The organism is Ornithinibacillus sp. 4-3, assembly GCF_040958695.1.
Taxonomy (GTDB): domain Bacteria; phylum Bacillota; class Bacilli; order Bacillales; family Amphibacillaceae; genus CALAMD01.
The window spans coordinates 2,768,226-2,883,568 of record NZ_CP162599.1; the positions used below are offsets into that span (position 1 = coordinate 2,768,226).

Consider the following 115,343-nt stretch of genomic DNA (forward strand, 5'->3'; position numbering starts at 1 on the left):
TTTGACTTTTCTAGAAAAATGCTCACCTCTAACATAGTATTAAATCATTGTTATTTCAATATTTTTGACTATTTTTTTATGAAATAAGTCAACTGTACTACGTCAAAGGTTGATATAATAATTCCTAGGACTTAACATATGTTGAACTCCCCCCACTTATCGGCCCCACTGTCTGATGGAAGTGGGAGATTCTTGGGAACAGAGTGTACTTGTTGACCTATTTCTTTGTCAACAGCGGTTTCTCTTATGAACCAAGCTATCCCCGTAGTTCCTACGGTTCTATAATTCCATTTAAGCGGAGTTTAAGATCCTTAAGCCTTCAGCTAAGATGTTTTTACTGGCATTGATATCTCTGTCATGCTGTGCATGACAAACAGGACAAGTCCATTTTCTAATTTCAAGCGTTTTCTTGCCAGCTAGCTGTCCACAAGCGGAACAGATCTGACTAGACGGAAACCATCTTCTTATTTTTACGATGGTTTTACCGTACCATTTCGCTTTGTATTCTAATTTCGATACAAAAGCAGACCATGATACATCAGCGATTGATTTTGCTAACTTGTGATTACGTAACATTCCTTTGGTATTCAAGTCTTCGATACAGACAATATCGTGGTTTTTGATGATTTCTGTACTTAACTTGTTAAGGAAATCGTCACGTTGGTTCATTACTCTTTCGTGTAATTTAGCAACTTTACGTTTTTGCTTTTGATAGTTTTTGGCATCAAGTAGATTCATGCCATTTTTCTTCGCCTGTAATGCACGTCTGGAAAGCTTTCGCTGTTCACGTTTTAGTTTCTTTTCCATTTTTGATGTGAACTTATGATTGTCTATCTTACGACCATCGGAAAGGATAGCAAAGTCCGTGATGCCTAAGTCAATACCGATAGATGCATCCGTCTTCTCCAATAATTGCACATGCGTTTCGGCTAGAATGGATACAAAATATTTGCCACTAGGATTTCGTCTAACCGTAGCACGAAGGATACGACCATATACTTCACGGCTTTTGGCAAAGCGAACAAGACCAAGTTTCGGTAACTTGATTCGATTATCTATAATAGCAATGTTATGATTTGTTTCTTTCGTTGTGTAGGATTGTACGTCATTCTTTTTAGACTTGAAGCGTGGTGCTTTATTTTGTTTCTTGAAAAATCGTGTATATGCATCAGCAAGATTTTTAAGGGAAGATTGAAGGGCAATACTATCCACTTCTTTGAGCCATATTAATTCTTTTTTCAATTTGGTTAATTCAGCAGAACAAGCATGATAAGTTAAGCCTTTGCCTGTTTCTTTGTATGTTTCGTTCCATTGCTTTAAAAAGTGATTGAATACGAAACGACTGCATCCGATTGTTTTAGCAAGTAGAATTTCCTGTTTTTTGGTAGGATAGATACGGAATTTGTATGCTTTGTTGACTAACATGACCTCACCTCACATATTGAGAATGTATGTTCCCATTATATCGAAAAGTAGGTATTTTGTCGATAAACAACCAACATGCATCTTCCACTTATTCACTGAGCTATTGCCTTCTCGTTCTTTGAAGTGGGAGTCTTTTGGTCGAAACATGATAAAATAAAGTAAAACTTCAATTAAGTATCTTTATCATTTTATAATTTACTGTGCATTAGATTTCTTTAATGCATAACAAAGCAAAATATTTCATCATATAGGAAAGAGGTAGTTATAAATGCTGGCAGAAGTCTCGAAAGAAAACAACCACTATCTAGCAACATTCAAAAGAGATATTTCCCATCAAATAGAAGATGTATGGGGTTATCTAACTGAAAACAATAAGCTTAAACAATGGTTTCCCGAATTGACAATAGAAGATTTATCAACGAATGGAAAAATCACATTCGATATGCAGGATGGAACTTTTAAAATAATGACAATCACAGATTTCAAAGAAAAATCTATTCTAGCATTTACATGGGCAGAGGATCATGTAAATTTCGAACTCTTACCTAAGCAAGGTGGTTGTCAGCTTATTTTAAAAGAAACAATTTTTCAATTAACAGATCACACTCCAAAGGATCTTGCAGGCTGGCATGTATGCCTTGATGTGATTTTATCTCTTTTAGATCATAAATCCATTGATCGAAAAGAAAAATGGAAAGAATTATACACAGCCTATCAACAGTTACTTATAACAAATTAACCTAGCTCTTCAGCTTTTAAAATGTTCACCTACGAACGAAAAGCGTAGAGCGCCCTTACAGGCTAAAAGCGTGACGTCACGAGCACAACATCCTGCACTAGCACGTCCTGTGCGTCGTAAAAACGTAGAGATTGGAGTGGCACAACCGAGATAAAGGAAACATGCCCATTTAGGGGTATCCGACGTTAGGCTTTAGCCTGGTTTTAGTCGGGCTTCCTTATAAAACAGAACCGATGCTGACTTATTGTAAGGTTGCGACGTGAAATCTTTTAGTTTTTGGCGTTCGGAGCTAGACAGAGCTGACTCCGAATAGGAACCAACCTTGGGAAAATTTTATACTTTCCGATGCACTAAATGAAAATCCAAAACATCTCTATGCTTGGATTTTCATTTAGTTAAACTTATGCAATACTTGAACCCTCACAAAGTCCTAATTGCTTTAGGCGTAAAAGCACCTTCAAAAACAAATTCTTCTTCATATAAGCAATCCATGCGCCAGCAACAAATCTTTCTTCACGAATGATTTTCGTTAAAATAGCTTTTAGTAATGGCTCATCAGCTACTTCAACCTTCTCTTCCATACCTTCTACTGAATGAATTTGATGTGCTTCTAATGTATGTGTATATGAAAAGTCAATAAATTCCACTTCATAACAAGCTTTAGCAAAGTTCATCATTTCACGAGAATAGGAAATATAATAAGGCGTACTCTCCCTTACATAGGATAATTGCTCTATGTCTTCTACATCCTTTTCCTTTGTTCTTTCCTCAAAATAATCTAAATAACTGCATAATTTTTGATACTGTCCCATTTAATCACCTTCATAAATCTCATCTGATATTTTTAATACACTGACTTATCCGCTTTCGTACCACCGAAATGTATTCTTAAATTATTATGCAATAAACAAAAATTTACTCGCTGAACGAAAAGCGCAAGTCGTGCCCTTACAGGCTAAAAACGCGACGTCACGAGCACAACATCCTGCACTAGTACGTTCTATACGTCGAAATCGGAGCTAGACATGGCTATCTCTGTATAAGAATAAATTTGTGCAAATTTTTTATATTTTCTTATCTCTTAAAAAAATTGTCGAAAGAATAACTCCTCCGACAATCTCTACCCATATTATATAGTTCTTTAAACTTATTTATTACATATTCTTTCCTATTTAGCTAGATAAACTAACAATTATAGTAGGAACAGTATATCTGATCTCCATTTTCCCGGCTTCTTCTTTCACTTTAGGCCTATTATGGAAATCTTAAAGAAAATTTGACAAACTAGGCTTATTAACATCGCGCTATACTTGCTAGATTTCCACACAATCAATAAAGATTATACAAAATCTCCAGCATATTGCAACCTATCACAACTGCTCACGCTTTTTTGACAAATTCGGATTTGAGTTTCATCGGTCCGATACCTGGAATTTTACAGTCAATATCATGATCTCCGTCTACCAGACGAATACCTTTCACTTTCGTTCCAATCTTTACAACAGATGAACTACCCTTGACCTTTAAATCTTTAATTACTGTAACAGTATCTCCATCCTGCAAAATATTTCCATTTGCATCATGAATTACTTTCTCCTCTAAATCGTCCTCGCTATCAGCTTCAGACCATTCATGTCCGCATTCAGGACATACGAATAAACCTCTATCTTCGTATGTATATTCTGAAAAGCACCTAGGACAGTCAGGTTCGTGTTGCATATATCATGCTCCTATTCTTTAAATGTTTTTATATTAAATTTCACTTTAAAAGCTTATTTAGATATTAGAAATATAGCTCAAATAATTTATTAGGAATGAGAGCTTTTATCCAATCAAGCTATATTTCTATTATATTTTACAGATTCCCTATTACAAAGTACTATTTTTTAAGTTTATCCATGCATGTCGAACATTACAATTTTTGCTTCTGTATCCCCAGGATTAGAAGAGCGATGTGGAACATCGTCTGGAATAATAAATGCATCTCCAGCAGTCCATTCTACAACATCTTCTCCTACTTCCATTTTGTATGTACCCTCAATAACATAAATCGAGTGACCTTTATAACATACATGATCCCCTTCGTGGCCTGGTGGGAATGTAATGACACGCATTCTTGTAGCATCATTCTGCAACCATCTGGAAACCGCTCCATTTGCTGCTTTATCAGGTGTAGATACTGCATTTTTCTTGCTAACAATAAAAGATTCAATCATGTGCAATCCTCCTAAGAAAAATATATTTAGTTAATAAATGAGTATCAGGTAATTTATTCAGCAATTTTTTCCTCTTTGTTAGCTAATTGCAATACTTCTGCTGCTGTAGCATGAATCTCTTTAATTAAAGCTGGATTATCTAGTAATTTTGTTCCATAGGACGGTATCATTTCTTTGATTTTCGGTTTCCATTTTTTCATTTGGTCTGGGAAGCATTTTTCAATAACTTCAAGCATAACCTGTGGAGCAGTTGATGCTCCTGGTGAAGCACCAAGTAATGCTGCGACTGATCCATCTTCAGCACTTACTACTTCTGTACCAAATTGTAATGTTCCTTTTCCTCCGGCTTCCGTATCTTTAATAACTTGTACACGCTGGCCGGCAACAATTGTGTCCCAATCTTCACTCTTCGCATTTGGAATAAATTCACGTAATTCTTCCATACGCTGTTCTTTAGAAAGCATTAATTGTTGAATTAAATATTTTGTTAATGCCATTTCCTTTGCACCAGCCGCTAACATCGTCAGTAAATTATGCGATTTTACAGATGCTAGTAAATCTAAATAGGATCCTGTTTTTAAGAATTTCGGCGAGAATCCTGCAAATGGACCAAATAATAAAGATTTTTCACCATTAATATAACGGGTATCCAAATGTGGTACAGACATTGGTGGTGCTCCGACTTTGGCTTTTCCATATACTTTAGCATGATGCTGCTCGATCACTTCTGGATTCTTACATTCGAAGAACAATCCGCTCACTGGGAAGCCCCCAATATGCTTCGCTTCTGGAATCCCTGTGTCTTGCAATAATTCAATACTTCCTCCACCTGCACCAATAAAGATAAACTTAGCTGTAATCTGCTTTAATTTACATCCATCTATATCATGGACATCTATTTCCCATAGTTTATCTTTTCTACGCTTAATATCCATTACTTTGTGCTGGTAATGGATTTTTACACCTTTGCTTGCTAGATGATCAAATAAAACTCTTGTTAATGCACCAAAATTTACATCGGTGCCTGATTTAACTTTGGTAGCAGCAATTGGTTCATCAGATGTACGTTCATTCATAATAAGTGGCATCCATTCTTTTAATGTTGCCGGATCCTCTGAAAATTCCATATCTGCAAATAACGGATTTTCTTTCAATGCTTTAAAGCGCTTTCTTAGAAATTCAACATCTTTCTCCCCTTGTACCATACTCATATGTGGTAGGGGCATAATAAAATCTTGGGGGTTATCAATTAGTTTATGCTTCACTAGATAAGACCAGAACTGTAAAGACACTTGAAATTGCTCATTAACATTAATTGCTTTGCTAATATCAACTGTTCCGTCTGGCTTCTCCGCTGTATAGTTCAATTCACACAATGCTGCATGACCAGTTCCAGCATTATTCAATTCATGTGAACTTTCTAGTCCAGCTCCATCTAATTTTTCCAGCACTGTAATTTCCCAATCTGGCTGTACTTCTTTAAGTAATGTACCTAAAGTAGCACTCATAATTCCAGCACCAATTAAGACAACGTCTGTTTTCATATGTTTATCGCTCATTTCTACCTTCCTTACGCGTCATAATATTGTGGGCGAAATAATAACTAAAATTCGTCCGTCTTACCTAATCTATGTTTACTATAAATAGTGTAACACTATTTATAGTAGAATAAAAAAATCTATATCTAATTATACAACAAAAGATAGGAAAATTCAGTGCAAAATATTTTCTTCTAAATTTTGTCTAAGAAAAAGAGCTTCTCTAAAACTTTTCTAATTGCTTAATGTTATAATTAAATTGCGCAAATTTTTAAAAATTATTTTGCGCTCAATAATCATCTTGGAGGTTAGTAAATTGGGCATGAATAAAACAAATCTTGAATCAGCAATCGCTTTACGCCGTGAATTACATCAGCATCCAGAGCTTTCAAATGAAGAAGTATGGACAAAACAACATTTAATTGAATTTCTCCAAAAGAATACGACAAACATCGAGATTATTGATAAAGGTGAATGGTTTTATGCTGCTTATCGTGTAGGGAAAGACAAGAAAAACATTGCTTTTCGTGCAGATTATGATGCACTACCAATGGATGAAGTAATTGATATTCCTTGGGGTTCGCAGTTTCCAGGAAAGGCGCATAAATGTGGACATGATGGACATTCAGCTACTCTTGCCGCTTTTGCATTAGAAGTGGATCAAAAAGGTGCTGAACATAATATTTTCTTCCTTTTCCAGCCAGCAGAAGAAGTGGGTGCTGGTGCCTTAAAATGCTTACCACTCATTGAAGAGGAGAAAGTTGATGAAATTTATGGCTATCACAATATGAGTGGAATGCCAGCACATTCTATCAACATAATGAAGGGCGTTACACAATGTGCCTCTACAGGAATGATTATTAAAATGGTTGGTGCACCTGCACATGCAAGTCAACCAGAAACAGGTGTGAACCCAGCTTTTGCTATTGCTAATATCATCCAGTCTATTCCTGAATTAACCAAAGAAAGCGATGGTATATTACTATGTACAGTAATTCAAGTAGATATTGGAGAAAGAGCTTTTGGCATGTCTGCATCAAAAGGCGAATTATTATTGACACTTCGAGCTTTATACGAAGATGAAATGACCGCATTACGTGATTCTTTAATTGATCTAGCTAATCAAGAAGCAGAGAAGTATGGGCTTACTGTTTCCTTTGAATATAGTGATACATTTCCTGAAACACGTAACCATGATGAGAGTGTAGATGTCATTATGAATGTAGCTAAAGAAAAAGGCTATGTTGTAAATGAAATGGATAAGCCTTTCCGAGGCTCAGAAGACTATGGACATTATACGAAGCTAACAAAAGGAGCTTTTTGTTTTATTGGAAATGGCGAAGACCATCCACCTGTGCATACATCAGCCTATGATTTTCGTGATGATTTAATTGAAGTAGCTTGTGACCTGTTTAAAGGGATTTCAGGAACAAATTAACGTAAAATAGCCGGATAGAATGAGATTATTTCATTCTATCCGGCTATTTTAATTTTCACCCTATATAAAGAAAAGAATTTTACGGATTAACAGCTTCTTTTACCTCTAAATTTACTTTCTCAATCGAGCTCTTTCCTTGAGGTCCATTCACTGCTGCATGCACCTGTGTAGGCAATCCCCATAGTTTTATAAAACCTAATGCGGCATCATGATCGAACGCATCGTCTTTATTATAAGTTGCTAAGTCAAAATCATATAAAGAATTCGCAGATTCTCTTCCTACAACTTGCGCCTGTCCTTTATAAAGCTTCACTTTTACCTTACCAGAAACATGTTCCTGTGTTTTCTCAATAAAAGCTTGTAATGCTTCCGTTAATGGAGAATACCATAGTCCATAATAAACTGTTTGTGCTAGCTTTTGTTCAACAATTGGTTTAAATTCCGCCACTTCACGAGGTAATGTTAATGCCTCTAGCTCTTGATGCGCATTAATCAAAGTCATTGCAGCTGGAGCCTCATAAACTTCTCTAGATTTAATTCCAACTAAACGATTTTCAACATGATCAATTCTGCCGATACCATGTTTTCCAGTAATATCATTTAATGTTAGGATTAACTCATCTAAATCTAATTTTTTACCGTCTAATGAAACCGGCTTTCCTTTTTCAAAAATTATTTCAATGATCTGTGCTTCATCTGGCGCATCCAAAGGATCTACAGTTAAACCAAATGCATCCTCTGGTGCTTCCATCCATGGATCTTCTAAAATGCCACATTCATTACTTCTTCCCCATAAATTTTGATCAATACTATATGGGCTATCTAAATTAATTGGAATAGGAATATCATGTTCTTTGGCATATTCAATTTCTTCTTCTCTTGACATTGCCCATTCACGTACCGGTGCAACAATTTTTAATTCGGGATTTAATGCGGTAAATGCTACATCAAAACGGACTTGGTCATTTCCTTTACCCGTACAGCCATGGGCTACTGCTACTGCTCCTTCTTCTTCAGCAATGTCTACCAATATTTTTGCAATCAATGGGCGGGATAATGCTGAAATTAATGGATATTTCCCTTCATAAAGCAAATTAGCCTGCAATGCCGGAAGAACATACTCTTCCGCATATAATTTCTTTGCATCAATAACATATGATTTTATTGCACCAACATCCAACGCTTTTTGTTTTACAAAATCCAAATCTTTACCTTCCCCAACATCCAACGCTACAGCAATGACATCATAACCATATTTATCCTGTAACCATTTTATTGCTACAGATGTATCTAATCCACCAGAATAAGCTAGAACTATCTTATCTTTTACCACAAAAGATCCCCTCTCTTAAAAACCTAGTATTGAATTATTATGCATTAAAAAGAATAATAATTCAATAGGTGTTTTAAAGTTTTTAGTGGAGAATCAGAAAAACATGTGCATTTATTTTATAAATTGTTGATAGATCTGTTGATATTCCATTTCATCCACAGCTTGAAAAGTGACTTTTCCTTGCTCTTGCCAATTGATTATTTCAAATTCAGAGGCCTCCTCATGAAAGCTACCTATAAAATTCACTAAATCCCCATCTATATCCACATAAAATTCGATCATTATTCCATCTGTAATTCCGTTAATAGGATATGACTTTTCCTCTACAGACTGCTGCTTTGAAATGACCTGTAATTGTCCAGTCCATTCACCTTCACGCAGTGCTTCATCAATCGTGATGAATAATAACTCAGATTGATCTGCAGTACTGCCGTAGTAGCCATAATAAGACTCAAATGCTGCAAAAAAATCCTCTATTCGTTTATGAAAGTTGGCTTCTTCCTGATCAGGCAATTTTGTCGATGGCTCCTTCATTCCCTGCCACCAAAACAATGTAATAATAGTACCCAGTACCACAAGAACAATAATAACTTTTTCCAGCTTCATGTGCCCTTCCTCCTGTGATTGATTCATTTTCTATTTTGTAAGCAAATGAATGTAACATCTCAGTTGAATATATATTTCAAATAAAAAAATCGCCTAATCTTCGCATTAGCACCAATTGCTTTCAGGAGATTAGACGATTTTTCATTTATTTTCGTTTCTTCATTACTTATGATCTTTTAATAATTCTGCACCAGCGATTCCTGGATCTGTCATTTCGAATGGATCAAGAATTAAGTTCAATTCATCTTCTGTTAATACACCGTGACGGATACATAAATCACGTACTGGCTCTCCACTAGCGATAGCTTCTGCGGCAATTTGTGCAGCGCGCTCATAACCTATATGTGGATTTACAGCAGTAATAATACCAACACTTTGTTCCACATAATTACGTAAACGTTCATCATTTGCAGTAATTCCCTTTAAGCAATTTTCTGTAAAGGTACCAAATGCATTATCCATTATACTGATTGATTGTAATAGATTAAACACGAGAACTGGTTCCATTACATTTAACTCCATTTGTCCAGCTTCTGATGCTAAACAAATCGTATGGTCATTACCAATAACCTGGAAAGCAACCTGGTTAATTAATTCAGCCATTACTGGATTTACTTTTCCTGGCATGATAGAAGATCCTGGCTGTCTTGCTGGCAAATAAATTTCTGCTAATCCTGCTCTAGGACCAGATGCCATTAACCTTAAATCATTCGCAATTTTTGACATGTTCATCATACACACTTTAAGCGCTGCTGAAACCTCTGTATATGCATCTGTATTTTGTGTAGCATCTACTAAATGATCTGCGCCAACTAATGGTAAGCCACTAATTTCTGCTAAGTGCTTCACTACTGAAGCAATATAATTAGGATCAGCATTTAAACCTGTCCCAACCGCAGTTGCTCCCATATTTAAATCATACAAGTGTTGGCGTGATTGCTTAATACGCTTAATATCACGAGTTAGCACACGACTATATGCTTCAAATTCTTGCCCTAAGCGAATTGGCACTGCATCTTGTAAATGTGTGCGTCCCATTTTAATGACATCACTAAATTCATCTGCCTTCTGATGGAATACATCTCGCATTGTTTCAGTTGTCTTAATTAATTTTTCCATTAATCGAAGCACTGCAATATGAATCGCAGTAGGAAATGCATCATTTGTCGATTGTGACATGTTTACATGTGTATTTGGACTACAATATGTATAATCACCTTTTGGGTGTCCAAGAATTTCAATTGCACGATTAGCAATAACTTCATTAACGTTCATATTGACAGATGTACCCGCTCCACCTTGGATAGGATCGACAATAACTTGATCATGAAATTGTCCTGCTAATAATTCATCTGCTGCTTGAACAATTGCTTCACCAATTTCCTTAGATAAAGACTGTACCTCCATATTTGCCAATGCTGCAGATTTTTTTACAATAGCCATCCCATTGATTAATTCTTCATGAATATGGTATCCAGTTATTGGAAAGTTTTCTACTGCACGGAGGGTTTGAATCCCGTAATATGCATCTACTGGCACTTCTTTTTCTCCTAAAAAGTCTCTTTCCAAACGCGTCTCTATATTTGCCATTAAATTCGCTCTCCTCTACTAACATAATTAATTGGATTAAAGGCGATTCTTCTTTCTTTCAATTAAACAGACCTTCGACGATATTATAAGATGTATTATACAAAGGCGCAAGCACTCGAAATGCTTTGTACTCAAGGATTTCTAAGTTTGTATCTCTAGGGAGAACATTTGTATTTCCTCATTGCACTTATACATCTCCTAAAAAGGGAAATTTCCATCCTTTTCTGTTTTAATTATTTCAATAAAATGCTTTAAAATACGTGCGGTTAGCCCCCAAATCGTATACGTATCATAATCATAAAAATACTCTTCTAAAGCTCTGTTTCTCCATTGATAATTTTTTCCATTCATTATTTTTTCAAAAGGAAAATCTTCTGCTGGTTGTGGATGAATCTCTACTATATGTTTACTTGGTTCACATTGCAGAAGCCAAGGTAAAGGAATAGTAAATACTTTTTCCACTTCATCTTTATTTATTATTATTTTCTTTTGATCTAATTTTGCAACAAAGGGATATACGACAAAGGATGGGGTTGAGATATAAGGGCTTATTTCTCCAATAACCTCAATATCAGTTGGATCAATTCCTAATTCCTCATGTGTTTCACGAATAGCCGCTGCTAAGGGAGTTGAATCTGAGCTATCGATACGCCCACCAGGAAAACTAATATCGCCAGGTTGTTTCCGTAGCGTTAATGAACGAACTTGAAAAAGCACATGCCATTCGTTATCGACTTCCACTAACGGAACCATGATTGACGCTTGAAAAGCCGTCTCTTCACCAATAAATAATCGCTTGTTTCGCTGAAGCTGTTCCTTCAATGATTCAATGAACATAGAATCTCCCTCCTGTTCCCTTATCGTATCATTGATTACTCACGTAAGAAAGCATCGACACCTCAAACTGGTATCGATGCTTTTGATTATAGTGAGTATTGCAATCTTAGTCTATCGCATTCGTACTCACTAACTCATGTAACTTCCATTCATCATCTACTTTTTTTACCAGGTTTACTGTACGGAATTTTGTTTTATTTTCTTCCCCTGGTTTATAAATAATGAATTCTTCAATTGTTGTTACTTCGTATGTTTCATCATCTTGCTTAGTGTAAGATTCTATTTTTGAAGCTACCAACTCTTGCGTAATTTCATTTGGAATAAGATGATTGGTTAAATAATCTGTTTGTTCTTTTAGACGGGGACCTTTTGAATCGATATATGGTTCTACAATACTAATATCTTCTTCATTTATTGCTTCTACACTCTTTTCATTATATGTACGGATAAAAGCATCTAATTCATCATTTAGATCCTCTTCATTCGTATCAGCTGATACCTTTTCTGCCTTTTTATCTGGAGTACCTGAGCCATATAACTCCCGATTACCATCATATTTTTTTACCGTAGCATACGAGTCAAACGCATGATAAGAACTGGATTTATCATAGAAAAGCCATTTTTTTTCATTCTGATCATATTCTAAAGTAATTTGAAAAGCATCGACTTTGTTCTCCAATTTGGGTTCACTATCTGACCAGTAGTAAGCTTGATTGGTATAATAATGTACATCAATATATGCTTTATTAGCACTAAGAGATATGGAATTACTATCTATTTCCATATGTTCTATTTCTCCGGTGAAGTTTCGTTCTATATTTTTCATATCTTTTATTACATCTTTAAGGTCGTTAAATGCCCAGGTTGTTGCATTTTCTACCTTAGATGCATCTAAGCTTGCTAAAGCTTCATAATAGCCTTCCCCATATGCGAGCACCACTTCTGCCAGCTGATCAACAAACTCATCATCCACAATAGAAGCATCAATAGAAATGTAGCTATCATCAATGGTTTGTTCTTCTCCTTCTATCGTTCCCCACGGAAACTCAATAACAGGCAAATATTTTACTTGTCCATCAATTGGCATTGGTCCTATTGGTTCAAAGGTCAAATCGGCATTCGCTTTGATTTCATTATCACCCATTTTTAGCGTTATACCTTGAATAGGTAAATCATGATCAATTACTTCAAACATTATATTCGATGCATCTAGTGACACATAATAATTATATGCTCTCCCACTACTATCCCATAAGGTCATCTCATCTGCTGAGCTTACTTTTGCATATTCCCCTTCGTAATCATTCTCTATCTGATAAATTCCTGGAGCTAGCGGACCATATGTTGTTATACCTTCATTTTCTTCCAGCACTGTAAAAGCTCTTCCATTCAATGTTGTGTTCACATCTGCAAAAGGATATTCAACACCAATATATTGTCCCTGCATAAATACACGATGCTTTGGAATAATCCCTAACCATTTACCATCTTCTCTAATTGTTAGCAATCCATCCTGAAAGCTTCCAGCACGTGCTGCCAAATTACGTAGTTCATTGTCTATATAAACTGACTCAGCTTTTGCAAAAGCAAGAAAAGCGTCTATCTCTTCTTTCGTTACTTCATTTCCTGCTGTAACCTTTACCATGCTTAGAATCGCTTTTGTATTCTTTTCCTCAACCGCCTTAATAAAACGTTTCTCTACATTTTCAGCTGAATAATAACTATTTGCCCATGCAAATATACCTATAACAATCGCAAATAAAATACCGATAATCACAAATAAACTTTTTTGCTTTCTCGACATAGGTTTTTTCGTTGATTGAGCTACAGTGTCTTGTTTTATTTCATTTGTTTGTTCTTGCTTGGGAGTTAAAGTAGCATCTGCTAATACACTTGTTCCACATTCAGGACAAAATGCGTCCTCTTTGTTTATTTTACTGCCACATTCATGACAAAATTTTTCCATCTTATGACCCTCTTTTCACTCTATAGCCGTAGCTTATTAACTTAATTGATAACCTTTATTTAAGTCAAACAAAAAAACTTGACTGGCACAACTACCAGCCAAGTTTTTCTTTACAAGAAATTCAAGAACCCTGAGTATTCACCGAGTACTGTATCACTAATCACATATAAGAAAAGTGAGTAGATTAATATAAATCCAACGACATATACAACTGAAGCATAGAATGAATCTAGTACCTTAGTTTTCTCCTGCAATGCTTTTCCTAATATGTATAAAGGTATAGCCAAAATAGCGAAAATAAAAATAATGGTTAGCATCATATTTCCTGCTGTAAATAATCTCACTACAGTTAAGAATAAAGCAACAAGCGTAATCGCAATCATCGGAATTAATTTCGTACCATAGATAGTAATTATTTTAGGATACACATAATCTGGTCCGAAAAGCTTAATCACAAGGAATAAACAAAGTGTTGCAATTCCCATCGTTAATAAAATAAACAATCCTGTATAGAATATCACTGGGAAAAACTTAATCCCTTCGCTACTAAGATAGAATACTTCTGCGCTAAAAAACTTTAAGTAACTAAATACAGTAAGGGAAATAAAGAAAGTAAAAATAAGTATCGTTATAATTGCACTTAAAAGTTCATGCTGCTTATAATTAAAAACTTTACTTGGCTGTTTCGCATAATCAACAACATAATTCCAATAATTCATTGTCTTCTCTTTTATTACTTCCATGTTCACATTAGATTGAGCTAGCTGCTCATCTACTGTCTTTTCTTTAGCAGGTTCTTCTTGCTTAATGGCTACATTTTCTCGTGACATATCAACGGAATCTTGATTTTCTATTATTGAATCTTGAACCTTTTCTTCATTACTTATTCCACTTGATGACTGATTTGCTTGATTTTCTGTCAGTGCAGTACCACATTTTCCACAAAACTTGCCTGTTTCCTGTTCATGACCACATGCTGGACATAACATAGATCTTCTCCTCCTTTAACATAATATACAGATAATACGCTTCACTACTTGTATATAGCGTACGTTTTTATCCACTTAAAAATTACTATATTTTCCAGTATAACGGAATCTATTATGATAATGAATCATCTTACATTTATTTTTAATTATTTTTCCAGGGAATTTAATGAAAAAAAGACAAGTAGGAGTATTTCATTCCCCTACTTGTCTAAAAATTAATCATTCATTTTTTGATATATTCCAGTAGACGCCAGAAGTCATGTGGTAAATGAAACCATCTAAATTACTGTTTGTTGCGATTAACTGACTGCCATCACCAATTTTTATCACTGGTAAATAATCATAAAATACTTGGTGTAAGTCATCTGTATACTGTGCTGCATTTTCAACTGTTCCTGCTCGCAATACATCTTCAACTACTTCATTCATTTCCTCGCTATCATGCCAACCATACCAGTTTGGATTCCAGAACAGCGCTTCTGTAATAACAGGGTTATAGCCTAGAGTACCTAGATACATATCCCATGCATTCTCATCACCAATATCTGTAATAAAGGTAGCCCAATCTGTATTCTCTAGCTTCACATTCATTCCAATATTTTTCAGCTGTTCTTGGGCAACAACGGACATATCATATAAATATTTACGCTCTTGACTACTTAATAAAATAATTTCTTCCCCATCATATCCAGCTTCATCTAACAATTGTTTAGCAAGCTCAGGATCATAAGTTTCATAAATGTCTTTACCTGCATCAGATAACCAATCTGTTTGTTCAGCAGGTACTAAAGAGTGATTTAATTCAAAATACTCTTCATTACCATACGCGGCTAGCAATAATGCTTCTTTATCTAATGCAGCATTAACAGCTTGTCTTAGTTTAATGTCTTGGAATTTTCCTTTTTTATTTAATACGGCATCATCCCAAGGTGTTCTTGTGATTTGGATATCTATATTATCTGCTTGTTCAAGCTGATCTACACTATCATGTGGAATGCTTGTAGCTACATCATATTCCCCTGATTGGATACCCGCAATACGTGTGGAAATGTCAGGAACAATATGAAAATACAAATCTTTCACTTGTGCTTTCTTCTCACCTGCTAAGCCACCAGGCGCTTCTTCGCGTGCTTGATATTCATCATATTTTGTAATATGCACATATTGATCTTGGCGGAACTCTTCTAGTTTATATGGTCCAGTACCAATTACTTCTTCTATACGATCTTCGCCAACTGCTTCTACAACTTCTTTTGGCATAATTGCTGGGAACTGATTATAGCTTGCAATAACAGCAAGCGTCATAATACTTGGATTTGGTACATTTGCTACTACTGTGTACTCGTCTACTTCCTCAAAAGTTACATCACTAATATAATTTTTTGCTTGTGTGGACATTTTTTGCCATCTATTTAAGCTAGCGACAACATCCTCTGCCTTCATTTCTTTTTCATTATGGAATTTAATACCTTGTCTCAAGTTAAATGTAATTTGCTTACCATCTTCACTTTCTTCATAAGACTCTGCCAACATAGGTACAATCTCCATGTCACCATTTACAGCTAATAATCCTTCATAAATATGAATGGATACATCACGAACCCCAATATCTGTTGTCATATGTGGATCCAATTGTGGCAAAGTTAGATGAAACGCAATATCTAGCTTCCCTGATGCTTCTGTGTCATCTACTGCTGTTCCCTGATCAGAGCCATTAGCTTCTTCATCTTTCGAGCTACATCCAATAATGAAAGCGCTTAATATTAGAACCAAAAAAATAAGTAGAAATTTTCTATTACGCATAACAAATTCCCCCATACACTTTTAAAATATATTTCAATTAAAGAGCATGGATTATTTGTTGTTGTTCGTATGAAATATTCCACGCTCTAACACAATTCCTCATCTTGACTACAACTGATATAACTCCGGTTTACGATGATTATAACAAGGTACATTTTGTCTCGTATGATCAATATCTGCAAAGTCTAAATTCGCTGTAATAACTCCTTCTCTTTCTGGTGCACGTGCAATAGCAATTCCCCATGGATCAACAACCATACTGCTTCCAAATAATGTCTTTCCATCTGGTGGATAAGATCCAAATTGACCAGCTGCAACGACGAAGCATTGGTTCTCAATTGCTCTTGCTTTTAATAATGTTTCCCAGTGATGAATACCTGTGTAAAGTGTAAATGCCGCTGGTATAAATAATACTTTTGCCCCTTGTAGAGCCATCGTACGGAATAATTCCGGAAAACGAAGGTCATAACAAATACTTAAACCAAGCTTACCGAATTCCGTATCTACTAAGACTACTTCATCCCCTGGAGTAATCGTATCAGATTCTTTTGCACTTACTTTTCCTTCAATTTCAATATCGAATAGGTGAATCTTACGGTATTTGCCAATAATCTTTCCTTCCCTATTGATTACTAAGCTTGTATTATAAATTTTTCCATTTTCCCCTGTTTCACGAATACTTCCTACATGAATATAAATTCCATGCTCCTTTGCTTTTTCCGAAAACTTGGAGCTCGCATAACCACCGGGAATATCTTCTGCCACACCAAGCTTCTCTTCGTCACCACCCATGAAATCCGTATATTCTGGTAAAGAGACTAGATCTGCTCCTTCTTTTGCAGCCTCATCAATAAAACCTAGAGCTTTTGCAATATTTTTTTCTTTATCAGCTTGCGGGTTCAATTGTACAACTGAAACTTTCATTCTTTTTCCACCTCATTTATTATTTTTTAAGATTTCTTATTTTAGTCAATTAATCCCTGCTCGCGAAGGAAACTATCTGCTCTAGTAATTGAAGCAAGAGGTACACCTGAATCTAGCTTCTGTTTTGTATTTGCTTCATTTGCTTCATTTGCTTCCGCACGTGCAATAATCTCTTCTAAGTCTTCCTTGTCTTTTGGCATAACTAATGCACCATTATCATCAGCAATAATTAAATCTCCAGGATTAACAGTTACACCTCCACATTGTACGGTTGTGTTAATCTCTCCACTGTTACCAATTAGTTTAGTTGTAATTGGGGATAACCCTGTTGAAAATACTGGGACACCTAATTCACGAATTGCTTGAATATCTGTAGAAGGACCATCAATAATAATTCCAGCAAGCTTTCTAGCTTTTGCTGCATATACTACCATTTCGCCTACACAAGCATGCTTCGTATCACCACTACGATCAATAACTAATACATCACCTTCCTCTGCTAAGCTCACTGCTTTATGTACCATCACTGAATCATAAGAAGTTGTTTTTACTGTAAATGCTTGCCCAACCATTTTTACATTATCAAATACTGGGCTAATTTTCGGGTCCATAAATCCAAAGTGTAAATAATGACCAATTGTTGCTGGTTCTACCTCTTCACATCTTGCTTTTAATTCGTCAGAAATCCATGTCTTTTCTCTTGGCAAAATTTTCATGTAGTATCTCTCCTTTTTAATATCCCCAGATTATTGCCTCTAGAGATTCCGCCTAAACATCAAGAAATTAACTTTTAAAACCATTATTCCATATAAATAGCTTTTGTTAATTAACAAAAATACATCTTGTATACAACTTGGATATAATTTATCATGTTTTCTAATTTTTTGCAAAAGAATAATTAAAACATTTTTTCTGAAATTTTAATTTTGTTATTTTGCACAAAAAAGCTCACTACTTGTAACATCGTATAAAGATGCCAAGAAGCGAGCTTCTATTTAGTCATTTGCACTATTCCCCATCGAAATAGCTAGACGATTCCATGAATTGATTTGATTAATCAGCATTACTAAATCAAAGTACTCTTTTTCATTATAATGAGATCGGACTTTATCATAGAGACTGTCATCCACTCTTAACTCCGAAACAAAGGTGATGTGTTCAGCTAGCTCAAAAGCCACTTTTTCCTTTTCTTCTAAAGCAGTTAATTCCTTCCAATCCATTATATTCTGAAGTATATTTTCATCCGCTTTTAACTTTTTCGCTTCTTTTGTGTGCATTGCAATACAATAAGAACATCCATTTAATTTAGATACATATACTTTAATCAAAGCTTTTAATCTTCTATCTAGTTTTATTTTTCTCACATATTGTTCTAAGCTCATCACATGTTCCATCGCTTCTGAACCAACTTTGAAATAATTCATTCGGTTCTTTAAATTCATAAAGCCAGCCCCTTTGACGATTCCTTTGCTAATCACTTTTCTCATTTATGATTTCCTTTCTGCAACATTTGTTGCACTTTTAACTTTATGATACAATGCAGCCAATGATGTATCAATATGCTACGAACAAACGCTACAGTACCTATAAAAATGTTGCATTGGAGGGGAAATATGATTTATAACACACAAAATCCAGTTGCATTGCAATCTCAAAAATGGCTAGTAGAAGCATTATTAGCTTTGATGAGAGAAAAACCTTATCGCGATATTAAAATAAAAGACATTACGAACAAGGCTCAAGTAGATCGTAGTACATTCTATCGAAATTTTAGTAGTAAGGAAGATATTTTGAACTTACATGTTCGGCAACTTGCTGAAACATATGTAAAAAGACTAAAAGCACATAAAACCTTATCTATGGAAACAGTAGCACAAATCTTGATTACACTCTGTTTTGAAAACATTCAATTTCTGACCTTGTTGCGAAAAGAAGGTCTCTCTTATTTTGTACTAAATCATTTTAATGAAAAATTACCAGCGATACAAAAAATATTGGCAGATCGTTTTGACTATCAAATCCATCCTGATTATGTACAATATGCCTTAGCTTTTAATGCGGGAGGAATGTGGAATATGCTTATGATGTGGATAGATAATGGTATGAAAGAAGATATCTCTTATTTAATTAAAGGTTTTGAAGAGATTGCGAAATTCAATGCCATGAGAGCCGACAAACGTGAATAGAGTTATAGTTGCATTATTATTCTGCCTGTCAATTACAATCCATAACAAAGAGGAAGCATTATTTTTACCAGCGTGGACAATCAGTAATAGTCCGATAACGATATCTAGTACGACATTTCTAATCACCGTAACAATTATCACGATCATCGGCTATGGAACAGCTATTTATTATGTTTTTCAACCAGGAGCTACAATCAAATATATTTTTATTGGTTATGTCGGAGCGATGTGGATAAATGCTTTTCTTCCACATATCCTATTCAGCTTACTCAGTCTATCTTATATGCCAGGGACTATATCAGCCGTTTTGATATTAATACCTATCCACACATATATCATTGGAAAATTTATCTATGTTGATAAGATACCGTTCAACAAAATCATCTATGCATCTACAACCTGTGGAGGAGTGTTAATATGTCTTATCGCTTTCTTATTTTTCATACTTAGCTAATTAATTATATCTGTAACAATGGAAAAACGCCCCAATACTTTGGCGCGTTTAATAAAATGAATGGTTAGTTTTGAAAATAATTTTCCTTACCTAAAATAATATGCTCTTCTAGTAGTGCCCTTGCTTTTTTAAAATCACGTTCTTTTAGGGCCTTATTAATTCCAATATGCTCCTTGATAGATTGGATGTTTGTCAGCCCACGCTTACGTGTACGCTTCAATCCATGTAGATAGAGACGATCTGTTAAATGATTGAACACCTTGATAAAATGATCATTTCCGAGAATTTTAAAGAAATACTTATGATATTCTAAATCTAGCTGTACAGAGCGGAATGCATCTCCTTGAATCCGTACTTGCATCTGCTCTTCAGCATTTTTTTCTAAAAAAGCTAAATCCTCATCCGTAAATTTATCGGCTATATGCTCAATAGTAAATGTCTCGAGCGCCAAACGTAAGTCCAATAAATCATTGGTCTCTTTAATAGATACCTCTTTAATAAAAATTCCTCGATTCGGATAAACTTTAATGAAATCTTCATTTGTTAGTCGCTTTAGAGCCTCACGGATAGGTGTACGGCTCATATTTAACATTTTGACTAGCTCACCTTCTGAAATACTTTCATTAAAATCACCATTTAATAATAATTCTTTAATTCTATCGTAAGCAACATCACTTAGTAGTATTCTTCCCATCCTATGTCCCCCTTCACCTTAATATTTATTCAATCAATCTTACCGCAAATTTTTGAACGAAAAGCGCAGAACGCCCTTACAGGCTAAAAACGTGATTTCCTGTCACAACGCCTGCACTAGCACGTCCTATGCGTCGAAAAACGTAGAGATTGGAGCGGCACAACCGAGATAAAGGAAACATGCCCCTTTAGGGGTATCCAACGTTAGGCTTTAGCCTGATTTTAGTTGAGTCTCCTTATAAAACAGAACCGATGTTGACTTATTGTAGGGTGTGACGTGAAATCTCTTAGTTTTTGGCGCTCGGAGCTAGACAGCGCTAGTTCCAAATAAGAACCAACCTTGGGAAATTTTATACTTTCCTATCCCCCAAGCAAATCTGCTAAACAAGTTAACATACATCTTTTCTCTTTCATAATACAATACACTTTATATGGAATTTATCAAAGCTAATATATTACATTAGTCGCCAGTAAGAAAATACTATTACAATAGATTCTAATAGAAAAGATATTTTAAAGTCAGAAAAACCCTGGAGATACTGTATAAAGTGTACCCTTTGTAAAGGACATTTTTAAAAAGACTCTAGGGAATTAAGTAACTTGAAGAAGATGATGACTGTATTGTGCAGGCGTCATCTTTTTTAAGTTCCATTGACCTCGATAATGATTGTAATAAATCATATAACTCTTAATCTCTCTTTTTACCTCTTCTAATGTTTCACACGATTTAAAGTCTGTTTCATCTTTAAAATGCCCAAAGAATGATTCTTGAGGGGCATTGTCCCAACAGTTTCCACGGCGGGACATTGACTGACCTAGCCCCATTACCTTCACCTTCTTTTGAAAATGGGGGTTCGTATAGTGAACTCCTTGATCTGAGTGAATGAATGCGTCTTCAGCCAACTTTATCTTACTGTTTTTTAACTTCTTGACTGTATTTAATGCAATATCTAGGGTGATTCTATCAGATGTTTCATAGGCTAAAATTTCATTGGTTTCGGCATCTTTGATAGTGGATAAGTAAGCACGTTTTCCTTTTCCATAACTCAAGTAGGTAATGTCTGTCAATAATACTTTTCTAGCGATTCCTTGTTTAAATTCACGGTTTAATAGGTTCGGTAGTGTTCTATGTTCTTTCGTTGCTTTCGCGATTCTTCGATAAGGATTGGCTTTTCGAATGGGACAAATAATTTGAAACTTTTTCATGATACGACGAATGCGTTTCAAGTTATAGGTAATGTGATACTGATGTTCTAATGTCATTTTGATTTGACGTGCACCTTTCTTACGACGGCGGAAATTGAACGCTTTTAAAATGATTGCCTTTACTTCTTCATCTGCTTTATCTCGTGCTTGTCTATTCAGTTGTGCTTCTTCTGAAAAATAACGATAATAACCTGATCTAGAGACGCCAACTAATTCACAAAGATACCTCACCATTCGATTTAAACCGTATTTTTCAATGACGAATTGGACTAACTGAAATTTCTGTTCCGCAGTTAGTTTTTCTTTTCCTTTATCAACAACCTTTCTGCTAGATCGATCTTTTTTAGTAATTCATTTTCTGCGCGTAATAATGCGTTTTGTGCTTCTAATCGAGCATACTTTTCTTCTATACTTAATTCACGCGCAAGAAGACGTCTTGAAGAAGAGTTACGTGAATCCTCAAGCCCTTCCAAACCCTTTTCTTGATAGGCAGTACGCCATCTTTTTAAAGCCGATTTAGCGCGTTCAATCCCAACGATTTCAATATCAAATCCTGCATCTTCAAATATTTGACGAGGAAATTTTCCTTCTCCATATTCTTTAACAGCTATTGCTTTAAATTCATCCGTGTATGTAATTGCCTTTTTACTAACCGCTTTTACATAAGGATGTTTCATCAATAAGTACTGTTCTTGATCTGTAAATAATATTTTCGACATTTTCATCCGCCCCATTCGCAATTTCTTTCATTATAAATAAAAGTACCCCATAAGAGAGACTTTTTAAAGTGTCTATCTTATAGGGTACATTTTAGTAAGCATCCAGAGTTTTTCTATTTTTAAATTGAATTTTTAAACTGAGTTAAGTATTCATTCGTACCATTTAAAAAATCATCGTAATACTTTTCAATATCCAAAGCACTTATCTGTAGCTGCTCTAATAGCTCTTGATCTAATTCTTCTCCACTAGATTGTTGGTCAATTAATTCTCTTAATAGACTACCATAAGCGTCTATACTTAGTATCATAAAAGAAAAATTAGATTTTAATAAATAAGCTAGATCAGATGTATCGTGGTTTAATAAGCTAGTTTCTTCAAAATCTGCAAAAGCTTCTTGGAGCTGATCATGCATAGTATCAATTGCCGCAAAAGCTTGATCCACATCCACAGACTCTTCATTTTCCAATTGGATAGAAAATTCCTCTACATCATCAAAAGACTCAAACAAGGTATTCATCTGATCAATTAATGTAAGCATGTAATCTTGCATTTCTTCCATTTCCACCGGTTCTGTCAATGCTGTTTGGTGCTTTGCATATAAACCGCTCGTAATCACCGTTTTCATCTCATTATCAAGCATTATTTTCCACTCATCTTCTTGTTTGACGAGCTTCATCCCCTGCATCAAAGTAGCTTTAGAAGCTTCTTCTCCAAGCTCAACCATTTTATCAGCTGTGATATCACTATTAGGAAGTTCTCCATCTACTTCTTCGATTGCTTGGTTCAGTAAATCAGGAAGATCATAGTTTGTAATTTTCAACATAACGATTGCTTCATTTCTATCAATCGTTATATCACCAAGTTCCACTTCAAAGTCTGTCATTAATGTATGAAATGCTTCAATAATCTTTTCTGGATAAACATTACGAATAGCAAAGTTTTCTAATTCCATTTGATCATCTACTAGATAAACTTCTGCATCCTCAAACTGCTGATCCTTATACGCTTCAAAAAATGATTCTACTATTTCCTGCACATTTTCTTTTTCTGCTATTTCTTCTAATTTTTGTGTGTCTTCTTCGGTATCGTTGTCATCTTGTTCCGGTTCATTCGAGCAACCAACTAATATTACACTCAGTATCAGTAGGATAATGCCCCATTTCTTGACCATCGGAACAACCCCTTTAATCATAAGATATTTTACAACATTATACCTCACCAGCTCTCTTTTGACTATTGATTCAAGCTAATCCAGGTGTGACAATGATTCCTTCATGCGTTAAAACATCAGGAGAAAGTTATTTTAACGGAATTTGTAGAACACCTAATTCTAGCGGTTGATTTGGATCTTTTCCAATAATCCGAACCTTAGGATGAATCGTAAGTGAGTTTATTGTACCTTCTATGGAGTCCGTAATAATTGTTCGATTTTTAACAATGACTGAATCTCCATCAACTGTTTTTTCTAAATCTATTCCATCAATCAAACCATAAATCTCATTGCCATTATCATCAAAAATAGCTAATGAAGCTTGATTATTTTCCTGATTTTTTGGAAATGTAGCTGTATAATCAATTGCGACTGATGCTTCCCCAATCATAATAGATTCAAATTCGATCATAATCTGGTGCTCCTCATCTATCCGCTCTTCTGTTAAAGCTACCTCTTTGTATGGTAATTGTTTGATTGCTACATCAAACTCCCAATTCCCTTCATGTTTTCCAATTCGTTTAAACGCTAGCGGAATTTCTGCTCCTTCAGGTAGGTCTGTTGCTGGATAGTAATGACGAATATGTCCACTATATCCTTTCTCATTTTTCTGTAAGTAAACAAGTTCCTGACTATCTGCTATTTCCTCGTCACCATTAAAAATTTCATAAAATCCATCCATTTCTTCCGATTCATCTGTCAAATCTTCACCTGTAACATCAAAAGTAATTCCAATCATTGCGCCGTCATAATAACCGCTGGTGATTTTGATTTGAATATCTTCTGCTTCAGCAAGCTCATCTAAAGCTGTTACCAAATCTCTTCCTTCTAAATCTCTACCAACTAAATCATTAAATTGACTATAAACACTTCCGATAATTGGCACGTTTGCTAATGCTTTTGCCACTGGATTAATGAAAAATGTTAATGCTAATAAACACGCTGCTGCTACAGAAAAAAATATCTTATATGATTTACGGCTTTTCTTCTTTACTGGTCCCTCTGCCTTTGCTCGCTGAATTCCTTTTCTAATTGCTAAATGGACGTCTGCTTCAGGTACATCTATATCTCTGTTTAACTTATCCTTCATACACTTGTCCTCCCTGTAAAATCATTCGTAATTGTTCTCTGCCCCGACGCAGATAGGTTTTCACCGTTCCTTCTGGCATATGGAAGGATGTAGAAATATCTTTAATCGTAATATCGTGAAAATAAAATAGAATAATCACATCTCGATATTTAGCTGGGAGCTCATGAATGGCATGCATTAAATCGAGTTGCTCTATCCTATCCTGTTCAACGAAAGGAATATCCATTTCTTCTATTGGCGAATCCTTTTGTTTCACTCTTAAATATTCATTTGCTGTATTGATAAGAATTCTTGTCAACCATGTCGTAAAATAAGCATTCTCTTTCAATTGAGAGATAGCTTTAAACGCTTTATAGCTCGTTTCTTGAACAACATCTAAAGCATCCTCACGGTTTTGCATATAGATAAAAGCAGTTCGATAAAGCTGATTACTGCATGCTACTAACAATTGTTCAAATGCCTCTGCATCCCCCATTTTGGCTAGTTTAATTAGCTTACTTTCCTCCATAATCCCCCTCCTTTTCTGCTCATTAGATGGAAATACCAGTTAAAAAGTTTCAACAATTTTCCTATTATCTGTATTTTTTTATTTGATATTCTGTATCTATCCTATTCGGCATTGGTTGATGATTATTGAGATAAATACATCCTAAGTCACTTGAACTCCTTAGTGCTACTATAGTAACATTATTGAGATTACCTAATTTGGTAACAATGATATAAAGGAATGCATCTTAGAAAGGAAAAAATTAAAAATGAACGAAAAATTATCTGTTTCAAAATATACAGCAATTGGGGTAATGCTTTTTGCATTATTCTTTGGAGCGGGGAATCTGATCTTTCCTGCACAGCTTGGACAGCAAGCTGGATCCAATTTATGGACAGCTATTGCTGGTTTATTAATTACAGGAGTGGGCTTACCATTTCTAGGAGTACTAGCAATGGGATTTTCAGGGAGTCGTAATTTACAAGATTTAGCAAGTCGGGTTCATCCTGTTTATGCTGTATTCTTTACTTGTTTACTCTATCTAACAATCGGACCATTCTTTGCCTCTCCTCGTACAGGTACAGTTGCTTATGAAGTGGGGATTGCTCCATTATTAAGTGAGAATATGCAACAATATGGGTTATTTGTTTTCACATTAATTTTCTTTGGACTCACACTTTGGTTTTCATTGAACCCTGCTAAAATCGTTGATCGTGTTGGTAAATTTTTAGCTCCAGGAATTGTTATTTTGCTCACTATTTTATTGCTTATGGTTATATTCAATCCAATGGGAGCTATTCAAGCACCTGTGGATGGATATGTAGATAGTTCTTTTGTGACAGGATTTCTCGTTGGCTACAACACAATGGATGCTCTTGCTTCTCTGGTGTTTGGTATTATCGTTATTAACGCTGTTCGCAATTACGGGGTTACTTCGAAAAAAGGAATCATGAATGCAACAATAAAATCAGGCTTCATTGCAATCGGTATTTTAGGAGCTATCTATGTTGGCGTTGCTTATATGGGGTTAAGAACAACAGAATCTCTAGGCATCTCAGAGAATGGTGGAGAAGTACTTAGCACTACAGCATCCTACTATTTTGGAACGCTCGGTTTAATCTTCCTTGCTGTGTTGATTATCTTAGCTTGTTTAACAACTGCGATTGGACTGACTATTGCTTGTGCAGAATATTTTCAAACACTATTTCCTAAAATCGGATATAAAGCGTTAGTTATCTTTTTTGCGATTATTACTTTTATCTTTGCAAACTTTGGATTAACGAATATTATTACATACTCTGTTCCAGTATTAATGTTCCTCTATCCATTGGCAATCGTATTAATGCTTTTAACCTTTTTATCACCACTATTCCATCACAGACAGTTTGTTTATATTGCTTCAATTACAGTAACATTTTTGATTAGTATCTTTGATGGATTGGTTGAACTTTGTAAATCCTTAGCAATTGAAAACTTCCAGTGGATGCAACCAGTACTTAATTTTTATCATAAGTATTTACCACTATATGACCAAGGTCTTGGCTGGATTGTTCCTGTAGCTATTGTGTTACTGATTACTGGGATTTTAAGCAGAGTTTCTGGACCAAGGGAAATATCTTAACTAAAAAAATGCTATGAAACCAATTAAAATATTGATTTCATAGCATTTTAAAATTTTATTTTATCAAGCCAACAACAAGATGTGGTTCATCTTTAATTTTTTCATACGCATCATTTGCATGGAATACTATTTCTTTTCTCTCTGTGATTCCATAGATAATTTGTACATTTGGATTTTCTTTTTTGTAATCATCAATTGTATATATTTCAGTGATATTTGTTTGTTTCAAGCTTGCTCCTTCAGCAATAAGCTCATTTAACATATGAATATCTGCACCTTCGCCAATTAAAATTTGACCACCAAATTTCGGAGAATAATGTTTTGGATCTGCCTCATGAACAGCTGTTTGATAAATATGCTGTCTACCAAGACTTGGAACAAAATCTGCACAAACAAGAACATTGTATGCATCATGACTTGTTGCAGCAATCAATTGATTATATGGTGTTAAATCAACATGAAATTCCGTATGTTCACTTAAAATATCTCCCGCTTCCGTATGAACACCCATTTGCCTTGCTTCAGCTAGATCCTCCCAATTTCGGTCCATCAATAATACTTCAAAGCCATTTTTTTGTATGGAAGCAGCTAGCTGACTGGTAAATGGCGAAGCTCCAATAATAATAATTCCTTCTTTGTTACTAGCTTGTAGCCCTAATTTTTTGGCAAGCCATTCAATACTGAATCCATGAGAAATAACAGTTGCAAATACTAGAGCTAGAGTTAGAGCCGTTAGTAATTCAGCACTTTGAAAGCCGACATCCTGAAGCGCAGTGGCAAAATAACCCGAAACCGTCAAGGCGACAATACCTCTTGGTGCGATCCATCCGATGAGGGTTCGTTCCTGCCAGGTTAAACTTGTATTGATTGTTGCAAGCCAAATCGATAATGGCCGTACAATAAATAACATTGCTAGCACAAAGAAGAACATACGCCAATCTAAAATCTGCAATAAGGTATCTGTTGTTAATGAAGCGGTCAACATAATAAAGACGGTAGAAATTAATAAAACAGAAATATTTTCCTTAAAATGAAGTAATTCATGATGGCTGCTTAGACGCATATTCCCCATCACTAGCCCCATTACAGTAACTGCAAGTAAGCCTGTTTCATGCATAATTGCGTCACTTAAAGAAAATACAATTAAAACCATAGCAAGCAACATAGATGATTTTAAGAATTCAGGAATGATTCCACGTTCAAATGCTTGTCCCATTAAATAACCTACTACCCCACCAAGTAATGCAGCCAATAATGCGGAGATAAAGAATACACTTAGCGATGTACCACCTTCAAGCTGATAGACTCCCAACACTACTTGATATGCAAACAATGCGAGAAGCGCTCCAAATGGATCGACTACAATCCCTTCCCATTTCAATACTGCTGCTGGACGTTCTTTTAATTTCGCTTGTCGTAACAACGGTAAAATTACGGTAGGTCCAGTAACAACAAATAAGCCCCCAATAACAAAAGCAACAGGCCAAGATAATCCAGCCACATAATGTGCTGCAACTGTTCCGGCTATCCATGCGATTGCAGCACCAACAGTAGAAATCCGTAGAATAGAACGTTTAAAATCACGAATTTCTCGAAAATCTAAACTAAGGCTACCTTCAAACAAAATTACCGCAACAGCTAAAGAAATAACGGTTTGAAAGATCGGCCCGAATGTCTCACTCGGCTCCACCAATCCTGTAAATGGACCAATGATTAAGCCGGCAACACTCATAATTACAATAGCTGGCATTCGAAATCTCCATGCAATCCACTGAGAAAATAATCCAATAAAAATAAGAAAAGCCAATTGAAATAATAGAGTATCAAACATCTATATCACCTGCCTATCCTCTCCCATTAGGAGTTATAAAATATACATAATATAACATATCCATACCACAAAATAAAACTTCCTCGTAAAAAGTAATTATGTCTGTCATAATTGCAAATTTATATATACATTTACAAAATAATTCTATAATATGTTAATTATTAAGAAAATTCCTTTTAGTAAGAAAAAAACACAGGACGGAAAGGGGAAACAAATGAAAAAGGTTAACTTTACACTAATCACATTATTATTTATACTAAGCATCGCCTTGATAGGTTGTTCTAGTGGCGATAAGGAAACAGCAAACACCCCTAATGAAGATGCGAATGAAGAAAAAGATGACAACGCAAAATATGGTGGCGACTTACATTTCGCCTTTAATGCACAGCCACCGAACCTAGATCCACCAACAAACACAAGCCTAGATACTCGTGATATTGGACATCATATATTCGAACCACTTCTTACATTAAATACAAAATTTGAAGTGCAACCAATGTTAGCGGAAGATTATGAAGTTAGTGATGATGGAAAAGAAATAACCTTTCATTTACGTCAAGGAATTAAATTTCATAATGGCAAAGAAGTTACCTCAGAAGATGTGGTTGCATCAATGGAAAGATGGCAAGAACTGTCTTCGCAAGCGCAGACTTACTTAAACGGAACTACATATGAGGCAGTAGATGAACATACAATAGTGGCGCATATACCTAATCCAACTACATTAGATTTATATATTATTGCTGATTTAACTCAGTTCCCAGCAATTATGCCTAAAGAAATTGTAGAGAAGGCAGGTAAAGAATGGGTGGAAGAATATGTTGGTACTGGTCCATATAAATTAGAGGAATGGAAACAGGATCAATACATTAAACTTACCAGATATGAGGATTTTCAATCACGGACAGAGCCTGCGGATGGATTAGCAGGAGAGAAGAAAGCTTATGTAGATAATGTATACTTCCATGTTGTTCAAGATTTATCAACCCGTGTTTCTGGATTGCAAACAGGAGAATACCATGTTGCGAAAAACATTACACAGGATAGTGCAGAATTAATAGAAGCAGATGACAACTTAAAAAATGAATTATATACGACAGGTTTTCCGATTATTCTCTTTAATAAAAAAGAAGGCGTATTTACAGATAATCTAGTTCGTAAAGCAGCTAATGCAGCAGTTAATGTGGAAGATATTTTAATTGCCACATACGGAAATGAAAAATACTATCAAAAGAATCACTCGCTCGTGAAAGAGGAACAAACAAATTGGTATACAGAAGCAGGAAAAGAGGAATATGAATTATATGATTTAGAATTAGCAAAGGAGCTCTTAGAACAATCAAGCTATAATGGAGAAGAAATTACCATTTTAACAACTCGTGATATTATGGAATGGTATAATATGATGGTTGTTGTTCAACAGCAATTAGAACAAATTGGTATGAATGTGAAATTAGATGTAACAGATTCTGCAACCATATCTGAACGCTTAGATGATCCTTCAGGATGGGATTTATATTCCACCTCATTCGCCTTCCGTCCAATGCCAATTATGTACCACTTCTTAAATCCAGAATGGTATGGTTGGATCGATAGTGAAGAAATTGATGAGCTCAAAGATAAAATTTTACATGCAGCAACACAAGAAGAAGCTGAAGGTTACAAGGACCAATTACATGAAGCGGTGTGGGACTATTTGCCAGCCATTAAAACTGGTGACCAAACAACCATTGTTTCTATGAAAAAAGAAATAGATGGTTATCAGCATGTTGCTGGTCCAATCATTTGGAATGTATCTTTAAATGAATAAATAAACTAAAAAAATGTAGTACAAATCGAAAATTGATTTGTACTACTTTTTATTTCTCTATAAAAAGCAAGCGAATTGATACGCCTAATCTAAAAAATATGGTATCATCTTTTAGTAGAAAACTTAGCTTATTGCTAGTTTCTCTAATAATAATCTATAGATAAAATGCTTTTTTTAGAGAGGAATAAGTAAGAATGAGTAATAATAATTTTTGGCTTGATTTACCTCGGCCGTTTTTTATATTAGCACCAATGGAAGATGTTACAGATGTTGTGTTTCGTCATGTGATTAGTAAAGCAGGTCGGCCAGATGTATTTTTTACCGAATTTGCAAATACAACAAGCTATTGTCATCCTGATGGAACAGAAAGTGTACGTGGACGATTAACTTTTACAGAGGACGAGCAACCAATTGTAGCACATATTTGGGGAGATAATCCAGAATACTTCAAACAGATGAGTATCGGGATGAGAGAGCTTGGTTTTCGTGGCGTTGACATTAACATGGGCTGCCCCGTACAAAATGTCGCTGCTAAAGGCAGAGGTGCTGGACTTATTCGTCATCCTGAAGTAGCCGCAGAAATTATTCAAGCAGCAAAAGCTGGCGGACTACCAGTGAGTGTAAAAACACGACTTGGCTATATCAAAATAGATGAATGGCGTGATTGGTTAACACATATTTTCAAGCAAGATATTGCCAATCTATCTATCCATCTTCGTACACGAAAAGAAATGAGTAAAGTAGATGCACATTGGGAGTTAATCCCAGAAATTAAAAAACTACGTGATGAAATTGCTCCACAAACTTTATTAACTATCAATGGAGATATTCCAGATCGCGCTACAGGATTAAAATTAGTAGAAGAGCACGGTGTTGATGGTGTAATGATTGGTCGCGGTGTTTTCACAAATCCATTTGCTTTTGAAAAAGAGCCGAAAGAACATAGTCCAAAAGAATTTCTTGAGCTATTACATTTACAGCTGGATCTCCACGACAAGCATGCGAGTGAATTAGAAGCACGCCCATTTAAAACCTTACATCGATTCTTTAAAATATATGTTCGTGGATTCAGAGGTGCAAGTGAATTAAGAAATCAATTGATGAATACTAACTCTACTGATGCTGTTCGAGAATTACTTCAACCATTTATGGAAGCAGAATTAGATTGAACCGCATAGAAAAAACTCCTTGATTAAAAAAACAAGGAGTTTTTTCTATGTTTATTTATATAATCCGTATGTGGCATGAACATCTTGGATAAATATAATTCCATTACCAGGCTCATCAATTTTCAGCTTCTTCTTGATTGCTCTAGCAATAGCTTCTGTTGTTTCTTTTTCAGATAAAATCAGGACCATTTCTTTCTCAGGTTCAATTTCCATAGCAAAGAGCTTACTAGTTTCATGGATTCCTGAACCTCTTGCATTCAAGATTGTTCCACCTTTTGAACCTGCTCCGACCGCTGCATCAATTACATATTCTGCATTTCCTTTTTCTACAATCACTGAAATTACATGATACATGATCTGCTCCGCTCCTCTATCTTCTTTTAAATAATCATCTTTTTTATATGTTCCAGCACCAATAATATAACCTACGGATGTAGTAAAAGCTATTCCATGATTAGGCTTGGAAAACTTAAACTTTTTATCTAGCTCTCCAATAGCTTTTCGTGCTGTTTCTTTATCAGCAACCATGAAAACAACTTCTTTTCTCACTTCATCTATCGCTAAAAATTCCAAAAGTCGACTTTTGACAGTACCTTTACCTAGTAATACTGTACCGCCAGAGACCCCACAACTCCTTGCTTTCTGTATAATCTTACTGCCTAATCCATAGTTGACAATAATACAAATACGTTCATATTCTTTATCATTAGCATCAGAGCTACTGAACATCTCTTGCCATCCTTCCCTTTTTAGACTTCAACTTAAATATTAATCCTAAGACTTGTAAAGCAATTAAAGGAGTCAGAGCAACCATGGCGATCATTCCAAATCCATCCACAATAACATTTGCTCCTTCAACTGATTCTGCTGCACCCTGGACAAACGCTAATATAAACGTAGCAGTCATTGGACCTGACGCAACACCCCCAGAATCAAATGCAATTCCAACAAATAATTTTCCAACAAAGAATGTCATAGCAAGAGCAATTGCATAACCAGGCAATAAATAATGCCATAATTGTAGCTCTGGTACGATTATGCGAAGTACGGATAAAGCAATAGCAACTCCTACCCCGATAGATAAGGATAGCATAACAACACTACGCTTCACATAACCACTCGTCACTTCTTCAATTTGATTGGTCAATACATATACAGCTGGCTCTGCTAAAATAGTTACTAGCCCTAAAATAAAGGCTATAATAATAAGATACGCTTTATTGTCTAAAGAAGCAATACTATACCCTACTGAAGCACCTACATCCATAAATCCAGCATTTACACCTACTAAAAATAATACTAGTCCAATAAATGTAAATAAGAGTCCTTCTAAAATTTTTCTTACTCCCCTTTTTGACATCTTGAAGCTAAATTTCTGAAAAATGAGGAACATAATAATAATTGGTAACAACGCAATAACAATTTCTCCAGATATTATTGGAATTTCGTGTAAAAATGGTCCAAATATAGAAGATGTATCTGCTGTTCTTGTTTCCAAGCTACCTGACATTTCTTCTGTACCTTTAACAATATTCATAATCATAACTGCAATAATTGCACCTGCTGATGCAATCGCTACTAGACCAAAACTATCCTCTTCAGAAGCTATACTATTCTTCTTCATAGAGGAAACGCCAAGAGCAAGTGCTAAGATAAATGGCACCGTTAGTGCACCAGTTGTTGCTCCGGAAGCATCAAATGAAATCGCAAGAAATTCAGAAGATGTAAAAAGTGCAAGAATAAAGATAATTCCATAAATAACAATAAGCATTTTATGTATAGGAATATTATACACAATTCGAACAAGCCCTGTTGAAATCAGTACCCCAATACCGATTGAAACAACTACAACAATACTAAGCTTTGTAATCAAACCTGATGTTACTAGATCAACTTGACCTGCTAAAATATGTAAATCCGGCTCCGCAATTGAAATAAAGAATCCAAGTAAAATTCCAACAACAATGATAACCCACATTTTATTTGGTTTAACAATCGCTTTCCCCATCGATTCACCTATTGGGGTTACTCCCAAATCTACACCAAATAAAAATATTGTTAGTCCAACAATTATAAATATTGCCCCTATAGCAAATTGGATCATTAAGGATGTTTCCAGATGTATGATTGTATAATTCAAAATGAATACAATAATTGTGATTGGTAGAACAGCAAATACTACCTCTTTTAGTTTAGCACCTAATATATTCAAAAAAACCAATCCTTTCAATAAGAATCGAACAAAAACATAAAGAAAACTTTATGTTGTCAATAATGCTTTGGTATGATTACTCTCTGATTTTTTAAAATCTTCTTGATAAAAAATAACCTATTTCCTGTAGGTTATGAAATCTGCGATATCCGCCAAAAGCTTTATCTTTGTTCAGTAAACAGGTGTTTCCTCCCACTGAACAGAAAAAATGTAGCTTCACTCTTCACAGATAGATGTGTGAGTTTTCTGCTAATTAAAATAAAAATTTCCTGGAAAAATATCATATGGTAATTTAACTAATAATCTTTTTTAAACAAAAGATTAGGATAGTAACTACATAGAAAAAAGTGGGTTAAAGCAATTTTTCAATGTGAGCTTTCGATGCATAGGGCATACTAACGTATAAGATGGTTGGTATAGATAGGTTTGATACAAATTTAATCTTCATTCATTTAAGTATTGCAACAGGGCACTGATCATTTAGTCTACTCTCCTATTATAGGATAGTTATAGCGATCAAGCTAATATTTACTTTTACATTATCCCTAGAATTTCTAAGCGAAGGAATATCTTACTATTAAACTAAGAAAATTAATGTACTCTTATTTTATCATGTTTTTCAGTAATTAATAATCACTATTTTCAAAAATTTAATACGAAAACAAACATTACATAAATAAAAAAGTAGCATAAAACCTGGTTATTGGCCTTATACTACTCTATTTATCTCTTGCTTAAATTATTCTGTAACACTTACATTCCAATAAACTGGACCTGAAGTTGTAGTAAGCCCTTCTACATTTGTGCCATATCCATATAGGTAATGGTAAACACCGTTTTGAATAACAGGTAGAAGTTCTTCCCAAGCATAAAGCTGTAATTCATCCCAAATTGCTTTTGCTTCTTCAGTAGTAGGAGCAACTTCGATTTGTTTCATCATTTCCCCTACTTTATCATCATTCACTCCACCAGCATAGCTATCACTTAACGCAAGTAACTGCGGTGGTGTACTCACAACAGAGAATGAGTTTACGACAGCATCCCATTCATCTTGATTATTCTCAATTTTATCAACCATTGTTGGCCAATCATACACCTCTAGTTGTGCATTAATTCCCATTTGTTTTAATTGTTCTTGAATTGCAATTCCAGCATTGTAAAATTCAATATAATCACGTGTTGTTAGAATAGTAAATTCTTCCCCAGCATAACCCATTTCATCTAACATTTCTTTAGCTTTTTCTGGATCATTCTGATTATAATATTCACTTCCTGCATCACTTGCCCATGTTTCAATTTCTCTATCCATATAACTTGAATCAATTGTGAATAGATCCTCATTTGGGAAAGCAGCCATTAAAATATCTTCATGATTTAATCCAACATTGATAGCTTGTCTCATTTTTATGTCAGAAGAAAGCCCTTCAACATTATTCATGATTAACACTTGATTTCCTTCTTTAGCCATAATCGTTTCAATATTTGGATCTTCTTTAAAATCATTATACATATCATATGGTAAACCATGGACTATATCATATTCACCTGTTTGTAATCCTGTTAATCTAGTTGTAGGATCTGTAACAATGTGTAGATAGATTTCATCTACTAATGCTTCTTTTTTTCCTGCTAAACCATCTGGTTCACCAGAAACAGGTTGGTAATCTTCAAATTTTTCATAACGAATATACTGGTCTTGTCTCCATTCCGCAAATTTAAAAGGACCTGTTCCAATATATTCTTGTACTCCTTCTGCTGGAGCAGATTCGACAATCTCTTTTGGCATAATACCTGCCGCTTGTTTAGAAGATGCAATAGTATCTAATACAAGTGCAGATGCTTCTTCCAATTCAAGTACAACTGTATAATCATCTTCTGCTGTCCATGTTGCATCTTCAAAGATATTTCCTGTAACAGAGGATTTTTCCATCCAACGTTCCATTGAAGCAACAACATCCTCTGCTGTCATTTCTTCTCCGTTATGGAACTTAATTCCTTCTCTTAAATGGAATGTATATGTCTTATTATCTTCTGTATCAATAGACTCTGCTAACATTGGTTGCGGATTAAATTTGGAATCTGTAACTACTAAACTTTCAAAAATTGGTCTCGCTGCATCACGTGTAGCCGTAGCTGAAACTGCTGGCTGATCTAGTGATGGCGGAGCTCCATCAATCGCAATGTTTAATGTACCCCCACTATTTTCACCACTTGCATCAGAATCATTGTTACCTGAAGATGAATCTGACCCACAAGCTGCAACGATAAATAGCATAGCTGTAAGTATCGTTATTAACAATAAATTTCGCTTCATTCGATAAATTCCCCTTTTGTCTTATTATGTACTAGCAAAATGATGTTTGAGCATATTTATACCTGGCAACCTAATTTATTTAATCTATGGTAACCATTTGTAAACGCTCTCTTCTTCTAGATAAAAAAACTCCTCATAACAATGAATCATCATTTTTTCCTCACTTATACCACTATATATTGTTTCGGCACACTAAACAAAGTGGGAAAAGCCGGATAATAAGCGGTTATTCAGGGGTAAAACATTATTAAGCTAGATAGCCATGACTATACTTAGTTATTCTTCCGTATACGTGCCTATCCTCGTAAATAAGTATATTTAATTATTAAAATTTATCTGTGATATAGCCTTAAATAGCTGTCATGAAGCGATTATTCTTCTGTTAATATTCTATCACCTCTACTATTAGGCTGAGACACTACTAAAAATTCTACCTCTTCATCAGATTTATTCATCATCTGATGTGGGATAAGTGGAGGTATTTCTACCCCTTCCTTGGCATGTAAAGTAATATATTCTCCTTCCATTTCCATTGTTGCAGTACCTGATAGAATAAAGAAAAATTGACGTGCGCGATTATGATAATGTCTAACTTCCGTAGTATGAGCTGGCATTCGTTCATGTATGATACTTAATTCTTTATTTTTCACTAAATGCCAACCATCACACTGATTTCCCCATAAGTAGTGTTCTGCGTTATCTTTACTTATTTTCAATTTGTACCCATCCTCTCTATAAAATGAAATACCCTAACTCACTGCATTTTGAATACTAGGTTATTTCAATCCAAATTATTATTTCTCTTCTCTCACCCAGCTTGCAACCTCTTTGATATGTGCTGGGCTAGTACGACAACATCCACCTATTAAAGTAGCTCCTAGACCGAACCATTGCTTGGAAAGTTGTTTGTAATCCATTTTAATAGAGCCAGATTCCCATGTCTTATCATCCGGATTATACTTCTCACCTGAATTTGGATAGACTGATATTGGCTTATTTGTGTGACGCTTCATTTCAGCAATTAATGATGGAATATATTCTAGCGCTGTACAGTTAACTCCAATAGATGCTACTTGATCCTGATCATTAAGCCACGTCATACAGTCTGCAATTTTTTCACCATCACTTATATGTAATTCATCTTTTGCACTAAAACTAAGCAATGCATATACTGTCGGGAATTCTTTTAACAATCTTGCAATAGCTTTTGCTTCCTTCAAGCAAGGGATTGTTTCACACACTAAGATATCTGCACCTGCTTCAACTAAGATTTTCATTCGATCTCTATGAAAATCCATTAACTGTTCTTCAGTTAAATCATAATCTCCTGTATACTCCGAACCATCTGCAAGAAAAGCACCATAAGGACCAATGGATCCAGCCACAAGTGGCTTCGGACGATTCACATGATTTTTCTCATCTGCCCAAAACTCATCTCGAGCTTCTGCTGCAATTTGAACGGACTTTCCAATCAATTCTTCAGCCTCTTCTTTACTCAAACCGCGAGACATAAAACCTGCAATGGTTGCCTGATAGCTTGCTGTCATTGCACAATCTGCACCCGCTTCAAAATAATCAAGATGTACCTTCTTAATTAATTCTGGGTTTTCAATCAACACTTTTGCTGACCATAAACTATCATTCAGATCACATTCATATTTTTCAAGCTCTGTAGCCATTGCCCCGTCAAGAATCATTACAGGGAAAGAATTAAGTACATTTTCAATTGGATTCATGTTAGTGCTTTCCTCTCTATCTATATTTATTCACGGTTATCTTTTATTTTTATTACGAAATTGTCACTCCGGATGTGTTTCTTTATTAGCATATTGAATTCTTGCTTCTAAAATATTTTCTTGTCCAAAGTAAAGCAATTTGCTTAATAGTGCATTCTTGTCTTTCGGTCATAACCTATTTTTCTTGTTTGATAATAAATAGCAACTGCTTCTGGATCACACAGGTTATCGGCTTCTGAAAGTAACTCTACTGGTTTACCCAATGTGAACTCATCAATTACATCTAGTCCATCGTAATAAGCAAATCCGGCAATATGAAAATCCATTAAATGCCTACTTTTCTCATATGCATGTGCTTTTAATGATTTAATAAAGTTTTTGGTCTTCAGTCCATTACCATATTTGAATGCTCGTAACTTAACTCTAGTTATATAAGTATAAGCCCACAAACGTTAATTGTGAATCATTCCTTACTTTTATTTGATAAGGTTATTTCTAAGCACATCATCATATAGATGCATTTTCTACTTTGTTAGATTCATAACAACAGAAAAAACTGTAATTGTTTGTTGGTGACGAGGAGCTGTTTTATTTAAATATCGATTAATAGAGCCTGGCTTATTAAAATCATCTGCAAACCAACGTTTATATGTTTCTATTGTTATTTCTTCTTTATCATAAATAGATTTCTCTACCATTTGCTCAGCACGCCTTAAGCGAATCATTGAATCACTATACCTTAAAATGTTTTGATCTTCGAGATGCTGTTTTAGTTCTGCAGAACATATATGATTAGTATGTACGCCATAGCTATTTATTTCATTTATATAAGCAATACCAAAGGGAGAAACCTCTGTTTGAAGTATCATTCCTTTAGGTTCACCTTGGCTACATCCTATCAGAAAATTAGCAGTAGAAGCTATTTGTCCATTATGCACTTTCTTTATAGCTTCTTGTATGGAAATAGAATCTAGAACTCCTCGAAGCCCTAAATGAATTGATACCCCATCTGTTTTTTTATTTGTCATTAAAGCATTTAAGCAAACACCTACACCATGGTTATTAAAACCGATTTTTCCAATTATACCTGCTTCTGTATCCATCATAATATTTGGTTTATCTTCTCTTTCTATTTTAAGCAAAAGTAAATTTTCTTTTTGTTCTTCTTTCCAATCCCAATTTTCTTCAATAATTGTATCTACCGTTAAAGGTGATGCAGTTCCGATACTTGTACATCCGTCTGCAAAGGATGTACTTTCATTTCCAGTAAGTGCAATTTCACTTCTTGCATTTAAGGCAAGGATATCTTCAAAATCTACTCCTGCTCCTTTTGCAACTCCATGCATTTCTTCTAGGAGAGTTTCATCATAAGCTTCAATAGCAGGAATATGTAACTTTGCTTGTTCTCTTACAGCTTTCCAATTAATATTTTGAAATCCATAAAATAGTTGCTCATAATTTGTTATGCATCGTAAAATCTCTTGTTTCCTTTTTCACCATGTTGTTTTCCTATCTCTTTCGCATTGCCGTTCAAAGTTAGGACTCTCATTTCCCCTTTACACTCCCTCTTTTATCGGATCATTACAAATCTAAAGCCTGAAACGATTGAGTTCCAGACTTTAAACTATTACGATTAATTATATTTTAGTCTTCCATTCCGATATTCCATAAAATCATTCCTTCAAATGTATAGAAGTTCGAAATTTTATTGTTTATTGCATAAATATCTTTAAAATTACCAAGCTTAATACCAGCTACATAATCAATTAATAAGATTTCATGCAACTCATCATAATATTTTTGTAATTCATCATCAGATACAGCACCTTTTATATTACTAATAATAGTATCTAAAGAAGGATCTTTAGTCCATCCAGGTGAACCTTCATTGAAAATGATGTTTTCTGCTGGAGTAATCCAAGTAGTATACCCGGTTACTTCCATATGCCAGCTATCTGGATCATTCTCTAAATCTAAAAATGTTGGCCAATCATAAATTTCCAACTTCACATTTAAACCAATATTTTGTAGTTGTTCTAAAATAATGGTTGCCGCTTGATAATAATAGTCATAGTCACGTGAAGCCATTAGCACGATTTCTTCATTATTGTAACCCGCTTCTTCTAGGAGTTCCCGAGCTCTCTCTTCATTCTTTTGATTATAATTTTCTTTTCCAACTGTGGAATACATTTGTTGATCTTGTTTCATAAAACCTGAATAAATACTGTATAAATCTTCATCACCAAACGCTCCGTACATAATACTATCTAAATCCAAACCAGCTGCTATTGCTTGCCTAATTTTCTCATCTGTTAGAGGACCTTGTTTTTTATTAAAATTTAATATTGCATATGTTCGCTCATCAGTGTCAACATTTAAATTAGCATCTTCTTGTACTTGGCTATAATGCTCTAGTGATATATTCATCGCAATATCATACATTTCTGTAGTTATCCCAGTTTGTCTCGTTGATGCATCTGATACGATATCAAAATATAAATTTTCTACATGGGGGTTTTTACTTCCTGGCATTCCGTCAGCAGGATCACTCACACTGACATAATCATCAAATTTAGAAAAATGAATATATTGATCTTGTCTCCATTCCTCAAATTGATAAGGACCTGTACCAATAAACTCTGTAATATTCCCAGAATCATCAACAGATTCTATCACTTCTTTAGGATAAATAGCTGCAAGCTGCTTCGGAGTAGCTATTACAATTATTAACAAGTAGACTGCATAGCGACATACAGTCGACAGGATAAAACAATTTAAACACAAATTATTCTGATATGTCAATGTTATTTGAAATTTTCTGTTTATTTATATCGAAGTTTTCTTATTCCTCTTAAATCTCATTTAAAAGAGACAAAATGCTATCAAAAGCTGCATTCTGTCTCTAAACATTAAATATTTTCTTCTTTCTCTGGCATATAAGAAACCTTCTGAATAGGTAAATCAATACCATTCTTCACAAATTCCTTCTGAGCTTCATGCTTAATTTGTCTAATAACACCCCAATGTGTATACGGCAAACACTCTACATATAGCCTTATAGTATAGCTCGATGGATTTAAAGAATTTACACCCATCATACCAATTTCTCCTACCACATTTTCATCTTCTGCTGCTACTCTTAAAGCCACTCGATGAATAATGTCAATTGCTAGATCTGTGTCTGTGTTATAACCTACCTCAATCATAACGTCTGCAATCGAATTTTCCTGTGAATAGTTAATCACCTGTGTAATTTGTCCATTAGGGATATACTTCATTTCACCAGTCCAATTTTGTAAAACTGTCAAACGAAGACTTACATCTCGTACTTGCCCCCACTCTCCATTAATAACAACATGATCATCTACACCATATTGATCTTCCAATAAAATAAAAAAACCATTAAAGAAATCTTTCAAGAGATTTTGTGCACCAAAACCAATTGCAATTCCAACAACACCAGCACCCGCTAATAATGCTGCAATATTTATTCCAAACATCGGTAAAATAGTTAATATTAAAATGAAATAGGCAATGAATCGAATCATATTCGACAATAATTTCGCTAATGCATTTTGTCTTCGTTCATCAATTTTCCCTTGAGAATGTAGAAAATGCCTAATTAATTTGTTGAGCAGTACAACTGCAAATCGAATAACAACAAATAAGAGAATTATTTTTACAATAGTCCACCCTATGTTTTCAAATGTGTCGAAATGTCTGATGAAAAAATTTTTTATTTGCTCCAACACGCTCTCTCCTTCGCTTACGTTCAATATAAATAAAACAATCCAAGCATCAGAAGCGAACTTCTTTGACTTGGATTGTATTCTTAAATTAACTGTTATTTTATTTAATTGCAAATGATTCGATGTGCTTTATCAATTTAGTTTATTTGCTTCTAGCTTAGCTTCTAAAGGTGTGTGTGTTTGGAATAGAGAGAGCATAGTCAGATAAAGTTCCTTTGTCTGATCAGTAGATAAATCCACCTGCTTACTCGCCAGTAGCATGTAAGCTAGAGCTTCTTCTTTATCTATATTGCTTTCTACATAAGAAGTTTCCTGCACATCATAAATAATTTCTATTTCAAATTTAACCCCTGTTAATCCCAACAAAACATCATAAAACAAAAGTTTATATTTCCCTTCTAACCAATCACGAGAAAATGCACTATCTGCTGTAATCACCAATATGTTTTCTTCTTTTAGTTCACCAACTGCAGGTGCAATCCAGGTGTTGAAGGAAGATTTTGGGATTCTTAGCGAGATTTCTTTTACAATTTTTCTCCACAGATTTTGTGAAGTAGTATCTAAAACTGGATGGTTCATTGTTTTTCCTCCAACCATTATCATTCATCACACTTTAAAACGATTTACCGCTTGGTTTAATTCTTCTGCAAGTTCACTTAAATGTTCAGCTGCATTTGATACTTCTTCCATAGAAGCAAGCTGCTCCTCTGATGCGGCGGCCACATTTTGAGAATTTGATGAAGCTTCTACTGCTGTACTATTTAATTCTTCTAAGGAAGCCGCTATTTCTTCACTACTTGCTGACATTTGCTCTGTTGCAGCAGAGACATCCTGCACTTGATTGGAAACCTCTTGAATCGATTTCAAAATGGCGCGGAATGATTCTCCTGATTTATTTGCTAAGGTTGTACCTTCACGAACTTCATTTGCTGAGCTTTCTAATGACTGAGAAACCATATCTGAACGTTCGCTTATTTCTCGTAAAATTGTTGTGATTTCCTCTGATGATTCTTGGGAGCGTTCTGCTAATTTACGAATTTCTTGTGCAACAACAGCAAAACCTTTTCCATGCTCTCCTGCACGTGCTGCTTCAATGGAAGCATTTAACGCTAGTAAATTTGTTTGGTTCGCAATTTCTGCGATATGTGCTAGTATTGTTCCAATTTGCTCACTAGAATTATTTAATTCGCGCATAGCAACTGTCGCTTGCTGAACATGTCCTTCAATTGTATGCATTTGTTGCTCTGTTTTTTCCATTACTCCTTCACCAGACTGGGCTAAATCTGCTGTATCTATAGCTAGCTCACTAACGACCATGGAGGATTCCGTCACTTTTTGGATTCCAATGGCCATTTCTGTCATCGCTTGCTGGCTTTCATCCGCACTTACTTGTTGTGATTCTGCACCGCTTGCAACCTCAGTAATCGCCTCAGCTATTTCATTTGTCACCTGTACATTTTGACTTGCTGTTTCTCTTAATTGTGTTGATGAATTTGTTACATTACTTGATGTTTGCATAATTTGTGCCGCAAGCGTTCTTAAATTCATAATCATTTCATTAAATGCACTTGATACCTGTCCAATCTCATTTTTTGATCGAATAGGAACTTGAACTGTAAAATCACCGGCCGCTGCTTCTTCTGATTTTTCCGCAAGTACTTTTAATGGTTTTAATGACATTCTCAGTAAAAAGACAATCAGTAACAGGCTTAACAGTACTGCTGCAATACCTATTACAGATATTTTTGTAATAAGCCCATTTAAACGTTCCTTTACTGTGTCATACTTAAAATCTATTCCATATACAGCAATCACATTTTCATCCTCATCATAAATCGGTCCCAAATATGTAAGCCAGCTATTATGTTCATCTTCATATACATCGGTTATACCGCTTTCACCTTTATTAACAGTGTTTTTAAATACTTCACTGAACGCTCCATTATCTTCATATGTACTTCCTCCATAAAATCCCATCTCATACATGGAGTCACTTGTTTGTAAATATTTGAAAATATTAGTTCCATTTGCTTCTTCATATTCTGGCAATAAGTAGAAAGTATTCACTGCCAACTTTTCATCTGATGCACTATTCACTACAGTTCTTAAAGTGTCCATTTGTTCTTTTGGTGGCATTTGACCCACTTGCATTGCAGGGGCTGTTTCCTGTATTAAAGACGATGTCGCTCTCGCTGCGTCTGCTAATTTTTCACCTACATGTAAAAACTGACGATAAACTTCATCTTTTGTAGCATTATACATCGTAACTGAAATAACTCCGATAATTGCAATTAATAAAATAGATAGCATAATTGAAATACTTACAATTAAGCTTTTCCCCCTAAACAGTTTGTTCATTTCTTCAAGCTCTCCTATCACTCATATTATAGTCCGATAGACCCCCTCGGATAAGTCATTATACTTATATATCGACTAAAAACATGTAGAATTTAGAAAAAATTCATATTTATTTAAAATGATTAATAGGATAAAAGTCTGCTTCGAAATCAGAACTAACTTATATTCCTGATATAAAGAGGCTTTTAACAAATCTAATACTTATAAATTTTATTAAAAGTTCATTCTTTTAAGATTGTTTATTATGTTGTCATATAATTTTCTCTTACTATTTTCCTACTTTTATATTTACAACCGAAAATACATATTAAAGTTGATGAGTTGTTCTAAATAAATCAATGCCTCACACTTGAAATTTTGTCAAAGTGTGAGGCATCTAAAAGTCCAACATATTTTTCTATTTTCATAGATTTTTTACAAACTTAGCATCATGAATTCAATTTTTCATATAATGCTAGTAATTGCGCTCTTTCTTCCTCAGTTAATTTTAAGAACATTTCCCGACGTAGAACTTGTCCTTCTATATTCGCTCGTTTTAATACTTCTTTTCCTTTTTCTGTAATAACCAAGTAAATGATACGGCGATCGGAATCATCCAGCACTCGCTCAACTAACTCTTTCTTTACTAATTTCTCTACTAAATGAGTCACTGTTGGAGGTGTTAACCCCAATTTTTTCGAAATATCAGAGGGGCGGGCTTTTTTATTGTTATTAATAAAGCCTAGCGTTAAAACATTCGACACACCTAAATCTTCATTAAACATCTTATTCCATTTAATCATCACGCTATTTGTAAATGTATCCATCTGGTGTAAAATATCAAATATTGTTTTTTCAGACACAAAATTCTTCCTTTCTCTTTCGCTCTCCTTATATTTTATCGTACAAAAGAAAAAAGTACAGCATCGTTGAACTGATACTGTACTTTATCTTACTTATTGGGCTGTTAATCCGCCATCAATTACAAATTCAGAACCAGTTGAATAACTTGACTCATCAGAAGCTAGATAAAGAACTAGGTTTGATACCTCTTCAGGCTTTGCTACCCTTTTCATTGGAATATGTTTTGAAAACTCTTTAATTACTTCAACAGCATCTCCTTGTGTTACCATCGGAGTTTCAATAACACCAGGATGTACCGAATTTACGCGAATGCCTAAATGTCCTAATTGTATTGCAGCAGCTTTTGTGATACCACGTACTGCAAATTTTGTATCCGTGTAACCAACTGCCCCGCCAACTAAACCATTCATAGAAGAAATATTAACGATAGAACCTTTCCCAGCTTTTGTCATTGCAGGAACGACAGCTTTCATTCCAAGGAAAACAGAAATTTGATTAATATCTACAATTTTTCGATATTCACTTTCTGTCATTTCTAATAGTGACTTACTCATACTAATTCCTGCATTGTTTACTAAAATATCAATTGCACCAAATGATGCTTCTGTTTTTTCTACAACATTTTGCCAGTCAGATTCATTGGTCACATCTTGTTTCACAAATTTAACATTTTCCCCTAATTCCGTTTCTAATGCACTTCCCAGTTTTTCATTTATATCTGTGAAAACCACTTTTGCTCCTTCTTCAGCAAAAAGTTTCACATGAGAAGCGCCCATTCCTTGTGCTCCACCTGTAATAATTGCAACTTTTCCATCTAGTCTTTTCATGATAAATTCCTCCTAAAGTTTTTTAATTCCATAAACCTGCTTGTACTAATTTTTTCTTGCCATTATAAGCAAGCACAACTGCAATAATGTTAATAACAAGCATGACTAAGATTGCATATAAACCGCCTGAGTAACTACCAGTAAATTGGAAAATATATCCGTATGCTGGAAGTGTAACAATAGAGGCTACTGCCAATCCCAAGGAAATGGTTGAATAAATTTGGCTGTATTCTCTATTTCCAAATAAACTTGAAGTAAGCGCTGGCGCAATAATTCCAATTCCGCTTGTAACAAAGGCAAAAAGAATAAGAGCGATGACAATCATGACAGCGCTAGATGCTGCATACAACATGATAACTACAGAAACAATCCCCAAAATCATAGATAAGATTGTTGTATTTTTAGTTCCCAATTTGTCATTTAAAACTCCATTAATTAAAGAAGCAGCTACCACACCTAACATATAAATCCCCATTGCATTACCCGCAAATTCCTGTGTAAGTCCCTTATCAACAATATAAGTAGGAATATGCATCATGAAACTCGCAATAGCAGTTATCAAGAAAAAAAAGATCATCAATGCATAAAAAGGAGAAGATTTTCTTGCAACAGCCAGTGTTACACCAGCTTCTTGAGAAGCTTGATTGGAGGCTTCATCAGAATCCTCACTTTTGGTTTCCACGTCTTTAGCAGAGTCTTTTTCTTTGGACGCTTTTTTAATAAATAAAATGGTTGCAAGAATAACAAGTACTATACCTGCAACTCCCATTGCTACATACGAAAATCTCCAACCATTATTAACAATTAACTTTCCGATGACTGGTTGAGCAATAGCTCCTAAAATTCCCCCAGTTGCTGCTAAAATCCCAAGTGCTAAACCATTGCTCTTTTTAAACCATTGGTTAATTAAAACTGGACCTAAAATAACTGTAAGGAAAGTTCCACCGACTGCAAGTGGGATTGCGAAAACATACCAGCCCCATACAGAATTCATAAAACTAAATGCAATATAAGCTCCTGCCTGTAAAATAATCGAAGCAATAATTAACATACGAATATCATGTTTTGCTACGAGCTTACCAGCGAATGGTAAAAATAATAATGTCACAACAGCAGAGACACTTAGGTATAAAGTTAAGTTCCCCATTCCAATACCTAGCTCTTGCGAAATAGGATTTAAGAAAAGACTTGCAGAGTTATTTAATACACCTTTTCCAACCCCAACGATAATACATAGTCCAACAAGAATCCACCATGCTTGATGGATTTTAGATTTTGTTTTTTCCATTTTTATTCTCCCTTTGAGGGTTATGTCTAACTCCATAATCCCGACTTTTCTAATTTTGTTTTACCTCTAAATGCAAAAATCACAGCAAATATATTAATAACGAGCATTATTAAAATCGTATATAATCCACCTGAATAGCTTCCCGTAAATTGAAAAATATAGCCATAGGCTGGAAGTGCAACAATAGCAGCGGTAGCTAAACCTAAAGAAGCAGTTGAATAAATCCTGCTATATTCTTTAATTCCAAATAAGCTTAGTGCAAGCGATGGTCCAAGGGTTCCAATCCCAGATGTTACAAACGCAAATAGAATTAATGCAATATAAATTACGATAGCGCTAGAACTTGCAAATAATAGCAATGAAACAGAAATTATCCCAGAAACCATTGATAGTATGGTTGCATTTTTTGAACCAAATTTATCATTAATCAATCCAATCACGATAGCACCCAAAACAACTCCTAACATGTAGATGCCCATTGCGTTACCAGCAAATGTTTGCTCATATCCACTATCAATTAAGTACCGTGGGATATGTATTGAAAAACTTGAAATAGATGTTAGGAAAAATAAGAAGATCATCAGTGCATAAAAAGCAGAATTTTTTTTCGCAACGGCCATCGATACACCTGTATTTTGAATATTTTCATTCGCTTCTTGACGATTCTGTTCACTTTCTGTTAGACAATATGGATAAAGTCCCTTCGCAGGGTTTACCTTTTTAATAAATAAGAGAATAATCGGCACAGCTATTACAATTGCTGTGAGTCCTATTGCCACATAAGCAAATCTCCACCCTTGATGTACGATTATATTTCCGACAATGGGTTGCGAGATGGCACCAAACAATCCACCTGTTGCCGTCAGAATTCCAAGAGCTAGTCCATTATTTCTTTTAAACCATTGACTAATTAAAACAGGACCAGCAATAACAGTAATGAACACACCACCAAATGCCAAAGGAACCGCAAATAGATACCAGCCCCATACAGCATTCATAAAGCTAAATGCAATATAAGCTCCTGCTTCACAAATGATGGAAATAATTAATATGAAGCGGATATTGTATTTCTCCAACATTCTTCCGCTAAAAGGAAGATAAAGCATTGTTATAATTGCCGATATACTAAAATATAAAGTTAAATCTCCCATTCCAATGCCAAGTTCATTAGAAATAGGTGGTAGAAAAAGACCAGCAGAATTGTTTAATGTTCCTTTTCCGAGCCCGACAATAATACATAGACCAAGAAGTATCCACCAAGCGCTATGAATTTTAAATTTATTATGGGCTTGTCCATTTCCTACATTTATAACAACCCCTGACTTCATGATTGTTTCATCATTTCTCTAAAATCTGGGATCGTCGGATTACTTAAATAATGTCCCCCTTCTACCTGAATAGTTTGTCCTGTTATGAACTTTGATTCATCCGAAGCTAAAAATAAGACCGTATGACCTATATCTTCTGGCTCTCCATGATAAGGAAGTTGATTATATTTCCCAAAAACATCTAATAATTCTTGAGACATATTATTTTTTGCTGCAGGTGTTAAAATAAGACCAGGCGCAACAGCATTACAGCGAATATTCTCCTTCCCATATTGTGTTGCAATATATTTAGTCAAATTAATGACCCCAGCTTTCGAAGCACCATAAGCAGCACGGATAGAATCGCCTGCGAAACCAGCCATGGATGCCGTATTGATAATAGAACCTCCACCATTTTCTATCATGTAAGGAATCGCGAATCGGCTTCCTAATAACACACTTTTTAAATTTAAATTCATTAATCGATCCCATTCTTCAAGATCCATATTTACAACATCTAAGTCTTTCTTTAAATTTGTGGAGCCGACATTATTAAATAAAACTGTTATTTTTCCATACTGCTTCACTGTAAATTCCACAGCTTCTTTAATGGATTCTTCATTTCCTGCATCTAGGAAAATACCTACTGCTTCTCCGCCATTTGCTTTAATATCTTCTGCTACTTTCTTTGCTCCATCAACATTGTAATCAGCGACAACAACTTTTGCTCCTTCTTTTGCTAAAAGTGCTGATGATGAAAGACCGATCCCTGAAGCCCCCCCTGTTACTAGTGCAACTTTGTTTTTTACTCTATCCATTTTAAAAATCCCCTTTTTTATGATTATTAATGAAAGCTTTATATCCTTGGCATAGTAATATAGGTAGGTTCTCTTCATTGTTTCTTCCTACCTATTGAACTAAATTGAAAAATACATTTTTATCGTAATTTTGTAGAACCACCATCAACCATAATTGTTTGTCCAGTAATGTAATCTGAGTCGCTGCTTGATAAGAATACAGCTACTCTTCCAATATCTCCCTCAGGATCTCCCATTCTTCTAAGTGGGATGCTATTAATCATTGCTTCGTATAATTCGGGTGAAGATTCACTCCACTGTTCAACACCAGAAGTTAATGCAATTGGTGAGATGATATTGACATTAATCCCTTCAGGTCCCCATTCATTTGATGCCACACGTGAAATAGCTCGAATTGCTTCTTTCGCAGCTGCATAAGAAGTTTGAGTTGCTTGACCGTTCAGTCCCGCACCAGAAGCAAAGTTAATCACCTTCCCCTTTGTTTTCTTTAGTTCTGGATAAGCGACTTGCATAAAGTTGAAGGTTGGATAAAAGCCTGTTCCGAATGATAAATCAAACATTTCTTGTGTTGTATCAGTAAATAATGCTTGTTTCGAAGCATGAGCATTGTTTATTAGAATATCTAATTTGCCAAATTTATCTATTACAGCGCTTACAATTTCTTCCACATTTTCTCTCTTTGAAATATCTTTAATAAATAGCATGCCCTCATTGTATTCATTAATTTTAGCTAATGTTTTTTGTCCCATTTCTTCATTGATATCTACGATTGCAATATGTGCTCCTTCTTTTGCTAAAGCAAGAGCCATGCCTCTGCCAATACCTGATGCACTCCCAGTGATAATTGCTACTTTTCCTTCTAATCTCATGTGAAGTTCTCCTTTTCTGTTTGTAATAATTATTTAAGACTTTCCGATTTTTAATCTTTATTTCTCTATGCTTCACAGCTAAAAGGTGAAAAGGGAATAAATTACTTTTTAGTTATCCTCTTTCTTCCTCAACTCATTTTAAGAACATTGATTGACGTAAAGACTAGCCAACTTTATTTAATTCACTCGTTCTAATACTTCTTTCGATATCTCCTTTCTAATTTATTTCGTATTTAATTGTTAGATATCTAAATATTTATAAGTAAATAATATTAATTTGTGACGAAAAAAGCAAATTTTTTGCACAAAGTTGTGAAGCTTCACATATTTGGAGTATCAAGAACTGTTTATGAATAATAATCGAAAAAAATAAAAAGTAGGTAGACAATTATCGTCTCCTACTTTTTATTTATATAATATTATCTATAAAACTCTTTCACAGCAGTGATAAACTCATTCACTAGCTTTAATTTCAAGGATGATTTTCTAACTAAAACCCAAGTATCTAATATGATTTCTTTACCATCTTTATAAAATAAATTCGTTGAATGTAAACCATCCTCTTCACTTAAGAAAATCTTTGGAACTACTGCATATCCAAGTCCATTTTTCACCATCTCTTTACAGGCAATATAATCATTAATTTCCATTCCAATTGATGGTGGCTTATCAAAGCGCTCATACCACCAGTCATTTATTAAATGATTTAAATATGTAGAAGTTTTATATTGTATTCTTGATAAGTTTGGCAAATTATCTATATCCATCTCATGATTTGAAATCAAACATATATTCTCTCGATTGATAAAATATTTTGTTTCTGACCAGATATAATCTCCTCTCACTAAGCCTATTTGAATATCTCCCTTTTGCAGCAAATCATAAATTTCATCACTATAGCCTGTATAAATTTCTGTATTGACGTTGGGATATTTTTCGTTGAATTCCTTTAAAATCAATGGAAGCTTTTCAGTAGCAGTGATTCTAGATACACCAATTTTTAACTTCCCTCGAATTTGACCACTCATATTAAGGATATTATTTTTTATATTGCTCCATCTACGTAATTGTTCAACTGCACAATCAACTAAATATTCACCTTCTGATGTAATTTCAATATTTCTTCCTTTTTTAACAAAAATTTTCACTCCTAATTTTTTCTCCATTTCCCTGATTCGATAAGTTAATGCAGAGGGAGTAAAATAAAGCCGTTCGGCTGCCTTGGTTAAATTACCTTCCCTAGAAATATACTTGAGTATTAAACAATCCTTCTCATCCATGATAGCCCTCCAGAAAGTAAAGCTGTTTTTTCTATTATATAGAAAGAAGACCTTTTCTGAATAAATGAAGTACTAGGTACAACTTTCAGAAAAGGTCTTCTCTATAAATGATGTTACTGCAAATAGTAATATAGTCTAGTTAGCAAAAAGTAAAACATTTGTATTCATATTTATTCGGAGGCCCCATTGCAACCCAGATACTTCCTTTACTCGGCTGAGCAATTACTGACGCAAAGGTGATCGTATCTGATCTACCATCAGTGACCTCACGACATAATGCATGTGGATATGTTTCACGATCCCTTAAAATAGACATCATCGTATTTGCATCCAAATCGCCATGATGATTGCTTAAAAGCTCTGTCATTCGCTTGAACCGAGCATGTGTATTTTCTAGATAGCGATCTGTTGCTCTTTCCTCCTCTAATAATTCATCTGCAACATAGTGATTAGCATGTGCCAAAAGCCCATTTTCGGCTTTAATCGGATAATCTCTTGTTGGTGTTGTTTCTAGATCAACTGCATTTCCTTTAGAGTCTAGCATAATTAAGTTACGTGAGGATGCTCTGGGCACACTTCGAACAGCAGCAATCGCCTTATCAACTGAATCATATTGTAAAGCTAAACGCGATAACATATATCTAGGAAAACCTACTCTCCAACCATCACATTTGAGGAAATTAGCAAATACACCTAACCCTTTATCATTAATACCTATATAAGAAACCTGTCCTGCTGGTGTTAGCATAAGCACAGAGGAGCCATTCTCTGGAATAATTTCAACAATTACTCCTATTTCTGAATATAGCTCTGGTAAATCAGCATTTTGACCAACTAAAGGCACTCCATCCTTAGTAGCTTCAGGTAAAACAGCAAATGTCGTACACTCATCATTTTCCTCTAAGTCACGATAAACTTCCGCTCTTAATTGCAGAAAATACGCCTCAGCTAAAGTAATATTTGCAGCTTCAGCTATTCCAGTAATCTCTTCATCTAAAAACTTAGCATGCTCTAAAACATATGGTCTATACTTAATTACAGCATCCATGATCTCTTCATAAGATACATCTAGCTTAGAAGTGATCCGATCTAAAGCTAATTTTAAATGTTTTTTGATTAAATCACGAAAAGCCTCACCATGCTGTAATCCAATTTCATAGTGTGATCCCTTTAACTGACAAAAGGGAAATATCTCTGATGATCTTTCTTGAGTTTTCATTGTAAAATCTCCTATCTTTGTATGTGATATATAATGAAAAGAAACAAAATCCGTTAAATTATTGTATGTTAATCTTCTTTATAAACATTCCATAAGACAAAACCTCTATAGAATTCCAAACCATGGACATTATTATTTACGCCATGAATATTATTGGATTCCCCAATTTTCACAATTGGTTTATAATCTACAAACCATTGCTGCAGATGATCAAAATAAGCCTCAGCTTCTTCTAAGGATGTCTGACTTTCGAATTCCTCTTTTAATTCTTCTAATTCAGGACTATCTGTCCAGCCAGCATAACTATTATTTAAATAGTTTGTCGTTAATGGCTCTGGAACAGCTGTATTTACTACAGTGAATATATCCCATGCGTCCTCATTATCTCGATAATCTAAAAATGTCGGCCAATCATAAACTGCTAAATCTATATTCATACCAATTTCCTCAAGCTGGCGCTGAACCACGATAGATGCTTCATATTGATCTGGGTAATCACGAGTTGTTAATAAAGTAAGCTGTTCCCCATCATAATCACTTTCCTCTAACATTTTCTTCGCCTTTTCAGGATCCCAACCCATGTACTCCTCTTCTCCAATACTAGAATTCCATTGCTGTGTTTGATATTTCATCATAAAATTATGATTCATTTCATAAAATTTTTCATCTGCATAAGTAGCTGTTAAAATTGCTTCTTTATCTAACGCCATTTCAACAATTTCTCTCATTTTCAAATCCTTAAAGATACTATTCTTCTTATTAAAATGCACATTCAAAGAACCTGATAGCTCTATAATAGTCGAAGAATTAGGTTCATCTTCAATTTGATTTACACTATCTGCGGGAATACTGTGAATTAAGTCGTACTCACCAGACTGCAAGCCGGCAACTCTTGTAAATGTATCACTGACAAAATGAAAATATAATTCATCTACTAATGCTTCCTTCTTCCCAGCTAAACCATCTGCAGGCTCACTTCTAGATTGATAATCTTCATTCTTAACAAGCTTCAAATATTGATCCTGTCTCCATTCTTCATATTTAAAAGGACCTGTTCCTATATATTCCTTAATGCCCTCTTCCCCAGCTTCGTTAATCACTTCCTCTGGCATAATAGCTGGATAATTATGAACACGTGATAAGGAAACAAGAGCCGTTGATAAAGGATTATCTAAAGTTATTTGAACCGTGTATTCATCTATTTCCTCAAAGACCGCTTCATCAAAAGCTTTACCACTACTAGAATTCTTCAGCCAATTATTCATGGATGCAACAACATCCCCAGCCTTCATTTCTTTACCATTGTGAAAATAAACTCCCTCTCTTAAAACGAAGGTTAATGTTTTCCCATCCTCACTTTGTTCGAAGGATTCTGCTAGCATTGGCTGCACAGCCTCATTTGAATCCTTTACAACCAATGTTTCAAAAATATTTCGAGTTACGATGGTATTAGCAGATTCAGAGGATAGATGTGGATCTAATGAATTTGGTTGTGTACTATAGCCAATATTTAAAGCACCACCAGTTTTCATTTCTCCCTCTTCAGCTCCAGCTGTAGGTTCATCTGTTTCCCCAGCAGAACAACCTATAATAAATAAAATAATACTGAAAATCATCAGTCGTCCAAAACCTTTTAAAAATTTCATCGTTTAAATACCTCCCCATTTATAAAACCTATATATAAGCTCTTCATAGCAATAGGTTTTAGTAAACCATTCCTTTTTCTCTGTAAAATCTACTCTGACTGTAAGCGCATACATGACGAACAGCATTTAATATCCTTCTTCCAACTAAAAAGACAACCCTCCAATCTAATTCAAATTTTTCACATATGCATATTTTAATTTTGTTTATCAACAGAATAGTTAGACTATTAACTCTTAAATAAATGCTAGCAATAATTATTGTTTAAATCCATTTAATTTATTTTCATATAAACGTTTAAATTTTTTTAACATTTAATTCAGGAGAAACTCTTATACCAAACAAAAACAGAGGAAAAAGCAGAAATACACTCTTTCCTCTGTTTGTATGTATTTATATGATGATAACCATCAATCCAATTTTAGTTGATAACAAAATGCACATTTTTCAAAGCCATAAATTTCATAAAAACGATGCGCCTCTTCTCTAGCAAGACCAGTATCTAAGAACATTGCAGTACACCCAATATCTTCAGCTAACTTTTTAGCATGATCCATCAGCCTACGTCCATAACCTTTTCCCCGATCCTCTTCATTAGAAATAATACTAGATACATAACATGATTTCCCCGAATGCCAAAACGTGTTGAAGTAAGTACCATGACAGAAGCCTCTGACCTTTCCTTCATCGTAAAGGAAAAACGCGAAGACATTTTTATCCTCTACAACTTCTTGATAGACCTTTCGAATCGTTTCCTTGTCATAATCATTGGACGCCCATAGCTTCTCAATGTAGTCAAACGCAATATCAAACTCTTCCATTGTCGCATTCTTAATTTCCAATTCCTCACTCTTTTCTGATTGAATTTGTTTACTACAAATATAATGGTTGAATTTTCAAACTTTTATTAGTTATTTTAGCATATTATTGGGTTGGTGTTTGTTTACTTCTTCCTTACTTTTTAATTTTCCTGCTTTGTGAACTTTTCCAGTAAAATAAAAACCTTTACTCAAAGAATTTTTTTACTAATGTAATCAAATCATGAGTGGCAGGAGTTAAGTACCTTTGTTTATGGAAACTGATATAAACACTCCTTGTAGGTGTTGGGTCCTTGATACGGGTGTATGATAATTTTTCTAGCTTTTGTGGTGCATATTTAAAATAGCTTTCAGGCATAAGAGCAATACCTAACTCATTTTCCACTAAACTACAAACTGCATCAAAATCATTCACTTCATATATACTTTTTGGGTTAAAACCAGCTTCTAAGCAAAGCTTCAGAAAATCCTCTCGAATTTGAAATCCTTTAGAGAAATTAATAAAAATTTCATCCTTTAAATCATTAAAAGCAACTGCTCTTTTTTTTGATAGATGGTGTGTTTCTGGAAGTAAGATAATCAATTCATCTTGATAAAGTTCATAGTGCACCAAGTTCGGGTTATTTGTTTGATGGTTTGTGATAGCGAAATGAATATCATAGTTTAATAACGCCTTTTCAACATCCTCCCAAAAGATAATATTTTTAAAGTTTATCTTCAATTCCCGATATTTTTCAGCAAACGTTTTAATTACCTTAGGTAGCCAAAAATTGGAGGATTCTAAAACTGCAATTGTAATTTTTCCCTTCCCTACAAATTTTATTTCTTCCATCTCTTTTAAGGTTAAATCATATACCTGCATGATGTTCTGCGTATGCTTATAAAATAGTTCCCCTGACTCTGTTAGTGAAATTTCTCTAGTCGTTCGTTCAAATAACTTAAATCCTAACTCTTTCTCTAATTTTTTAATCATATTTGTTAAAGATGGCTGGGAAATAAAAAGTTCTTCCGCAGCTTTTGTAAACTTTTTATTTCTAACAAGACTATCAAAGTATTTTAACTGACGAATATCCATAGCACACATCCTCTTTATAGTTAAAAACTATAACTTTATTCTAAAATTGTATTTTACATTATAAAAGAGATTACTTAATATATCAATATATACAGAAAATTCAATGAAAAAGGAGGGTAAATGTTATGCCAGACTATAAAATTAATGAAAAAAGATTATTACCTGAATTATTCATAGAAAATCGATAATAAACTGTTATCGCCTGTTTAATCAGCTTTTTTGCTAAAGATCTACTCATCTAAAAAGTGAAAAAAGAATCCATTTCTGCTAAGGTTAAAGCGCGAACAAATAACCAACAGAAAGGATTCTTATAATGGCTACTTTATCGCAATTAACGCTTGATTTCAATCACCAGATTAAATTGTCAAATAATGGAGGTTCCCTTTCTTCCGATACAGGTGAATTCCTCTTTAGAGAATTCGATGAAAGGATCGGTTTTTCAAAAACATTAGCGCAACATCTCCATTTGAAAGACGAGAGACTTTACTATGTTCATTCAAACGAAAATTTGCTCCGTCAAAAGATCTATCAAATCATTGCTGGATATTCTGAAGATGATGCTGCTGACCAATTGACAAAAGATCCTGTGTTTACTCAAGTGATTGGAACGGATGCGCTAGCTTCTCAACCAAGTTTATCCCGTTTTTTCAAACGGTTTGATCATCAATCGGTCGAACAATTAAATCAGGCCAACCAAGAACTTATGGACAAAATGCATCAATTCAGAGATTCAAAGGCACTTATCTTTGATTTGGATTCTACTCATTCAGATACCTATGGTAATCAAGAATCTGCGGCTTATAATGCCCATTATGGAACAATCGGTTTCCACCCACTGGTTGCTTTCGATGGGGTAACTGGTGACTTTATCAAAGCGAAGCTGCGTCCTGGAAATGTCTATACGTCAAATGGTGTGGTGGATTTTATTCAGCCACTTCTTGAACATTACAATGAAAAATTCCCAGAGACGACACCATTTGTTCGTGGTGACAGTGGTTTTGCAGTTCCAGCACTATATGATCTGTGTGAAAAAGAGTCCGTTTATTATGTGATCCGGCTCAAATCAAATGCGAACCTGCAACGATTGGCGGATGAACTCTATCCTTCATCTGTACCTTCTGATGTTACGAAGACGGAATGTTATTATGAAGAAACTGTTTATCAAGCAAAATCATGGTCAAAACCTAGAAAAGTGATTATAAAGTCCGTACGCCCTGCAGGTGAATTATTTTTTAACCATTCGTTCATGGTGACTAATTTAGTAGATGCCTTTTCTCCAAAGGATATCGTCCTTGCTTACCAAAAAAGAGGCACAATGGAGAACTACATCAAGGAAGCGAAGAATGGTTTTGGCCTAGATAAAATGAATAGCCATTCTTTCCAAGTAAACGAAGTAAGAATGATGTTGAGTTTACTCGCCTATAACTTAACCAACTGGTTGCGTACGCTTTGTTTTCCAAAAGAACAAAAAAAGATGCAAATAGAAACCATACGAACACGGATCATTAAAGTTGCCAGTAAATTAGTAAAATCAGGGCGATCCCTTTACTTTAAATTATCATCGAGTTTTGTTTACCAAAAATTCTTTTGGACAGTACTTCAGCGAATTCAGAACCTGAAACTGGAGTAAATCCATCAAGTAATGATCTTTTTAAAAATGTAATGTCAGATCAAGGGGGCAGTCTGCCCAAAAGCAGGCTATTTGCAATGGTTCATTTTAAAATCAAAACTAAGGATGCGAAATTACCATGATTTTTTAGTGGGAAGAGAAAATATTTGATATTGTCTTTATTCATGAGTTGATTTTAAAAGTGTGAATAATTCAGGTATTAGAATATTTTATTGAACTCGCTAAAATAAACGCACCAAGTGGGAATGAAAAACCGATTGCAAATTTTATTATTCCGCATTTGAAAGAATTAGGTTTTACAATGAAATTCGATGAAGCTCATAAGAATTTTGGAGGTAATTGCGGTAATTTAATTGCCTATTGGCCTGGGACAAATCCAAATATAAATCCTTTATTCTTTTCTACCCATATGGACACCGTATTTCCGACAGCAGGTCTAAATCCTATTATCAAGGATGGTGTCATTTACACGGATGGTAAAACAATATTAGGTGCTGATGATCGTGCAGCACTGGCTGCTTATATAGAGGCAATCAGGACCATACAAGAAAAAGAAATAAAATGTGGACCGCTAGAATTAGTACTTACTGTTAATGAGCAACCTGGTCTTGTTGGTGCTACATACTTAGATTATTCAAAGGTAAAAAGCACGGAAGGTTATATTTTTGACAGTAGCGGGGATGTTGGACAAATCATTCAACAAGGACCATATAGCAGTAGGATTTATAGTAATATTCGAGGGCGTTCCTCCCATCTTGGATTAAATCCAGAAGAAGGAATCAATGCATTTTTAATAGCCTCAAAAGCATTACTGAATATGAAACTAGGAAAAGTAGATTCCGAAACAGTAGCTAACGTTGGGGAAATAACAGGAGTAGGAATGTCTTCTATTATTCCTGGAGAGGTCTCGTTAGTTGGAGAGGTTCGTAGTTTAAGTGAGAGTGGTCTACAAAATCAACTTAATCATATGAATGATGTTTTGTCAGAAGCTGCCGAAAGCTATGGCGGAAAGGCAACTACCGAAATAAAGAAAAAGTACCTTGGCTTTCATCATCCAACAGACTCTGTATTAGTCCAAAATGCGCTAACGGCGACTTCGTTAATTAATGTAGACAGCTATGTAACGCAAACGTTTGGAGGTGCCGACACTAACATATTCAACGAGAATGGTCTTAACAGTATTACGCTAGGTAACGGATTCCGAAATATCCACACAGTAGATGAACATTTATCCATTGAAAACTTAAACAATACGGCTCGTTGTGTTATTGCTTTAGCGACAACATGGTATCAGCATCACAAATAATACTAGTGAAAATTTATAGTCATAAAAACTTGAACTATTTTTAAATTAATCCAATGTTTTTGAAGGGAGCATATATATTGTTTAGCTATATAAAAAAACCATCCATACGGTATAACCAGGAAAAGGTTGACCCATATGTTACAACACTCGTTGAATGGATTGATCAAGAGATACAACCGAATACTAATTATGATTTTTCTTTTATCGGTATACCCATATCAAAAAGTTCTATTAGTTTCTCTGGAGCCCATTTAAACCCAGAATCATTCAGACAGTTATGGAGTTCTTTTACAACATACAGCTTAGATGATGATGTTGATTTAGCATCACTAAATTCGGTTGATTTAGGAAATGTCAAAATGCATATAACCGACATTAAAGAGTGTCATCAAAATATTGAAAAAGCAATGTGTGAAGTGAAGCAGCGATTGCAGGAAACAACCTTAATCAACATAGGTGGAGATCACTCTATCACTTATCCGATTATTAAAGGACTTAAAAATGAAACAAAAAAAGAGATTGGGCTTATACATTTTGATGCACATTTAGATGTTAGAGATACTGCCTATGGTGGACATTCAAATGGTACTCCTATACGGAATTTAATAGAAAACGATACGATTAAAGGGGATAACATCATTAGTATTGGTCTAAGAAGCTTCGCTAATTCTAAGCACTATAGAGATTATGCCATTGAAAAAGGTATGACTTTATATACTGCTAACCAAGTGCACCAGCAAGGAATTGCGCCAATTCTTAAACAAAGTATTGCTAGCTTAAACAATAAATGTGATGAAATCTATGTAACATTTGACATCGATGTAATGGATCAATCCTTTGTACCAGGCGTACCAGCTATCGGGCCTGGAGGTTTGAATCCTTTAGATATATTCTATTGTGCACAAGAGCTAGGAAAATTAGATAAAGTTATTGGTCTTGATATCGTATGTAATGATCCAACAAAGGACCTTAGAGATGTTACTGCTCGTGTAGCGCTCCACATTTTCTTAAATTTTGCTAAAGGATATTATGATAGAAAAAATAATCCTAAATAAGGAAAAATTCAAATGCTATGCCATAATTACAATTCAGCTAAACAATCCTTTACTTTGATAATTGGGGGATTGTTTAGCAAAACAATATATTCATAGAAAATGATCGTTCATCCCCTGCAGGTAAGGTATCGTTGTTTCATTGCCCATATTTATTGTAAGCGCTTCCCGAATATTAACACCCATTTCTGTCACATTCTTTAGGAGTCAAAAATTTAACAATGAAAGGAATTTGATCATGATCACTCCAGAACAAATTTCTAATATCGTGAATGAAAATAAGGAAGAGGCAATTCGTTGCCTCACTGAAATTGTTCAAGTCCCTAGCGTAACAGGTAATGAAGAGCTAGTAAGTAAAGTTTTTACAAAATGGATTGAAAGTATAGGATTAACCGTTGGAAATTATCCATCTGCCCCTGGAAGACCTAACCTGCTAGCAGAATGGTTTGGCAGCGAGAAAGGTCCCAGGTTTATTTTCAATGGACATATGGATGTATTCCCACCAACAGAAGGTGATCCAGGTCCTTATGGTCCCTGGGCTGCCAAAATTGTCGATGGTTATATGTATGGACGGGGAACCTCTGATATGAAGGGCGGAGACTGTGCAGCATTGATGGCAGTAAAGTTCTTACATCAGTTGGGATTTGATCCTAAGGGCAGTATTTTACTAAGTTATTTGTCTGATGAAGAAAATGGTGGTTGGTTGGGCGCAAAATATCTAGTAGAAAAAGGAATGCTCAATGGAGACTTTGGAATATGCATGGAGCCAACTCAAGGCAAGCTACTTAATGTGCATTGGGGAATTTTACGCTTACGCTGTACTTACAAAGCAATGGCCCATCATGCTGGGTCCCCTCACCCTAGCACAGATGCATTACAGAAAGCAGTTACTGCTATTAATCGTTTTTATGAGTTAGACAAACAGTTACAACAGACGGTCATGGATCATAATGAGTCTCCATGTCTTTCAATTACAACGATAGAGGCTGGAAGTTCACCAAATGTACAGCCAGCTCAAGCAGTGTTTACTATCGATCGGCGAATATGTCCAGGAGAAAAATTCGAGGATGTTTATAAACAAATCATCAATATTTTTGAAGAGTTAAAGGCGGAAGATCCAGAATATGACTATCAAATTGAGCTATTATCTGATCGACCAACTTTAGAGATTCCTGAAGACGACCCCTTTATCCAAATCTGTCAAAAATCTTATGAACAGATCATGGGGAAACCACTTGAGTTATATCGTCGATCAGGTGGATCTGATGCTGCTACAATTCGCCAAGCTCATGGTATATCCATTCCAAATTGGGGAGCTGCAACTGATATAGATGAATGGGGAGCAGGTAGCCCAAAAGAAAGAATCAACCTATCCGATTATTTGAATTCTATCAAGTACTATATGATGACTGTTGTCAATGCTTTGAGCTAGTTTATATAAAGCTCTCACACCAAGAATTACTCAAAACCTGAAACTCGATTCCAAGAGAAGTATGTAATATGGAAGTGTTTTTACAACCTGATGTAAAAAATATAACGTATTGGAGAGAAATTCTATGGGATTAAACAAAAAGAATATATTTCTAAATCTATTAATAGCTACAGTAATATTTCTTGTTGCATGTAGCTCAGATTCATCAGAAAGCAACAACAATTCGGGTTCAAGTAATAAAGGTCCTTTGAAGGTTGCTGTAGATGCCCCTCCATCCACTCTTGATATACCAGTCACTACATCTACACATGCACAAGATATAGGGAGACTAATCTTTGAAGGCCTTGTTACAATTGATTCCGACTTTCAACCCGTTCCGATGTTAGCAGAATCTATTGAAACAGATGATAATAAAACATATATATTCAACTTAAGGCAAGGTATTAAATTTCATAATGGAAAAGAAATGATAGCAGAAGATGTTGTCGCTTCAATGGAGCGTTGGATGGAAAAATCATCGATAACAGGTACTATTTTTAATGATGCAACATGGTCTGCAGTAGACGACCATACCGTACTATTAGAATTAAAAGAAGCGTCCCTTCTAGTTTTAGATACATTGTCTTCACTAAAACAGGCAGCGGCGATTATGCCAAAAGAGATCGTTGAATCAGCTCCTGCAGAGGGAATCGAAGAATATATTGGAACAGGACCATATCAATTAGAGGAATGGAAACAAGATCAATATATCCATCTAAAAAAATATGAGGATTACCAATCTCTAGACATGGAAGCAAGTGGATTTTCCGGTAAAAGAGAAGCATTAATAGAGGAAATCTATTTTTATATGGTTCCAGATCCTTCTACACGATTATCAGGATTACAAACAGGAGAATATGATTATGCTTATGGTATTCAATTCGATGATTATGAACAATTACAGAATGATCCAGATATGGAAACGCTACTCGTTCCAACATCTAATAATCTTTTAGGCTTTAACAAGGTTGAAGGGATAGCTTCTAACTTTGAATTTCGTCAAATCATCAATACTGCTCTTGATGCAGATGCGATTATGCTGGCTGGATATCCTCATGAAGATTTTTACTGGTTGGATCCTGGTTATATGGATGTCAATGTAAAAACATGGGCAAGTGATGCCAGAAGTGAGTATTACAATCAGAATGATCCCGAGAAAGCAAAACAAATGCTAGAAGACATTGGATATAATGGTGAGGAATTTAGAATACTTGCAACTCGCGATATTTTTCCAATGTATAATCAAGGTGTAGTAATTCAAGAACAATTAAAACAAATCGGAATTAACGCAACGCTTGAAGTATATGATTGGGCAGGCTTTATTAAAAAACGTGATGACCTGAGCGCCTGGGATGCATTTGTTTCAGACTCCGGAACAGTAAGTACTCCAACACAGCTTAATGCGTTAAGCTCTACTTGGGCAGGCGGAGTAAATGATGATAAAGTCGGTGAAACATTGAGAGCTATTGAAGTCTCGCCAACGATAGAAGAAGCAAAAGCGTTATGGGATGAACTACAGCTATATGCTTACGAAGAACTTCTTCCAATTGTTCACTTAGGTGGTAATAATATGATATATGCATATCACAAAAAATTAGAGAATGTTAAAGCTACCTCTAGACCAATATTCTGGAATATCACCATTTCTGAATAATGGGCAAGAGAATAAGCTATTGTCATTTCAAAGTTAGGTATAATTTTCTCATGTAACAAGCCATTCACCATCATAAACCATAAGACACTCCTAGACATATAGATCAATGTTTAGGAGTGTCTTTTTTGTACTAACTATATCGATTTTTTTCTTCGATTAAACCAGTACAGGGCTACACCAACAAATAATATGATTAATCCAAATGCAATCAAGTTATATGTTGATGTGCTTGTATTAGGGAGTTTACTATTCCCTTCTTCCTTTTGATTATCATTGTTCATTTGACCCTTGTCACCATTCTCCCCATTGCTGGTTTCACCATCATTATGATCTTCATCGTTGTCGATATTATTATCATTAGCTTCGTCATCAGGCTTATCTTCGTCCTCTTTATAATCTTGATCATTGCTTGGATCAGTTGGATCTGGTTTAGGATCCTCCTTAGAATCTTCCTCTGCAATAATGTATAAAGTTGTGTGGACAATACCATCTGAAAACTCAATACTAACAGGATGTTCACCTACAGGAAGTGTTTTTAGATAACTATTTAATATAGTGATTTTCGTACTGCCTGACTCAACTGTATACATCTCTTCGTCAACCTTTTCATTGTTAATAGAAAGGCTTTTGAATTTTGTATGATCGATATCTACAATGATCACTATATCCTCATCGCTTCCTTGTTGCCAAACAGCCTTACCCGAAATGACAGATCCTATTTCACCCGTATCTTCATCTATATTTTCTTTATAATCAGATGCGAGAGAGCCTATAGATAAAGAGCCAAATTTTTCTCCATCCTTAAATCGATAGACCGGCCTTTGACCATTTTTTGTATAATTTGCCTCTGCAATCGCAAATCCTTCATTATTGGCATTAATATCAACACCACCAGCAGGCAGAACATGAAGAATTTCTGGTTGTTTTTTACCATTTAATGATATTTTTGCTGAGAGATTTTTATAGCCGTTATCTGCAACAACCCATAATACATTTTCATATGTATCATAATCAAGAGCCATTGCTCCTCCAAGCTTGCTATCAATATCAGCAATTTGTACAGAGCTTCCATCTTCATTTAAAACATATGCATAGACATGACCATTATCCTCTAATGCGACAAAAAACACGCCATTAGCAATTGCATTTGGATAATGAGCTGCATTAAAAGCAGAGTCCGTATTTTGGTCATAAAGCTTCCCTTCTACATCTGCGTTTGCTACCCATTCCACAGCTTCAATTCCCATATTGGCAGAGACTTGCGGTAATGAAGCAGTCAAATCCCATTGCTGTAATGCAACTAGATCCTCTCCCTCAGCATGCGGATCAACCTGCAATATCATATTAAAATTAACACCCTTAGCACTATTGTCACGTTCAGAAGCAATGTAAACAAAGCCATCTTGATCTACTGTAATTCCTTCTGCATCCGGACCAGCTGCTTTTGGATTGTCTGCATCCTTTTGGAATCGTACGCGTTTCCCATTTTCAAAACCTTCTGCAAAGCTTAATTCCCCATCTTGTGAAACATCCAAAATCCAGAACTTACCTGTTCCATTATCAACCGCATATAATTGCCCATTAAAGAAATCTAATCCTGAAGAATCTTCTAGAAATGTAGGTTCCTTATCAAAAATCACAACCTCATCATTTCCTGGCCATGCAATAATTTCAGGAACACCCTCAAACTTATTTGGTTCACCAGGTGTTTCTTCAATTGTATTTCTATACTCACTTCCATTTACATTTGGATACAATCCCCAAGTAGGATTTGTATGATCTGTCCATGTAGTGCTGACAATTAATCTATCATTTTCAAACAAGCGTACAGAATCATTTTTTCCAAGTCCAAAACCAAATGCTTCTTCCGTTACTATAAGAAATCCATTTCCTGGAATGGTTGTACCTTCAGGAATAATGTATTGGTGTGCATCATCATTATCTTTAATGACTATTCCTGAAATATCTAAAACCTCATCTGTTGGATTGGCAAGCTCTATCCAATCTAATCCACCATTTGCATCATTTGACTGTATTTCATTTATTACTACAGGGTTTGTTACAATATTAGCTTTTCCTTTAGTTGATGTAGGAAATTCTACAAGATCTCCTGTTCCATCTGGAATACGTGCATATACACCATTTGCATGTGTTTCCCATGCATATTCTGCAACGGACAAACCATCTTTATTAAAAATAGTAGCTTTATCCGCTTTCCCTAAACCAAATGTAAAATGCTCATATTGATCAAAAACAAAAAATTCACCTGGATGAAGAAGTGTCCCTTCTGCTACAGGAGTAATATCTGCAGCATGACCTACTGGGTCATCATCGTATAAATACCAACCAGATAAATCTACAGGATTTGTTCCGACATTATAAATTTCAACCCAATCCGTTTCATCATCATTAGACTCTACTTCATTAATTACAATCTGAGGTTGATACCAATCGTTTTTTGATCCCTTTGTTTCTTTCGTTAATACAAACGAGCCAGTTCCATCTGGATATCTTCCAAAAGACGCCAATGCATCATTACCGTCATAGCTAGCATGCTCCGTCCATGAATATTCATCAAGTAAATCCCCTGCTTTATCATATAAACGAATAGAATCTCCTGACCCAATACCAATTGCTTCCTGGAATTCACCTGCAATATAAGTACCTTCTTGGTCATCATATACTAGACCAATCGTATTTGCCTCAACAACAAATAATTCCCCTGCCTGCAGTATTGTTCCATCCTTAAATTTCCAACGATGGTCATTAGAATTATCACGAATTTCATAACCACCAAGATCCATTTCTGTTGCACCTATGTTAATAAGCTCTACCCAATCATCTGGTGCAGAATTAATCTCATTAATTACCAATCTATGTTCTGGTTCCTCTTCTTTCTCGACAATATTTAACTCGTCTTTAGTCGGCTCCTGATCAATAAATTCTCCCGTGCCATCTGGAACCCTTGAATATGTACCAACTGCATGACCTGTATAAGCATATGAATCCAATAAACTATTGTTAATATCATATAAAGAAACGGCGTCATTTTTCCCTAAAGATAGATTACCTAGCGCCTCATCATGTTCAATAATAAGAATTTCTCCGGCCTTTAATACAGTACCATCTGGAACACGCCATTCATTATTTTCTTCTACACGTTCTAATCCCTTATCATCTACAACAAACCACCCACTAATATCCACGTCACTATCGCCAGTATTAATAATTTCAATCCAATCTATATCTGTAACTGTATCATTGGATTCGATTTCATTAATAAAAACAGTATTTTCCGCTTCTGCTGCCTGCACTGGCAATACCGAAGATAAAAAGGACAATACCATTATTCCAATAATAAACATAATACCTGAACTTTTCTTCCTACTATCCATTTTCACAACTCCCTTTTTTATAGTTGGATAAGATTCTCAAGTATTAATTATTGCTTAAGTTTGTAAAGTCCTGATGTAGTTTGTTTAAAGAAGATGTAAAAATTAGTTCATTGGACATGTCGTTTCATAGGGATGGTAAGGAGAGAACTTACTGAAAAGGTAGAAGTTGAGCAACCTGGAGCGAAGATTTAGAGGTTTAGCCGAGAAACAGTGAAAATGCTGGATAAATTTAAACCTTAAATAAAATGCATGTGCTATGAGAGAATACTTCAGCACACGCATTCTAAAATCAAAGTATAATTAAACAGCTTCTCCAAAATTCCCTTAAAATTATAACTGGCACTACTTATGGGCAAAATAAATCTAATCTCCCTTGCAAACCTTCTACGACTTCTGTTGGTATTTCCTTAATCTTAATATCCTCACCTAGGAAAAAGAGCCAATTTATTATCTCGGTCAATTCTTCGGGATGATTAACATTAATAAAAGTCTTAAGAATGGCTGTAGTTTGATAAGGATTCGTATAGGAAATGGAAATTTTAAATGGATGATATTTTTTGAACTGAGCTATCGCCTTTGGACCAAGCTCCAGAACAAGATTAAGCTTCTTTTCCTGCAGGCTTATTTTCTCTAAAATCTTTTTCTTACTTAATCTTTTTTTCGTTAAGTATGGCTCAACATTGGTGAGGTTGTTGACAGGGAAAACTTGTTTCTTTTCATCCTGTAAATTAAAGCCTTCAATGAGCCAAAATCCTTTTTCATGATAGAGATGTAGAAGATAAATTGGATAAGTCTTTATTTCCTTCTCTTCTTTAATCGTAATCAATAAATAGCTATCCCAAAGAAGGGTTTGTATAAGTTGTTCTAACACAGGGTGAGGGAGATCTGATAGATCAAGTAGATCAGGATTATCAGGGTTTGTCCCTTCAAAAAGCAAGATTTGATTTAAATGAACAAGCTCATCTTGCTGATTTTCTGAGATGAGGCCTAGTAATTTTTCGGCTAAAGATTGTCGACTCTTTAAATAAGGAAGCTGTTGGTTTCTTGTCGCCATAAAGGCAATAAAAAGGGCTTTAATTTCACTATCAGTAAATCGAACAGTAGGTAAAACAGAATTATTCAGAACAGAATAACCCCCATCTCTGCCAACTTCAGCGACAAGTGGCATCCCCATCGCTTCAATTTCCCTAATATCTCTAATTGCTGTTGAACGAGAGATATTAAATTCTTGCATGAGTTCAGAAATTGTAAAATGGGCACGGTTGTTGATATATCTCATGATTGTATTAATTCGTTCAACTTTTTTCATTGGTCCTCCTAAATAGTATCACTTTTTGACATGATTAAAAGTTATTATAAACCTATCAAGTAAATCATTCAATTCATTAAAAAAGGAGTTTTGAAAATGGCAGATTACAAAGTAGAAGAAAAAGACAGTTTTATCGTTTTAGGAATTGGAACAGAACTAACGAGCGATTATACAGATTTCGCTGGCATAAACAAAGAGAAAACAGATTTTTGGCAAACAGTTAGACAGGATGGTAGTCTTGATAAATTAAAAGCTCTAGCAACGAATGACTATATCTTCGCTGTGAACGAAGCGGTAAATAACAAAATGATGCATTATGCTGGCGTTTTAACAGAGGAAGAGCTACCAGAAGCAACAAGAGTTATTCAATTCCCTAAAGGAGATTACGTAATTGTTAAAGGGGAAGCGAAGGATTCAGATGAATTACATCTTACACTTACTGGCATTGCCTTTGGTGAAGTCTTGGGTCAATTAGAGGATTTTGCTTATGTTGGCGGACCAAATGCATCGGTTGAAATGGGTGAGAAAAACGGCTTGCTATATGGTGAAATGTGGATTCCTGTTATTAAAAAATAAAGGGTTAAAGTGAAAACAAGGAAAACCGATTATGTGGACCGAATTTTAGAAGAAGAACGTAATATGCATTCAAATAACAAAACAGCGCTCTCTATTCAATTTAGAGGGCGCTGTTTCTTTTTCAATTTTTTAGTCGATCTAAGCGGTATGGAAACAATCAGGATATCTTATGATGATTTGTAAATAATATGAAGGGAAGTTAAAACATTAATTAAAGGAGGAAGAGTATGAAAAAGAATCAGCAATCTAAACAAAATGCTGGTACTGATGCCCAAAAAGTAAAAAAGGAAATTAAAAAAGATGTAAACAGAGGACAAGGTGCGATGACTTCACGAGAAGCAGGATCAATGCGGGATTAAATAATCTCTCTTATAAGAAGTTTTCCAGCGAAACGCCTGTCCCTCAGGGCATGAGGGTATAACTGTACTTTGGGGCAGGCTTTCAATAATTCTATATAATAAAATTCAAATTTTGTTTCCCTCACATCAAAATCCACTTATCTATTTATACGTACTGTCATTTCTACTAGATTATTTAATCAATTTACAAGAAGTCATGTCCAGTAACCATACCTTAGTTTAATAGTTAAATATACTACTTATAAACAAACTAGGAGGATTTTTATGGGTCAGTATAAAATAGTTGTTGGCACAACGGATAGAAAAGAAGTTGCGCGGGATCATTATAATTTAGTAAACAAGAATGATATCAACGGGGACATTAGGATTTATAAAACGGATAAAGGTGAACTCTATTCTGTGGAGGTCGGTCCTTATTCACAGAAAAAACAAATGCTTCAAGATTTAGATAAAATTAAAGACCTTGGAGTAATTAATGCTTTTATTACGGGTAATTAAATTAATCCTGTATTAAGTTGGCGGGACTTCCTCTGAAGTGTTCTATTGGGATGTCCCGCTTTATCGTTCTTACATATAATGACATCATTGTTTTTAACAATGACAATAAAATACAAATGAAAAGGATATCATGGCTCGGTTTTAAAGATCCAGTTCATTAATCCTTTATTTCTCCGATGTGATTAGAAGAAGAAAAATTAACGGAAAAATGGTACTTCTTTCGCACCTACCATCCTTGCATAAACAAACATCTGCCCCTTATGATGAATTTCATGATCAGACATTGCAGTAAGATATTTTTTCTTTGTCCCTTGAAGTTTTGGATGTGATGAACTATTTTGGGCTTCCAAATCTGCATCTGTGAATGATTCATATGTAGCTTTTGTTTTCTTCGTGAAATCCTTTACAGTTTTGCGAACGTCACTCATTGTCTTGCATTCAGGAATTTCTGGTAGAGCAAACTCTTCTGTTTTAACCATAGAAACGAACATATCATTCGATCCAGCAATATGCAAAGCCAATTCGCCTAATGCCATAGCCCCTTCAAACGGCTGGAAATCAATATGCTCGTCATCAATTGATTCTAATAATTCCTCCAGTACATTCCGATGTTCTAACCATTCATTCATCATTTCTTTTACTTGCTGCATTATAATTCCTCCCTATTTTTTGATTAACCTATATTCTAATAATCTATTAAGCATTTAAAGAATGGACTGTTCAATGCTTGCCTGCATAGAACTGACGATGAAGCTCATGAACTTGCTCCGCTAGTTCATGAACAGGGCCATCTACTATAGTATCGCAAATGACATCTTGAATAGATAGATTTCGAACCCTTGATGGGGCAACTCCCATTTCACCCAACCATTGCACCAGTTGTTTGGATGAACTTGCATACACTATCCGCCCTAAACCAGCCATACCGTGAGCGGCAGCGCACATAGGACAATGTTCACCCGAGGTATATACTGTTGCTTTATTCCTTTCCTCAAGCGTCATATTATTGGCTGCCCATCGCGCCAAAGTAAATTCTGGATGTTGAGTATGATCACCACTCACCGCGTGGTTATGATCTTCCTGAAGTACTTCTCCACTGGCCGAGACAAGGACTGAACCAAAAGGCTTCTCACCTAATTCAAGCGCAGTTTTTGCTAATTCAATACAACGTCGTAGGTGCTTCAAATCTGTATCAGTAATCATCATTGAATCCTCCTCATTTGTATCAATATTCTAACTTCTAAAACAACTATAGCATAATTCACTAGTATAAGGAATGTAGTCAGTCTATCTTACCCTTTTTACAGTGAATCCCAACTAGTTTCATTTATGTCTCCACATAATACGATTCATATTTAGTATCATTTTTACATATATTCTCTCATCTAATAACAGCTTCCAAAACACTTTTTCACATCACACACCATTGAAACATAAAATAAATTCAAAAAGGATGAGAAAAATGCCTATATCTTTACCTGTATCCATCCAAACACTGGTGCTTGGAAATAATAAAAATAAAACAATATATTATCCACAAGTTTTCCTTAGGAATAATCAACCTCTCCAGCATTCAATTAATCAAGATATTTCCCGAAAAACACAGCAACTAATCAATCAACAAATGGCAGATGCACCATCAACGCTTGTAGAAATGCTTGGATATTACGAGATAAAAAACAACCAGAGAGATGTACTGAGCTTTACATTTTCCAACTACGCATACTTTTATCAAGCCGCACATGGAATGACCTATATCAATTCCCTAACATATGACCTACAAAAACAAAAATCCTGTACACTAAAGGATTTATTTAAACCGAACAGCCATTATGTGGAAAGACTCTCTCGATTAATTAAGGAACAAATTAAGCAACGGGACATTCCAGTAATCAATGAATTTAAGGAAATCGCACCGAATCAAGACTTTTACATTGCAGATAAATCGCTTGTTATTTATTTTCAGCTATATGAGCTGGCTCCATATGCATTTGGTTTTCCAATGTTTCCTATTTCTGTTTACGACATTCAAGATATCATTGACGAAAATGGTCCTCTTGGTAGGATGGCGGAGAATAATTGAGGGTTCGTCTTTCGAAGATTTTCCAGTGGGAATAATCCCTAAAACAATGAACTGCACCTCCAATTCTCAGATTAAATGTCTCCAAGAATTAGAGTGCAGTTCACTACTGTTTACATATTACAAATATCAACTTACTCTTCTACAGTCACATTCCAAAAAATTGGGCCTACTAATGTTTCAACGCCTTTGATTTTATTATTTAAGCTATATACCTTACTAAATCCACCCAATTGAATTGTCGGTAAGTGCTCTTCCCAAGCATAAAGCTGTAATGTATCCCATAGTTCTTTAGCCTCTTCATGGTCTTTAGCTAGTTCGATATCTTCCATGGTATCAACAATGAACGAATCGTTTACTCCCCCTGCCCAAGAAGGACTTAAGGAAATTAATTGTGGTGGAGTACTAACAATAGATGAACCAGAAATAGTCGCATCCCAAGAGCCCAGTTCATTTTCATTTTCGGTCATCTGAGATAAGGTTGGCCAATCGAAAATTTCAAGTTTAGAGTTTATTCCCATATTCGTCAATTGTTCATGAATAACAACTGCTAAACTGTAAATATAGTCATAATCTCGCGTTGCTAAAATCCTAAACTCTTCTCCATCATAGCCCATATCTTCCAGCATTTCTTTCGCTTTTTCTGGATCATTTTGATTGTAATACTCGCTTCCTGCATCACTTGACCAGTTAGAAAGATTTACATCCATGTACCCTGGTGCTAACCAATAAAAGTCTTTGTTTGGAAAAGCCGCCATCATGATCTCGTCTAAATCAAGACCTGTATTAATCGCTTCTCTCAATTTAAAATCACTACCAATTCCTTGCACATTGTTAAATTTTAAAACGGCATTTGCTGAAGGAACTAAAAGTGTCTCTAAATTTGGATCATTATCAAGCTGTTCAAAATTGTCATAAGGAATATCATAGGCAAAATCATACTCCCCTGATTGTAGCCCAGCTATACGAGTTGATGTATCAGACACTATATGCATGAAAATATCATCAACTAACGCTTCTTTTTTACCAGATAGTCCACTTGCTTCCATCTCTACTGGTTGATAGTCCTCGTACTTAGTAAAATGGATATACTGATCTTGCTTCCACTCAACAAACTTAAAAGGCCCTGTTCCGATATATTCTTCCACACCTTCAGCTGGTGCTGATTCAATATTTTCTTTTGGCATAATCGCGGGCGCTTGTTTCGTTGTAGCAAGTGTATCTAATGTTAACGCCGATGGAGCAGCTAATGTTAATACTACAGTATAATCATCCTCCGCTTCCCATGTTGCATCAACAAAAATATTACCTGTCAATGAAGATTGTTCTAACCAACGTTCCATTGATGCGATGACATCTTCGGCGATCATTTCTTTTCCATTATGAAATTTGACACCTTCTCTTAAATGAAAAGTATACTCTTTACCATCGTCACTTAGATCGATCGTTTCAGCTAACATTGGAACGGTTTTATATTCTGCATCAACTGTAACAAGTGTTTCATACATAAGCATTGCTGTATCACGAGTAGCAGCAGCTGCTGTAGCAGGCTGATCAAGGCTTGGTGGTGAGGCATTAAGTGCGATATTCAGTTCTCCACCCTTTTCTGTGTTACCATCATTTTCATTACCGGATGAATTGTCACCAGAATCACTACACCCAGCAGCAACCAATGCAACAATTAATAAAACAATTAAAAATTTGACCTTATGGAATTTCACGAAATTCCCCCCTAAAATTTTGTCCCGTTCCCTTGATGTTATAGGTAAAATTCACTTATTCTTTTTGAAAAAACATTGAATTATAAGCCGAATCTTTTTGGTGAAAGATGTTTAATATCATACCCTGTCTTGTTCCCCATTGCTAAATGAGCTGCGATTTCTCCCATGGCAGGTGATTGTGAGAACCCTTGTCCAGAGAAACCACATAACAAAATCACATTTTCATTCTTCGAAGTACTTCCTACAATTGGTAACCCATCCGTTGTAAACCCGTCCATAAATGGAGCAATACTGACCGGATCTGGATTGAGGTTTGGTATTAATTCTTTAACCGCTTCTCGTACTCCTAGGATATCTTCTACTGATACATTCTTATCAAAATGATCCGCACTATCATATTTCGCTCTTTCCAAACTTTCACTGACTCTCACTAGTCTCCCATCAATCGCAGGAGTTCCTTGAATATGTCGCCCGCCACTTAAACGAGAAAAGTTAGGAAACTTCTCCTCAGTAAATTGCTCAGGACTCTCTGGAATAAACCAAGTCATAATAATACGTTGTGCCGAGTAAATCTTATTCATGTTAGGCACTAATTTATTTGCCCACGGTCCTGCCGTAACAATCACTTTGCCAACACGATATTCCTTTTCATCTTCGCCAGCAATAATTGTTACACCAGTTTCATCAGCTTGAATATCCTTCACTTCTGTATAGGAATGAACCTGTGCACCTAACTTCCGAGCACGGTTTACAGCAGCAATGACAATTTGCTCTGGGCGAAGTACTCCACCCATCTCATCCCAAACAGTCACTTCTCCTGGTAATAAACGGTGCTGTGGATAGCGGCGCATCGCTTCATGATCATCTAAAATTTCATGTCTTAAATCATATTCCTGAATACTTCTCATTACATTTTTCATACGCTGGGAATCAGGATCGCCTATCGTTAATGCACCACTATACGATAAGAGCTGTTGACCAGCCTCCTGTTCCAGGTCACGAAACATATGATATGAACCTTTAATAAACGGCGTTTCCTCAACTAATGGGGAAGCGATTCTAAAACGTCTTGATCCCCCTCCATACGCGGAACGATCATGCCCTATCCCAAATTGTTCAAAACCTAATACGGATACACCTTGTCGTGAAAGTTGCCATGCTGTCATGCTGCCCATCGTCCCTAGTCCGACTACAGCTACATCTGCATCCATGTTATCTCTCCTTTATTTGTATGCTTTCACCATTATGTTCTCAGAAATTACCAGACTTCCAATCTCCTATTTATCGTATAACAGAATAGAATTTACCCTTTGTACTATTTCTCTAAAGGCTGTCAGATAAAACTCATTATCTACTGAATGAATAAGGCATCTACCTTTCTACTCTGGTTATTTATAAAGATATAGGGGATGTAATTTTCAAAAAATGATGAATAAACATTAATTTTATCATCTAACTATTGCTTGTCAATAAGTACGAGACTCAGAAATTTCGTCTGACGTAATATTTTTGATATACGGAAAGGGAGGATAAATATTGGGAAGTTGTAATTTAAAAGGCAAAAACATAGAACTGGTAGCGATTTCCAGTCCTATGATTTTGCCTCTATATCAAAATATTAACTTATAATAAGCGCTCACGCCTTTTTACTATCTCCCACTCCAGTTTTCCACCTACACCTCATAATCAATTGGCCCTTATCTAATTCCGCAGAAAGACTTCCATTCATTTTTTCCATCAAGCTTTTAGCAATAGATAATCCAAGTCCTGTTCCTTTTCCCTTTCTTGCTTTATCTACTTTATAAAAACGATCAAACAAATGAAAAAGCTCTTCTTCCTTTAATTGCGGAGCTGGATTACTGATCGTAAACTCAACAAATGCCGGGGCTCTTTTTAAAATAATGTCCACATTACCAGTAGAATGCTTTAAAGCGTTTGTAACTAAGTTTTCAATTACCCGCTTTACTGCTGAAGAATCAGCCTTAATCCTTATATCATCCACCGGAATATTAATGGTCGGTTCTATATGCTTTTGATTAAATTCTTCATAAAAGCCTACCAAAACCTCTGGAACCAAATCATTTAATAGAATGGATTCTATCTTTAATGGATAATCTGCCGACTCAATAATGGATAACTTAAAAAAATCTTCTAGTAGCACTTTCAATCTCAATGCACCATTCTTTACAATTAGAACATGCTCTTTTCTGTCTTCATGGGTTAAATCATCATCTTCCAAAAATTGAATATATCCCAAAATAGAAGTCATCGGTGTGCGAATATCATGTGAAATACTTGAGATTGCTTGCTTTAACTCATTCTCTGTACGTCTTTTTTGTGCGATTGCGTATTTAGTTTCATCTATTTGGATATTTATTTCCTTTGCTAATTCCTCAATATCCTTATCATAATAACCAAGTTTAATTTTCGAATCTATTTTATCTTGGTTTCTCTCCTGTAGTTGTCTCGTTACTCTTTGTATTTCTCTTTTTAAGAACATAAAGCGGATGAAAAAAAACAATGCTATGCTAAGCGAAAATATTGTTACATACATCATTTTTCATCACCCCACATTCATTTATTTTATTTCCTTTTTCTGAAAGACAAAGCCACCTAATCCCCCAAAGACAGCGATAGAGATGATAGGAATAAATATCATATTTAATAAATCCCTACTGTTCAATGAAGCTACAATTTCTATATTCCACAATAAATAAAAAATAGAGTTCTCCACTAATGGCTCAAAGTATGGAATATACTCAGCAATTGTAGTTAGGATGCCTTCAGCCATCTGGAAAAATATAATCATAAAAGCAATAGCCTTTCCAGTATCTGTTAAGATCGTTGCAAAAAATGTCATTAATGATGCAAACGCAGCCGCATAGAGTATGAAGAAACCGATCGTTTTTACAAAATAACTCCATTCAGGCATATCTGGAAAGCCCAAGTAAACAGCCATTGAACCTGTTAAAATAATCGGAATGATTATTGAAATAATTACTGCACCCATTGAAAAAACAATTAATTTTGCAAAGTAAATACGTGCTCTACTATTTCCAGAAGATACAATATTTTTCATCGTACCTGATGAATATTCCTTTGAGATAAAGAAACCAGCTAATACGCAGGGAATGAGTTTGATTACATAAATATTCGCATTAAGCAAATCTGACTGATAAAAGTTGCTAATCTTGATCAATTCTGCTCCTTCGTCAAATATAATTAATAAAGGATAGAAGATACTAGTCGCAATTAATAGGAGGATCAAAAACCAAAATGTTCGATCTTTTCTCAGCTTATACCATTCCGCTTTAATAAGGTTACCCATGATGGATACCCCCAATACGCTTCATAAAATAAGACTCCAGATCCTGTCCCATCGGCATGAATTGCTCAATAACTAGACCCTCTTTTACAAGAATGGAGGAAATCTTTCCAGGGGCATCCACATAGCCGAATAATTTAATACAACCATCTGGCATCACTTCAAAATCATTTGTTGAAAGTGTTGTTTCTATAATCGTAGTTGCCTTTTCCGGATTATTTACTTTGATATGCAAAAATCGCTGACATTTTGCATTAAGCTCTTCTACCGTTAATTGTTCCACTAAATTACCTTGATGAATAATCCCGTAATGGGTTGCAAGTAAATGTAATTCACTCAATATATGACTAGAAATTAAAATGGTCATACCATATTCCTGATTTAATTTTTTCAAAAGCTCACGTATTTCAACAACTCCCATTGGATCTAGGCCGTTGATAGGCTCATCAAGCATTAAAAATTCAGGATCTCCAAGTAAAGCAATCGCTATTCCTAGCCTTTGTTTCATACCTAATGAAAAGTTTTTCGCCTTCTTTTTCCCTGTATCATGAAGACCGACGATAGCAAGCGTCTTTTTCACACATTCTTTTCCTGGAATTCCTTTTAAAAGTCGATGTGCTTCTAAATTTTCGGCAGCCGTCATATGCGGATATAATGCAGGCCCCTCTATGATCGTGCCAATCCGCTTCCGAGAGTTAATGACTTCTTGCGCATTGCTGTGTCCGAATAATTCAATCGAACCAGTAGTTGGACTGGCAAGACCTGTCACAATTCGAATAAACGTAGATTTCCCCGCACCATTTTGTCCAATAAAACCATAAATGGATCCTTTTTTAATAGATAAATTTACTTTATTTAGAGCAACTTGATTTTTAAATTGTTTCGTTAAGTTACTTGTTTTCAGTACATATTTGCTCATATATTCCCCTCCTCAAAATGATGCTTTTAGTATAGAAAGGAAATCTTAACGAACTCTTAAGGAGAATCTTAAGAAAACCTTAAGTCTTAAGTCGATACCCCATTCCCCAAATCGTCTCAATATACTGCTCATCTGGATTAACAGCTGCTAACTTGTTTCGTATATTGCTTATATGTACATTAATCGTATTATCATCCCCATAAAACGCCTCTTTCCACACACTTTCAAATAAATTTTTCTTTGTAAAAACCTTCTTTGGTGAGGCCATGAAAAGAACTAATATCTCGTATTCACGTGCTGTAAAATTTAGTTGCTTTCCTTGTAGAAATACCGTTTTAGCTTCTTGATCAATCTCAATGTCTTTATAAACAAGTTTCTTCGTGCTTGGCAGTTTATTTATTCGTTGGTACCTTCTCAAATGAGAGTCAATCCGAGCAGAAACTTCCTCATTATCAAAAGGCTTTGTAATATAATCATCTGCCCCAGTTCGTAGCATACCTATTTTCGTTTCCTGATCTATTTTTGCTGAAATGATAATAACTGGGATATTACTTTGCTCAGTAATCTTAGTAAGAATTTCATCTCCAGACATTCCCGGAAGCATCAGGTCGAGAAGTAGCATATCCCACTCCTGCTTTTCCAGATACAGCATGGCTTCCGTGCCAGAAAAAGCAGGTTGAGGATGATAGCCATTCTTCTTTATGATGTTACATAGTAATTGATTGATATCATTGTCATCTTCTACTACTAGGATTTGGATTTGATTGTTCATATTTTGATTCACCTTCGTTTTTTGGGGATTGGTTTGATGTATCGCTTATGACTTATATCTTTCTTGGAATGTCTACTGACTTATACTATATTTAAATAATGTTATTAACCTATCGTTTTGCAAATAAATTGAAATTGTATTTTTTATAATTATATCTATTATTTTGGTATTTACAACTTGTTGTATAGCAAAAGTAAGTAATAACGTATTAAGTGGAATTTCTTTATCTTTCATTTAAATCGCCTTCTGAGGAAAGGACCTGAAGCTATTTTATCTAATAAGGGCAATGTAACAATTAATGGAAATGTATATATGTAAGATGCACTAAGAAATTTTGATGGGTAGTTGATAAATGGACCATTGAATGCTAAACAAATGAATTTCGGAAGTGGCGGAATCTTGGTATAAGGGTTAGCAAATAGTGGCTCTAATAGCATTTTATCCATCAAAATTTCTAGCGTAGCATATGATTATAGACTATGAGATTCTAGAACAAAATGGTCATTTGCTTATTTAAGGAAAAAAGCTACTATTTTTAGACATTTATATTAATGATAGAAAAAGTAGATGTTACGGGAAATAGGATTTTTTCTATCCAATTACCAAAATATAATAATACCATCTCGATAATAGTTAGGGATGTATTTTGATTAGATGTTGTAAAAACTATTTCCATCCATTATTGTCATTTTATTACTGTTGCATCTTTGTTATGTAGAAACTGGTCAATTAGTGCTGCATATTCATCAGCTACCAATGAAGCGCCTTTACTGTTTAAATGAATGCCATCTAAGGTTAAATGTAAACCTCGCTTTTTTGATAGTTTGTCAATTCGAACCGGGTTTCTATAAAAGAGAACATCCTTCATGACACCCATCACACTAGTGCTAATATAGTCGGAACAATCTAATTTAGCTAAACCTTTTTCAAACACGGAATGCATATTCAGAAAACTTACATCAGGATATTTATTAGTGATGAACTGAATAATCAATGCTAATTCTTTTAATTCCTTATTCGAAGTATTCTCTATTTTTTCCCCTACTATTGCTGGGGATACGGCCACAACTCGTTTAGAAGAAGTGATAACTAACTCTAAAACATTGGTGAAATATTCTTGAAATTCCTCATGTCCGGATACAATTGGTTGAGCTTGTACTTTCAGCAATTTTGAATAGACGTCATTGACTCCTATCCAAAGAAAGGAAAGGTCATAATCCGTATCTAATGGTGTTTTTGTTAAACGTGTGTGCAAACTTTTGACAGACTCCCCAGGTTTCCCCAAATTTTCCAAAGTAAAACTTGGATATTTATCTTTTAGAATGTTGACAAAAGACACCCCTGGACGGCCTTCAGTTAAGCTGTCACCTATTAAGCCAATTTTCATTTTAACTACCTCCTTTTTTAATTTCTCCTAAAAATATAGTAATTGCTTTACTAAAAAGGGCTTCAAGTGTGCTTAAATCTTGAGTATTAGTAAGCTGAGATAAGCCACCTAGCCATGTGCCTAACAATACAGACCACTCATCTATATTTCCGTCTCTAAACTCCCCCTTGTCTACACCTTCTTGCAAAATGGATTTATAAGTACCTATTGGAATTTCGGCTAAATTAAATAATTGTTTCACAGATTCAGGACTCGAATTCGGATTAGAAGCCAACTCTTGGCCTGATTTTAATAATGGTGTTTGGAAATTATATAACACATGTAGTGCCACACCACACAATTTTTCTGTTGCTGTTGAGTATGTGGATTCTTTGTGCATCCATTTGTTGTACCAATCTCGCATAGTCTTTTGCGCTAACAGGACGAAAAGTTTTTCTTTGTTTTTAAAATGATAATAAATGTGACCTTTGCTGTAGCCTGAAGCTTTTGAAATATCCCCAACTGACGTTTGATTATACCCTTTTTGTGAAAACAAAAGAAAAGCTTTATCCATGATTTTATATTTTGCATTCTCACTGTCATATCGTCTTTTGTTCAAAAATATTCTCCTTTTTATGAATTGAACGTTCGTTCTAATTTGATTATACATGATTTTGTTGCTAAATAATCACTTCATCTATATAAGTCAGCATTTCGACATTATTTATGATACGGTTCTCCGTAACGTATCTAAGTGAGGTTTTTTAAATATAAAGCACTAAAAAAATCAAGCTTACCATAGATAAGTCCTATAAAAGTGATGAATTCTTTAGCATATGATACCACATCTTTATAATGTGATACGGTTGATTCTGATTTTACAATAGTTAGCGATTACAAGAAAAACTTATAAAATAGCTAAACTAGGCTCTTGTGTTAAAAGTTATGGTAAAATATTATTTAATAACTAAACTGCTTTTGTTGTCACATAGTAATCATTGAAATTGCTAACATTAGTCTTTGGAGAAATTTCAATGGAAGGAGGAAAATATGCGAATTTATGAAACATATAGGAATTCCTCTAATGAATCCACTATAATCTTTAAAAAGGAAAGTATAACAGGTGAAGAGTTATCCGTGTTGAAAGAGGATATAAAAACAGTTAACAAATTAACCCCTGTTTCAGAAAGAATTAAAGATCTTAAAAAATCGTATGAAAACTTCCAAAATTGGGAATCAGGTAAAGTCAATCAATTTGATGATGAGAGTATTATAACAGATTACATTATAAAAACTGTTCAATTCATAGAACAGTGGGAAAGTTTTATAAAAAGAGAATATAGTGCAGTTCAATCTAAATTTATTGAAAAGAATAGAAACCTATATGAAAAGTCCTTTGAATACAGATTGATATATAACTTGAGGAATATGACTTCCCACACACATCACTTACCCTATACAAAAGTCAAAAAGTCGATAGAGGAACCCCCTAGCATTATCTTAGAGATAGATTATTTACTAAAAGTGCATACTGGTATTCAACCAAGTTTTAAAAAGGAATTACTAAGCATTGATTGTAAGAGTTTGAACCTAGTTGAAATAATTAATACATCCTATCCAAAATTGGAGGAATTTCATCAGTCGGTATCAACACTACTAATTGAAGAACAAAACTCATTTAAACTAACTAGTTCAACATATAGAATAATAAAGTTCTATAACAAATATCAAGAGAAAAATGGAGTATTGGGATTAACAAGCGATGAAATTGATATAGACAAAATTAATAAAATAGGATATAGGCAAACATTCAAGTTTACTGAAATTCCATATAAACTAGCATGTTTCGCTGCACTATGCTCCAGTATGAATTTTCGATTAGTGGGTAAAGTAGAAAAAACAATTGCAACTAAATTTCCTGAAGAAAAAGATGGAATAATATATAGAGGAAATAAGAATGTCAAATATATGGAAGCCAGTTGGGAAAAGATTTGCGAGCAAGTATATAAATTAACAAATAATCAGAATATATACAGCTGTTTATATATGATAGCCGGACTATCTAGAGAAGATTATAAACGGAAAGAATTAGAATTCATCAAAAAAGAAGACTCATTTTTATCTACACATTTTAATGAGAAACCATTAAATAGCGTTAGTCATGAATCAGAAGTGATGATTGTATACTTTCATGACGAAGCGGTGAAAGATCTAGAACTAATCTACAATGGTACTGTTAAAAACCTACGGAAAGATCATTTTGGTAATGATTGGAATGGTTTTGGGTTAGGTGATTCTTTTCAATTAAACGATCAAAAAGTAAGAGTCTACAGTAAAACCAGAAGCATTAGTGAGGTAAAGGATAGATACTTTATAGGACCAAGTCATTTAAATCCAAATAAAATCAATTACAAAAAATTAGATATAAAAAATATCAATTAATTTTGCATCATGTCTAGCCTGAATAAACAATAAGCATAATGATTGAAATATATTGGTAAGGGCATCTCATACTAACAGGTGAGGTGTCTCTTTTTTTACGGGTGAAGTAGCTATCGGTTCTTGGTCCATCTTCTATTTTGTCATTTATAAAGTATATTTTTAGAAGTTTGGTGTAGTAGATACTACAGCTTTCTCTTTACATAGCTGTAGTATCTACTACACTAGGAATCCCTTTAACGGATTTTAAAATAAGTAATGAGTAAAAGTCACTTTTTACATAACACACCTAGAACAACTTCCAATATACCTTTTGCAATATCTAACACAACTTCTTTATTATTCAAAACAGTTCACCCCCTTAATAATCACTTGGAAACAACATCATCTGGTACTCTTCACTGTCAATGCACCAAATCGTCTGATTAATTGGTGTCGTGTACTTTAACAGAAATTCCCGTCTTACGCTTCTTTCAGGTACTTCCTGACGGTGAATGATGTGTTGCTTCCCATGCTCTGCGATTAATTCAAATACTTGTAAATAATCTAGTTCTAAATCGTTCTTACGCTGTTCATCAATTAAATCCCACAAGATCTTTTGTATTTCTACGTGTACGTCTTCGGCAATCATTCTTGTCATGTACCTTTTCTCTTTGTTTGCAAACATATGAACCTCCTAATGTTCTAACCACTTTTCTGTCCTGTAAGGTAAAGTACCTTCTAAAAAGTAAATAACAGACAGTTGATGGTCTTGCATGATTCCAATACGAAAGTACTTCATTCCATCTATTCGCTCTGCTTCAACGTATTCAATGTCATTTACACAGCTTTCTAGCATTCTTGCATCTTCCACATCATTGAAATGATAGATACAAGCCCAGGAAGGTAAGGAGAAGTCTTGAATCTCATCTCCATTGTTTTCTACTTCGTACCATAAGTGGAACTGATTTTTGATTTCATCAATATAAAAAGAAGGCAGATGTTCCTCACGTTCTAACGCTTGAACATCTGCTAGAGATTGAATGACTTTCATACCATCACCTCTCAGTCGGATATTTTTTGATTGTTTTTAAACCATGCTTGGTAAAGGATTGCTCCATCCTGTTCATGGGTGACAAGGATGAGTAACCATTCATCACCTGTTGAATGTGTGTAGATGAATGAATGTGCTAGAAGCGGATTAGGTAGAAGCTGTAAATCTACTTTTGAAATAATATCTTCATCAATTTCATCATGCTCTAGTAAAACCGCTTCATAGCCAACTTCTTCTGGTGTAACAGAAATACCAAACTTATTTAACATTTCTTCCTTAAACCACACAGCATCGTACACTGGACGGTTAGATGTATCCTTTTTCTTTGAGTGAGACAAATTCATCTTCTCCCATCACAATGTGGTCGAGTAAATCAATACCAATTATCTTTCCTGCTTCTACAAGCTTTCTTGTCACATGAATGTCTTCTTGACTTGGATCGGCATTCCCTGAAGGATGATTATGCCCAACTAAAATAGAAGCGGCATTGGAAAGAATCGCTGGTTTCATCACTTCTCTAGGGTGTACGATCGATGCATTTAAACTGCCAATGTGACACACATTGATTGCTGTCGGTTGATTCTTTGTATCTAAACAAACAACGATGAAATGCTCTCGATCAACCTCCCCTAGAAATTGCTGGAGTAGCCTGTAACCATCTTCAGGACTACGGACTACTCTATTTTTGTACAACATGCTACATTCCTTTACCATTTTTACACTGACAATGTTCACTCGCTTAGCTGGTACTCGTTTGGTTGGTGCTTCTTTTACATGATTAAATTCCATCTGTTTGAACCTTTCATTATAACTCTTCATGATTTATATCCTCCTTGAATGTTTTAAGTAACCATGAAGCATGATTACTTCAAGGAAATAATATATATTTAAAAAGGTCTTTCTTACGTCTATAAGAAAACCTATAGGTCAAGCAGGACATTAAAAAAGGGAGCAGGATCATCTTGGATGGATGAGTCTGCTCCTTCTTTTTGATTGAAGTAATGTGTTACTTCACGGTTCAATTGAATTTGTATTGTATCTATCTTGCGATCTTCAGAAATCGTTATCTTATGAATGAGTGCATGGAGTAAGGCTTTTCGCTGTTCCCTTGTGAGTGCTTCTTTGTATGCTTTAGAGAAGTTTTTCATAACTTGCTTTACCGTTTTATATTCTACTTTCGGGATGTTATCAATGGTTAGCCTTCCCTCGACTGGCTGTAATCTCTCTTTTAATTGAGCTTCTTTTTGTTCAATTTCTGTCAGTTGATTTGTTAGGTCTACTTTAGAAATGATTTCTTCTACATACAATTGCAAGTACTTATCTTTTTTCTGCTTTAAATCGTTTAATGACTTCTTTATAAGTTCAAATTCCTGTTGTAAAGGTGCTACGTTGTTTTTATTCTTTTCATTAATGTTGTCTACAATTTGTTTGATGAGAATGTCATTTTCAGCTAAATTGGTGAGTTTCTCAAGGACATATTTGTCTGCGTAGTCGGTACGAACGCCATTCGACCGGCAAACTGCTGTACCTTTGTTTTTCCAAGCTCCACAAACATAATACTCTAACACACGTTTTGTACCATCTTTAAGTCTGTTAGTCGTTCTTCCAATAACCATCCCTGCGTCACACACTGGACATCGTAGAAGACCTGTTAAAGGAAACTCTCCATCATGAACTCGATTCGGTTTTCGTGAACGTTTTTTCATCGTTGCTTTTGCCTGTTCCCACACTTCCAATGAAATGATTGGTTCGTGTTGCCCAGGAACGATGATGGGGTCTGGATTGATGTTATTTCTCCTTTTTTCGCTCCAGTCACGTCTTACGTTGTACCGAATGTAACCAGCATAGACGGGATTTGATAGAATGGTCTTTACTCCGTTAATGGAGAAGGGATTGTTCTTCTTTGTTTTAAAGCCCTGTTTGTTTAAGTGGTTGGAAATAGCTTTGTAGCCATGCCCATTCACGTACATGTCAAAAATCTTGCGAATGATGATTGCTTCTTCTTCATTAATGTATAACTTGGATACTTCGCCTTTACGATTGTTGCTTCGTTCTTTCACCGTATTGTACCCAAGTACTTGCCCACCGTTCCACAGTCCTTCTTTCGCACGTGCGATCATTCCCATCTTTACGTTTTCTGCAATGTTCGCACGTTCAAACTCCGCAATTGCCGCCATCATTTGAAACTGCAAGACCCCTGAAGGTGTTTCTGTTTCGTACTGTTCTGTGTAAGAACGGAAACCAATGTTACGTTTCTGTAGTTGGTCTACGATTGTTAGTAAATCCACACTTTTACGAGAAAGTCTGTTCATTTTCCAAACGAGCACAATGTCGAACTTGCCTTGTGGTGCATCGTGTAGTAGTTGTTGAATCGCAGGACGTCCGCTAATGTTCTTTCCACTAATTCCTCTGTCTACATATTCCTTATGAATGATGTGACCATGATGGTCACACCACTCTCTTAAAAGGTTTAACTGTTCATCAATACTGTAGCCTTCCTCAGCTTGCTCCACCGTTGATACTCTCGCATAAAGTGCCACCCTCTTTACCTGTGCTTGATGACTGGCTTGATCGGACTTCCTGATTATTCCCTGCACATGAAACCTCCCCTTTCTGTGATTGTTTTTCCATGTAGTTAGATACCATTTCTGTGAGTATGTCGATGAATGTTTGATATTCATGCTTGGATGATTCCTCAAAGTACATGACGTCCCTATCCTTTCTATAATATATATTTGAATTTCTTACGTTTGACTGACTGTAAATCTTGTCACTGTCGTCACTCTAATCACTGTTAGTGATGTCAGTGACAGCAGTGAAAAGCTTTCTATTTTAATGCAATGTCACGAACGACCGTTCTTCCGTTTGATTTTCCACGAGAAAATTCAATTAGCTTTACATCCATTGCTTCTTTAAACAACTTCCAAAACTTTTGTGGTGTGTTTGTTCCTTTGAATGGAAATTCATTGTTCGTCATCCAAATAGAGTAAGCGTTCATTAAATCTCTAGCGTCCATGACATTAGATGGTTCAGCAGTGACACATTCTTCTATAAATTTTTCAATTGGGTTTCCAACACCAAAATATAATTCCTTAGCATGTTGCATCGATTCAGAAATCGTGAAAGTGTAATTGTTTGCGATTAATCGTTTCAACCCGTCTAAAGCCCATGAAAGTATTCCTTCTAATTCGTTTGCAAGCTTTTTAGGTAAATCCTTGTCTTGTTCATGCGGGAGAAATGTCTTGTCGAACGGTAGGATGAGTAACCTACGTTCAAAGCCAAAGCTGTCATCGCTAAGCAAAGGTAACTCATTCATGAGAAAGACGAGCTTGGTTGGTAATTTCGTTGTGATTTCCATTTTGTTTTTTCTGTTGATGGAAATTTCCTCACCTGCTGTTAAAGCCTTCAGCTTTCCTGTTTTAAATGCATCGACATCTGATTCTGTTGCGAGATTCAGTTTCTTTCCTATTAAAGGTTCTAATCCAAACTCACTATTGAAATTGGAGAGTGGAACGGATGCGACATTCTGAATGCCTACCAGTTGAGCTAAGACATCAAATAGTGTAGATTTCCCATTCGCTCCTGCCCCAACTCCAATGAGGAATGCATTTGCTTTGTGACTTGTAGAAAGTGTGTAACCGAACCATTCCTGCACAAATTCAATCGTTTTAACCTCATGAAAGAGCGATGTTAGGAACTGTTGAAATACAGGACAATCAGTATTCGGTTGGTATTCTACTGAACTACCAAAGGTGGCTAGGTTATTTGGTGCATGTGGCACGAGCTCACCTGTGGTAGAATAAAGCGTATAGTTTCTTAATGGGAAGTGGTCTTTGTTAAAGTTTGCCGACTCTATGAAGACTACTTTCCTTTTAAGAATATCAACAACTGATTTTTCTATATGAACAGTCCAACTGTCCTCGATGTTTTCACCAGCGGCATGTGCTATTTCAATGATTAATCTGTGTAGCGGTTGTGTCGCATCTTCCCAGTAACCTTTTTCCTTGTTGTAAACAAGTAGGCTTTCAGGATCGTTTCGATTTGCTACTAATGAATATAGTTTCATCACACATTCAGCAAAACTTTTGTTGTTAAAACTGATACGTCCAGAGTCACTCATGGAATAGCCGACAATTTCTTTACCTACCTCTAGCATCATCTGGTCATAAGCAAACTTGACTGAAAGTGGAAGTTCGCTATTACCATTAGGGTTCAATTCCAACTCATGTTTTTCTATGAGCCAATGAATTGGTACATGACTGATGTAATCAGCGTTCAACTTTTCCATGACATCTATTGATTTTAAATTTGCACTTTTTACTTCTTTTACAAAGTTGGAGTAGCTACTAAACTCTTCAACTTCTTTTATTTCTATTTCTACATCACGTACATATTGTCGAATAAATTTTAAGTTTTTCATGTTTGTAACTTTGAACATTTCGTTTTCAGCCCTCCTTTAAAAGTCCAAATCATCTAAGCCATCATCAAGATAATCTTCCAATGCTTCGCTCACTTCGTCTGAAGTAGCATAGAACACCCAATCATTCATCTGTGGATAGGCGAATTCAGAACCTTCTGGTGTGTAATGAGACAGCATTGCTTTTCCTTTTAAACCAAATAAAAGACTTGGGGTGAAAGCATTTGTCCGAACTACCTCTAATACAGCCTTCACAAACCTGTGAAATGAGCCTCTAGGTGTTTTATTTACAAAGAGGTTGATGTTTTTCACTTCTTTATCACCAGCAGGATTATCAAGTTCTTGAACTTCTACTGTTAACTTAATAATTTGAACGTCTTCATTCTTTTTGGTCTTAATCATGTCGTACTTTGCATCCGTAATTAAAAAACTAACCGCTCCATCACTTACTTTCTCTTTAAAATCATCCAGGTAAATTGCTTCTTCATTACTATTCATTGTATTTTTCCTCCAATTTTCTCTATCGTCAGCAACCCTTTACAAGGGAAACCTCTGAAAGTATTTTTTATTTTTTCTTCAAATTCTGTTGCTACTTCATCCATTAAAGTCGATAGATTCGTTTCAATAGGTATTGAGATCCACACTTCATCGTGTAAGGCATGCATAATTTCTATTTTGTGATTTGCCAAGGTCTTCATCAGCATTTTGATGGCTACGCTAACACTCGACTGCAGTGTAAAGTTTCTCTTCTGTGCTTCGTAAAATTTAGCAATTGGCTTTACCTCCCCAAAGGCAGTTAGCAGGCTGTCACTCTTTTCTCTTTCAAGTAAAAAACTTTGAATTTCTGGGTACTGCTGAATGAAAGCATCATTGATAGTTACTACATCAGCACTTGTGATGCCTTTGAAGACCTTTTGCAAGCTTTTTTGGATTGTTTTTACCCCTGCACCATACAAGAAACTGTACGTGTACCGTTTTGCTAGTTCACGAGCCTGTTCATCAGCTACTTTATGACGATTCATTTTACTTTGAATAAGTTTAGCAGTTTCATAGTGAATGTCTTCACCAGCATTAAACCGTTGAATCAATTGGTCGCACTTAGCATAGTAAGCAAGGAAGCGTAACTCTGCGTTGTTTAAGTCAATGCTCACTAATTGCGAATCCTTAGGTGGAACAATGTAATCACGCATCTCACTTGGCAAAGAGGTTAACGGAAGTTGTTTAGCGGACATTCTGCCTGTGTAGCTTGCAAAACTCTGCCATTTTCCCTTCATCCTAACATCACCGTTTTCTAACTCGACCCCGTCATGCTTTAGATTCAAGTCCCACTGTTTCAGGTAATTGGAATGCTTCCTGTACTGGAGCATTAAGTTGTACGTTGGATGAAGCTGTTTGTAATTAGCTAATGCATCAAAGCTGTTAGCAATTGGAAGATTGTTTCCTCTCCAATAATCGTGTAAACGACTTTCATCAACATCATCATGAGCACCGTCAACATACTGATTGATTTCAGTAACCGCCTTTGTTCGTTGAGTTCGTTTTCCTTCCAAACCGCTTCTGAACCATTCTTCTGCGATTACTAGCCCTCTTTTTTCCATAGAATCTAAGATTAGTTGAATCGACTTCTCTAATTCATACAGCGGATGAAACACATGATGTGATTCTAAAATTTCACTGACTAATGGATCGTGTTCCTCAATAGAAAAGTTCTTCGGTAACAGCAACAAGTTTGAAATTGAAGTATATTCTAATCTCATTGTCTTTTCTTACCTCCCTTCATAAAAGTGGTGAGCCAATTGCTCTTACATTGAAGTATAGGAAATAAAAAAAATCTGCTCTATTAGAAATTTTATTTGTAATTTCACAAAAAAAATTCGGATGGTAAAAAAGCGAAAAAAAATAAGTATCTAGCATTTACACTAGATACTTTTCTTTTTAATTCACTATAAACTCGAGCAAAATCTTTAATGTTAGTCTACTTGTCAGAATGGATTTCCTTTAGTTCCTGGAGGTACTTCTCCAAGTCGTTTTCTGTTTCAAGGTATCTATCAATTTCAACAAGTCTTTTATGTAATTCGTATTCGAGATATTCATCAGGTTTAGTTTCCTTTAGTGATTTAATGTATTCTTGTAATTTCCCAAGTATGGTTGGAATCCTATTCTTCATTGCTTGATTATATAATGCTATCTTATGATGGTCTGGAAGTTCCTCAAACAATTTTACCAATGTATATAATTTATTTTGAATTTCATTAGCATGAGTACTCATTTTAGGTAGTAATGTAAATTGATAAAATAAGCTCCCCAAATTTACCGATACAAATTCCCACGATCTCCGATTGTCTTTCTCATTCCACACTGTTTCAAAACGACTCAATTTATTTGTAAATGCTTCTACCCACTGTTCCTCTTCAAGTATGGGATTAATTATCTTTGATTGGTTACTTCTAAGTGCTTTGAAAAAGGATTGTTCGGATAAAGAAATAAGAACAGCCAAGAATATTGCATCAATTTGATTGTAATTATATTCCTTGAAGGCATCTCCTTTAGCTTTGGTAAGATTCATTTCATTGTTGTAGAAATATGCCCCTGAATCTTTGTCACTTTGTTGTTCGAGTACATATTGAACTTCTTCCTTTTGAAGAAATTCGATTATTTTATCTAATCTCTTTTCTAGTGAGGTTTGTTCAGGATCATTTTCTAATTCACCATATTTTCTCGCCAGTTCAATTATATCCTTTTTTGGATATGTTTTTTTACTCACAACTGATTTCCCCCCTCACATTCCTATAATTTACTTCAAAGTTTAGTTGTTCCGTTAATTATTACTTGGCTTTAGTTTTTTGATAGTTACTACCTTTTTATAAACCTCTAAAATGATATAGATTAAAACCTGTCACTCTTATCACTATCGGTACTTTTAGTGACAAGAGTGAATCAAGTGACCCAATTTAATTTAACAATCTGGTTCACTCTAATCCACGCACCTTTTTCAAATAATTGATGTAATCAATCTGCTTTTTAATTTACAACTATTTGCAATACCCAAATTTATTGATGGTTGTTTTACTGTACTTATCTCATACCGTACTTACAAACGGCTAGCTTACTTTATTCTATCAAAACTACAATAGCATTGTATGTATCTGCTGTTTTTAGAATTATTTTTAGTAGGAATCCGAATGAGTAGATAGACCTGTTATGTTATAATTTCTATAAGATGATAAATTTCAAATGATTATGTAGCAGTTATATAGTTTTAAAGTACTTTACAAAGTTAACGATAGCAGATATTACGTACCGAACTCATTATATAAAAGGGGGTATCCATTTTGAAAGCACCTAAATTTATCGATAATAAGACCTATAAAATGGTTGATGAAATAAAAGAGTATAGCAAAAAGAATAGTAAAATAAGTATGATTTCTTCCAGCTTTACTTTATTTGCTTTTGAGAAGTTAAAAAAGGAACTTTCCAAGATTGATGAGTTTAGATTCGTTTTCACAGAACCAACTTTCGTTTCAAAGAAGCAGGAAATGAAAGAGTTTTACATCGACAAAAATAATAATGTATTTGGTACTGAATTTGAAATTAAGCTTAGAAATGAAATGACCCAGTCTTCTATTGCCAAAGAATGTGCAGAATGGATAAAGGAAAAAGCAACGTTCAAATCATTCAAGGAAAGAAATCCAGCTTATCCAAGGCTTATGCACATAGAAAACAAGGACGATACGGTAGCAATGAATGGATCTGTTGATTTCACTGCGGATAGTTTAGGAATCGTGCCTTCGACTAGAATGGAAGCAATCAATGCTTTTTATGGAGAACATACGATTGGAATGCTGCAGGCTTTTGAAAACATTTGGAACAGTGATAATGAATTAGAAGATGTAACAGATTTAGTGATGCAAAATTTAAATGTTATCCATAAAGAAAACCCACCTGAATTCATCTACTTTGTCACCCTATACAATATTTTCTTTGATTATTTAAGTGAACTTACGGATGACCGTCTTGTGAAAGAGAAGACTGGAATCAAGGAAACGTTGATTTGGAACAAGCTCTATCAGTTTCAAAAAGATGGGGTGTTAGGTGCAATTGAAAAGATGGAAAACTTTAACGGCTGTATTATCGCAGACAGTGTGGGTTTAGGAAAAACTTTTAGTGCTCTAGCGATAATTAAATATTATGAACTACGAAACTATCGAGTACTCGTGCTCTGCCCCAAAAAACTAAGAGATAATTGGCTAGTTTATACGATGAATGACAAAAGGAACATTTTCGTTAATGATCGCTTTAGTTATGACGTATTAAATCATACAGACTTAAGCAGAGAAACAGGTTATTCAGGTGATGTTAACTTAGCTACATTAAATTGGGAGAATTATGATTTGGTCGTTATTGACGAATCACATAACTTTAGAAATAATCCTCCAGTTAAAGATCGTAAAACAAGATACCAACGACTAATGGAAGATGTCATCAAATCTGGTGTACAAACGAAAGTGCTCATGCTATCAGCAACCCCTGTTAATAACAGAATGAATGACATAAAAAATCAGATTGCTTTTATTACAGAGGAAAATGATCAAGCACTTCAAGAAACTGGTATAACTAGCATTGATCATACACTTAAAAACGCACAGATGGTCTTTAACCAATGGGCTAATTTGTCAGAAGAAGAACGGACGACAGAAAAATTCGTAGATATGATGAACATGGATTACTTCAAAATACTCGATACATTAACAATTGCACGATCTAGAAAACATATTGAAAAATATTATGATATCGAGGAAATAGGTTCGTTTCCAGAACGACTAAAGCCAATGAATAAATATAGCAAAATAGATGAAGATGATATTTTCCCTGACATATCAGATGTAAATAACACGATAAATAAACTGAACTTAGCAATCTACTCTCCTTTAAAATATGTTTACAACCATAAACTTTTCGAATATGAAAGAAAATATGATATGGAAGTTAAAGATGGTCAAGGTCTATTTCGTCAGAGAGATAGAGAAACTAGTTTAATCCATTTAATGCGAGTAAATATATTAAAGCGGTTAGAAAGCTCTGTTCACTCTTTTACATTAACTCTGTCAAAAATATTGGAACAAATAAACCACATGATACAAGCAATTGAACAACATGAAGCAGATTATTCAACGAGTAGTTCTGCAGAAGACGTGTCCATTTTAGATATCGATCCAGATGATACCCTTTTTGAAGATTTACTCGTTGGAAATAAAGTAAAAGTATTGCTTCAAGATACGGACACGATTAAATGGAAGCAAGAACTAGAAGAAGATCAGGCAATCTTAGAAAATCTACTCGCAATGGGTAAAAGTATTGAGCCCGGAAAAGATAGTAAGTTAAACATGCTCAAAGATACAATTATTCAAAAAATAACCAATCCGATTAACAAAGGTAATCGAAAGGTCATCATTTTTACTACTTTCTCTGATACAGCAAAATATTTATATGATAACCTAGCAACTCATGCAAAGCAGCTAAATATTAACACCGCTTTAGTTGTTGGGAGCGGAACGAACAAGTCAACGTTAGAAATTCCAGCTGAATATAAAAATCAAATAAAATTTAACGACATTAATACCGTTTTGACGTTATTTTCACCAAAATCCAAAGAAGCACATAAAGTTTTTCCGAATATGCAAGAAGAAATTGATATTCTCATTGCGACAGATTGCATATCAGAAGGGCAAAACTTACAGGATTGCGATTTTGTTGTTAACTATGATATCCATTGGAACCCAGTGAGAATTATTCAACGTTTTGGTAGGGTAGATCGAATTGGTTCAAATAATGAACGAATTCAACTCGTAAACTTCTGGCCAACCCAAGATTTAGATGAATATATTAATTTAGAACAACGAGTCAAAGGTAGAATGGTATTAGTAGATGTATCGGCAACAGGTGAAGAAAACCCAGTAGAAAAAAATCAATCGAAGGAAATGAGAGACTTGCTTTATCGAAAGAATCAGCTGAAGAAGTTAAGAGAAGAAGTCGTTGATTTAGAAGATATTTCAGGAGGAATTTCGATAACAGACTTAAGCTTTAGCGATTTTAGGGTTGATTTAACAGGATATCTAAAAAACAATCGGAAAAGTTTAGAGCAAAGCCCAACTGGACTCTACTCTATCGTTCGTATACCTCAACAATTTGAACATGAACTAGAACCAGGTGTCATTTTCTTATTAGAACAAGTATCAGGAGAAATAAATAATTTGGAGAAAAATCCGCTTCATCCTTATTACTTGATATACGTAACGAATGAACAAGAAATTAAAATATCCTATGATAAAGGTAAACAATTACTTGATTTCTACAAAAAAACTAGTCATAACAATGACAAGTTGGATACTGAATTAATTACGAAATTTAATCATTCAACGAATTACGGAAGTGACATGAGCCACTATTCCTCATTACTTGAAAAAGCAATCGAAGAAATTATCGGGCGTAAGGAAGAACTAGGGATTGCTAGTCTTTTCCATAAAGGCGGTACAAGTATCGTTGCAGAAGATGTTGATGGACTAGAAGATTTTGAGTTAATCAGTTTCTTGATTTTAGATTCATAAAAAGGCGTGATGAGATGTTGGTAAAGTCATTGAATCTACCGAAAGAATGTGTTTATAACCAGTTCATTCCGAAAAAACAATTTTACACCCATGGTAATTTAAAATCGACGGAAAAAAATATTTTCACCCAAGGAATTGAACGAATTACCTTATATGCTCAATTAACAAGACAGAACACAAATATTCCAGCCTATCAAGATGATACGAGGACTTATGAAGAAATATCAGTTTTCCTTGTAGAGTTGAGAGAATTGCAGGTGATGGAAAAGATTGCAACATTAATCATGGAATCTATTCCTTATCCAATCATCCTCATAGGAATATTTAACAATCAGTATAATTTTTTCGGGGCACATCAGAGAGATAATCTAGTAGATGAGCAAAAGATTATCTTAGAAAAAGTGTATCAAACTGGATTTCTTGATAGTGATTCAATATTTATCGAGCAAATAAATTACCGTGAGTTAAAGAAAAATAACTTTTTCACGTTTTACAATGATTATATTCAAGCAATTATTGAATTTAATTTATCAAGCAGAAATATCAAAAGAATTGAAAATAAGGAAGAAACTTTACAGAAAATAGAAATGATGGAAGTGGAAATTACCACGCTTAAAGGCAAGTTAAAGCGTGAAAATCACTTTAATAAAAAGATGGAATTAAATATGAAGATAAAAAGATTAGAAAAAGAACTAAAGCAAATGGAGGGTTAATATGTCTCAATTAAATGGCGAATCATTAAACATTGAAGATAAGAATATCGAAAAGTTAGTCGAATTATTTCCAGAAGTAAATACAGACGGAAAAGTTGACTTTGGAAAATTAAAGCAAATACTAGGTGAATATGTCGATGATTCAGAAGAACGTTACCGCTTTGTCTGGAACGGTAAAGGAGAAGCTCTGAGATTATCACAAACACCATCGATGGGAACGTTACGTCCAGCGAAAGAAGAAAGTAAGAATTGGGACGACACAGAAAATTTATACATAGAAGGAGATAACTTAGAAGTATTAAAACTGCTACAAAAATCATACTTTAATAAAGTGAAAATGATTTATATTGATCCACCTTATAATACGGGAAGAGATATTATATACAAAAACAAATTTCATAATTCATTAGAATACTATAAAGCATTTACTGGACAAATAGATAAGGAAGGCTTTCAAATATCTACAAATCAGGAACACAATGGTCGATATCATACAGATTGGTTAAATATGATGTATCCACGATTAAGACTGGCCAGAAATTTATTAAAAGAAGATGGTTTTATTTTTATTGCTATTGATGATTATGAAGTTCATAACTTAATTAAAATATCTGATGAAATTTTTGGGGAACCAAATAGACTTGGGATTATATGTGTAGTACATAACCCAGAAGGTAGAAACCAAGCTAAGTTTTTTGGTACAAGTCATGAATATGCTATTGTTTATGCTAAAAATATTACAAAAGCTAACTTTAGAAAGGTAGCTATTGATAGTGAAATAAAAGAAAAGTTTGAGTATCAGGATGAGGAAGGTAGATACTTATTAAAAAATTTTATAAGGATGTCTGATGGAAAGTATAGCTTAAGAGAAAATAAACCGCACTTCTATTATCCTGTTTATGTTAATGAAGATCTAACGTGTATTCAGGAAATTCCCGCACCAGGGTATGAAGCTATTTATCCTATAACTCAAAGTGGTCAAGAAAGGACGTGGAAAACTACTAAAGAAACTTTCTTTGAACGCTATAAAAAAGGTGACATTATAGCTAAACGGGAATTTAACACAATTATGATTTATGAAAAAATACGAGAGAATCAAGTCTTAAAAACGCATTGGTTAAATAAGAAATACCATGCATTTCATTATGGGACTAAAGTGTTAGATGATCTACTAGGTGCAAAAACTTTTGATTTTCCAAAGTCTATAGAACTAATAAAGGACTCGATAGAGATAGTAACTGAAGCAAATGATATTATTTTAGATTTCTTCTCTGGATCATCTACCACAGCTCACGCTATTATGAGCTTAAATTCAGAAGATATGGGAAATCGTAAGTTCATTATGGTTCAGTTACCTGAATCTACTGAAGAAAAATCTGAAGCATATAAAGCTGGCTATAAAAATATCGCAGAAATTGGAAAAGAAAGAATTAGACGTGCGGGTGAGCAAATTAAAGAGGAACTGAAAGAAAAGTATGAATCCGCAAGTAAAGCAGACAAAGTAGAAATGAAACATCCTGAAGAATTAGATATTGGTTTTAAAGTATTTAAACTAGATTCCTCCAACATTAAAGAATGGAATCCAGGTGAGTACGAGAACATTCAATTGGCTATTGAAGATTCTTTAACTCCTTATGTACCAGGTAGAACAGAAGAAGATGTTGTCTATGAAATGATGTTGAAAATGGGCTTAGACTTAACGTATCCAGTAGAGAAGCATGACGTAAATGGAAAAACAATTTACTCGATAGGATATGGCTTTTTAATGATTTGTTTAGCCGATAGTATTGATATATCCATAGCCGAAAAGATGATTGAAATTAAAGATGAAAATGGTCAACAAGAATTTAGAGCGATATTTAGAGATGAAGGATTTAAATCAGATACAGATAAAACAAATGTAAAAGAAACATTACGATCAGCAGGACTAGCTGAAGAGTCATTCATTACGTTATAGAACGAATTATACTATGTCTTTAAAACTGTAATTTAACTAATGAATGTGACGATCGATTGGAGGAGACATATGACAAAACTAGATGGGCAATCGTTAAATATTGAAGCTAAGAACATAGAAAAACAACTAGAATTATTTCCGGAAATAAATGTAGATGGAAAAATTGATTTTGATAAGTTAAAGCAAATTCTTGGTGATTATATAGAAGATTCAGAAGAAAGATATCGATTTACTTGGAACGGTAAAGGAGAAGTACTCAGACTCTCACAAACACCATCAAAGGGAACATTAAGACCCGCACAAGAAGAAAGTAAAAACTGGGACGATACCGAAAATTTATATATCGAAGGGGATAATTTAGAAGTATTAAAGCTTCTACAAAAATCCTACTTTAACAAAGTGAAAATGATTTACATCGATCCACCTTACAATACAGGCGGAGACTTTGTATATAAAGATAACTTCAAAGATAATATCCAGAATTACAAAAAAATCACCGGCCAAGTTGATAGTGAAGGGAGAAACACAACAACTAACCGTGAATATAGCGGTCGATATCATACAGATTGGTTGAATATGATGTATCCAAGGTTGAGACTAGCAAGAAACCTATTGAAGGACGATGGAGTTATTTTTATATCCATAGATGATCATGAGGTACATAATTTGAAAAAACTTTGCGATGAAGTATTTGGAGAATCAAATTTTGTCTCAAATTTAGTTTGGCAAAAAAAGTTTTCAAGGGCAAATGATGCAAGGTATTTTTCTACGATGCATGACCATATTTTATGTTATACAAAAAGTAACATAGAACGTTCTAAAGGTGGATGGAAAATAGGACTATTACCAAGAGGTGATGAGACTCCTGCGGGATATGGAAATCCCGATCATGATACAAGGGGAGTCTGGACATCTGTAGTTTTATCTGCAAAGTCAGGAACTGAAAAGTTATTATATAATATTACTACACCAAGTGGTAGAGTTTGCTCACCTCCAAGCGGTCGGTATTGGAGCGTGAGTGAAGAACGCTTTAAAGAATTAGTAAAAGATAATCGGATTTGGTTTGGAATTGACGGAGATGGGACTCCCCGCTTAAAAACGTTTTTAAGTGAGGTTCAGGATGGACTAAGGCCGAACTCAATTTTATTTCATGACGAGGTCGGCCATAATCAAGAAGCTAAACAAGAAACAAAATCTTTATTTGATAATAAAGGTGTTTTTGATAGTCCGAAGCCGGTTAGGTTATTAGAACAATTACTACAAATTGGCAATGTGGCAAAAAATGATATAATTTTAGATTTTTTCTCTGGTTCTTCTACTACCGCACATGCAACTGTTCAGCTAAATGCACAGGATGGCGGTAATCGTAAGTTTATTATGGTTCAATTACCTGAATCTACTGAAGAAAAATCTGAAGCATATAAAGCTGGCTATAAAAATATCGCAGAAATTGGAAAAGAAAGAATTAGACGTGCGGGTGAGCAAATTAAAGAGGAACTGAAAGAAAAGTATGAATCCGCAAGTAAAGCAGACAAAGTAGAAATGAAACATCCTGAAGAATTAGATATTGGTTTTAAAGTATTTAAACTAGATTCCTCCAACATTAAAGAATGGAATCCAGGTGAGTACGAGAACATTCAATTGGCTATTGAAGATTCTTTAACTCCTTATGTACCAGGTAGAACAGAAGAAGATGTTGTCTATGAAATGATGTTGAAAATGGGCTTAGACTTAACGTATCCAGTAGAGAAGCATGACGTAAATGGAAAAACAATTTACTCGATAGGATATGGCTTTTTAATGATTTGTTTAGCCGATAGTATTGATATATCCATAGCCGAAAAGATGATTGAAATTAAAGATGAAAATGGTCAACAAGAATTTAGAGCGTTATTCAGAGATGAAGGATTTAAATCTGATACAGATAAAACAAATGTAAAGGAAACATTGCGATCAGCTGGATTAGCTGAAGAATCATTTATTACGCTATAGAAAGGATTATATGATGTCTTTAAAATTACAATTTAACCCAGAACTCGAGTACCAACAAGATGCAATTAATGCAGTTGTTGACTTGTTTAAAGGACAAACACCAAAAGAAGCGAATTTTACGGTTGCGCCTGTATCTGCTCAAATGACACTTGGGGAATCAGGTATCGGGATTGGAAACAAATTAGAGTTAACGAATGGAGAACTGTTAGAAAACCTAAAGGAAGTGCAAGAAAGAAATGGGCTTCCACAGAGTGAAGCTTTAGAAGATAACCCCTATTTAGAATTTGAAGTTGATATGGAAACAGGTACAGGGAAAACATATGTATTTATTCGAACGATGATGGAATTGAATAAAAAATACGGATTTAAAAAGTTCGTCATTGTTGTACCAAGTTTAGCAATTAAAGAGGGAATTCATCATAGTTTAAAAACAACGAAATCACATATGAACGCTCTGTATTCCAATGAAGTGTATGATTATTTTGTATATGATAGTGATCATTTAGATCAAATTAATAGTTTCGCTACAGCAGATCATATATCCATTATGATTATTAACATTCAAGCCTTTAATCGTAGTTTTGGGAATACAGAAACCTTAAACAAGGCAAATATTATTCACCGTGCTAATGACAGAGGACCTGAAGGTAGGGCACCAATTGAACTTATTCAAGAAACAAATCCAATTGTTATTATTGATGAACCCCAAAGCACAGCGAATACGAAGAAATCTAGAGAAGCTATTGCTAGCTTAAATCCAATGTGCTGCATCAAATACTCTGCCACGCATATTAAACCAAAGAATGTTGTATATCGATTAAACGCTGTCGATGCTCATGATTTACAACTCGTTAAACAAATTGAGGTTATTAGCTTTGAAGAAGAAGATAACTATGAAGATGCATATATTCGTTTAATTAAGACAGGTAATCCTAAATCTGGCATTTATGCTGATGTTGAGATTGATAAAAAGTTTAATTCAGGAATTAGAAGAACAACAATACGTATTAAAGATGGCAGTGACTTGTATGAACTATCTGGAAATCGAGACGTCTATAGTGGATTCCAAGTGGCTGAAATAGACGCAGATAAAAATATCGTGAAATTTACTGCTAGACCAAATATTCTTTCCCTAGATAATCATATTGGTGGTATTGATGAAAATATCTATAAACGCTTGCAGATTGAATCCACTATACGAGCACATTTGGATAAAGAACTCGTATTAAATAAACGTGGCATAAAAGTACTTTCTTTATTTTTCCTCGATCGTGTAGATAACTATCGAATCTATAATGACGATGGAACTTATAATAAAGGTAAATATGCCATCCTGTTTGAAGAGTTATTTCAAAAAATCATTATGGAAGATGATTACAAAAAATTAAGGGAAAATATAGATGACATCGATCAATACACACAAGAAGTTCATCATGGCTATTTTTCTCAAGATAAAGCAGGGAGAAAAGACGTTAAGTTTGTTGAGACAAGTACAGGGAATTCAGCAAGTGATGATTATGCCTATGAACTGATTATGAAAGATAAAGAAAGGCTTTTATCGTTCGACACGAATTTGAAGTTTATTTTCTCTCATTCTGCTTTAAGAGAAGGTTGGGATAACCCGAACGTTTTCCAAATTTGTACCCTAAATGAAACGTATAGTGATATAAAGAAAAGACAAGAGATTGGTAGAGGCTTAAGATTAGCCGTTAATCAAGATGGGGAAAGACAACACGGATTTGATATCAATACACTAACCGTTATCGCTAACGAGTCCTATGATGTATTTTGTAACACATTACAAAAAGAATATGAAGATGATGCTGGGATTAGGTTTGGTTACATTGAAGAGCATTCGTTTGCGAATATTATCATTGTAAAAGACAATCAAGAGGAACGGTTAGGAATTGAAGCATCAAAAGCAATCGTTCAAAGTTTTAAAGAACGAGAATACATCGCAAAAGATGGAAAGGTTCTAGAGAAATTAAAGAAAGCACTAGATCATAATCTATTAGAAGTTCCAATTGAATATGCAGATCATAAAGAGAAAATCATTGCACGAACAAAGAAAACAATTGAAGGAGTTAAAATCAAAAAGGCAAAAGAAAAGGAAGATGTTACGCTTAATAAAGAACGATTTTTAAGTCCTGAGTTTAAAGAGCTATGGGATAAAATTAAATATAAAACAGTTTATCAAGTAGATTTTTCATCGAAAGAATTAATTGAAAAATGTTTAGTTGAAATTGAAAAAACATTAACGAAAACACAACGGAGGATTTCACAACTGAATGCTCTTGTTGGGATTAAACAAGGTGGAATCGTCGCTAAGGAAACGGGTAGTGGGCGAGAGTATAGTCTTAACAAGGTAGAACTAGAGAAGCTACCTGATGTTGTTACTAACTTACAAAATGCAACAGACTTAACGAGAAGAACTATAATCGATATTTTAATTCGTAGTAACACGTTAGATGCCTTTGAATTGAACCCGCAAATTTACATGCAGGAAATGGCAGATATTATTAACTCTGTGAAAGAAAACTTTATTGTTGATGGAATTAAATATTCGAAAGCAAGAAACAAAAGTTACTATGCACAGGAGTTATTCGAAGACGAGGAAATATCTGGTTACCTAAATGATAATTTATTAACGAGTGAAAAAGGTGTCTATGATTATGTAGTGTATGATAGTACGGTAGAAAGAGAATTTGCAGAGAAGCTAGAAACAAATAAAGATGTCTTGGTCTATGTAAAGCTACCTAGTTGGTTTAAAATCCCAACACCCCTTGGCAGTTACAATCCAGACTGGGCTATTTTAATTAATGATGCTGGAAAAGAGAAATTCTACTTTGTAACAGAAACGAAGAGTACCTTACGCCGAGCAGGATATCGAACAGCTGAGGAAAAGAAAATAGATTGTGGAATTGAACATTTTAAAGCTGTCGGGGAGGACGTTAAATATATAGTCGCAACAACTTTTGATGATGTTTTAAACAAAGTTAATAGTTAGTAAAGAATAGTTTTATATATAGGAAAAGTCGAGTCATATAGGTATTTTTGACGAAATGCTCGACTTTTCTCTATGCTTTTTTAAAATCAGTTTAGCCTACTTCTGAAAAAAACCTCATTTACTTGTGATAAGGTTCCCCCCTATTAATCCGAAACCCGCGATAAACCTGCTCCAATAACACCATCCGCATTAACTGATGAGGAAATGTCATTTTCGAAAAAGACAGCGCATAATTACTTCGCTTCACAACTTCCTCACTCAACCCTAATGATCCACCAATAACAAAAACAACCTTACTTTTCCCATATGTCGCAAGCTCGTCCATCTTGGCTGCTAGTTCTTCTGATGTCAGCATCTTTCCGTTGATTTCTAATGTAATAACATACGCATCTTGGCTGATATGAGCTAAGATGCGTTCGCCTTCTTTTCTTTTTACTTGTTGTTCTTCTGCGGGGCTCATTGTTTCGGGTGCTTTTTCGTCAGGCACTTCGACAATGTTCACTTTTGCGTATGTTCTTAGGCGTTTTAGGTATTCATCGATGCCTTGTTTTAGGTATTTTTCTTTAATTTTTCCGACAGCTACAATGGTAATATTCATATTATTCTTCTTCCTTCTACTTTATTTCCCAGGGAATATTTCTATTTCTCCAATGATTCGTCATGATCATGGTAATAATGTCATAACAGAGAAGAAATGTGCTGCTGATCCACCGACAACAAACAGGTGCCAAATGGCATGATGGAAGCGAAATCCACGCCAAACATAGAATACAGCTCCAACGGAATATAATAATCCGCCAATAACTAACAACACAAGTCCCGGTGTAGACATGCCAGCAACGAGTGGTTTCCATGCAAAGACGATTAACCAACCCATCGCAACATATAACAATGTCGAAGCAAGTACAAACCTTTTTGTGAAAAAGGATTTAAATATAATTCCGGCTAAGGTAAGTCCCCAAACAATTCCAAATAGGGTCCAGCCTACTGTTCCTTTAATTGCCAGGAGTAAGAATGGTGTGTATGATCCTGCGATAAATAAATAGATCGAGGAATGATCGAGTATTTCAAATATGTCTTTTGCTTTTCCCTCTGGAAAGCTATGGACTAAGGTGGAGCAAGTGTATAAAATTAGCATGGTTGCTCCAAATATGGTGAATGTTACGATATGCCAAGCATTTCCTTCGTATGAGGAATAGACTACTAATACGGCCAGTGCTGCTATACTTGAAATTGCACCGATTCCATGGATAATTGCGTTTGCGATTTCTTCACCTTTTGAAAATATATGTGTATTCGCCATTGGTACACCTCTTTTATCATATTAATCTAGAGTTCTTCAACAAGTAACAGCATAATTTCGTCAACGACACGTGGGATATAGCCTTCAATGTAATTGTTGATCATTACTGAAAAGATATATTCTTCTCCACTAGCTCCGGTAAAGAAGCCGGATAATGTGTTAACACCGGTTAAAGATCCTGTTTTCGCTTTAACGTTTCCTTTTAACGGCTCTTCTTTCATACGATGTGCTAAGGTTCCTCCTATTTCTTTAGCGTCTTCTCCTGCTACAGGCTGGGATGCTTCAAAGATTGGAAACCATTCTTTTTCTTGTGCTTCATATAATAGCTTTGTCAATTTATCTGCTGGTATGAGTGTTTTATGGGACATGCCTGATCCGTCACGTAACAGAATTTGCGACATATCTAATTCGAATGCTTCCTCTAATGTTGTATTCACAACCTCTAAGCCTTGTTCCCAGCTTCCTTCATCATGAATAAGTTTGCCCATTTCTTTTACAAAAATTTCTCCAAGTGTGTTATTACTGTTTTTCATAAATGGCATCATCAAATCAGCTAATGGTGGCGAGTTTCTAGTTAGTATTACTGTTGCATCTTCATTTGTGACGCCAACCTTTGCCTCTCCATCCATCTCAATTCCTTCGTCTTTTAATATTTGCTTAAAGACATGGAGTGTGTAGTTCGTTGGCTCCCATACAGAGCGCCAAAAGGCAATATGCTGATTCTCATTAATAGATCCTTCAATGATGATCTTGTTTGTCCCATGTTCTCGGTCAATTGTTATTCCTTCTACTTCAGATCCACTTGCTACTGTTGCGTTATTTTCAATTTTTACGTAGTCATTTTCTGGATTCAGTGTAATTGTCGGAGCCTCACCAATGGGACGATCGCCTCCAACATATATTTGTACAGTTCCTGCATCATAATCTTCATTTGGTGATAGGGATAATGCAGAAATTGCTGATCCAGTGTAATTATATTCATCTGACCAGTTTAAATCCTGTGAATAGCGAACATCATCATACCAGGAATCATCTGCAATCACATCACCTGTAATTTTTTCAATTCCTTCTGCTTTCAATTGGCTTGCAATTTCAGTGAGCTCCTCTGCGGTTAATGTTGGATCGCCTTTTCCTTGGATATATAAATTTCCATCTAGTATTCCATTTTCAATACTTCCATCTGTTAAAAAATCTGTGGAAAATTCATATTCAGGTCCTAGTACTTCTAGTGCCACTGCGCCGGTAATAATTTTCATATTGGATGCAGGGTGCAAATTCATTGTCCCTAAATGATCAAAAACAACAGATGCATCTGATGCTTTACGTACATGAACACTAGTAATTGCGCCATCTAAAAGTTCTGTTTTTAAAATTTCTGCTAAGCTTTCTTCGATTTCTTTCTTATCTATCTTTTCGTCTTTATTTTCTGTTTCATCCTGAGCATTATTTTGAGTTGGATCAATCATTGCGATTAGCACAAGAAAGCCAAATGCAACCATAAACCCAATAAAAAATGTTTGGCGCAGTGTCATTCGCATCATTTGCTGCATCCTTTCTCCATCATTATTTCTTTATTCTATTATACCGTTAATATGGAAAACTGCATCTCCTTTGCAAAATTAAACTTCCCTTTTTCCTTTGGCAATCCATGCTTTTCAATTGTTTTAAATTTTCCGAAGAATTGTTTTCATAGTTATTGTATAATCATAATAAACATTAAAAGAAGGGAGCAAGCCATCATGCATTTCAATGGACAATTTGCTACTTTACAATAAATGTCGTGGGGGGTAATAACATAATGAGTCAAACAGGCTCAGTGAGAGTAGTCTCAGAAAAGGAAAAGAGAAAAGCTCTGTTTGCAAGTTTTATTGGAAGTGCCATTGAGTGGTACGATTTCTTTATCTATGGAACGGCTGTAGCACTTGTTTTCAATGAAATCTTTTTCCCAAGCTTTGATCCTTTTGTCGGTTTACTTCTATCTTATGTTACTTTTTCTGTTACCTTTTTTATTCGCCCACTAGGTGGGGCTGTTTTTGGACATATTGGTGATAAGGTTGGTAGGAAAACTTCTCTTGTTTTGACACTTGTCTTAATGGGTGGGGCTACATTTCTTATCGGGATATTACCAGATTACAACACGATCGGGATTGTTGCACCAATTCTCCTTTTACTGTTTCGTTGTGTACAAGGAATTGGTATTGGTGGGGAATGGAGTGGTGCCATGCTGCTTGCAGTGGAATATTCGGAGGATAAAAAACGAGGATTCTTCGGAAGTATTCCCCAGCTTGGTGTTCCAGTTGGTTTAGTGTTAGGGACCATTACATTTTCCTTGCTAACCATGCTTCCAGAAGCTTCTTTTCTTGCTTGGGGTTGGCGAATTCCATTTATTTTAAGTGCGGTTCTCGTACTCATTGCTTTATGGATTCGATCTACACTTGATGAAACACCGATTTTCCAAGAAGCGCGTGAGCAAGGTACGATTAAAAAAGCACCGATTCTTGAAACGCTTCGCAATCATTGGAAAATGGTATTAGTTGGTGTAGCACTTGTTGCCGGTACTACTTGTCCTTTTTATATATTCTCTAATTTCTCCATCGCCTACTCTACAAATTATCTAGGAATAGATCGCTCGTTTATTTTAAATGCGATCACTATCGCAACGATCATTACAATGTTCACTATCCCTCTTTTTGGAAAGATTTCAGATCGCATTGGTAGAAAAACAATTTATCTCAGCTGTTTACTTAGTATTTTAGTTTTTGCTGTTCCTTACTTTTACTTTATGAGTCTAGCTTCCGGTACAGCGATTGTGATTGCTACGATTGTCGGATTTATTCTTTGGTCTGTTGGCTGGTCGATTCAAGGAACAATGTATGCGGAAATGTTTAGTACCGATGTGCGCTATACAGGAATGACGCTAGGCTATCAGCTTGGTGCTGCCATTGCGGGCGGTTCTGCGCCGATTATCGCCTTGTTACTCCTGGATAAATACGAAACATGGGTTCCATTGTCCTTGATCATTATTATTGCCACAGTACTTTCCCTAGTAGCCCTTTACTACTTCCGTGTATCTAAAGATATGCAAACAGAAGGATAGAAATTTTTTCACAGATTTAAGTAAGAAAGTTTTCTAGTAGATTATTATATATAAGCGGAGGAAATATACGTACTCCTACGGGAAAGCGACGTATATTTCCGAAGCGGTTCTTTAGTCTCCTCAAAAAAACAGAAAGGATGAATTCCATGAAGAAAAAGATAAAACAAATATTAGAAGAAAAAGGTTTAACGGTCTCTAATCAAGAATGTGAGATCATTGCACATCGCTTGAAATATGTTGATTCCTTAAGGAAAAACATACATAAAGCAAACTTACAAGAAATCCCAATGGCATTACAATATCAAGCAGGAGATGATGAGAAAAATGAATAAAGAACTGGCAGAAAAATCGATTGCCGAGTTAGCAACACGAATAGAAAACAAAGAAATCTCTCCTGTTGATGTGATGCAGGCGACTTTTGCACAAATAGAAGCGAAGAACCCCTATCTCTGTGCATATGTGGATACATTTGATACAGAAGCAAAGGCTTTAGCTATCCATGCAGAAAAAGAGATTTTACAAGGCAATTATCGTGGAAAGCTTCATGGCATTCCCATCGGAGTAAAAGATAATTTATATATGAAAGGAAAAAACATTCGTGTTGGCTCGAAAATTCATCAAGATTTTATCCCTTCCTATGATGCAACGGTGATTCAAAAGCTTCGTGATCAAGGAGCCATTTTTACTGGTTTATTAAATATGCATGAGTATGCGTATGGATTTACTACCACTAATCCTTATTATGGTACTTGTCGAAACCCGTGGGACTTAGAGCGAATTCCAGGTGGTTCTAGTGGTGGTTCTGCTGCAGCAGTTGCTGCAGATATGACTATTGCTGCTCTAGGTTCTGAAACAGGTGGTTCCTTGCGAGCACCTGCCTCCTTTAATGGTATTGTTTCGATAAAACCAACCTACGGGAGAGTGAGTAAGCATGGGTGTTTTCCATTTGCTTGGTCGCTTGATCATGTTGGACCAATGACCAAAACAGTAGAAGATGCTGCTATCTTACTTCAGGCAATGGCTGGGCATGATCCATTAGATACTACGACAGCATCACTACCAGTACCTGACTATAGCTCCTATTTACATAAAGATGTAGCTGACATGGTGATTGGGATTAATGAGGAATATCTATTTGCGAATGCTGATGAACAGGTGGAGAAATCTGTACGACATGTCATTCACGAATTAGAAAAGCTCGGGGCAAAAATAGTTCCTGTTCAGTTTAAAACATTTGAAAATGCTTTGTTCGCATTTATGATGACAATGGCAGCAGAAGCTACTGCACTACATCATGAGAACTTAGTGAAACGTCCTGAAGACTATGGTATCGAGGTACGTACAGAACTCATGTTTGGCGAGCTTATATCCGCAGTTGACTACTTACAAGCCCAACAAATTCGCAGGACAATTCGTGATGAATTTGAAGAAGTATTTCAAGAGGTTGATGTAATCGTTGGGCCAACACTTCCTTTTACCGCAGGATATATTGGTACGGATACCGTGATGCTTAATGGAGAAGAGGTTAAATTGCCCGAGCATGTGAGTCGCTTTATTCGTCCAACCACACTTACAGGAATTCCGGCGATGAGTGTGCCTTGTGGACTAGTTAATGGACTTCCAGTTGGTATTCAAATTCTTGCAGGACCTTTTATGGAAAAGAAAATCTTTCAGGTCGCATCAACAATTGAAGCACTTCAGCTTATGCGCGGACTTAAACCAACTTTTAACTCGTCCCTTACTGAATAGCTTTCTCTATTTTAGTGGCGCTTTTTCTCTGCTTGCGCGTATAATAAAAAGAGAAGAAATTGTAGATAAAAACGAGGAAGTGCGCTCATTGAAAAAGCTGAAAATCAATCCTGTTCTATTTATAATCATCTTGTTTTTCATCATTCTTCTGATTATGAAGCATAAGGATGACATTTTCCCTGAAGACACTAAAACTATGAAAGAGAGCATTCAAGAAATTGCTGAGTCTTTACCTAGTTTACAAGATGAGATTACTTATATTAAAACATCACCTAATCTATTAGAAATGCCAATTGAAGCTTCCTTCTCTGCTGATAAATTTTTCTTTCGACTGAAGGCAGAAGCCATCCGATTAGGTCAGATAACAGAAGTTGACTTAGAGAAACATGTAGAACAAATATATGATGAAGCAATGCAATTGTTAGAAATAGCTGAAACTGAATATAATATCGTATTAACTCCTACTGAAGTAGCAAATTATATAGAAGAAAATTTTTCGAACACTATGGATGATAATCAGGAAATGTATGCAGAAGCACTTGGGATTCAGATAGATCAATACGAAAAATACTTCCAGCGCGACTTGCATATTTTTAACTTACTATTTTCAAAACTGTACCCTGCCTTACAAGAAAAATATCCACAAGAAACCGGAGAAGAAGATTCAGAATATGACGTAAGGTTAAGAGAAGAAATTCAAAAACAACTGCAGCAAAACTACTAAATAAATCACTGAAGCATTTTCTTGCCCTTATCCCTACATCTGGAGAGGGCATTTATTCTCTTTTTTCAATTAATCAACCATTTTTTGCCCTTTATGGAAAGAAATTTTTTCCTCGTAAACTGTTGATTCTATAAGTTTCTTATCGTTTTTTTTAATATTTTTATAGAACTGATTTTACTTCTAAAAAATTTATACTATAATGGAACATGGAATCTGTAACAAATTTATCACATTTTAAAAAAGGGTGTAGGATCTGTCTATGTTAACATTCATTTTTGAGAAATTGCCGTTAATCATTTTTTATTCGGTTATTATTATTCTTGTCTATTTCTTTTTAAAGGATAAGTACCAAAATCAACATTCTATTTTAAAGACACATCCGATTCTAGGGAGACTTCGTTATGTGTTTGAAATGATTGGTCCAGAGTTCCGTCAATACTGGTTCTTAAATGATAAGGAAGGAAAACCTATTGATCGTGATACAATGGAAACTATCGCAAAAGCAGGAAAATACGCGAACACTGTCATTGGATTTGGTTCGAAAAAAGACTTCCAGAAAACAGACTTTTATTTGTCTAACTCTATGTTTCCATTAAACGTAGATGAACTGGAAGTAAATAACACGCCTAAAATCAAGACATATACGTATAAAATCCTCAACGAATCTCTGATGAATCGTAAGGAAAAGCGTAATAAAATAGAAATCAAGCCTTGGCATTTGAAAAATAAAGATGCTATTGTTATTGGTCCAAATCGCGAAAAGCCATTTGTTGTTAAAGGAATGATTGGAATTTCAGCGATGAGTTATGGTGCGTTATCCAAAAGTGCTGTAAAAGCTCTTGCACAAGGTGTTGCCATTAGTGGCGGCGCGTTTATGAATACAGGAGAAGGTGGAATTTCACCGTACCATTTATCTAAGATTTATGAGGTTAAGGATTATGACGCAGCCGTTAATAATAAGCTAGGTTCACAAATCTACAAATATATTAAGGGTCATACCAATGCGTCGAATTTTGAAATTGAACATAAATTTGGTTCCAGTGCTCAAAAGGCTGTAAATGCATTAGTAGAAGGCGAGATTTTAGAAGAGAAAAGTGCTGATTTAATCTTCCAAGTAGGCTCTGGATTATTTGGCGCTCGTAAAAACGGAAAATATGATGAAGAGACTTTCTTAAGAAATGCTTTGCGTCCTGAAGTAAAAGCAATTGAAATCAAACTTGCTCAAGGTGCGAAGGTACGTGGTGGTAAATTACCAAAAGAAAAAATCACACGTGAAATCTCTTATATCCGTGGAGTGGAGATGGGTAAAGATGTCGAAAGTCCAAACCGTTTTCCATTATTCTCTGATATCGCAAGTCTATTTGAATTAGTAATGGAATGGCAAAAAATTACTGGTAAGCCAGTTGGTTTTAAAGTGGTTGCTGGTGATGAAACGTCATTTGAAGAATTAGGTAAATATATGGCAGAAACAGGCTATCGTCCTGATTTCATCTCTATTGATGGTGCAGAAGGTGGTACTGGAGCAACTTATCAAGAGATGGCAGACAGCCTAGGAATGCCAATTTATTCTGGTTTATATATTTTAGATCAAACGATGCGTAAATACGGTGTGCGTGATGATATCAAGATTATCGCATCTGGTATGCTTGCAACAGCAAATAAAATGGCAGTTGCCTTATCACTTGGTGCTGATTTAATTTACATCGCACGTGCAGCAATGAACACGATTGGTTGTATTAATGCAATGAAATGTCATACAAATCTTTGTCCTGTTGGAATCACTTCCCACTTACCTCATTTGGAAAAAGGAGTAGTTGTGGAAGAGAAACGTTTCCGTACAGCTAACTATTTAGCGACTATGCGTGAAGGCCTCTATATGCTAGGAGCTTCGTGCGGAATTGATAATCCGACGAAATTTGATAAACAACATATCGCATTGCGTCGTAATGATAATGAAGTGAAGAAGTTTGAAAACTTTGTTGTTGTTGATAATAAAATTAAAGCAGTAAATAATCTTTCAGAAAAAGAATTAGTATAAATGATAATCCCTTTATGCAGATGCATAAAGGGATTTTTACATTTCACTATTAATAAATATTGTTAACACCTTCGCTCCTTCATTATCAACTGGAATAAACAGATGGGCTTTTTCCCCTTTAAAATAAGCAGTATCCCCTTGTGTCATATGATGTTCTTCTCCATCATAAAGCAGGCTAATCGTCCCCTCTAATATATAAATAAATTCTTCTTGAGCATGTGTATATGGTTCACAGCGTTCATTTTCATCTTTCGGTGTCACATAAACAATCGTTGGTTCAATCGGAGAAAATTTAGAGCGGTTCGCAAGTAGTTCAAAAGAATATCCCATGCTTTCATCTCCAACACTTGCTTGGCGATTCGTTTTCGGGAGTAATACAAGGTCAGTTTCTGGACGATCATCAAGTATCCAGGATAATGATACCTCAAGTACTTGGCTAATTTTTGATAAGGTTGCTACTGCTGATGAGGTCTGTCCATTTTCAATTTTTGATAGCATACTTTTAGAAATACCTGCTGCATCTGCCACCTGCTGCTGGGTTTTCTTACTGCGCAGTCTAGCATGCTTTATTTTTATCCCTATTGTTTGTAAGTTTAATGACATATCACACCGCCTTTGTTCTCTAACATTTCATATGTAAATTTTCAGAATTCAATCGTTGTTTTTCATCATACCAATAGATGGAATTATTCGTCAAGCTAGGTAGTATGAAGTCAAAAAATAAACCACTATAGGAAAATATTTCTCCTATAGTGGTAAGTTATTAGGCCATTGCCTGTAAATAGGCAAGTGATTTACTTGGCAAAGACTTTCCCAATTTCTCTTGAATATATAAGGAAGCTTCTTGAATTTTTGCTTCATCAATTCCTGTATAAATGCCCATTCCGTGTAATAGATAAAGCACATCATTTGTTGCGACATTTCCTGCTGCTCCTTTGGCATATGGACAACCTCCTAGTCCACCAACTGAGCTATCTAAACGGGTAATTCCATATTCTAAGGAAGTTAATATATTTGCAATCGCCATACCTCTTGTATCATGAAAATGCATAATCATTTTATCTTTTGGATAGCGTACTAAGACTTCTTCTAGTAATGCTTTTACTTGCAAAGGCACTGCAGTACCAATCGTATCTCCAAGTGAAATATCATCTACTCCATATTCAAATAACTTATCGCAGATTGGAATGACTTGTGCTGGTGTTATTTTCCCTTCATAAGGACACTCAAATACCGTAGAAACATAACAAGCAACATGTTTTCCTGCACTTTTGGCATCTTGAATTACATCTTTTAGGACAGGAAAAGTTTTATCAATTGTCTTATTAATATTCAACTTATTATGTGTTTCACTAACCGACATAAATACAGATATCCCATCCACACCAGCTTCCAGCGCTAGTTCTAATCCTTTTTGATTCGGTACGAGTGCAGAATAATGTACATCTGGGTTTCGATTAATTCTTTTACCAACTTCTAGCGCATCTTTTAATGATGGTACCCATTTCGGGTGCACGAATGAAGAAAATTCAATTTCTCTGACTCCAGATTCAGACAATAAATTAATCCAGTTCACTTTATCCTCTGTTGAAACCCATTGCTTTTCATTTTGCAGTCCATCACGTGGTCCTACTTCTTTAATTCGTACCCATTTCGGCAAGCTTTTCATCTCAAACCCTCCCTACATTTCATCCATATCCATAGCAGCTGAACGAAAAGCGCAAGTCGCGCCCTTACAGGCTAAAAACGTGACTTCCTGTCACAACGCCTGCACTAGCACTTCCTATGCGTCGAAAAACGTAGAGATTGGAGTGGCACAACCGAGATAAAGAAAACATGCCCCTTTGGGGGTATCCGACGTTAGGCTGTAGCCTAGTTTTAGTCGGGCTTCCTTATAAAACAGAACCGATGTTGACTTATCGTAGGGCGTGACGCGAAATCTCATAGTTTTTGACGCTCGGAGCTAGACAACGCTACCTTTGAATAAGAATAAATTTGTGCAAAACTTATATACTTTCTTACTGCTTAAAAAACTTGCGTACGGATTTTTCTGTTAAAATAGTGTTTCTCTTAGTGTATTCAATACTGTTTCTTTTGATTCAACTTTGTTGAGTTAAATATAGTATATCACCATCTGTTTATCAAGGAAACAATTTAATCTTATTAATTTTCTGAACTTTGCTATTTCCTTGTTAATTCACTAAAAAAAGCATTATAATAAGGATTATGTTCATATTCGGAAATTTGGAGGGCAAGATGAAAAGGTATATCGGGGAAATTGGTTTACTTATTACAGCAATCATTTGGGGAAGTGGCTTTGTAGCTGCTGCTATCTCGTTAGAATATTATACAGCTTATCAAAATATGGCGATTCGCTTCCTCGTTGGAAGCTTAATTTTATCCCTTATTTTTTATAAAAAAATTAAATGGAACAAAAAAGTAATTATAAAAGGCTTTATTTTAGGAAGTATTCTATATTTAGCCTTCGCATTACAAACAGTTGGACTTGGCATGACAACTCCTTCTAAAAATGCATTTTTAACAACAGTGAATGTTGTTATTGTTCCATTTATTGCTTTCTTTATTTATAAAAAGAAGCTTGATAAATTTGAATTATTTGGTGCAGTCCTTGCCATTGTTGGAATTGGTTTTATGTCGCTTCAATTATCTGGTGGGATTAATATGGGAGATTTCTTATCGCTCTTATGTGCATTTGCCTTTGCATTTCATATTTTCTACACAGCAAAATTTGTGCAGGATGAAGATCCGGTTATGCTAACGATTATCCAAATGGCTGCTGCAGCAATTATTGCTTGGTTTGTGATTGGGTTACGTGGAGAAGTAACCATGCCAGTAGAGACAGAAGGTTTATTAGCACTTCTTTATTTAGGAATCATGTCTACGGCACTTGCTTTCTTATTACAAACAGTAGCACAGCGCCATATTACTGAGACGAAGGCAGCAATCATTCTCTCGACAGAATCCTTCTGGGGAATGCTATTTTCAATTATTATCATTGGTGAAATTATTACATTGCGTATGGCAATTGGTGCTGCTCTTATTTTATTCGCGGTTATCATATCGGAGACAAAATTCAATTTCATCAAACGACGAAAATCCTTACCTGAAATTAGATAATGATATACAGCAACAGCATTTGTCTTTCTCTGACAAATGCTGTTTTTATTTCACGACACCTTCGTCCCATTTGGTACTTGCTCATCTGGCGCCAATAATATAACATCATGTTCCTCTGGCACTCCACCTAGAACAAGCACTTCTGATTTATACCCTGCAACACGCATCGGTGGAAAGTTAACAACTGCTGTAACTTGTCTACCGACCAAAGCTTCTGGTGTATAACGATATGTAATTTGTGCAGAAGATTGCTTAATTCCAAGCTCTTCTCCTAAATCAATCTTCAATTTAATTGCCGGTTTCCTAGCTTCTGGAAAATCCTCTGCCTCTATAATGGTCCCAATTCGAATATCCAACTTCATAAAATCATCAAATGTTGCCATGTTATCTCTCCTTATCTCTTAAATGTTCATTAGTATAGGATGCGTATTTAAGATTCCTTCTTCAACAATCCCCCGACCATAAGAATTAAACCTAATCCATGATACATCTATGTTAGCATATGGCAGGGAAAAATGAGAACCTCATGAAAAAACTAACCCATTCTATCAAAAAAAGAACTATCAAAAACGCTTCACACGTTTTCGATAGCTCCTTATTCTTAATTACTTGATATTATGCTGCTTAATAAAATCAGCTAATACTTCTTTTAGATTTGGGCTGCCTACTTCAGCTAAATCATAATGCACACGTGTGCATGGTTTGTTGATATTAATAACACGTGATAAGTCAATTGGTGTTCCAATAATCACTGCATCACAGTCAGATTGATTAATTGTTTCCTCTAAATCTTTTAACTGCTGCTCCCCATAGCCCATTGCTGGTAAAATTTTGTCAATATGTGTGTATTTCTCAAAAGTATCTTTTAAAGATCCTACTGCAAATGGACGTGGGTCTACAAAGCTTGCTACCCCAATACGTTCTGCTGCAACTGTTCCAGCACCAATCTGCATTTCACCATGTGTTAATGTTGGGCCGTCCTCTACTACTAATACACGCTTCCCTTTAATTAACTCTGGATCATCTACTGTAATGGTAGATTCTGCCTTCATGATAATCGCTTCAGGATTTACTGCTTTAATATTATTTTCAACTGTTTCAATATCCTCTTGTTTTGCACTATCTACCTTATTAATAATTGCTACATCAGCATGGCGTAAGCTCACTTCACCTGGATAATACTTTAATTCATGTCCTGGACGATGTGGATCAAGCACATTTACTGCTAAATCTGCTTGGTAGAAGGAGAAGTCATTATTTCCTCCATCCCAAAGAATTACATCACAGCCATCTGGATCATTTTCTGCTGCACGTAAAATTTCTTCATAATCCACACCAGCATAAATAATATTTCCACGTGTTACATGTGGCTCATACTCTTCCATTTCTTCAATTGTACATTTATGCTTCTTCAAATCATCAACCGTCGCAAAACGCTGTACTTTTTGTGCAGCAATATC

At 35.1% G+C, this 115,343-nt stretch carries 99 protein-coding genes (1 of these 99 only partly in view); 28 read left to right on the plus strand and 71 right to left on the minus strand.

The genetic code is table 11. The annotated features are described in order from the left end of the window. Nucleotides 1-291: 291 nt before the first annotated feature. Nucleotides 292-1,425 carry an IS200/IS605 family element RNA-guided endonuclease TnpB gene (gene tnpB, locus AB4Y30_RS13580; RefSeq protein WP_368652756.1) on the minus strand — a complete coding sequence of 378 codons (1,134 nt, stop codon included), beginning with the start codon at nt 1,423-1,425 and terminating at the stop codon, nt 292-294. 268 nt (nt 1,426-1,693) lie between these two features. Here tnpB and AB4Y30_RS13585 point away from each other — a divergent pair, with 268 nt between their 5' ends. Continuing rightward, nucleotides 1,694-2,164, plus strand: a complete 471-nt coding sequence (locus AB4Y30_RS13585; protein WP_368652757.1) for an SRPBCC family protein — start codon at nt 1,694-1,696, stop codon at nt 2,162-2,164. 401 nt (nt 2,165-2,565) lie between these two features. Here the strand turns inward: AB4Y30_RS13585 and AB4Y30_RS13590 are convergent, their stop codons facing one another. The 4 genes from AB4Y30_RS13590 to AB4Y30_RS13605 form a co-directional block, all read right to left on the minus strand. After that, complete coding sequence (locus AB4Y30_RS13590) at nt 2,566-2,976, minus strand: DUF6508 domain-containing protein (protein WP_368652758.1); 411 nt, start codon at nt 2,974-2,976, stop codon at nt 2,566-2,568. 568 nt (nt 2,977-3,544) lie between these two features. Then, nucleotides 3,545-3,883 carry a zinc ribbon domain-containing protein YjdM gene (locus AB4Y30_RS13595; protein ID WP_368652759.1) on the minus strand — a complete coding sequence of 113 codons (339 nt, stop codon included), beginning with the start codon at nt 3,881-3,883 and terminating at the stop codon, nt 3,545-3,547. 173 nt (nt 3,884-4,056) lie between these two features. Next, the gene (locus tag AB4Y30_RS13600; protein WP_368652760.1) at nt 4,057-4,380 is read right to left on the minus strand and encodes a cupin domain-containing protein; all 324 of its coding nucleotides are present in this window, start codon (nt 4,378-4,380) and stop codon (nt 4,057-4,059) included. Between the two features lie 53 nt (nt 4,381-4,433). Next, nucleotides 4,434-5,939, minus strand: coding sequence for a malate:quinone oxidoreductase (locus AB4Y30_RS13605; RefSeq protein WP_368652761.1), 1,506 nt, complete (start codon nt 5,937-5,939; stop codon nt 4,434-4,436). A gap of 301 nt (nt 5,940-6,240) precedes the next feature. Between AB4Y30_RS13605 and AB4Y30_RS13610 the strand changes: the two genes are divergently transcribed. After that, entirely contained in the window at nt 6,241-7,356 is a 1,116-nt protein-coding gene (locus AB4Y30_RS13610) for a M20 family metallopeptidase (RefSeq protein WP_368655230.1), read from the plus strand. Between the two features lie 79 nt (nt 7,357-7,435). On the opposite strand, the gene AB4Y30_RS13615 is transcribed toward AB4Y30_RS13610, so the two are convergent. From AB4Y30_RS13615 to AB4Y30_RS13660, 10 genes are all read right to left on the minus strand, one after another. Continuing rightward, on the minus strand, nt 7,436-8,689 hold the full coding sequence (locus tag AB4Y30_RS13615) for an argininosuccinate synthase (RefSeq protein WP_368652762.1): 1,254 nt from the start codon (nt 8,687-8,689) through the stop codon (nt 7,436-7,438). Between the two features lie 111 nt (nt 8,690-8,800). Continuing rightward, nucleotides 8,801-9,295 (minus strand): hypothetical protein, encoded by a 495-nt coding sequence (locus AB4Y30_RS13620; RefSeq protein WP_368652763.1) that lies wholly within the window; start codon nt 9,293-9,295, stop codon nt 8,801-8,803. 162 nt (nt 9,296-9,457) lie between these two features. After that, on the minus strand, nt 9,458-10,885 hold the full coding sequence (gene aspA, locus AB4Y30_RS13625) for an aspartate ammonia-lyase (protein ID WP_368652764.1): 1,428 nt from the start codon (nt 10,883-10,885) through the stop codon (nt 9,458-9,460). Nucleotides 10,886-11,083: 198 nt separating this feature from the next. Next, nucleotides 11,084-11,722 carry a CoA pyrophosphatase gene (locus tag AB4Y30_RS13630; protein WP_368652765.1) on the minus strand — a complete coding sequence of 213 codons (639 nt, stop codon included), beginning with the start codon at nt 11,720-11,722 and terminating at the stop codon, nt 11,084-11,086. 106 nt (nt 11,723-11,828) lie between these two features. Further along, entirely contained in the window at nt 11,829-13,688 is a 1,860-nt protein-coding gene (locus tag AB4Y30_RS13635) for a zinc ribbon domain-containing protein (protein WP_368652766.1), read from the minus strand. Nucleotides 13,689-13,798: 110 nt separating this feature from the next. Further along, entirely contained in the window at nt 13,799-14,677 is an 879-nt protein-coding gene (locus AB4Y30_RS13640) for a hypothetical protein (protein WP_368652767.1), read from the minus strand. A gap of 219 nt (nt 14,678-14,896) precedes the next feature. Continuing rightward, on the minus strand, nt 14,897-16,480 hold the full coding sequence (locus tag AB4Y30_RS13645; protein ID WP_368652768.1) for an ABC transporter substrate-binding protein: 1,584 nt from the start codon (nt 16,478-16,480) through the stop codon (nt 14,897-14,899). A gap of 108 nt (nt 16,481-16,588) precedes the next feature. Next, nucleotides 16,589-17,404 carry a carbon-nitrogen hydrolase family protein gene (locus AB4Y30_RS13650; protein ID WP_368652769.1) on the minus strand — a complete coding sequence of 272 codons (816 nt, stop codon included), beginning with the start codon at nt 17,402-17,404 and terminating at the stop codon, nt 16,589-16,591. Between the two features lie 41 nt (nt 17,405-17,445). Then, complete coding sequence (locus AB4Y30_RS13655) at nt 17,446-18,120, minus strand: RraA family protein (RefSeq protein ID WP_368652770.1); 675 nt, start codon at nt 18,118-18,120, stop codon at nt 17,446-17,448. A 279-nt stretch (nt 18,121-18,399) separates the two neighbouring features. Continuing rightward, on the minus strand, nt 18,400-18,891 hold the full coding sequence (locus AB4Y30_RS13660; RefSeq protein WP_368652771.1) for a carboxymuconolactone decarboxylase family protein: 492 nt from the start codon (nt 18,889-18,891) through the stop codon (nt 18,400-18,402). A gap of 126 nt (nt 18,892-19,017) precedes the next feature. Here AB4Y30_RS13660 and AB4Y30_RS13665 point away from each other — a divergent pair, with 126 nt between their 5' ends. Continuing rightward, nucleotides 19,018-19,590 carry a TetR/AcrR family transcriptional regulator gene (locus AB4Y30_RS13665; RefSeq protein ID WP_368652772.1) on the plus strand — a complete coding sequence of 191 codons (573 nt, stop codon included), beginning with the start codon at nt 19,018-19,020 and terminating at the stop codon, nt 19,588-19,590. Further along, a complete protein-coding gene (locus AB4Y30_RS13670; RefSeq protein WP_368652773.1) occupies nt 19,583-20,044 on the plus strand; it encodes an HXXEE domain-containing protein in 462 nt (153 codons plus the stop codon). Before AB4Y30_RS13665 ends, AB4Y30_RS13670 begins: the two co-directional genes overlap by 8 nt. 64 nt (nt 20,045-20,108) lie before the next feature. Here AB4Y30_RS13670 and AB4Y30_RS13675 read toward each other — a convergent pair whose 3' ends face one another. The 5 genes from AB4Y30_RS13675 to AB4Y30_RS13695 all read right to left on the minus strand — a co-directional run bounded on the left by AB4Y30_RS13675 (nt 20,109) and on the right by AB4Y30_RS13695 (nt 25,471). Next, on the minus strand, nt 20,109-20,738 hold the full coding sequence (locus AB4Y30_RS13675) for a GntR family transcriptional regulator (protein WP_368652774.1): 630 nt from the start codon (nt 20,736-20,738) through the stop codon (nt 20,109-20,111). Between the two features lie 590 nt (nt 20,739-21,328). Continuing rightward, a protein-coding gene (locus AB4Y30_RS13680) for an IS3 family transposase (protein ID WP_368652526.1) occupies nt 21,329-22,662 on the minus strand; the annotation gives its coding sequence in 2 pieces (ribosomal slippage) (nt 21,329-22,278 and nt 22,278-22,662; 1,335 coding nt in all). 119 nt (nt 22,663-22,781) lie between these two features. Further along, entirely contained in the window at nt 22,782-23,834 is a 1,053-nt protein-coding gene (locus AB4Y30_RS13685; protein WP_368652775.1) for a hypothetical protein, read from the minus strand. Nucleotides 23,835-23,961: 127 nt separating this feature from the next. Continuing rightward, nucleotides 23,962-24,963 carry a DUF4179 domain-containing protein gene (locus tag AB4Y30_RS13690; RefSeq protein WP_368652776.1) on the minus strand — a complete coding sequence of 334 codons (1,002 nt, stop codon included), beginning with the start codon at nt 24,961-24,963 and terminating at the stop codon, nt 23,962-23,964. Next, on the minus strand, nt 24,953-25,471 hold the full coding sequence (locus tag AB4Y30_RS13695) for a sigma-70 family RNA polymerase sigma factor (RefSeq protein ID WP_368652777.1): 519 nt from the start codon (nt 25,469-25,471) through the stop codon (nt 24,953-24,955). The genes AB4Y30_RS13690 and AB4Y30_RS13695 overlap by 11 nt, the downstream gene beginning before the upstream one ends. A gap of 247 nt (nt 25,472-25,718) precedes the next feature. Between AB4Y30_RS13695 and brnQ the strand changes: the two genes are divergently transcribed. Further along, entirely contained in the window at nt 25,719-27,071 is a 1,353-nt protein-coding gene (brnQ, locus tag AB4Y30_RS13700; protein WP_368652778.1) for a branched-chain amino acid transport system II carrier protein, read from the plus strand. A gap of 55 nt (nt 27,072-27,126) precedes the next feature. Here brnQ and AB4Y30_RS13705 read toward each other — a convergent pair whose 3' ends face one another. Further along, the gene (locus AB4Y30_RS13705) at nt 27,127-28,902 is read right to left on the minus strand and encodes a cation:proton antiporter (RefSeq protein ID WP_368652779.1); all 1,776 of its coding nucleotides are present in this window, start codon (nt 28,900-28,902) and stop codon (nt 27,127-27,129) included. Between the two features lie 214 nt (nt 28,903-29,116). Between AB4Y30_RS13705 and AB4Y30_RS13710 the strand changes: the two genes are divergently transcribed. Both AB4Y30_RS13710 and AB4Y30_RS13715 read left to right on the plus strand, forming a co-directional pair. Further along, nucleotides 29,117-30,712, plus strand: a complete 1,596-nt coding sequence (locus tag AB4Y30_RS13710; RefSeq protein ID WP_368652780.1) for an ABC transporter substrate-binding protein — start codon at nt 29,117-29,119, stop codon at nt 30,710-30,712. A 194-nt stretch (nt 30,713-30,906) separates the two neighbouring features. Then, nucleotides 30,907-31,881, plus strand: coding sequence for a tRNA dihydrouridine synthase (locus tag AB4Y30_RS13715; RefSeq protein ID WP_368652781.1), 975 nt, complete (start codon nt 30,907-30,909; stop codon nt 31,879-31,881). Between the two features lie 51 nt (nt 31,882-31,932). On the opposite strand, the gene AB4Y30_RS13720 is transcribed toward AB4Y30_RS13715, so the two are convergent. From AB4Y30_RS13720 to AB4Y30_RS13825, 22 genes are all read right to left on the minus strand, one after another. Next, nucleotides 31,933-32,610, minus strand: coding sequence for a P-II family nitrogen regulator (locus AB4Y30_RS13720; RefSeq protein WP_368652782.1), 678 nt, complete (start codon nt 32,608-32,610; stop codon nt 31,933-31,935). Further along, nucleotides 32,600-34,093: a DUF1538 domain-containing protein gene (locus AB4Y30_RS13725; RefSeq protein ID WP_368652783.1), complete on the minus strand. Its 1,494-nt coding sequence runs from the start codon at nt 34,091-34,093 to the stop codon at nt 32,600-32,602. The genes AB4Y30_RS13720 and AB4Y30_RS13725 overlap by 11 nt, the downstream gene beginning before the upstream one ends. 739 nt (nt 34,094-34,832) lie before the next feature. Next, on the minus strand, nt 34,833-36,407 hold the full coding sequence (locus AB4Y30_RS13730; protein WP_368652784.1) for an ABC transporter substrate-binding protein: 1,575 nt from the start codon (nt 36,405-36,407) through the stop codon (nt 34,833-34,835). Between the two features lie 371 nt (nt 36,408-36,778). Beyond that, nucleotides 36,779-37,123, minus strand: a complete 345-nt coding sequence (locus tag AB4Y30_RS13735) for a cupin domain-containing protein (RefSeq protein WP_368652785.1) — start codon at nt 37,121-37,123, stop codon at nt 36,779-36,781. 78 nt (nt 37,124-37,201) lie between these two features. Continuing rightward, nucleotides 37,202-38,143 (minus strand): homocysteine S-methyltransferase, encoded by a 942-nt coding sequence (mmuM, locus tag AB4Y30_RS13740; RefSeq protein WP_368652786.1) that lies wholly within the window; start codon nt 38,141-38,143, stop codon nt 37,202-37,204. A 143-nt stretch (nt 38,144-38,286) separates the two neighbouring features. Beyond that, the gene (locus AB4Y30_RS13745) at nt 38,287-38,469 is read right to left on the minus strand and encodes an HIRAN domain-containing protein (protein ID WP_368652787.1); all 183 of its coding nucleotides are present in this window, start codon (nt 38,467-38,469) and stop codon (nt 38,287-38,289) included. A 198-nt stretch (nt 38,470-38,667) separates the two neighbouring features. Then, nucleotides 38,668-39,621 carry a C45 family autoproteolytic acyltransferase/hydolase gene (locus AB4Y30_RS13750; RefSeq protein WP_368655231.1) on the minus strand — a complete coding sequence of 318 codons (954 nt, stop codon included), beginning with the start codon at nt 39,619-39,621 and terminating at the stop codon, nt 38,668-38,670. 166 nt (nt 39,622-39,787) lie between these two features. Then, nucleotides 39,788-40,945, minus strand: a complete 1,158-nt coding sequence (locus AB4Y30_RS13755) for an ABC transporter substrate-binding protein (RefSeq protein ID WP_368652788.1) — start codon at nt 40,943-40,945, stop codon at nt 39,788-39,790. Between the two features lie 107 nt (nt 40,946-41,052). Further along, nucleotides 41,053-41,892, minus strand: a complete 840-nt coding sequence (locus AB4Y30_RS13760) for a mechanosensitive ion channel family protein (protein ID WP_368652789.1) — start codon at nt 41,890-41,892, stop codon at nt 41,053-41,055. A gap of 132 nt (nt 41,893-42,024) precedes the next feature. Beyond that, on the minus strand, nt 42,025-42,471 hold the full coding sequence (locus AB4Y30_RS13765; protein ID WP_368652790.1) for a DnaA N-terminal domain-containing protein: 447 nt from the start codon (nt 42,469-42,471) through the stop codon (nt 42,025-42,027). A gap of 27 nt (nt 42,472-42,498) precedes the next feature. After that, entirely contained in the window at nt 42,499-44,250 is a 1,752-nt protein-coding gene (locus AB4Y30_RS13770) for a methyl-accepting chemotaxis protein (protein WP_368652791.1), read from the minus strand. Between the two features lie 428 nt (nt 44,251-44,678). Further along, nucleotides 44,679-45,092, minus strand: a complete 414-nt coding sequence (locus AB4Y30_RS13775; RefSeq protein WP_368652792.1) for a MarR family winged helix-turn-helix transcriptional regulator — start codon at nt 45,090-45,092, stop codon at nt 44,679-44,681. A gap of 93 nt (nt 45,093-45,185) precedes the next feature. Further along, on the minus strand, nt 45,186-45,920 hold the full coding sequence (locus AB4Y30_RS13780) for a glucose 1-dehydrogenase (protein WP_368652793.1): 735 nt from the start codon (nt 45,918-45,920) through the stop codon (nt 45,186-45,188). A 22-nt stretch (nt 45,921-45,942) separates the two neighbouring features. Beyond that, nucleotides 45,943-47,208 (minus strand): MFS transporter, encoded by a 1,266-nt coding sequence (locus AB4Y30_RS13785; RefSeq protein WP_368652794.1) that lies wholly within the window; start codon nt 47,206-47,208, stop codon nt 45,943-45,945. Between the two features lie 26 nt (nt 47,209-47,234). Beyond that, nucleotides 47,235-48,536 (minus strand): MFS transporter, encoded by a 1,302-nt coding sequence (locus AB4Y30_RS13790; protein ID WP_368652795.1) that lies wholly within the window; start codon nt 48,534-48,536, stop codon nt 47,235-47,237. Further along, nucleotides 48,533-49,333: an SDR family NAD(P)-dependent oxidoreductase gene (locus tag AB4Y30_RS13795; protein WP_368652796.1), complete on the minus strand. Its 801-nt coding sequence runs from the start codon at nt 49,331-49,333 to the stop codon at nt 48,533-48,535. The genes AB4Y30_RS13790 and AB4Y30_RS13795 overlap by 4 nt, the downstream gene beginning before the upstream one ends. A 119-nt stretch (nt 49,334-49,452) precedes the next feature. Continuing rightward, nucleotides 49,453-50,202: an SDR family NAD(P)-dependent oxidoreductase gene (locus AB4Y30_RS13800; RefSeq protein WP_368652797.1), complete on the minus strand. Its 750-nt coding sequence runs from the start codon at nt 50,200-50,202 to the stop codon at nt 49,453-49,455. Nucleotides 50,203-50,621: 419 nt separating this feature from the next. After that, nucleotides 50,622-51,482: a LysR family transcriptional regulator gene (locus AB4Y30_RS13805; protein WP_368652798.1), complete on the minus strand. Its 861-nt coding sequence runs from the start codon at nt 51,480-51,482 to the stop codon at nt 50,622-50,624. 139 nt (nt 51,483-51,621) lie between these two features. Continuing rightward, on the minus strand, nt 51,622-52,701 hold the full coding sequence (locus tag AB4Y30_RS13810) for a C45 family autoproteolytic acyltransferase/hydolase (protein WP_368652799.1): 1,080 nt from the start codon (nt 52,699-52,701) through the stop codon (nt 51,622-51,624). A gap of 68 nt (nt 52,702-52,769) precedes the next feature. Next, complete coding sequence (locus AB4Y30_RS13815; protein WP_368652800.1) at nt 52,770-54,347, minus strand: ABC transporter substrate-binding protein; 1,578 nt, start codon at nt 54,345-54,347, stop codon at nt 52,770-52,772. 408 nt (nt 54,348-54,755) lie between these two features. After that, a complete protein-coding gene (locus tag AB4Y30_RS13820) occupies nt 54,756-55,187 on the minus strand; it encodes a GNAT family N-acetyltransferase (protein ID WP_368652801.1) in 432 nt (143 codons plus the stop codon). Between the two features lie 163 nt (nt 55,188-55,350). After that, nucleotides 55,351-56,238 (minus strand): LysR family transcriptional regulator, encoded by an 888-nt coding sequence (locus tag AB4Y30_RS13825; protein WP_368652802.1) that lies wholly within the window; start codon nt 56,236-56,238, stop codon nt 55,351-55,353. 313 nt (nt 56,239-56,551) lie between these two features. On the opposite strand from AB4Y30_RS13825, the gene AB4Y30_RS13830 reads away from it, so the two are divergent. The 5 genes from AB4Y30_RS13830 to AB4Y30_RS13850 all read left to right on the plus strand — a co-directional run bounded on the left by AB4Y30_RS13830 (nt 56,552) and on the right by AB4Y30_RS13850 (nt 63,351). Then, entirely contained in the window at nt 56,552-57,868 is a 1,317-nt protein-coding gene (locus tag AB4Y30_RS13830; protein WP_368652261.1) for an IS1380 family transposase, read from the plus strand. Between the two features lie 190 nt (nt 57,869-58,058). Then, on the plus strand, nt 58,059-59,174 hold the full coding sequence (locus AB4Y30_RS13835) for a M20/M25/M40 family metallo-hydrolase (RefSeq protein ID WP_368655232.1): 1,116 nt from the start codon (nt 58,059-58,061) through the stop codon (nt 59,172-59,174). 77 nt (nt 59,175-59,251) lie between these two features. Then, nucleotides 59,252-60,229, plus strand: a complete 978-nt coding sequence (locus AB4Y30_RS13840) for an agmatinase family protein (RefSeq protein ID WP_368652803.1) — start codon at nt 59,252-59,254, stop codon at nt 60,227-60,229. Between the two features lie 235 nt (nt 60,230-60,464). Beyond that, a complete protein-coding gene (locus AB4Y30_RS13845; protein WP_368652804.1) occupies nt 60,465-61,658 on the plus strand; it encodes a M20 family metallopeptidase in 1,194 nt (397 codons plus the stop codon). Between the two features lie 124 nt (nt 61,659-61,782). Continuing rightward, a complete protein-coding gene (locus AB4Y30_RS13850; protein WP_368652805.1) occupies nt 61,783-63,351 on the plus strand; it encodes an ABC transporter substrate-binding protein in 1,569 nt (522 codons plus the stop codon). Between the two features lie 134 nt (nt 63,352-63,485). Here AB4Y30_RS13850 and AB4Y30_RS13855 read toward each other — a convergent pair whose 3' ends face one another. Together AB4Y30_RS13855 and AB4Y30_RS13860 are read right to left on the minus strand one after the other, a co-directional pair. Then, entirely contained in the window at nt 63,486-66,746 is a 3,261-nt protein-coding gene (locus tag AB4Y30_RS13855; protein WP_368652806.1) for a lamin tail domain-containing protein, read from the minus strand. 346 nt (nt 66,747-67,092) lie between these two features. Continuing rightward, nucleotides 67,093-68,055 carry a helix-turn-helix transcriptional regulator gene (locus AB4Y30_RS13860; RefSeq protein ID WP_368652807.1) on the minus strand — a complete coding sequence of 321 codons (963 nt, stop codon included), beginning with the start codon at nt 68,053-68,055 and terminating at the stop codon, nt 67,093-67,095. 96 nt (nt 68,056-68,151) lie between these two features. Between AB4Y30_RS13860 and AB4Y30_RS13865 the strand changes: the two genes are divergently transcribed. The 3 genes from AB4Y30_RS13865 to AB4Y30_RS13875 all read left to right on the plus strand — a co-directional run bounded on the left by AB4Y30_RS13865 (nt 68,152) and on the right by AB4Y30_RS13875 (nt 69,488). After that, nucleotides 68,152-68,631, plus strand: a complete 480-nt coding sequence (locus tag AB4Y30_RS13865; RefSeq protein ID WP_368652808.1) for a GyrI-like domain-containing protein — start codon at nt 68,152-68,154, stop codon at nt 68,629-68,631. Between the two features lie 227 nt (nt 68,632-68,858). Beyond that, the gene (locus AB4Y30_RS13870; RefSeq protein WP_368652809.1) at nt 68,859-68,990 is read left to right on the plus strand and encodes a hypothetical protein; all 132 of its coding nucleotides are present in this window, start codon (nt 68,859-68,861) and stop codon (nt 68,988-68,990) included. A gap of 264 nt (nt 68,991-69,254) precedes the next feature. Continuing rightward, complete coding sequence (locus tag AB4Y30_RS13875; protein WP_368652810.1) at nt 69,255-69,488, plus strand: SPOR domain-containing protein; 234 nt, start codon at nt 69,255-69,257, stop codon at nt 69,486-69,488. Nucleotides 69,489-69,685: 197 nt separating this feature from the next. On the opposite strand, the gene AB4Y30_RS13880 is transcribed toward AB4Y30_RS13875, so the two are convergent. Then, entirely contained in the window at nt 69,686-70,138 is a 453-nt protein-coding gene (locus AB4Y30_RS13880) for a DinB family protein (RefSeq protein ID WP_368652811.1), read from the minus strand. 70 nt (nt 70,139-70,208) lie between these two features. Next, nucleotides 70,209-70,691 (minus strand): nucleoside deaminase, encoded by a 483-nt coding sequence (locus AB4Y30_RS13885; RefSeq protein WP_368652812.1) that lies wholly within the window; start codon nt 70,689-70,691, stop codon nt 70,209-70,211. A 259-nt stretch (nt 70,692-70,950) separates the two neighbouring features. On the opposite strand from AB4Y30_RS13885, the gene AB4Y30_RS13890 reads away from it, so the two are divergent. Then, nucleotides 70,951-71,571, plus strand: a complete 621-nt coding sequence (locus tag AB4Y30_RS13890; protein ID WP_368652813.1) for a DUF3298 domain-containing protein — start codon at nt 70,951-70,953, stop codon at nt 71,569-71,571. Nucleotides 71,572-71,702: 131 nt separating this feature from the next. On the opposite strand, the gene AB4Y30_RS13895 is transcribed toward AB4Y30_RS13890, so the two are convergent. The 8 genes from AB4Y30_RS13895 to AB4Y30_RS13930 form a co-directional block, all read right to left on the minus strand. After that, complete coding sequence (locus AB4Y30_RS13895) at nt 71,703-73,289, minus strand: ABC transporter substrate-binding protein (protein WP_368652814.1); 1,587 nt, start codon at nt 73,287-73,289, stop codon at nt 71,703-71,705. An 80-nt stretch (nt 73,290-73,369) separates the two neighbouring features. Next, complete coding sequence (solA, locus tag AB4Y30_RS13900) at nt 73,370-74,500, minus strand: N-methyl-L-tryptophan oxidase (protein WP_368652815.1); 1,131 nt, start codon at nt 74,498-74,500, stop codon at nt 73,370-73,372. A gap of 425 nt (nt 74,501-74,925) precedes the next feature. Next, complete coding sequence (locus AB4Y30_RS13905; RefSeq protein WP_368652816.1) at nt 74,926-75,846, minus strand: sensor histidine kinase; 921 nt, start codon at nt 75,844-75,846, stop codon at nt 74,926-74,928. Between the two features lie 21 nt (nt 75,847-75,867). Then, nucleotides 75,868-76,617 (minus strand): ABC transporter permease, encoded by a 750-nt coding sequence (locus AB4Y30_RS13910; protein ID WP_368652817.1) that lies wholly within the window; start codon nt 76,615-76,617, stop codon nt 75,868-75,870. Then, on the minus strand, nt 76,610-77,533 hold the full coding sequence (locus tag AB4Y30_RS13915; protein ID WP_368652818.1) for an ABC transporter ATP-binding protein: 924 nt from the start codon (nt 77,531-77,533) through the stop codon (nt 76,610-76,612). The genes AB4Y30_RS13910 and AB4Y30_RS13915 overlap by 8 nt, the downstream gene beginning before the upstream one ends. Nucleotides 77,534-77,612: 79 nt before the next feature. After that, nucleotides 77,613-78,305 carry a response regulator transcription factor gene (locus tag AB4Y30_RS13920; protein WP_368652819.1) on the minus strand — a complete coding sequence of 231 codons (693 nt, stop codon included), beginning with the start codon at nt 78,303-78,305 and terminating at the stop codon, nt 77,613-77,615. Between the two features lie 685 nt (nt 78,306-78,990). After that, on the minus strand, nt 78,991-79,692 hold the full coding sequence (locus AB4Y30_RS13925) for an SGNH/GDSL hydrolase family protein (protein WP_368652820.1): 702 nt from the start codon (nt 79,690-79,692) through the stop codon (nt 78,991-78,993). A gap of 1 nt (nt 79,693) precedes the next feature. Continuing rightward, entirely contained in the window at nt 79,694-80,290 is a 597-nt protein-coding gene (locus AB4Y30_RS13930) for a TetR family transcriptional regulator C-terminal domain-containing protein (RefSeq protein ID WP_368652821.1), read from the minus strand. A 431-nt stretch (nt 80,291-80,721) separates the two neighbouring features. Here AB4Y30_RS13930 and AB4Y30_RS13935 point away from each other — a divergent pair, with 431 nt between their 5' ends. Continuing rightward, nucleotides 80,722-82,113: a hypothetical protein gene (locus AB4Y30_RS13935; protein ID WP_368652822.1), complete on the plus strand. Its 1,392-nt coding sequence runs from the start codon at nt 80,722-80,724 to the stop codon at nt 82,111-82,113. Between the two features lie 358 nt (nt 82,114-82,471). On the opposite strand, the gene AB4Y30_RS13940 is transcribed toward AB4Y30_RS13935, so the two are convergent. From AB4Y30_RS13940 to AB4Y30_RS13980, 9 genes are all read right to left on the minus strand, one after another. After that, a complete protein-coding gene (locus AB4Y30_RS13940) occupies nt 82,472-82,777 on the minus strand; it encodes a DUF960 family protein (RefSeq protein ID WP_368652823.1) in 306 nt (101 codons plus the stop codon). 9 nt (nt 82,778-82,786) lie between these two features. Beyond that, on the minus strand, nt 82,787-83,143 hold the full coding sequence (locus AB4Y30_RS13945) for a hypothetical protein (RefSeq protein WP_368652824.1): 357 nt from the start codon (nt 83,141-83,143) through the stop codon (nt 82,787-82,789). 11 nt (nt 83,144-83,154) lie between these two features. Continuing rightward, nucleotides 83,155-83,481: a hypothetical protein gene (locus tag AB4Y30_RS13950; RefSeq protein ID WP_368652825.1), complete on the minus strand. Its 327-nt coding sequence runs from the start codon at nt 83,479-83,481 to the stop codon at nt 83,155-83,157. After that, nucleotides 83,450-83,962 (minus strand): DNA repair protein RadC, encoded by a 513-nt coding sequence (radC, locus tag AB4Y30_RS13955; RefSeq protein ID WP_368652826.1) that lies wholly within the window; start codon nt 83,960-83,962, stop codon nt 83,450-83,452. Before radC ends, AB4Y30_RS13950 begins: the two co-directional genes overlap by 32 nt. 101 nt (nt 83,963-84,063) lie before the next feature. Beyond that, nucleotides 84,064-85,740 (minus strand): recombinase family protein, encoded by a 1,677-nt coding sequence (locus AB4Y30_RS13960; protein ID WP_368652827.1) that lies wholly within the window; start codon nt 85,738-85,740, stop codon nt 84,064-84,066. Between the two features lie 230 nt (nt 85,741-85,970). After that, nucleotides 85,971-87,581, minus strand: coding sequence for a phage/plasmid primase, P4 family (locus tag AB4Y30_RS13965; RefSeq protein ID WP_368652828.1), 1,611 nt, complete (start codon nt 87,579-87,581; stop codon nt 85,971-85,973). 18 nt (nt 87,582-87,599) lie between these two features. After that, complete coding sequence (locus tag AB4Y30_RS13970; protein WP_368652829.1) at nt 87,600-88,058, minus strand: hypothetical protein; 459 nt, start codon at nt 88,056-88,058, stop codon at nt 87,600-87,602. After that, nucleotides 88,055-89,317 (minus strand): DNA polymerase, encoded by a 1,263-nt coding sequence (locus AB4Y30_RS13975; protein ID WP_368652830.1) that lies wholly within the window; start codon nt 89,315-89,317, stop codon nt 88,055-88,057. Before AB4Y30_RS13975 ends, AB4Y30_RS13970 begins: the two co-directional genes overlap by 4 nt. 218 nt (nt 89,318-89,535) lie before the next feature. Then, entirely contained in the window at nt 89,536-90,324 is a 789-nt protein-coding gene (locus tag AB4Y30_RS13980; RefSeq protein WP_368652831.1) for a hypothetical protein, read from the minus strand. Nucleotides 90,325-90,892: 568 nt separating this feature from the next. Between AB4Y30_RS13980 and AB4Y30_RS13985 the strand changes: the two genes are divergently transcribed. The 5 genes from AB4Y30_RS13985 (at nt 90,893) to AB4Y30_RS14005 (ending at nt 101,834) form a co-directional block, all read left to right on the plus strand. Beyond that, nucleotides 90,893-94,165, plus strand: coding sequence for a helicase-related protein (locus AB4Y30_RS13985; RefSeq protein WP_368652832.1), 3,273 nt, complete (start codon nt 90,893-90,895; stop codon nt 94,163-94,165). Between the two features lie 14 nt (nt 94,166-94,179). Continuing rightward, nucleotides 94,180-94,878 carry a DUF4391 domain-containing protein gene (locus AB4Y30_RS13990; RefSeq protein ID WP_368652833.1) on the plus strand — a complete coding sequence of 233 codons (699 nt, stop codon included), beginning with the start codon at nt 94,180-94,182 and terminating at the stop codon, nt 94,876-94,878. 1 nt (nt 94,879) lies between these two features. Beyond that, nucleotides 94,880-96,835 (plus strand): site-specific DNA-methyltransferase, encoded by a 1,956-nt coding sequence (locus tag AB4Y30_RS13995; protein WP_368652834.1) that lies wholly within the window; start codon nt 94,880-94,882, stop codon nt 96,833-96,835. Nucleotides 96,836-96,904: 69 nt separating this feature from the next. After that, a complete protein-coding gene (locus AB4Y30_RS14000) occupies nt 96,905-98,827 on the plus strand; it encodes a site-specific DNA-methyltransferase (protein ID WP_368652835.1) in 1,923 nt (640 codons plus the stop codon). Between the two features lie 13 nt (nt 98,828-98,840). Continuing rightward, nucleotides 98,841-101,834, plus strand: coding sequence for a DEAD/DEAH box helicase family protein (locus AB4Y30_RS14005; protein ID WP_368652836.1), 2,994 nt, complete (start codon nt 98,841-98,843; stop codon nt 101,832-101,834). A gap of 118 nt (nt 101,835-101,952) precedes the next feature. Here the strand turns inward: AB4Y30_RS14005 and rlmH are convergent, their stop codons facing one another. From rlmH to dacB, 3 genes are all read right to left on the minus strand, one after another. Next, a complete protein-coding gene (gene rlmH / locus AB4Y30_RS14010) occupies nt 101,953-102,432 on the minus strand; it encodes a 23S rRNA (pseudouridine(1915)-N(3))-methyltransferase RlmH (protein ID WP_368652837.1) in 480 nt (159 codons plus the stop codon). Nucleotides 102,433-102,498: 66 nt separating this feature from the next. After that, on the minus strand, nt 102,499-103,137 hold the full coding sequence (locus tag AB4Y30_RS14015; RefSeq protein ID WP_368652838.1) for a hemolysin III family protein: 639 nt from the start codon (nt 103,135-103,137) through the stop codon (nt 102,499-102,501). Between the two features lie 26 nt (nt 103,138-103,163). Next, nucleotides 103,164-104,675, minus strand: a complete 1,512-nt coding sequence (dacB, locus tag AB4Y30_RS14020) for a D-alanyl-D-alanine carboxypeptidase/D-alanyl-D-alanine-endopeptidase (RefSeq protein ID WP_368652839.1) — start codon at nt 104,673-104,675, stop codon at nt 103,164-103,166. 260 nt (nt 104,676-104,935) lie between these two features. Between dacB and AB4Y30_RS14025 the strand changes: the two genes are divergently transcribed. From AB4Y30_RS14025 to AB4Y30_RS14045, 5 genes are all read left to right on the plus strand, one after another. Beyond that, nucleotides 104,936-106,234, plus strand: a complete 1,299-nt coding sequence (locus AB4Y30_RS14025) for an MFS transporter (protein WP_368652840.1) — start codon at nt 104,936-104,938, stop codon at nt 106,232-106,234. 146 nt (nt 106,235-106,380) lie between these two features. Next, entirely contained in the window at nt 106,381-106,566 is a 186-nt protein-coding gene (locus AB4Y30_RS14030) for a hypothetical protein (protein ID WP_368652841.1), read from the plus strand. After that, nucleotides 106,559-107,983 carry an amidase gene (locus tag AB4Y30_RS14035; RefSeq protein ID WP_368652842.1) on the plus strand — a complete coding sequence of 475 codons (1,425 nt, stop codon included), beginning with the start codon at nt 106,559-106,561 and terminating at the stop codon, nt 107,981-107,983. The genes AB4Y30_RS14030 and AB4Y30_RS14035 overlap by 8 nt, the downstream gene beginning before the upstream one ends. Nucleotides 107,984-108,071: 88 nt before the next feature. Next, a complete protein-coding gene (locus AB4Y30_RS14040) occupies nt 108,072-108,707 on the plus strand; it encodes a hypothetical protein (protein WP_368652843.1) in 636 nt (211 codons plus the stop codon). Nucleotides 108,708-108,966: 259 nt separating this feature from the next. Next, the gene (locus tag AB4Y30_RS14045; protein WP_368652844.1) at nt 108,967-110,745 is read left to right on the plus strand and encodes a glutamate synthase-related protein; all 1,779 of its coding nucleotides are present in this window, start codon (nt 108,967-108,969) and stop codon (nt 110,743-110,745) included. 36 nt (nt 110,746-110,781) lie between these two features. On the opposite strand, the gene AB4Y30_RS14050 is transcribed toward AB4Y30_RS14045, so the two are convergent. Together AB4Y30_RS14050 and AB4Y30_RS14055 are read right to left on the minus strand one after the other, a co-directional pair. Continuing rightward, nucleotides 110,782-111,348: a helix-turn-helix domain-containing protein gene (locus tag AB4Y30_RS14050; RefSeq protein WP_368652845.1), complete on the minus strand. Its 567-nt coding sequence runs from the start codon at nt 111,346-111,348 to the stop codon at nt 110,782-110,784. 160 nt (nt 111,349-111,508) lie between these two features. Beyond that, nucleotides 111,509-112,414: a hydroxymethylglutaryl-CoA lyase gene (locus tag AB4Y30_RS14055; protein ID WP_368652846.1), complete on the minus strand. Its 906-nt coding sequence runs from the start codon at nt 112,412-112,414 to the stop codon at nt 111,509-111,511. A 587-nt stretch (nt 112,415-113,001) separates the two neighbouring features. Here AB4Y30_RS14055 and AB4Y30_RS14060 point away from each other — a divergent pair. Further along, nucleotides 113,002-113,883, plus strand: coding sequence for a DMT family transporter (locus AB4Y30_RS14060; RefSeq protein ID WP_368652847.1), 882 nt, complete (start codon nt 113,002-113,004; stop codon nt 113,881-113,883). A 50-nt stretch (nt 113,884-113,933) separates the two neighbouring features. Here AB4Y30_RS14060 and csaA read toward each other — a convergent pair whose 3' ends face one another. Next, nucleotides 113,934-114,266: a chaperone CsaA gene (gene csaA / locus AB4Y30_RS14065; protein ID WP_368652848.1), complete on the minus strand. Its 333-nt coding sequence runs from the start codon at nt 114,264-114,266 to the stop codon at nt 113,934-113,936. Between the two features lie 222 nt (nt 114,267-114,488). Beyond that, nucleotides 114,489-115,343, minus strand: partial view of a cyclic 2,3-diphosphoglycerate synthase gene (locus AB4Y30_RS14070; RefSeq protein WP_368652849.1) — the 3' portion only. The gene runs 486 nt beyond the window's last position; only the last 855 of its 1,341 coding nucleotides appear in the window; its start codon lies beyond the right edge, outside the window; its stop codon occupies nt 114,489-114,491.

What these genes read in the sequence shown, in the direction of transcription:
- AB4Y30_RS13810 (WP_368652799.1), bottom strand. Translation starts at nt 52,701, where the DNA reads ATGAAAACTCAAGAAAGATCATCAGAGATATTTCCCTTTTGTCAGTTA.
- AB4Y30_RS13665 (WP_368652772.1), top strand. Translation starts at nt 19,018, where the DNA reads ATGATTTATAACACACAAAATCCAGTTGCATTGCAATCTCAAAAATGG.
- AB4Y30_RS13645 (WP_368652768.1), bottom strand. Translation starts at nt 16,480, where the DNA reads ATGCGTAATAGAAAATTTCTACTTATTTTTTTGGTTCTAATATTAAGC.
- AB4Y30_RS13825 (WP_368652802.1), bottom strand. Translation starts at nt 56,238, where the DNA reads ATGGATATTCGTCAGTTAAAATACTTTGATAGTCTTGTTAGAAATAAA.
- AB4Y30_RS13885 (WP_368652812.1), bottom strand. Translation starts at nt 70,691, where the DNA reads ATGATTACTGATACAGATTTGAAGCACCTACGACGTTGTATTGAATTA.
- AB4Y30_RS13630 (WP_368652765.1), bottom strand. Translation starts at nt 11,722, where the DNA reads ATGTTCATTGAATCATTGAAGGAACAGCTTCAGCGAAACAAGCGATTA.
- AB4Y30_RS13805 (WP_368652798.1), bottom strand. Translation starts at nt 51,482, where the DNA reads ATGGATGAGAAGGATTGTTTAATACTCAAGTATATTTCTAGGGAAGGT.
- aspA (WP_368652764.1), bottom strand. Translation starts at nt 10,885, where the DNA reads ATGGCAAATATAGAGACGCGTTTGGAAAGAGACTTTTTAGGAGAAAAA.
- AB4Y30_RS13655 (WP_368652770.1), bottom strand. Translation starts at nt 18,120, where the DNA reads ATGAAAATTTTGCCAAGAGAAAAGACATGGATTTCTGACGAATTAAAA.
- AB4Y30_RS13815 (WP_368652800.1), bottom strand. Translation starts at nt 54,347, where the DNA reads ATGAAATTTTTAAAAGGTTTTGGACGACTGATGATTTTCAGTATTATT.
- AB4Y30_RS13890 (WP_368652813.1), top strand. Translation starts at nt 70,951, where the DNA reads ATGCCTATATCTTTACCTGTATCCATCCAAACACTGGTGCTTGGAAAT.
- brnQ (WP_368652778.1), top strand. Translation starts at nt 25,719, where the DNA reads ATGAACGAAAAATTATCTGTTTCAAAATATACAGCAATTGGGGTAATG.
- AB4Y30_RS13720 (WP_368652782.1), bottom strand. Translation starts at nt 32,610, where the DNA reads ATGTTCAGTAGCTCTGATGCTAATGATAAAGAATATGAACGTATTTGT.
- dacB (WP_368652839.1), bottom strand. Translation starts at nt 104,675, where the DNA reads ATGCGAATGACACTGCGCCAAACATTTTTTATTGGGTTTATGGTTGCA.
- AB4Y30_RS13940 (WP_368652823.1), bottom strand. Translation starts at nt 82,777, where the DNA reads ATGTTTGCAAACAAAGAGAAAAGGTACATGACAAGAATGATTGCCGAA.
- AB4Y30_RS13995 (WP_368652834.1), top strand. Translation starts at nt 94,880, where the DNA reads ATGTCTCAATTAAATGGCGAATCATTAAACATTGAAGATAAGAATATC.
- AB4Y30_RS14050 (WP_368652845.1), bottom strand. Translation starts at nt 111,348, where the DNA reads ATGTCATTAAACTTACAAACAATAGGGATAAAAATAAAGCATGCTAGA.
- AB4Y30_RS13915 (WP_368652818.1), bottom strand. Translation starts at nt 77,533, where the DNA reads ATGAGCAAATATGTACTGAAAACAAGTAACTTAACGAAACAATTTAAA.
- AB4Y30_RS13795 (WP_368652796.1), bottom strand. Translation starts at nt 49,333, where the DNA reads ATGGATAGAGTAAAAAACAAAGTTGCACTAGTAACAGGGGGGGCTTCA.
- AB4Y30_RS13590 (WP_368652758.1), bottom strand. Translation starts at nt 2,976, where the DNA reads ATGGGACAGTATCAAAAATTATGCAGTTATTTAGATTATTTTGAGGAA.
- AB4Y30_RS13640 (WP_368652767.1), bottom strand. Translation starts at nt 14,677, where the DNA reads ATGTTATGTCCAGCATGTGGTCATGAACAGGAAACAGGCAAGTTTTGT.
- AB4Y30_RS14015 (WP_368652838.1), bottom strand. Translation starts at nt 103,137, where the DNA reads ATGGCGAATACACATATATTTTCAAAAGGTGAAGAAATCGCAAACGCA.
- AB4Y30_RS14025 (WP_368652840.1), top strand. Translation starts at nt 104,936, where the DNA reads ATGAGTCAAACAGGCTCAGTGAGAGTAGTCTCAGAAAAGGAAAAGAGA.
- AB4Y30_RS14005 (WP_368652836.1), top strand. Translation starts at nt 98,841, where the DNA reads ATGTCTTTAAAATTACAATTTAACCCAGAACTCGAGTACCAACAAGAT.
- AB4Y30_RS13920 (WP_368652819.1), bottom strand. Translation starts at nt 78,305, where the DNA reads ATGAACAATCAAATCCAAATCCTAGTAGTAGAAGATGACAATGATATC.
- AB4Y30_RS13600 (WP_368652760.1), bottom strand. Translation starts at nt 4,380, where the DNA reads ATGATTGAATCTTTTATTGTTAGCAAGAAAAATGCAGTATCTACACCT.
- AB4Y30_RS13695 (WP_368652777.1), bottom strand. Translation starts at nt 25,471, where the DNA reads ATGGAGGAAAGTAAGCTAATTAAACTAGCCAAAATGGGGGATGCAGAG.
- AB4Y30_RS13800 (WP_368652797.1), bottom strand. Translation starts at nt 50,202, where the DNA reads ATGAGATTAGAAGGAAAAGTAGCAATTATCACTGGGAGTGCATCAGGT.
- AB4Y30_RS13905 (WP_368652816.1), bottom strand. Translation starts at nt 75,846, where the DNA reads ATGATGTATGTAACAATATTTTCGCTTAGCATAGCATTGTTTTTTTTC.
- AB4Y30_RS13970 (WP_368652829.1), bottom strand. Translation starts at nt 88,058, where the DNA reads ATGAATAGTAATGAAGAAGCAATTTACCTGGATGATTTTAAAGAGAAA.
- AB4Y30_RS13745 (WP_368652787.1), bottom strand. Translation starts at nt 38,469, where the DNA reads ATGGATTTTCATATTGCCGGATTTGCTTATTACGATGGACTAGATGTA.
- solA (WP_368652815.1), bottom strand. Translation starts at nt 74,500, where the DNA reads ATGGATGCAGATGTAGCTGTAGTCGGACTAGGGACGATGGGCAGCATG.
- AB4Y30_RS13685 (WP_368652775.1), bottom strand. Translation starts at nt 23,834, where the DNA reads ATGGTCAAGAAATGGGGCATTATCCTACTGATACTGAGTGTAATATTA.
- AB4Y30_RS13845 (WP_368652804.1), top strand. Translation starts at nt 60,465, where the DNA reads ATGATCACTCCAGAACAAATTTCTAATATCGTGAATGAAAATAAGGAA.
- AB4Y30_RS13965 (WP_368652828.1), bottom strand. Translation starts at nt 87,581, where the DNA reads ATGTTCAAAGTTACAAACATGAAAAACTTAAAATTTATTCGACAATAT.
- AB4Y30_RS13870 (WP_368652809.1), top strand. Translation starts at nt 68,859, where the DNA reads ATGAAAAAGAATCAGCAATCTAAACAAAATGCTGGTACTGATGCCCAA.
- AB4Y30_RS14045 (WP_368652844.1), top strand. Translation starts at nt 108,967, where the DNA reads ATGTTAACATTCATTTTTGAGAAATTGCCGTTAATCATTTTTTATTCG.
- AB4Y30_RS13910 (WP_368652817.1), bottom strand. Translation starts at nt 76,617, where the DNA reads ATGGGTAACCTTATTAAAGCGGAATGGTATAAGCTGAGAAAAGATCGA.
- radC (WP_368652826.1), bottom strand. Translation starts at nt 83,962, where the DNA reads ATGAAGAGTTATAATGAAAGGTTCAAACAGATGGAATTTAATCATGTA.
- AB4Y30_RS13650 (WP_368652769.1), bottom strand. Translation starts at nt 17,404, where the DNA reads ATGAAAGTTTCAGTTGTACAATTGAACCCGCAAGCTGATAAAGAAAAA.
- AB4Y30_RS13945 (WP_368652824.1), bottom strand. Translation starts at nt 83,143, where the DNA reads ATGAAAGTCATTCAATCTCTAGCAGATGTTCAAGCGTTAGAACGTGAG.
- AB4Y30_RS13715 (WP_368652781.1), top strand. Translation starts at nt 30,907, where the DNA reads ATGAGTAATAATAATTTTTGGCTTGATTTACCTCGGCCGTTTTTTATA.
- AB4Y30_RS14035 (WP_368652842.1), top strand. Translation starts at nt 106,559, where the DNA reads ATGAATAAAGAACTGGCAGAAAAATCGATTGCCGAGTTAGCAACACGA.
- AB4Y30_RS14000 (WP_368652835.1), top strand. Translation starts at nt 96,905, where the DNA reads ATGACAAAACTAGATGGGCAATCGTTAAATATTGAAGCTAAGAACATA.
- AB4Y30_RS13975 (WP_368652830.1), bottom strand. Translation starts at nt 89,317, where the DNA reads ATGAGATTAGAATATACTTCAATTTCAAACTTGTTGCTGTTACCGAAG.
- AB4Y30_RS13705 (WP_368652779.1), bottom strand. Translation starts at nt 28,902, where the DNA reads ATGTTTGATACTCTATTATTTCAATTGGCTTTTCTTATTTTTATTGGA.
- AB4Y30_RS13770 (WP_368652791.1), bottom strand. Translation starts at nt 44,250, where the DNA reads ATGAACAAACTGTTTAGGGGGAAAAGCTTAATTGTAAGTATTTCAATT.
- AB4Y30_RS13865 (WP_368652808.1), top strand. Translation starts at nt 68,152, where the DNA reads ATGGCAGATTACAAAGTAGAAGAAAAAGACAGTTTTATCGTTTTAGGA.
- rlmH (WP_368652837.1), bottom strand. Translation starts at nt 102,432, where the DNA reads ATGAATATTACCATTGTAGCTGTCGGAAAAATTAAAGAAAAATACCTA.
- AB4Y30_RS13780 (WP_368652793.1), bottom strand. Translation starts at nt 45,920, where the DNA reads ATGAAAAGACTAGATGGAAAAGTTGCAATTATTACAGGTGGAGCACAA.
- AB4Y30_RS14055 (WP_368652846.1), bottom strand. Translation starts at nt 112,414, where the DNA reads ATGAAAAGCTTGCCGAAATGGGTACGAATTAAAGAAGTAGGACCACGT.
- AB4Y30_RS13850 (WP_368652805.1), top strand. Translation starts at nt 61,783, where the DNA reads ATGGGATTAAACAAAAAGAATATATTTCTAAATCTATTAATAGCTACA.
- AB4Y30_RS13880 (WP_368652811.1), bottom strand. Translation starts at nt 70,138, where the DNA reads ATGCAGCAAGTAAAAGAAATGATGAATGAATGGTTAGAACATCGGAAT.
- AB4Y30_RS13635 (WP_368652766.1), bottom strand. Translation starts at nt 13,688, where the DNA reads ATGGAAAAATTTTGTCATGAATGTGGCAGTAAAATAAACAAAGAGGAC.
- AB4Y30_RS13935 (WP_368652822.1), top strand. Translation starts at nt 80,722, where the DNA reads ATGCGAATTTATGAAACATATAGGAATTCCTCTAATGAATCCACTATA.
- AB4Y30_RS13875 (WP_368652810.1), top strand. Translation starts at nt 69,255, where the DNA reads ATGGGTCAGTATAAAATAGTTGTTGGCACAACGGATAGAAAAGAAGTT.
- AB4Y30_RS13690 (WP_368652776.1), bottom strand. Translation starts at nt 24,963, where the DNA reads ATGAAGGATAAGTTAAACAGAGATATAGATGTACCTGAAGCAGACGTC.
- AB4Y30_RS14060 (WP_368652847.1), top strand. Translation starts at nt 113,002, where the DNA reads ATGAAAAGGTATATCGGGGAAATTGGTTTACTTATTACAGCAATCATT.
- AB4Y30_RS13710 (WP_368652780.1), top strand. Translation starts at nt 29,117, where the DNA reads ATGAAAAAGGTTAACTTTACACTAATCACATTATTATTTATACTAAGC.
- AB4Y30_RS13990 (WP_368652833.1), top strand. Translation starts at nt 94,180, where the DNA reads ATGTTGGTAAAGTCATTGAATCTACCGAAAGAATGTGTTTATAACCAG.
- AB4Y30_RS13675 (WP_368652774.1), bottom strand. Translation starts at nt 20,738, where the DNA reads ATGGGAAGAATACTACTAAGTGATGTTGCTTACGATAGAATTAAAGAA.
- AB4Y30_RS14030 (WP_368652841.1), top strand. Translation starts at nt 106,381, where the DNA reads ATGAAGAAAAAGATAAAACAAATATTAGAAGAAAAAGGTTTAACGGTC.
- AB4Y30_RS13660 (WP_368652771.1), bottom strand. Translation starts at nt 18,891, where the DNA reads ATGAGAAAAGTGATTAGCAAAGGAATCGTCAAAGGGGCTGGCTTTATG.
- AB4Y30_RS13610 (WP_368655230.1), top strand. Translation starts at nt 6,241, where the DNA reads ATGAATAAAACAAATCTTGAATCAGCAATCGCTTTACGCCGTGAATTA.
- AB4Y30_RS13605 (WP_368652761.1), bottom strand. Translation starts at nt 5,939, where the DNA reads ATGAGCGATAAACATATGAAAACAGACGTTGTCTTAATTGGTGCTGGA.
- AB4Y30_RS13765 (WP_368652790.1), bottom strand. Translation starts at nt 42,471, where the DNA reads ATGAACCATCCAGTTTTAGATACTACTTCACAAAATCTGTGGAGAAAA.
- AB4Y30_RS13860 (WP_368652807.1), bottom strand. Translation starts at nt 68,055, where the DNA reads ATGAAAAAAGTTGAACGAATTAATACAATCATGAGATATATCAACAAC.
- AB4Y30_RS13585 (WP_368652757.1), top strand. Translation starts at nt 1,694, where the DNA reads ATGCTGGCAGAAGTCTCGAAAGAAAACAACCACTATCTAGCAACATTC.
- AB4Y30_RS13620 (WP_368652763.1), bottom strand. Translation starts at nt 9,295, where the DNA reads ATGAAGCTGGAAAAAGTTATTATTGTTCTTGTGGTACTGGGTACTATT.
- AB4Y30_RS13730 (WP_368652784.1), bottom strand. Translation starts at nt 36,407, where the DNA reads ATGAAGCGAAATTTATTGTTAATAACGATACTTACAGCTATGCTATTT.
- csaA (WP_368652848.1), bottom strand. Translation starts at nt 114,266, where the DNA reads ATGGCAACATTTGATGATTTTATGAAGTTGGATATTCGAATTGGGACC.
- AB4Y30_RS13855 (WP_368652806.1), bottom strand. Translation starts at nt 66,746, where the DNA reads ATGGATAGTAGGAAGAAAAGTTCAGGTATTATGTTTATTATTGGAATA.
- mmuM (WP_368652786.1), bottom strand. Translation starts at nt 38,143, where the DNA reads ATGAATCCAATTGAAAATGTACTTAATTCTTTCCCTGTAATGATTCTT.
- AB4Y30_RS13925 (WP_368652820.1), bottom strand. Translation starts at nt 79,692, where the DNA reads ATGAAAATTGGCTTAATAGGTGACAGCTTAACTGAAGGCCGTCCAGGG.
- AB4Y30_RS13790 (WP_368652795.1), bottom strand. Translation starts at nt 48,536, where the DNA reads ATGAAGTCAGGGGTTGTTATAAATGTAGGAAATGGACAAGCCCATAAT.
- AB4Y30_RS13830 (WP_368652261.1), top strand. Translation starts at nt 56,552, where the DNA reads ATGGCTACTTTATCGCAATTAACGCTTGATTTCAATCACCAGATTAAA.
- AB4Y30_RS13595 (WP_368652759.1), bottom strand. Translation starts at nt 3,883, where the DNA reads ATGCAACACGAACCTGACTGTCCTAGGTGCTTTTCAGAATATACATAC.
- AB4Y30_RS13785 (WP_368652794.1), bottom strand. Translation starts at nt 47,208, where the DNA reads ATGGAAAAAACAAAATCTAAAATCCATCAAGCATGGTGGATTCTTGTT.
- tnpB (WP_368652756.1), bottom strand. Translation starts at nt 1,425, where the DNA reads ATGTTAGTCAACAAAGCATACAAATTCCGTATCTATCCTACCAAAAAA.